Origin of the sequence: Streptomyces sp. NPDC012510 (assembly GCF_042955065.1) — a bacterium.
Taxonomy (GTDB): domain Bacteria; phylum Actinomycetota; class Actinomycetes; order Streptomycetales; family Streptomycetaceae; genus Streptomyces.
Map to the genome: position 1 here is coordinate 1 of NZ_JBIBEN010000033.1, position 89,268 is coordinate 89,268.

Consider the following 89,268-nt stretch of genomic DNA (forward strand, 5'->3'; position numbering starts at 1 on the left):
TCGAGTTCGTGGACGCCGGCGACGGCCACGTCCGCGTCAAGGCCCGGCACAGTGGCCTGTTCCTCCAGCCCACCGGCACCACGACCGGCGCGGACGTCGTCCAACAGGCCGACACGAGCGCCACCGGCCAGCAGTGGCGCGTCGTCGACCACGGCGGTGACGTGATCAGCCTCGTCAACCGGGAGTCCGGCCTGGCCATGGACGTCATGGGGCACTCGACCGCCGACGGGGCCCGCATCTCCCAGTGGACCTACACCGGCGGTCCCAACCAGCGCTTCACCCGCCGCCGCGTCTGACCCGGGACCTGTCGGGGCACCGCTCGGGCAATCAGGACGGGCGGTGCCCCCGGCTTGGCAGGTTCCGTCTGCCCGTGTGGAAGCGAGGCACCCGCAGCACGCGTCCGCCATCCGGCCAGGTGACATCCCGCACCCCGGCCTGCCGTCGCGGGGACGTTCCCCGGCGCGTCCCCGCGGCTTCGGGAACGGTCTCGATCCAGGTCCCGGACCGGCGCGCGGTCAGCCGGCGCCCGTCGGGCTCTGCGACGGTGCTCTCGGCGGGGGTGCTCCGCCGTCCTCCCGGGCCAGGCGGTGGGGCCACCACACCTTCGGTCCCACGTCCAGGAACAGAGACGTGACCAGCACGGACCGTACGACGAAGGTGTCCAGGAGGACACCCAGGGCCACCGCGAAGCCGATCTCGGCGAAGGCGACCATGGGGAGGGTGCCCAGGGCGGCGAACGTGCCGGCGAGGACCAGGCCCGCCGAGGTGATCACCGAGCCCGTCGCCGCCAGGCCCGTCACCACGCCCTTGCGGGTGCCCTGGTGGGCGGCCTCCTCACGGATTCGGGTGGTCAGGAAGATGTTGTAGTCGATGCCCAGGGCGACCAGGAACACGAAGACGAACAGCGGGAAGTCGGTCGACTCGCCCGCGTAGTCGAAGAGGTGTCTGAAGGCGAGTGCGCTGATGCCCAGTGCGGCGGTGAAGGACAGGATCACCGTGCCGATCAGCAGGAGCGGGGCGATCAGCGCGCGCAGCAGGACACAGAGGATCAACAGGACCACCACCAGCACCAGCGGGATGATCAGCACGTTGTCATGGGTCGTCGCCTCGTCCATGTCGAGGAGGGCCGCAGTACCGCCGCCCACCTGGGCGTCGGCCTCCGGCACGGCGTGCACGGCGTCGCGGACGCGCTCCACCGTGTCCTTGGCGGCCTCGCTGTCGGCGGGGTCGGACATGGTGGCCTCGAAGAGGACCTTGCCCTCATGGACGGGTTTGGTGCCGGGGGGCAGGCCCAGCGAGTCCGCCACGACGCCTTCCGTGTCGGCGACCACGCGTCCCACCTCCGGGGCCTGCGCCTGGTCGCTGATGATCACGAGGGGATCGCCGCTGCCCGCCGGGAAGTAGCGTGCGGAGACCTTCTGACCGACGATCGAGTCCGGTTCGCCGGTGAAGGCGTCCGCGTTGCCGATGCCCTCCGCGCGCAGCTGGATCAGGCCCAGCGAGCACAGGGCGAGGGCCGCCGCCGTGGCGACCCAGACCGTGCGGGGGCGGCGGGAGAAACGACGGCCCATGCGGGCCCACATACCTCGCTCGGTCGGATCGGCGCTGCCCAGGTGGGGGATCACCGGCCAGAAGATCCACCGGCCGAAGATCACCAGCAGGGCGGGGAAGAGGGTCATCATCGCAAGCAGGGCGACGGCGACGCCGACGGCAGCCACCGGGCCCAGGCCCCTCGTCGAGTTCATCTCGGCGGCCAGCAGCACCAGCATGCTGAGGACGACCGTCGCGCCGGACGCCAGCACCGCCGGGCCGGCCCGGTGCAGGGCCAGGGCCATCGCCTCGTGCCGGTCCTCGTGGCGGCGCAGCTCCTCGCGGTAGCGGGCCACGAGAAGCAGGGCGTAGTCGGTGCCCGCGCCGAAGACGAGGACGGTGAGGATGCCCGCGCTCTGGCCGTTCACGGTCAGGCTCGCGTGTTCCGCCAGCAGGTAGATCAACGCCTGGGCCGTGAACAGGGCGGCGATCACCGCCAGCAGCGGGACCAGGATCAGGGTCGGACTGCGGTAGGTGAGCAGGAGCATCACGATGACGACGGCCATCGCCGACAGCAGCAGGGTGGAGTCGATGCCCTCGAACCCCTCGGAGAAGTCGGCGGACGTACCGCCCGGACCCGTGATGTGCACGGCGAGCCCCTCACCGCCCTCGCCCACCTCGTCCCGGATCGAGTCGACGGCCGGCGCGATCCGCTCCCAGCCCTCCTCGTCCATGGTGACCGGCACATAGACCTGCGCCGCCCGGGGGTCGGCCTCACGGTCGTACACGGGGCCGCGGGTCTGGGAGCCGATGATCCCGTGGTCGCGCACCTGCTTGAGCTGCCGTACGTCCTCCTCGATCTCGGCCCGGTCCTGCGAGGTCAGACCGCTCTCCCGGGCGTAGACGACCACAGCCGGGATCTGCTGGGGCCGGAAGTCCTCGGAGAGCTCCAGGACCTGCGTGGATTCGGCGGACCCCGGCAGCCAGGACGAGGCGTCGTTGTCCTGGGCGTCGGTGAGCTTGGTCGCGAACGGTGCCAGGACGAAGAGCACGGCGAGCCACAGCACCAGCACGACCCACTTGGCCCGCCGCCCACACACGAGGTGCGCGACACCGCGGTCCGATGTCATGGCGACCTCCACGGCCGTGCCCCATCAGGGGCGCGGGGAACTGGGCGAGCAACCACGAACGGCCCGCGGCCGAGGTGCCACCGTTCCCACCCGGTACCGGTGCCCGCAACCCCCGGAGAGCATGGCAGGCTTGGTCCATGGCCGCGCAGATCAACCCAAGCATCCTGTCCGCCGATTTCGCCCGTCTCGCCGACGAGGCGAAGGCGGTCGAAGGGGCCGACTGGCTCCATGTAGACGTGATGGACAACCATTTCGTCCCGAACCTCACGCTCGGTGTGCCGGTCGTGGAGTCCCTGGCCCGTGCGACGCGGACGCCGCTGGACTGCCACCTGATGATCGAGGCCCCCGATCGGTGGGCGCCCCAGTACGTGGAAGCGGGTGCCGGTTCCGTCACCTTCCATGTGGAGGCGGCCGCCGCACCGGTGCGGCTCGCCCGCGAGATCCGGGCCAAGGGCGCCAGGGCTTCCATGGCGCTCAGGCCCGCGACGCCGATCGAACCGTTCGAGGACCTGCTGCCCGAGCTCGACATGGTGCTGATCATGACGGTCGAACCGGGCTTCGGAGGCCAGGCCTTTCTCGACATCATGCTCCCCAAGATCCGCCGCACCCGCGAGTTGATCAGCAAGCACGGTCTCGACCTGTGGCTTCAGGTCGACGGCGGTGTTGCGGCGTCCACGATCGAGCGCTGCGCCGAGGCGGGCGCCGACGTCTTCGTCGCCGGTTCCGCCGTGTACGGGGCCGAGGACCCGGCCGAGGCGGTCCGCGCACTGCGGGCCCAGGCGGAGGCCACGACGGCGACCGCCGGCTGGGCCTGCGGCCACTGAACCACGGAGGTGACGGAGGTAAGGGTTGCGAAGCCGGGCGGGCGGGGCACATCGGGCGACCGCGGGGCCAAGGAAACGTGAACGGCGTCCCTTCGGGCTGATCGAAAACGCCGGATCTGCAAGGATGAACGGCGTATCCATGTGTGAAGAGCAGTGAGGAGAAGGCCGTGTCGGGTATGTCGGCGGGCCGGTCAGCCATGCGGATGGGACCCGCTGAGCTGGTTCAGGCGGCGGCCATGGCACGCCGTTTCTACCTCGAGGGCAAGTCCAAGATCCAGATCGCCGAGGAGTTCGGCGTCAGCCGCTTCAAGGTGGCCCGTGTTCTGGAGACCGCCCTCGAACGGGATCTCGTGCGTATCGAGATCCGCGTCCCCGCCGAGCTGGACGCCGAGCGTTCCGACGCCCTGCGCGCCCGCTACGGCCTCCGGCACGCCGTGGTCGTCGAGTCCCCGGCCGAGGCGCAGGAGTCGCCCGACCCGGAGAACCTCGGCGAGGTCGCCGCGGACCTGCTAGGCGAACTGGTGAACGAGGGCGATGTCCTCGGCCTCGCCTGGGGGCGCTCCACCATCCACATGGCGGCCGCCCTGGACCGGTTGCCGCCCTGCACAGTGGTGCAGTTGACGGGCGTGTACGACGCCGGGACCGCGGAGCGCGGCTCGGTCGAGGCGGTACGGCGGGCCGCGCAGGTGTCGGGGGGTGACGCCCACCCCATCTACGCGCCGATGCTGCTGCCGGACGCGGCCACGGCGATCGCGCTGCGCCATCAGACCGGGATCGCACGGGCCTTCGAGTACTTCGACAAGGTCACGGTCGCCTGTGTCTCCATCGGCTCCTGGGAGGCGGGCATCTCCACGGTGCACGACATGCTCAGCGACGAGGAGCGGGGCCACTACGCCTCCCTCGGTGTCGCCGCCGAGATGTCCGCGCACCTCTTCGACTCCGAGGGCCGCCGCGTCGGGCGTGACCTCGGTGAGCGGTGCATCACGGTCAAGGCCGACCAGCTCCGCCGTATCCCCGAGGTCGTCGCGATCGCCGGCGGGCAGCGCAAGGCGGCCGCGATCGACGCGGTGCTGCGGTCGGGGCTGGTGACCAGCCTCGTCACCGACACCTCCGCGGCGGACTACCTGCTGACGGCGGGTCAGACGCCGCGCCCGGCGCTCAACCGGGCGGACCCGGACGGGCCCTGACAGGGCGCTCGGCGGGTGACCGACGGGGCTCCCGCCGAGCCGGGCACGGCGACCGCCGCGGGTTCGTCGTGGCCGGTCGCGCCCACGTGGCCGCATGTGTCATGGCCCCGCGCCCGTCCGGGGCGCGCCCCGGCCCGGTGGAGCGCTTCGTCGTGGTGTGCTGGATCGATGATCACCACGACTCGATCGGGACGGTACTGACATGACTGACGCCACGCTCGCGGAGGCGCTGGCGGCCGGCGGCTGGGCGTACATGGAGCTGGACCTCGCGGGTGCCACCGCCAAGCCCGCGTTCATGGACCGCTGTGCCCGCGCCCTCGACCTGCCCGACCACTTCGGCCGCAACTGGGACGCCCTCGCCGACTGCCTGACCGACCTGTCCTGGGCGCCCCCCGTACAGGGCCGGCTGCTCGTGATCTCCGGCTGGCGGGAGTTCGCCCTGGCCGTGCCGAACGACTGGAGCATGGCGCAGGAGGTCTTCGCCGAGGCCGTCGACCACTGGAACGGCACCGCGACCGAACTGAAGGTCGTACTGGCGCTGGGCGGCGGGGTCGCGGTCGCCTAGCGCGTGCGGCCGTCCGGCGCGTGCGGCCGCCTGCGCGCGCGGGCCGCCCGGCGCGTGTGGCCTTCGGAGGATCCTCCGACGCCGCGTGGGGGTCCTCTGGACGATCCGTCGGGCCCGCCCGTACCCGCCGACATGGGACAATGAAGTACGTGCTCTTCCCCCTGGCGGTCCTGTCAGGGGGTCACCTCTGATCGACTGGGATGTGCGGCACGTGCGTTTCCTCAATGACATCCAGCCCGCGTACGACCTGACGTACGACGACGTCTTCATGGTCCCGAGCCGTAGCGCCGTCGGATCGCGGCAGGGCGTGGACCTGGCCTCCCCGGACGGCACCGGCACCACCATCCCGCTCGTCGTCGCCAACATGACCGCCATCGCAGGCCGCCGCATGGCCGAGACGGTCGCTCGCCGCGGTGGCCTGGTGGTCATCCCGCAGGACATCCCGATCGAGGTCGTCACCGACGTCATCTCCTGGGTGAAGAGCCGCCACCTCGTCCTTGACACCCCCATCGTGCTGAACCCGCACCAGACGGTCGCCGACGCGCTGGCCCTGCTGCCGAAGCGGGCGCACAACGCGGGCGTCGTGGTCGACGAGGGTCTGCGGCCCGTCGGTGTCGTCACCGACGCGGATCTGAGCGGCGTCGACCGCTTCACCCAACTCGAAGTCGTCATGTCCCGCGACCTGTTGCTCCTCGACGCCGACATCGACCCCCGAGAGGCCTTCAACCGCCTCGACGCGGCCAACCGCCGGTACGCGCCCGCCGTCGACGAGGACGGCCGCCTCGCCGGCATCCTCACCCGCAAGGGCGCGCTCCGCGCCACGCTGTACACCCCGGCCGTGGACGCGAACGGCAGGCTGCGGGTCGCCGCTGCCGTCGGCATCAACGGCGACTTCGCCAGCAAGGCCGAGCAGTTGCTCGCCGCGGGCGTCGACACGCTCGTCATCGACACCGCGCACGGCCACCAGGAGTCGATGATCAGCGCGATCAAGCTGGTGCGTGATCTCGACCCCCGGGTCCCGATCGTGGCCGGCAACATCGTCGCCGCCGAGGGCGTGCGGGATCTGATCGAGGCGGGCGCGGACATCGTCAAGGTCGGTGTCGGGCCCGGTGCGATGTGCACGACCCGCATGATGACCGGTGTCGGGCGGCCGCAGTTCTCGGCCGTGCTGGAGTGTGCGGCCGAGGCGAAGAAGTACGGGAAGCACGTGTGGGCCGACGGGGGTGTGCGCCACCCCCGCGATGTCGCCATGGCGCTGGCCGCGGGCGCGTCCAACGTGATGATCGGGTCGTGGTTCGCGGGGACGTACGAGTCGCCGGGCGACCTTCAGCAGGACGCCGACGGGCGGCTGTACAAGGAGTCGTTCGGGATGGCCTCCGCCCGGGCTGTGCGTAACCGCACGAGCGAGGAGTCGGCGTACGACCGGGCGCGCAAGTCGCTGTTCGAGGAGGGCATCTCCACGTCGCGCATGTTCCTGGATCCGGCCCGGCCGGGGGTCGAGGATCTGATCGACTCGGTCATCGCCGGGGTGCGGTCCTCGTGCACGTATGCGGGGGCCGGGTCCCTGGAGGAGTTCGCGGAGCGGGCCGTCGTGGGGATTCAGAGTGCGGCCGGGTATGCGGAGGGCAAGCCGCTGCACGCGAGTTGGAGCTAGGAGCGCCTGAGAGCTCGAAGGAGCTGGGCGGTGGCGGGTGCGGGTTCGTCGTGGCCTGTCGCGCCCACGCGGCGGAGCCGCATGTCGAATGCAGCCCCGCGCCCCTGACTCCGTCGGCGTTGCGCAACGGTGGTGAGCGGCCGTGCAACGAAGCCACGCCAGCCCTCGATGCACGCAACGATCTTGCGGGGGTGCGCAAGGTTGCCGCATTACGCTTGTGAAGCTTTGGCCCATAGGGTCATGCGCTGTACGTGGCGTGGCGGGGACCTCCTGCTCGGTGGCCCCCTGCTGTTCGGTGCTGTCGGTCCTCACCCGCCCTGACCGGCAGCGATGAAGGAGCCACGCGTGCTCGACCAAGGCGCACCCCCGCAGGACGAGAGTCAGTCGGCCCCGCCGCCCGGAGGCGTCGGGGTGCGGCTGATGCGCCGCAAGCCCGTGGAACGCCTGGTGGCGGAGGGTGGTCAGGGTGAGGGAGGGTCGCTGCGGCGCTCCCTCGGGCTCTGGCAGCTCACGATGATCAGCATCGGTGCCACCCTCGGTACCGGCATCTTCGTCGTCCTTGGCGAAGCCGTCCCCAAGGCCGGGCCCGCCGTCACCCTCTCCTTCTTGATCGCCGGCCTCACCGCGCTCTTCTCGGCCCTGTCCTACGCGGAGTTGGCCGGCACCATCCCGGTCTCCGGCTCCTCGTACTCGTACGCGTACGCAACGATGGGCGAGCTGGTCGCGTGGGTCTGCGGCTGGTGTCTGGTGCTGGAGTACGGCGTCTCGGTGTCGGCCGTCGCCGTCGGCTGGGGCGAGTACCTCAACGAACTGCTCGACGGGACCGTAGGCGTGACCATTCCGGCCGCGCTGTCCGCGCCGCCCGGTGACGGAGGCATCTTCAACCTGCCCGCACTGATCGTCGTCCTGCTCGCGATGGCGTTCCTGCTGGGCGGGGCCCGGGAGTCCGCCCGCGCCAACACGATCATGGTCGTGGTGAAGATCGCCGCGCTGCTGCTCTTCTGCCTCATCGGTCTGCAGGGCTTCCGGTCCGGCAACTACGAGAACTTCATGCCGCTCGGGATGGCGGGGGTCAGCGCGGCCGGGGCGACGCTCTTCTTCTCCTACATCGGGTTCGACGCGGCCTCGACCGCCGGTGAGGAGGCGAAGAACGCGCAGCGCGACCTGCCGCGCGCGATCATGCTGTCGCTGGTCATCGTCACCGCGCTGTACGTGCTGGTCGCCGCCGTCGCGATCGGGGCACGGCCTTGGGAGCGGTTCGGGGAGTCCGAGGCCGCGCTCGCCGGGATCATGAAGGACGTCACCGGGGACGCGTTCTGGGGGACGCTGCTGGCGGCGGGTGCCGTCATCGCCATCGCGAGCGTGGTGCTGACCGTGCTGTACGGGCAGACCCGCATCCTGTTCGCCATGTCACGGGACGGGCTCGTGCCCAAGGTGTTCTCGCGCGTGCACCCGAGGACCGGGACGCCGCGCGTCAACACCGTGATCGTCTCGCTGTTCTGCGGTGTGCTGGCCGCGGCCGTTCCGCTGGGGCAGCTCGCCGATGCCACGAGCATCGGTACGTTGTTCGCCTTCGCCCTGGTCAATGTCGCCGTCGTGGTGCTGCGACGGACTCGGCCGGAGATGCCGCGGACGTTCCGGGTGCCGTTGTCGCCGTTGCTGCCCGCGCTGGGATTCGCGTTCTGCGTCTGGATGATGGGCAGCCTCGCCACCGTCACCTGGGTCGTCTTCGGGGTCTGGATGGCCGTCGGGCTCGTGTTCTACTTCAGTTACGGCTATCGCCGGTCGCGCCTCGCGACCCCCTCGCCGTCACCGTCTCCGTCGGCTTCATCTACTTCATCTACTTCATCAACTCCAGAGAAGTGATTCACCCGCAGTGCTGAACGATCTCGACGAACGCATCGTGCACGCCCTCGCCGAGGACGCCCGCCGCTCCTACTCCGACATCGGCCACCTCGTGGGGCTGTCCGCGCCCGCGGTGAAGCGCCGGGTGGACCGGCTGCGGGCCACCGGGGCGATCACCGGATTCACCGTCCGCGTGGACCCGGCGGCGCTCGGCTGGGAGACCGAGGGGTTCGTCGAGATCTACTGCAGGCGGAACACGTCGCCGGAGACGATCCAGCGAGGGCTGGAGCGGTATCAGGAGGTCGTGGCCGCGTCGACCGTCACGGGGGAGGCCGATGCCGTCGTGCAGGTGTTCGCCTCGGACATGCGGCACTTCGAGCGGGTGCTGGAGCGGATCGCCGGGGAGCCGTTCGTCGAGCGGACGAAGTCCGTTCTGGTGCTGTCGCCCCTGCTGCGGCGATTTTCCTCCGGGGCGCCTGCCTAGCTGTTGATAAAACCCCTCACTCGCCTACCATCGATGCCATGACCTGGCGACATTGATCCACCAGTCGTGCCTCCCGAGGGCCGCCTCGGGCGTCGTGCGTCCGACGTCCGAATCGCTCCTGCGGGAAGGCCTCATGACTCTTTCACCTGCGCGTACGCCCGACGCCGGCAACACCGCAAGCACCGGTGTCCGGCGGCTCACGGCCACGCTGTACGGTTACGCGTTCCTTGACGACTTCGTGCTGCTCTACCCGGTGTACGCGCTGCTGTTCAGCGACACCGGGCTGTCGCTCTGGCAGATCTCATCCCTCTTCGCCCTCTGGTCGATCACCGGCATCGTGCTGGAGGTGCCCTCCGGTGCCTGGGCCGACGCCGTCTCCCGACGGCTGCTGCTGTGGCTCGGGCCGCTGCTCACCGCCACCGGCTTCGCCCTGTGGGTGATCGTTCCGTCGTACTGGGCCTTCGCCCTCGGCTTCGTCCTCTGGGGCATCCGTGGAGCGCTCGGTTCCGGCGCGCTGGAGGCGTTGGTGTACGACGAGTTGGACCGGCTCGGCGCGGCCGACCGGTACGCCCGTGTCATCGGCCGCGCCCAGGCGGTCGGCATGGTCGCCGTGATGGCGGCGATGGGGCTGGCCGGGCCGGTGCTCGCCCTCGGCGGCTACCCGGCCGTGGGGGCGGCGAGTGCGCTGGTCTGCGTGCTGACCTCGATCGTGGCGACCCGGTTCCCCGAGCACCGGCAGGAGGCGGCGCGGAAACCGGGAGAGGTGACTCATGAGCGGGAAACGGCGCCCCGGGGCCGGGAGGCGGTGACTCGGGAGACGGCGTGGGGCGCCACCCTCGCCACCCTGCGGGCCGGGCTTGCCGAAGTCCGCGGGGACCGGTCCGTGCGTGGGGCGCTGCTCTTGGTGCCGGCCGTCGGCGCGGTCTGGGGTGCGCTGGACGAGTACACACCGTTGCTGGTCCGGGACACCGGGGTGGCCGAGCAGACGGTTCCGTATCTGCTGCTGGTGATCTGGGTGGGGCCGGCCGTCGGCAGCCTGCTGACCGGGGCGGGGGAGCGGTTGAGCACGACCGGGCTCGGGACGGTGCTGGCGGGCTCGGCGTGCGCGCTGGCCGTGGGGGCGTTGATGGGCACTCCGGTCGGCATCGGTCTCGTGGCCGTCGCCTTCGGCGGTTTCCAACTGGTCAACGTACTCGCCGACGCGCGGTTGCAGGCCAGGATCGAAGGGGAGCGCCGGGCGACTCTGACGTCCGTCGCGAGCATGGGGACGGAGCTGGCCACGGTGGGTGTGTTCGCCGCGTACGCGGTGATCGGCGCGTCCCATGCGCACGGGGTCGCGTTCGCCGTGTTCGCGGTGCCGTATCTGGTGACGGCGATCGTGCTGGTGCGAAGACGCGCCTAGGGGGTGGGGGGATCGGCTGCGGCTGCGGCTGCGGCTGCGGCTGCGACTGGGCTGGGGCTGCGAATGCGGGTCGGTGGCGGCTGGTCGCGCCGTTCCTCGCGCCTCTTGACGGGGCGCTCACGGGGGCGCGCAACAGATCTCCGCTCACCCCCTCCCGCACGCAACGAATCCCTCATCGGCGCGCAATGGCTGCCGCTTGTCCCGCCCGGCGCGGCGACCGTACCGTCTTTCCGACCCCCCAACACCCCTTTGTCCCGGTGAGGAACACGCATGCGTACCGCCCTGCTCCAGAGCTCCGGCCGGCCCGGCTCGGTCGTCGGGAACCTGAAGGTGCTCGACGAGGCCGCGGGGCGGGCCGCCGCGGCCGGGGCGGGGCTGCTGGTGGCGCCGGAGATGTTCCTGACCGGGTATGCGATCGGGGACGACATCGCACGGCTCGCCGAGGCGGCCGACGGCGACTCGGCCGGCGCGGTCGCCGACATCGCGGGGCGGCACGGGGTCGCGGTCGCCTACGGGTATCCGGAGCGCGCCGGTGACGCGGTCTTCAACTCGGCGCAGCTCGTCTCCGCCGAGGGCGTCCGGCTGGCGAACTACCGCAAGACGCATCTCTTCGGCTGCTTCGAGCAGGACCACTTCACACCGGGCGGGCAGACCGTCGTACAGGCCGAGCTGGGCGGACTCCGGGTCGGGCTCATGATCTGCTACGACGTGGAGTTCCCGGAGAACGTCCGCGCCCACGCCCTCGCCGGCACCGACCTGCTCGTGGTGCCGACGGCCCAGATGCACCCGTTCCAGTTCGTCGCGGAGTCGATGATCCCGGTGCGTGCCTTCGAGAACCAGATGTACGTGGCGTACGTCAACCGGGTCGGCCGCGAAGGGGAGTTCGAGTTCGTCGGGCTGTCCACGCTGGCCGGGCCCGACGGGGTCGCGCGCGCCCGCGCCGGACGCGACGAGGACTTCGTGCTCGCCGATGTCGACCCCGCCCTCCTCGCGGCCTCACGGGAGGCGAACCCGTATCTGCGTGACCGCCGCCCCGGCCTCTACGGGTCCCTCGTCTGAGCCCTCCCCCTCCAGCCCCACCCCTCAGCTCTCGTGCAAGGAGTCCGTACCCCATGACGTCCACCGTGCCCAACGCCATCGAGCACGCAGACGAGCAGCAGCCGCCGATCACCATGTTCGGCCCGGACTTCCCGTACGCGTACGACGACTTCCTGGCCCACCCGGCCGGTCTGGGCCAGATCCCGGCGACCGAACACGGCACCGAGGTCGCGGTCATCGGTGGGGGGCTGTCCGGGATCGTGGCGGCGTACGAGCTGATGAAGATGGGGCTGAAGCCCGTCGTGTACGAGGCCGACCGGATCGGCGGACGGCTGCGGACGGTCGGCTTCGACGGGTGCGATCCCTCGCTCACCGCCGAGATGGGGGCGATGCGCTTCCCGCCGTCCTCCACGGCCCTGCGGCACTACATCGACCTGGTGGGGCTGGAGACGCGGCCGTTCCCCAACCCCCTGTCGGACGCGACCCCGTCGACCGTCGTCGACCTCAAGGGCGAGTCGCACTACGCCGAGACCATCGACGACCTGCCGCAGGTCTACCGGGACGTCGCGGAGGCCTGGAACCGGTGTCTGGAGGAGGGCGCCGACTTCTCCGACATGAACAGGGCCCTGCGCGAGCGTGACGTCCCGCGCATCCGCGCGATCTGGTCCCGGCTCGTCGAGAAACTCGACAACCAGACCTTCTACGGCTTCCTCTGCGACTCCGAGGCCTTCAAGTCCTTCCGGCACCGCGAGATCTTCGGCCAGGTCGGCTTCGGCACGGGCGGCTGGGACACCGACTTCCCCAACTCGATCCTGGAGATCCTGCGCGTCGTCTACACCGAGGCCGACGACCACCACCGCGGCATCGTGGGCGGCTCCCAGCAACTGCCGCTGCGTCTGTGGGAGCGCGAGCCGCAGAAGATCGTCCACTGGGCCCCGGGCACCTCGCTCGCGACCCTGCACGAGGGCGGCGAGCCACGCCCCGCCGTCACCCGGCTGCACCGCACGGCCGGCAACCGCATCACCGTGACCGACGCGCACGGCGACATCAGCACCTACCAGGCGGCGATCTTCACCGCCCAGTCCTGGATGCTGCTCTCGAAGATCTCCTGCGACGACTCGCTCTTCCCGATCGACCACTGGACGGCCATCGAGCGCACCCACTACATGGAGAGCTCCAAGCTCTTCGTGCCGGTGGACCGGCCCTTCTGGCTCGACAAGGACGAGGAGACCGGCCGGGACGTCATGTCGATGACGCTCACCGACCGCATGACACGCGGCACTTACCTGCTGGACGAGGGCCCGGACAAACCCGCCGTCATCTGCCTCTCCTACACCTGGTGCGACGACAGCCTGAAGTGGCTGCCGCTGTCCGCGAACGAGCGGATGGAGGTCATGCTGAAGTCGCTCGGCGAGATCTACCCGAACGTCGACATCCGGAGCCACATCATCGGCAACCCGGTGACCGTCTCCTGGGAGAACGAGCCCTACTTCATGGGCGCGTTCAAGGCCAACCTACCCGGCCACTACCGCTACCAGCGGCGGCTGTTCACCCACTTCATGCAGGACCGGCTGCCCGAGGACAAGCGGGGCATCTTCCTCGCCGGCGACGACATCTCCTGGACGGCCGGCTGGGCCGAGGGCGCGATCCAGACCGCCCTCAACGCGGTCTGGGGCGTCATGCACCACTTCGGCGGCACGACCGACGCGACCAACCCCGGCCCCGGGGACGTCTACCACGAGATCGCGCCCGTCGAACTTCCGGAGGACTAGAGGCGCGCTGCTCCCGATGACAGTACGGGGTCCGGCCGGCGCGGCTCGGGGCCCACCAAATCCTCCAGCGCCCGGCCGCGCGCCTCGAAGCGCCGACCGTGTGAGCGGCCGGTGGTTCAGTGCGGCAGTGGTGTCAGCAGCATGCGGCCCGTCAGTCCCACCGCCGCGTCCAGGCGATCGCCGAACTCCTCCGCGAGGTCGGGCAGTCCCCGCAGCGCCCACAGCGCGCGGGCGGCCGACCAGGTGGCCTCACGGGCCCGCTCCAGGCTCCACGCACCGAGCAGATGGGTGAGCGGATCGGCGATCTGGAGGAGGTCGGGGCCCGGCATCAGCTCTTCGCGGACGCGCTCCTCCAGCGATACGAGGACATCGCCCACCTGCTCGAACTCGTCCTCCAGGTCGTCCGGTTCGCAGCCGAGCGTACGACAGGTGTCCACGACGGCCAGCGCGAGATCGTGCCCGATATGGGCGTTGATCCCGCAGAGGGCGAACTGCAGCGGACGTACGCCCGGATGGCGCCGAAACTGCAGCAGCGGCCGCCAGCACGCGGGCGGACGGCCGCCCTCGGCCACCCTCAGATACCGCTCGGCGAAGAGCGCGTCCAAGGTGATCGCCGCCTCGGCGTCCGGGAAACGACCGGCGTCCAGCCGCCGGCCGATGGCCTCCGTGACGGTGAGGTAGACGCGGTTGAAGACCGCGATCCCGTCCGGCTCGGGCAGGACCGCGTCGAGGGCGCGCATACGGGAGACGACGGTGTCCACTGAGTCCACGGACGAGTCCATGGCATGGGTGAAATGTTCCAACTGCGCCATGACTGGCAGGGTCTCAGGCCTAGGCTGGCAGCGGTGTCGCCGTGCCCGGCGCGTCCCCGGAACGGGGTAACGCGGGCGCGGCGGAGGCAACGGGTGGCCGACGGGGCGCAGTCCGGGGCGAAGTCCGGGGCGCAGGGGGGAGCACCAGGTGTCAGGCTTACGTGCCCAGCGTCTGGCCGCACGCCGAGCCGCACGCATGCGGGCGGCGAGACGCGGTGCCATGGCCGCCGCGGTGGCCGTCGTGGCTGTCGTGGCCGTCGTCGGAACGGTCACCGGGATGGTGACGACGCTGAACGGTGACGGAGGCGCCGACGAGGCCCTCCCCCAGATGAGCAGCTCACCGGACCTGATGTCCCATCCGGTCGAGCCGACTCCGGACGCGCCCTTCCCGTCCCGCACCTCACCGTCACCATCGCCGTCTTCGTCGCCCGCCCCCTCTCGGAAGGCAGGGGTGACCTCCTCGGCGGAGAAGACCGAAGCGCGGAGCGAGCCCGTGACCCCACCGGGCGAGCTCTATCGCCACCCGGACTCCCAGGTCCTCGACTGGGTCCGCTCCCACCCCGGCGACCCACGCGGCGCGGTCATCGAGACGGGCATCGCCGACCGCCCGGCCGCCGTCTGGTTCACGGACCCGACGCCGGCCACCGCCGCCTCCCAGGTCGCCGCGGTCGCCTCCGGAGGCGCCGCCCAGGGGCGGGTTCCCGTCCTCGTCGCGTACGCGATCCCGGACCGCGACTGCGACGGAGCCTCCCGGGGCGGGGCGGCGAACCTGGACGCGTACGACGCGTGGATCGACGCGTTCGCCGCCGGGCTCGGCTCGGACGAGGCCATCGTCATCCTGGAACCCGACGCGATCGCCCAGGCCGACTGCCTCTCAGCCGGCGCCCGCGCCGACCGCTTCGCCTCGCTCGCCCGCGCCGGCCGCGTCCTGAAGGCCGCCAACCCTCGCGCCCGTGTCTACTACGACGCCGGGCACTCGGAATGGAACCCGCCAGACAAACAGGCGGCGCTCCTGCGCCAGGCGGGCGCGGCCTCGCCCGAGGGCTCCGACGGCGTCTTCAGCAACGTGTCCAACTTCAACCGCACGGAGGCCGAGGTCGCCTACACCCGCCGGGTCCTCGACGCCCTCGGCGGCCACGCGGACCTCGGCGCCGTCATCGACACCAGCCGCAACGGCAACGGCGCCCCCGTCGACGGCGAGTGGTGCGACCCCGCCGGCCGCGGCCTCGGCCGGCCGCCGACCCTCACCACCGGCGAGCCCGGCGTCCACGCCTACCTGTGGGTGAAGCTGCCGGGCGAGTCCGACGGGTGCCGGGGGAGGGCGGGAGCGTTCTCACCGGAGTACGCGTACGAGTTGGTGCGGAGCTGAGGCGCTCGGCGGCGCGGCGAACGGCCCTGATCGTACGGGTCGGCGCGGGCTGCGCTCCCGGCGAAGATCGGTCCTGGCCGCGGCCGAGCGGTCGAGCGGTCTGGCGCCGGGCGGCCGGACCTGGCGATCGGACCCGGCGATCGGACCTGGCGATCGGACCGCCGTTGGCACCAGCGACTTGTGGCTGCCGAGCGCGGCCGCGATCCGGCGGCTCTCCTCAGGGCCGGGGCCCGGGAACCGCCGTGTCCGGCTGGCTGGTCCGCCGGCGGTCACGCTCACCGGAGCGCAGCACCCCCGCGAAGGCGACCAGGCCGCACGCCAGTACGGTCACCAGACCGAACGACACGACCAGGCTGGTGAGCTGCGCCAGACCGCCGATCGCGCTCGGCGCGACCAGCCCCGAGGTGTACGTGATGGTCGCGACGCCCGCGATGGCCTGGCTGGGGTTCGGCCCGCTGCGGCCGGCGGCGGCGAAGCAGAGCGGTACGACGACCGCGATGCCCGCACCCATCAGGGCGAAGCCGGCCATGGCGACCGCCGGCTGCTTCGCCACGACGATGAGCAGACCGCCGAGCACGGCGAGGACACCGCCCGCCCGTACGGTGCGGACCGCGCCGAAACGGTCGACCACCGCGTCGCCCGCGATCCGGGCCAGCGCCATGGTCAGCATGAAACCGGTGGTGCACGCCGCCGCGAGCCCGGCCGAGGTCTCCAACCGGTCCCGCAGATAGACCGCCGACCAGTCCAGGGCCGCCCCCTCCGCGAACACCGCGCAGAACCCGACCGCGCCGATCAGCAACGCCGATTTCGGCGGCAGCGCGAAGCGGGGCGGCGGCTCCTCGTCCTGCGTGGGCCTCAGGTCCAGCACCCACTGACAGGCGACCAGACCGAGGACGGTGAGGGAGGCCGCCGCCAGCCCGTGGTGCAGTCGGGCGTCCGCGCCCAGATGCGCGGCGAGCGTGCCCCCCGCCGAGCCGACGAGGGCGCCGACACTCCACATGCCGTGCAGTCCCGACATGATCGACTTGCCCAGGCGGTTCTCGACCTCGACGCCGAGCGCGTTCATCGCCACGTCCGCCATGCCCGCCGTCGCGCCGTACACGAACAGCGCGAGGCACAGCGTCCACAGATTCGGTGAGAGCGACGGCAGGATCAGCGCGATGGTCCACAGCGAGATCAGCCCGCGCAGCGCCGGACGCGCGCCGAAGCGGTGGCTGATCCGACCGGCGAGCGGCATCGCCACGGACGCGCCGATCGCCGGGAACGCGAGCGCGAGCCCCAACTGGCCCGCGCTGACCCCGGCGTGGTCCTGGATCCAGGGCACACGGGTGGCGAACGAGCCGGTGACGGCGCCGTGCACCGCGAACACGGCCGCCACGGCGTACCGCGCCCGCCTCACCTCGCGCTGCTCGTAGACCACCGCGCTCATTCTCCGCCCTCCCCGGGTCTCCGCGACCTCCGTATGCGCCGCCGTAAACTATCAGGGACCCTGCCTGATAGATAGAGTTCCTTCGTCCGATGGCTGTGCGAGGTCTACGCGTGGCCGTCCGATGTCCGTCCGACGTGCGTCCGGCCGTCCCACAGGCCGTCCCGCAGGCCGTCTCACCGACCGTCCCACCGACCGTACGGCTTTGCCGATCTGGGAGAATCCCGGCATGCCCGCATCACCCAGCACCGCCCGGGCCATCAACGACCGGCTCGCCCTACGGCTGCTGCAGCGGGAAGGGCCGCTGACGGCAGGACAGTTGAAGCAGCTCACCGGTCTGTCCCGGCCCACGGTCGCCGACCTCGTGGAGCGTCTCTCCGACGCGGGGCTGATCGAGGTCGTGGGGGAGGCGGGGGATCAGCGGCGCGGTCCCAACGCCCGTCTCTACGGCATCGTCGCCGACCGGGCGCATCTCGCCGCGCTCGATGTGCGCACCGAGGGCGTCACCGTGATCGTCGCCGATCTGATCGGCAGGGAGCTGACGCGGGCCTCCGTCCCCATCGCGGACGGCACCGGTACGGGGCCGGCGGTGGAGCAGGCGGTCACGCTGGTGGAGCGCACCGTGAAGGAGGCGGGTGCCGACCGTTTGCACACCATGGCGATCGGCGCGCCCGGACTGATCGACCCGGCCACGGGCGAACTCCGCGACTCCATCGGCCTCCCCGCGTGGCACCGCCGCCTGGCCGCCGCCCTGGGGGAACGACTCACCCCCCGCGTCCTCGTCGAGAACGAGACCAACCTCGCCGCCCTCGCCGAACAGCGCGACGGTGCCGCCCGCGACCGTGACACCTTCGTCCTCCTCTGGCTCGGCGTGGGCACCGGCGCCGCCGTCGTCCTCGACGGCCGTCTCCGCCGGGGTGCCTCCGGCGGTACGGGAGAGATCGGCTTCCTCCCGGTCCCGGGCACCACCACGATCCCCTCGGCCACCGACTGCGAGGGCGGCTTCCACTCGCTGGGCGGCGCTGCGGCGGTGGCAGCCCTGGCCGCCGCCCACGGCATCACAGCCGACCCGACGGGCCGTGAGCCGCACTCGGCGACGCTGGTGCGGACGGCGGTGGCGAGGACGGCGGCGTCAGGGTCGTCGGCGGACGGCGCGGCAGCCTGGGCCGACCGGGCAGCAGCGTCGGTCAACGGTCTGTCGGCCTCGTCCGACGGACCGGGTTCCTCGGCGAGAGCGACCGATCCGTACGCCCGTTTCCTCGACGCCCTGGCCGACCGCCTCGCCATCGGCGCCGCCTCCGTCGTCGCTGTGCTGGACCCCGGTTGTGTGGTGCTCGGCGGCGAGGTCGGACAGGCCGGCGGGGAGGCCCTGGCTGCTCGGGTCGAGGCCCGGCTTACAGCCATGTCGCCGATGCCCACGGAGGTCAGGCCGAGTGGCCTGGGCGGGGCAGCGGTGCTGCGGGGCGCGCTCCTCATGGCGCGGGAGGCGGCGCAGGACGACCTGTTCCCACCAGCTGCACGCTGACAGCCGTAGGGCACTCGGTTCGCCTTGACGGCGCCGTGTCGCCGCCCGTGCGTCCTGGTGGACCGGCACAGGGTGTCGCCCGTACGGCCTGTCGCACCGGCGCGGGTGACGCCTGCACGGCCCGTTCACACCGGCGCGTCATGACGCCCGTACGACCGGCTGCACGAGCGACGCCGTGAGACGTGTGTCACGTGGCACCGGCAGGGCGGTGACCCGTACGACCTGTTCCGCCGGTGACGCGCCGACCTTCGCGCCGCCGGCGTCCCTCACACCTCACCGCCCGCACTCGTCATCCCCGCTCCCACTCATTGCCCCGTCCCCGTCATCGCGCCTTCGTGCCCCCGAACCGCTCCGCCAAGTGGTTCTCGAACGTCCTGGTCCCCACGGCCCGTTCGGGCGTGAGGTGGCCCCCGGCCCGGAAGCCCCGGTACGCCGCCCCGAACAGGGGCACGTTCAGGAGCGGGCGGCGGCGGCCGGTGGCCGCCAGGTAGGCGCGGGCCAGTTCGGGCAGGGGGAGGATCTCGGGGCCGCCCATGTCCTCCACCCGCCCGGCGGGGGCGCCGGCGGCCAGCTCGGCCAGGCGGTCGGCGACCTCGCCGGCGGCGATCGGCTGGTCGCCGATCCCGGCGGGCACCAGCATGACCGGCGACTTGGAGAGAACCTGGAAGACCAGTACCAGCAGGTCGTGGAACTGGGTGGCGCGCAGGATCGTCCAGCCCAGCCCCGACTCCTCGACCATCCGCTCGACGGCCAGTTTGGACCGGTAGTAGCGCAGCGGCACCCGGTCCACACCGACGATCGAGATGTGGACCAGATGTGCCACACCGGCCCGGCGTGCCGCCGCGATCAGGTTCTCCGTCGCCCTCTCGTCGCCCCCGCGCGGCGAGGTCATGCAGTGCACGATCGTGTCCACTCCCGCCACGGCCGACTCCAGCCCGGCGCCTCCCACGACGAGATCGACCGCGTACGGCTCGCTGTGTCGGCTGAGCACCCGCACATCGTGCCCGTCCGCCCGCAGCCTCTCGGTGACGAGCCGGCCGAGGACACCGGTGCCACCGGTCACCAGGATCGTGGTCATGCCGTCCATTCCCTTCGTCCGCCGGGCGCTACCGGCCGGAAGCGCCCTACGGCAGCTACGACGCGGCGGCCCCCGCGAATGTGACATCCCGCGTGGACATCCACGACCACGAGACGGCTCGTGGACGGCCAACGGCGCCGGAATCCGACGCGACGGTCACCCTCGGGCCGGCTGCCGTCCCGCGAACCCCAGCTTGTCCGGGTTCAGCACGCCCCGCACCTCGTCACCACACCGCCGCGGAACGCGAGGAACGCGAGGAACGCGAGGAACGCGAGGAACGCGAGAGACACGGCGCCCACGAGTGCGTACCGGCCCGGACGGACAGCGGGGCGCCGTTACCCGCGACACGGCGAAGTCCAGGCCGATGCCCCCACACCTCACCGCCCGCCTCCGTCCTCCCGGGCGAGGGACCCGGCGGCGGGGCAAGGGCCGTCATCACCGCCGCCGGGCCGTTCCGGGCGGGTACCGCGCCGCCAGACTTTAAAAGGACTAGACCAGGCTGGTCAATGGGTGCGCACCGCTTCGAGTGAGGCCGACGGGACGGAAGTTGACCCTTGGTCAGGGGCGGTCGACCCCGTCGGTGTCCGTCGCGGAAGTCCAGGGGTACGTCCTGTGAGCCACCCCACAGCGCTCGCCCGCATGGGTGTCGATCCGGCGTGGCACACTGGCCATGTACCAGAAGCAGCGCACTCCGGGGTCGGTGAAAGTCCGAACCGGCGGTTACAGTCCGCGACCCGGTCGCTTCCAGCGGCCGGTTGACCAGGTGAAATTCCTGGACCGACGGTTAAAGTCCGGATGGGAGGCAGTGCGCGGCGGGCGGGCATGCGTGCGCGCCGCCGTCTGTTTTTGGCCCACCTCGCCAGGGGTGGGTCTCTCACACGGCGTCGCCCCCTGTGCCGCTGTCCGCTGATGTCTGTCGTCTTCGACAGCCCCGGAGTCCGTGCCCACACGAGGCAGGAGGACCCGGGAAGTGTTCACCGGAATCGTCGAAGAACTGGGTGAGGTCACCGCCGTAGAGAACCTCGGCGACTCCTCCCGCTTCCGTCTGCGTGGCCCCGTGGTCACCCAGGGCGCGCGCCACGGCGATTCCATCGCCGTCAACGGCGTCTGTCTCACCGTCGTGGAGCACGAGGCCGACTGGTTCACCGCCGACGTCATGGCGGAGACCCTCGCACGCTCCAGCCTCGGCGCCCTGACCGTCGGCTCCCGGGTCAACCTCGAACGCCCCATGGCGGTCGGCGAGCGCCTCGGCGGGCACATCGTGCAGGGCCACGTCGACGGCACCGGCCAGGTCATCGAGCGCAAGCCGTCCGAGAACTGGGAGATCGTCAAGATCTCCCTCCCCGCCGACCTCACCCGGTACGTCGTCGAGAAGGGCTCCATCACCGTCGACGGCATCAGCCTCACCGTCGTCGACGCCGGCCCCGACTACTTCACCGTCAGCCTCATCCCGACCACCCTCGACCTCACCACGCTCGGCCGCAAGCAGCCCGGAGACCCGGTCAACCTGGAAGTCGACGTCATTGCCAAGTACGTCGAGCGGTTGCTGGGCCACCAGGGCACATCCGGCCTTCCGGGGGCGGACCGGTGAACTCGCTGAACTCGGTTGCCTTCACCGCGTTCGGCCAGCACATCCTCTGGTCGGACATGATCGGCAACATCCTCGGTCTGCTCGCGCTCGCCCTCGGCGCGATCCGCTCCCTGTGGAACTGGCCCGTGCAGTTCCTCTCCGGTCTCATCCTCTTCGGCGCCTTCGTCGGCCATCTGACGGGCAGCGCCGGCAAGCAGGTCATCGTCATGGCCGTCGCCGCGTACGGCTGGTGGCAGTGGAACCGCACCAAGGGCCGTGCCACCGACGGTGCCATCGCCCCGCGTTTCGCCACCTGGCGCGAGCGCGGCTACCTGATCGCCGGCGCCGTGCTCGGCACCCTCGCCGTCGGCGGCCTCTTCACCGCGTTCCCCAGCCTTTCCTGGGATCCCTGGCCGGACGCGTACATCTTCACGGGCACCATCGTCGCCATGTACGCCATGGCACGTGGCCTGGTCGAGTTCTGGATCGCCTGGCTGCTCGTCGACCTCGTGGGTGTACCGCTCAACTTCGCCAACGGCTACGCGTTCTCCGGATTCGTCTACATCATCTACGGCGTGCTCGTCCTGTGGGGCATGCGCGACTGGTGGCTGCGTTCCCGCAAGCCCGCCCTGGAAGGAGCCCCGGCATGACAACGGCGCCGATCCTGTACAGCACCGACGACATCGAGAGCTTCGGACTCGACCCCGTCGAGCAGGCCATCGCCGACATCGCGGCCGGCCGCCCCGTGGTGGTCGTCGACGACGAGGACCGCGAGAACGAGGGCGACCTCGTCATCGCCGCCGAGAAGGCCACCCCCGAGATCATCGCCTTCATGATGAGCGAGTGCCGGGGCATGATCTGCGCCCCGATGGAGGGCGACGAACTCGACCGGCTCGAACTGCCGCAGATGGTGCAGCAGAACACCGAGTCCATGCGCACCGCCTTCACCATCACCGTCGACGCCGCTCCGCGACACGGTGTCACCACCGGCATCTCCGCCTCCGACCGTGCCACCACCCTCCAACTGCTGGCGAGCGGCACGGCCGAGCCGGGCGACTTCGTCCGCCCCGGCCACATCTTCCCGCTGCGCGCCCGCTCCGGCGGAGTGCTCGTGCGCGACGGCCACACCGAGGCCGCCGTCGACCTCGCCCGTCTCGCGGGCCTGCGCCCGGCCGGCGCCATCGTCGAGATCGCCGGTGAGGACGGCCGTATGCTGCGCCTTCCCGAACTGATCCCGTTCGCCCGCAAGCACGGCCTGACGATCATCTCCATCGAGGACCTGATCGCCTACCGTCGCTCCTCCGAACCCACCGTCAAGCGTGAGGCCAGGACACACCTGCCCACCGCCTTCGGCGACTTCACGGCGTACGGCTACCGCTCCACCGTCGACGGCGTCGAGCACGTCGCCCTCGTCCACGGCGAGCTCGGCGACGGCGAGGACGTCCTTGTCCGCGTCCACTCCGAATGCCTCACCGGCGACATCTTCCACTCGCTGCGCTGTGACTGCGGCCCTCAGCTCGAGACGTCCCTGGAGCGCATCGCCGCCGAGGGCCGGGGCGTGGTCGTCTACCTGCGCGGCCACGAAGGACGCGGCATCGGACTGCTGTCGAAGCTGCGCGCCTACGAACTCCAGGAGCTCGGCCGCGACACCCTCGACGCCAACCTGGAGCTGGGCCTGCCCGCGGACGCCCGGGACTACGGAGCCGGCGCGCAGATCCTGCGTGACCTCGGCGTCCGCAGTCTGCGGCTGATGACGAACAACCCGGAGAAGACCGACGCCCTGGTCCGGCACGGCCTCACGGTCGTCGACCGCGAGCCGATGCCCGTCCGCGCGGGCGAGCACAACCTCCGCTATCTGCGCACCAAGCGGGACCGGATGGGCCACGACCTGCCCTGGCTGGACACGGTCCCCGCGTCCACCTGCGGCAACCAGTAACCACGACGGCAAGACCAGCTCGTACGAGATTCAAAGAACCAAGGAGCAACGTGAGCGGCAAGGGCGCACCCGAACTGTCCGTCAGCAACGTCGGCGACCTCCGCGTCGCGGTCATCGCGGCCCAGTGGCACGAGAAGGTGATGGACGGCCTCGTCGAGGGCGCCCTGCGCGCCCTGCGCGACCTGGGCATCGACGAGCCTACCCTCCTGAGGGTCCCCGGCAGCTGGGAGCTGCCCGTCGTCGCCAAGGTGCTCGCGGGCCGAGGCTACGACGCGATCGTCGCCCTCGGCGTCGTCATCCGCGGCGGCACCCCCCACTTCGAGTATGTGTGCCAGGGCGTCGCCCAGGGCCTCACCCAGGTCTCCGTCGAGACCGGTGTCCCCGTCGGTTTCGGTGTGCTGACCTGCGACACCGAGGAACAGGCCCTGGACCGCGCGGGCATCGAGGGCTCCCACGAGGACAAGGGCCACGAGGCGGTCACGGCGGCGGTGGCGACGGCGGCCACCCTCCGCTCAGTATCCGAACCCTGGCGCTGAGGAGTGCGCCGTAGCGCGTAGTGTGGGCCTCACCATGTCCAAGAAGACGTTCGAGGAGCTCTTCACCGAGCTCCAGCAGAAGGCCGCCCACGGCGACCCCGCCACTTCCCGCACCGCAGAACTGGTGGAGAAGGGCGTCCATGCCATCGGCAAGAAGGTCGTCGAAGAGGCGGCAGAGGTCTGGATGGCCGCCGAGTACGAGGGCAAGGAAGCGGCCGCCGAGGAGATCTCGCAGCTGCTTTACCACGTCCAGGTGATGATGGTCGCCCGCGGCATCTCCCTGGACGACGTGTACGCCCACCTCTGAGCCGTACCCCCGCACTCACATCCCGTACATACGAACGCCCGCACATACGAACGAAGGAAGCTCGCCTCATGCTGCGCATCGCCGTCCCCAACAAGGGTTCCCTGTCCGGCCCTGCGGGGGAGATGCTGCATGAGGCCGGCTACCAGCAGCGCCGGGAGTCCAAGGAACTGCGGATCGTCGACCCGGAGAACGAGGTCGAGTTCTTCTACCTCCGCCCCCGTGACATCGCGATCTACGTCTCCTCCGGCCGCCTCGACATCGGCATCACCGGCCGCGATCTGCTCATCGACTCCGGCGCCGACGCCGAGGAGATCCTGCCGCTCGGCTTCGCCCGCTCCACCTTCCGGTTCGCCACCAAGCCAGGCACGGCCAAGGGCCTCGCCGACCTGAAGGGCATGACGGTGGCCACCTCGTACGAGGGGATCGTCGCCGGACACCTCGCCGACAACGGCATCGACGCGTCCGTCGTCCACCTCGACGGTGCCGTGGAGACCGCGATCGAGCTGGGTGTCGCCGAGGTCATCGCCGACGTCGTCGAGACCGGCACCTCGCTGCGCAACGCGGGCCTGGAGGTCTTCGGCGACCCGATCATGAAGTCCGAGGCCGTCGTCATCCGCCGGGTCGGCGCCGACACCACCACCGAGAACGAGCCCAAGGTGCAGCAGTTCCTGCGCCGCCTCCAGGGCGTCCTCGTGGCCCGGACCTACGTGATGATGGACTACGACTGCCGCGTCGAGCAGTTGGAGAAGGCCGTCGCGCTCACGCCGGGCCTGGAGTCCCCGACCGTCTCGCCGCTGCACAACGAGGGCTGGGTCGCCGTGCGTGCCATGGTCCCGGCCAAGGAGGCCCAGCGGATCATGGACGACCTGTACGACATCGGCGCCCGGGCCATCCTGACCACGGCCATCCACGCCTGCCGTCTCTGAGCGCCCGGGAGACCCACGCCATGCCGGAAGCTCCTCCTTCCCTGCCGGTCACTTTTCGGCCGGGTCGCACCCGGGCCGTGCTGCTGACCGCCGCGGGCGCGCTCTTCGTGGCCATCACGGTGATCGGGGTACTGCTCCCGACGCTCGGACCCGGGGAGCGGCTCAGCTTCGTCTTCACGGCCGCCCTGCTCGCCGGGGTGCTGTGCCTGCTGTCCCGGCCCAAGGTGGTCGCCGACGAGTCCGGTGTGACCGTCGTCAACATCACCGGGAAGCGGCATCTCGGCTGGGCCGAGATCGTCCAGGTGAACCTGCGGGTCGGGGACCCGTGGGTCTTCCTCGACCTCACCGACGGCACCAGCCTGCCCGCGCTCGGCATCCAACCGGGCATCGCCAAGCAGCGGGCCATCGAGGACGCCCGCGCCCTGCGGGCACTGGTGGAGACCCGGTCGGCCCCCGGACCCGAGCAGCGTCAGGGCTGATCCGGTTCCCCGTAGGGAGACGGCCCCGAGCAAGATCAGGGCCGACTCGGGGCCTCCGCCCCTGCCACACCGGCCCCTGTCTTGATTAATCTGTTGGCGGAGACGTTTTCGTCGCGCCTCCGCCTCCGTCCGTTCCCTCCGGGAAGGCGGGGGCTCCCTGCTAGTTCGAGGAGTGACTCCTTCCAGCGATGGACGGATCGTCCTGTAGTACCTGCGCCGCCCCCTCCCGGCATATCGAGGCGGCGGCATGACCATCCCCCTGCTGCTCCTCGCAGCCGCGTTCCTTCTGATCCTCGCCAACGGCTTCTTCGTGGCGGCCGAGTTCGGCCTCGTGACGGTCGAGCGGCCCGAGGCCGAGAAGGCCGCGGCCGAGGGCGACCGCCGGGCCCACAAGGTGGTGGACGCGCTCAAGGAACTGTCCTTCCAGCTCTCCGGCACCCAACTCGGCATCACCATCACCTCCCTCGTCGTCGGCATGCTCGCCGAACCGGCGCTCGCTGAGATACTCCACGGCCCCTTCACCGCCATCGGCATACCCGAAGGCGCCGTGTCCGGAGTCTCCGTGGTCGTCGGCATGCTGCTGGCCTCCGCAGTGCAGATGGTGATCGGCGAACTGGTCCCCAAGAACTGGGCCGTCTCCAAGCCGATGCAGGTCGCCCGCTTCGTCGCGGGCCCCCAGCACGTCTTCTCCCGCCTCTTCCGCCCGGTCATCGCCGGCCTCAACGCGGTCGCCAACCGCCTGGTCCGCGCCTTCGGCGTGGAACCCACCGACGAGCTGGCCTCCGCTCGCACCCCCGGCGAACTGGTCTCCCTCGCCCGGCACTCCGCCCTGGCAGGCGCCCTGGAGCAGGACACCGCCGACCTCTTCGTACGGACGCTGTCCCTCGGCGAGCTGACCGCGGAGAACGTGATGACACCGCGCGTGAAGGTCAGCGCCCTGCAGTCGTCGGCCACCGCCGAGGACGTGGTCAATCTGACCCGGGCCACCGGTCTGTCCCGCTTCCCCGTCTACCGGGAGCGGATCGACGAGATCGTCGGTATGGTCCACCTCAAGGACGCTCTCGCGGTTCCGGCCCACGACCGGCTGCACACCCCCGTCGGCCGCATCGCCAAGGCGCCGCTGCTGGTCCCGGAGACGCTGCCGGTGCAGCCCCTCCTGGCCCGGCTGCGCAGCGAACAGCCCATCGCCGTCGTCGTCGACGAGTACGGCGGTACGGCCGGGGTCGTCACCCTGGAGGACATCGTCGAGGAACTCGTCGGCGAGGTGCGCGACGAGCACGACGGGCATGACCTGCCCGAACTCGCCGCCGCCCCGCCCGAGGACGGCCGCCCCGCCTGGGACGTCGACGGAAGCTGCCGTGTCGATGTCCTCCAGCGCATAGGCCTCGACGTCCCCGAGGGCCCGTACGAGACGGTCGCCGGCCTCGTCGCCGACCTGCTCGGCCGTATCCCCGCCCCCGGTGACCGCGCGGAGCTGCCGGGCTGGCGGCTGGCGGTGCGCCAGGTCGGGCACTACCGGGCGGAGCGCGTACGCCTCGTACGAACCGCCCCCGCCACGGACCCCGCCTCCGCCCTGGAGGCGGCCCGATGAGCTTGCTCCAACTCCTGTTCGCCCTGCTCCTCGTGCTCGCCAACGGCTTCTTCGTCGGCGCCGAGTTCGCCCTGGTCTCCGTCCGCCGCAGCCAGATCGAACCGCTGGGCACGACGCGGGCCCGGCAGGTCCTCTACGGCCTGGAGAACCTGCCGCAGATGATGGCGGCGGCCCAGTTCGGCATCACCGTCTGCTCGCTGACGCTCGGCGCGGTGGCCGAACCGACGGTGGCGAAGCTGCTGGAGCCGGTGTTCGAGGCGATCCACCTCCCGCACGGCATGATCCACCCCCTCGGGTATGTGATCGCGTTGGCCGTGGTCGTCTTCCTGCACCTCGTCGTCGGCGAGATGTTGCCCAAGAACCTGGCGATGGCGGCGCCGGAGAAGACGGCGCTGTGGCTGAGCCCCGCGCTGGTGGCCTTCGCGAGGCTCTGCAAGCCGGTCACGATCGGCCTCGGCGCCTGCGCCCGAGTGGTCCTGAAGCTCTTCCACGTCGAACCCAGGGACGAGGTCGAGGCCGTCTTCACCAGCGTCCAGCTCGGCCGACTGGTCGAGGACTCGGGCCAGGCCGGGCTGCTCGACCCCGAGGAGCAGGAACGCCTGGAGGACGCCCTGGAGCTGGGCTCCCGCCCGGTGACGGACGTCCTGCTGAAGCGGGACTCGCTGGTGACCGTGGCCCCTTCGGTGACCCCGGCCCAGGTCGTCGCGCTGACCGCTCGCACGGGTTACTCCCGCTTCCCGGTGGTCGCGGAGACCGGCGCCTTCATGGGCCGCTACCTCCACGTCAAGGACGTCCTCGATCTGGAGGACTCCGACCGTGCCGTCCCCCAGCAGATCTGGCGGCCCATGACGACCCTCCGCGCGGAGCTGCCGCTGGATGACGCGCTGACGGTCATGCGCCGTGCCGCCACGCATCTGGCCCAGGTGGCGGACGCCTCAGGCAAGGTGCTCGGCCTTGTCGCCCTGGAGGACGTACTGGAACTCCTGGTGGGTGAGGTCCGTGACCCCGCTCACCGCGAGGTCCAGCCGGTCCGGGTTGCGGAGCCAAGGCTCAGCGAACCCCCGAAGAAGGCCCTCGCCGGCTGATTCTCGCCCCCGCCGCCCCTACCCGTCCCATCATCCCCAGGGGCTGTGCCCTTCGACCCCATCCGTGGGCCGGTGGGGCTTCTCGTGCCGTTCCCCGCGCCCCTGAAAAGGGGCGCGGGGAACGGCGCGAACGGGGTCCTGGGCGGAGCCCCGAGTCGGTGACGGGGGTCGAAGGGGCGCGCAGCCCCTGGGGATGGGACGGGTAGGGGCGGCGGGGGTGGGGAAGTCACATGGCCGTCGGGTCCTGAGGCCCCCGCCCCGACAACACCTCCCCGTACGCCTGCATGAGATCCGGCAACCGCAGCGTCGACAGGTCGTCCCGCGTCGGGATCGACGGATACCCCGACAGCCGAAGGTCCCGGTACGCGCAGCTCTTCTCGTACAGCGTCCGCAGAAACCGCCCGTTCCCGAGCTCATCGATCCATCCCTGATCGACCACGTGTCCGGAGATGGACCGCAACTCGTCGAGCGCCTCCTCGTCCCACACATCCCCGTTCTCCGCCGCGAGTACCTCCCCGATGGAGGTCAGCTCCAACGGCCGGTAGGAGGGGAAGTCGACGCGCGTGGTGAAGCGGGAGGAGAGCCCGGGGTTCGCAGCCAGCAGCCGGTCCATGCCCTCCGGATATCCCGCGAGGATCACCACCAGATGGTCCCGGTTGTCCTCGGCCCGCTTCAGCAGCACCTGCAACGCCTCGTCCCCGTACGCGTCGCCCTTGCCGTACCCGGAATTGGACAGGGAGTACGCCTCGTCGACGAACAGCACCCCACCGATCGCCGAGTCGATCAGCTCGTTGGCCTTCACGGCGGTCTGCCCGAGGTACTCGCCCACGAGGTCCGCCCGCTGCGCCTCGACGAGGTGATCCCCGCCCAACAGCCCGAGCGCGTAGAAGACCCGGCCCAGTATTCGTGCCACGGTCGTCTTCCCGGTCCCGGACGGCCCGGAGAAGACGAAGTGCCGCTTGGGCGGCTGAACCGGTAACCCCTGCCCCGCCCGCAAACGCGCCATGTTCAGTTGCGCGGACAACGCCTTGACCTGCCGCTTCACCGGCTCCAGCCCGACCATCCGCTCCAGCTCGGCGAGTGCGTCCTCCAGCAGTTCGGGATCCGTCGGCCCGGCCGGCAGCGACACCGGCTGCACCGGCACCGCGGACTTCTCCCGTACAAAGGTGTCGCCGGCCTCGGGCGGCAGCCCGCCCTGCGGGGGGAGTCCGGGATCGGAGACCTTGACGTCCCGGCCCTCGGGGTCGAAGAACGGCTCCAGCCCGTCGCCGTCGAGCACGTCCTGCCCGATCCCCGCGAGCGCGATCGCCGCGAAGTCGCTCGCGTCGTCGTCGTACCCGTCCCCCTCGGCGATCGCCGCGAGCCGCGCGGAGGTGTCCATGAAAGCGGGGTCCACACGGTGCACGGCCCGGTAGAGCGGCAGCGCGGCGGCACTGCGCCCCGTGCCCTCGTGGGCGCGCGCCAGCCAGTACCGCAACTCCTTACGCTGCGGCTGCTCGCTGCGGCAGCGCATCAGAGCGGCGGACAGCAGGGGTTCGGCCTGCCCGTACGTCTCCAGCCGGACTCGTGCCATCCCACCGAAGAGGCCCGCCTCAATGCCCAGCAGCGGATCGTCGAGGAGCGGATCGGTGTGCCGGACCAGTTGCTCCCAGTCCTTGACGAGGTAGGCGCGGCAGGCGTGCAGGAAGCGCACCTGGTGATCGGCGTCGACCGGCGGCAGCCCCGCGAGCGCCCGGTCCAGCTCGGGCACATGGCGCCCGTCCAGCCAGTGCGAGGCGTGCGCGAGGAGCAGATCACGCGGGCTCTCCAGCACCGGCTGCACCCACCAGCCCAGCCAGTACCAGGAGTTGAGGGTGCGCCGGTGCCGGGAGCGCTGCTCCCCGAAGCGCTCCCGGTGCCGGAACATCCGCAGCAGCGCGGTCGTCGTGTCCACCCGCAGTGCGTGCAGCCCGAGCCAGCCGTCGGCCATCCCGGGATCCATCCGCACCGCGGCGCGGAACTCCTCCTCCGCCTGCGGATAGGCGCCCATCGTGTAGGCGTCCACGCCTCGCAGCCAGGCGAGGTCGGCCGGTGCCTCGGGGCCCCGCGAGCCGAAGTCCATCACGTCCCCCACAAAGCGTGCCCCCGCTGGAAACCGAACGGGCCGGTGCCCGTCGGCAGCATTCGTCGAACCGCTGTGCCGCGGACGGGAGTTGCGTCGGTGCCTTGCCGCCGCCGTCCGAAGGTCGCACCCTGGGCATCGTACCTGCGGGTCGGCCGCCCTTCGAAGGGTGCCGCAGCCCTCGTCCTACGAGGTGGGAGCGGACGGGGCGCATTGCGGACGGTGACCGAGGGTGAAGGAATCGTGTCCCAGGGCTTCCGCGAAAGCCGAAGAAGGCAGAACGAAGCCCCCGATCACGGGGGAACAACCGGGGGCTTCGCGTCTCTGGGCGGTGTCGAATGACCGCACATTGAGAACGTAAGACCTGTACGGCCCCTCGGTCAAGCCAAGTTGGCGCACTCGGAGAACTTGCCGGACGGCCGTCTTCACGAGTTCAGCACATTGCGGATGGGTCATCACCCTGAGTGAGGTGCGGTCCCCGTTCGGACGTCGCACCAGGTCCCGTGAGCGCCTCGTACCCCGTCCGCCGCGGCCGAATCAGAAGATCGGCGAACGGCCGAGAAGGGTCCTCGGAGAAGTGCCGCCGTTCCGCTTGAACCCAGCCGACCCAGAATTCACTCTGTTCCGCCCCGTCCCGTGCTCGCCCACGCGCCCAGGCCTCCTCGTCCGGCAACTCCATCCACATCAGCCGCACCAGCCACGGACGCAGCGCACGCCGTCCCACGCCCACGCCCTCGACCAGGACGACGGGCGCGCACGGCAGCACGCGCGCCGACCCGAAGCGCCGCTCACGCCAGTCGTACGGGGAGTAGCGTGCGCTCTCTCCGCGCCGCAGCGGCTCGATCACCTGCTCCATCAGGCGGTCCGTCCAAGCGAACAGTTCCTCGTGCGTGGCGATGTCGTCGAGGTGCAGCACCGGCGCGCCGCCCAGCGCGCCGGCCAGTCGCGCGGCGAAAGTGCTCTTACCGGAGCCCGCGTGCCCGTCGATCCCCACCAGCCGCACCGGCCCGCAGGAGGGCGGCAGCCGCCGCAGCCGGGCGGCGAGATCGTCGACGGCGGGGTCCACGGGGTCGGGAGACGCAGGCATAGGTGGATTGAACACCGTGCCGCCGGGCCCAGCTGTACGCCGATGGAGTCGACCCATATCGGCGGGCGTGGCGCGGGGCGAGGTGCTGGCAGAAGTCCCACCCCGGCGTCCATAGTTGGCGGACAGCCGTGCGTCTGACCGTTCCTTCCGGACACTGGGGGCCACCCGCAGATGACGAGCCTTTCCGAGCCGTCCCGCAGGGCCGTCCTGGCCGCAGCAGTCGCCACCGCCGCCACGGCGGCCGGGGGAGCCGCGGGTCAGGCGGCAGCCGACACATCGAGCGGCCGGAGCGAAGCCTCCGCCCGCCCCGCACAGGCACCGGAGCGTCGTGTCGACAACCGGGCCTGGACCTCGTACACCGACTGGCGCGCCGGAAGCGCGCGGGGAACCCGGGCACAGCCAGGGCTGCGGCCCGGGCTGGTGATCGACGCGCCTGCCGGCACCATCGACTACACCGATCCCCACACGGGGCGGACGGCCCCCTGGGAGTACGCGACCTGGACCTCTCCGGTCCACCGGCTCGCCGTGCCCGCCACGGAGGCCGTGGCGTCCTGGAACGCGCGCACCCCCGACGGCACCTGGCTCCAGGTCGAACTGAAGGGCACGTACTCCGACGGCACGGACACGCCCTGGTACGTGCTGGGCCGGTGGGCCGCCGGTGACCAGGACATCAGACGGACCTCGGTCGACGGGCAGGAGGACGGCAGAAGCAGCGTCTGGACCGACACCTTCGCGATCGACGACCCGGCCACGGGCCTGCGTCTCGCCTCGTACCGGCTGCGCCTGACCCTGTACCGCACACCCGGCACCCGGCTCACGCCCACGGTGTGGCGGCTCGGCGCGATGGGCTCGGACGTCCCTGACCGCTTCACCGTTCCTGCCTCCACCCCCGGGCTCGCGCGGGAGCTGAAGGTCCCGCGCTACTCCCAGGAGACCCACAAGGGCCAGTACCCCGAGTACGACAACGGCGGCGAGGCCTGGTGCAGCCCCACCTGCTCGCAGATGATCACAGAGTTCTGGGGCCGGAGGCCCAGCGCCGAGGACCTGGCCTGGGTCAATCCCGAGTATGCCGACCCGCAGGTGTGCCACGCGGCCCGGTTCACCTACGACTACCAGTACGAGGGCTGCGGCAACTGGCCCTTCAACGCGGCCTACGCCGCCACCTACAAGGACCTCCAGGGCGTGGTGACCCGGCTGGGCTCGCTCACCGACCTGGAGACGCTGATCGCGGCGGGCATCCCGGCGATCACCTCCCAGTCGTTCCTCGCCGAGGAGCTCACGGGCGCCGGCTACGGCACGGCCGGGCATCTGATGACGGTGATCGGCTTCACCGCCGACGGGGACGTCATCGCCAACGATCCGAACGCGGCGACGAACGAGGCGGTGCGCCGCGTCTACCGGCGGCGCGAGTGGGAGAACATCTGGTTGCGGACCAAGCGGTACAACGCCGCAGGCAAGGTGGTCTCCGGCACGGGCGGTGTCTGCTACCTGTACTTCCCGGCACGGCCCACACCCCGCCAGCGCGCGGCGCTCGCGACGGTGGGAGTGGGCTGACGAGTGCCCTGAGCGGATCGGCCCCCGGGAGACCGGGGGCCGCTTCGTGTGACCAAGCTCTCGGCCGCGAACCGCCCACACGGTGGCAAGGTGGACGGAACGGTGGGGGAGCCACCGCACACCGATCACACCAGTGAGCTGCCATGACCGCGACCTCCGCCACCGCCAACCGCGTCCGCACCCGCACGGGCGGCCCCCAGGACGACGGCCCGAAGGTCGTCGAGCACCTCATGGGCTGGACCCTGGTCGTGGTCGTCGCGATGCTGGTGACCCAGTTGGGTCTCCTGTGACCTGATCCCACCGCTCGATCCTGTCGATCAGAGTCGAACAAGCTGGTGGTGAGGTCTGCCATACTGCGGTTGTCCCGCTGGCAGTTGGAGACCAGGACCGAAATTGAAGAGCAGGCAACAGCGTGCGGTCACACCGCCACGGGCTGGCGGAACCGACCGCTCCATAGCGCGCCGCGCCGAACTCATCTCCATCGGGCGGAAGTTGTTCGCCGATACCTCGTACGACGCCCTGTCGATGGACGACATCGCGCGCCAGGCGCATGTGGCCAAGGGGCTGATCTACTACTACTTCAAGTCCAAGCGCGGCTACTACCTCGCGATCGTCGAGGACTCCGTGGCCGATCTGATCACCCATGCCGAGAGCGGTCTGCAACTGCCGCCCGTGGAGCGCGTGCACCGGACCATGGACTGCTATCTGCGCTATGCGGAGGAGAACCAGGCCGCCTACCGCACGATCGTCAGCGGTGGTGTCGGCTTCGACGCCCAGGTGCACGCCATCCGCGACGGTGTCCGCGAGGCGATCGTCGCGACCATCGCCGAGGGCGCGTACGGCAGGAGCGACATCGAACCGCTTGCCCGGATGGGCCTGTTCGGCTGGGTGTGCGCCGTGGAGGGTGCCACCCTCGACTGGATCGGGCGCCCGGAACTGCCCCGCGAGACCATGTGCGACCTGCTGGTCAAGATGCTGGGCGGCTCGCTGCGCGCCATCGAGGAACTCGCCCCGGCCTACCTCGCGCCGGAGCCGGCCCGCCGCGAAAGCTGACGCCGGCGGGCGGCGCTCCTTCCAGGGATGCTCCGGCAGTCGGGGGACGCGCCAGGAAGCCTGAGGTGCCGGTTGGCATGAACGCGATGAGGCGTTGCCCCGGGGGAGACCGTAGAGGACTAGACCACTGTGGTCAATGGTCCGGACCAATTCCGGCGAGGTGTGGCGTGCCGTGGGATGTGTCTTAATGAACGGTCGTTAACTGGTGACGGGCTGCTCCGGATCGGGCATACTCCAAGCGCCACCGCCGCTGATCAGCGGCTTCCGCGATCCGGAGGAGGACCATCGGCTGTGGCACGTGAGACCCGGCGGCACCGCCTCATCCCCGGTGCGTGTCCGCCGCAGCCCGACAGGGAGGAGAGCGTCGCCATGTCAGACCGCGCGCCGCAGCCGGTGGACCGTCAACTGCCCACGGAAGAGGCCCGGGATCTGATCTCGCTCGTCCGCGAGATCGCGCAGCGGGAGATCGCCCCGCACGCGGCCGAGGAGGAGGACTCCGGCCGGTTCCCGCGCGATCTCTTCGGCCTGCTCTCGGAGTCGGGACTGCTCGGCCTGCCGTACGACTCGGAACACGGTGGTGGCGACCAGCCCTACGAGGTCTACCTCCAGGCCCTGGAAGAACTCGCCATGGCCCGCCTCACCGTCGGCCTCGGGGTGAGCGTCCACACCCTCGCCTGCCATGCCCTCGCCAACTACGGCACGAAGGAGCAGCAGGTCGAACATCTGCCGGCGATGCTCGGCGGCCGACTGCTCGGCGCGTACTGCCTCTCCGAGCCCTCGTCCGGTTCGGACGCCGCTTCCCTGCGGACGAGGGCCGTGCGGGACGGCGGCGACTGGGTGATCACCGGCACCAAGGCCTGGATCACCCACGGCGGCATCGCCGACTTCTACACGGTCATGGCCCGCACGGGCGGCGAGGGCTCCCGTGGCATCACGGCCTTCCTGGTGCCCGGTGACGCCGAGGGGCTGAGTGCCGCGGCACCCGAGAAGAAGATGGGCATGAAGGGATCACCGACCGCGCAACTCCACTTCGACGGGGTGCGCGTCCCCGACAGTCGGCGCCTCGGCGAAGAGGGCCAGGGCTTCGCGATCGCCCTCTCGGCGCTCGACTCCGGGCGGCTCGGCATCGCGGCCTGCGCGATCGGTGTGGCCCAGGCGGCTCTGGACGAGGCGGTCGCGTACGCCACCGGGCGACGGCAGTTCGGACGGCCGATCTCCGACTTCCAGGGACTGCGCTTCATGCTCGCCGACATGGCGACGCAGACGGAGGCGGGCCGGGCGCTCTACCTCTCCGCCGCGCGGCTGCGCGACGCGGGCAGGCCCTTCTCCAAGCAGGCGGCCATGGCGAAGCTGTTGTGCACCGACGCCGCGATGAAGGTCACCACCGACGCCGTGCAGATCCTCGGCGGGTACGGCTACACCGCGGACTTCCCCACCGAGCGGTACATGCGCGAGGCGAAGGTGCTCCAGATCGTCGAGGGCACCAATCAGATCCAGCGGATGGTCATCGCCCGTCACCTCGCGGGGCCCGAGTCACGCTGAAGGAGCCACGGTACGGACTGGACGCGGCGAAGGGATGCACGCCGGTGCCGAACTGGTCGATACCGCTCGGCGGCTTGGTCAGTCGGACCCACTCCGGGTCATGGCGACCCGGAAGGGTACGGCCTCGGTCGGCCCAAGTGCGCATCAGGGCCCGGTAGATCGGCGGGTCCTGCGGCTGGGCCGGCCCCTGCTGAAGCGATTCTGCCGCAGCCGGCACGAAGGTGTGAAGCCGACGCCCGGTCACCGGAGAAGGAGGGGTCATACCGGGCCAACGCGCGTGAGGCGAGCCGGTCACCGTTCCCGGAATTCGCGCCTGAGTTCGCGACGGTGCGGAGCGGGGCAGCACGGGCCTGCCGCCGAACGCACCGCCCCCCCACCATGGCGGCTCGCCGAACGCGCCGGACCCCCACCATGGCGGCTCGCCGAACGCGCCGGACCCGCACTATGGCGGCTCGCCGAACGCACCGAACCCGCGCCATGGCGGCTCGCGTGACGCCATGGCGCGGGGCGACGGCTGGGACGGATCCTCCGGTACGGCCGCGTCGGCTCGACGGGAGAGCACGGACGCCGGGCCGACGCAATCCTGTGATCAGGCGGCTTGACCCCGCATCACCGGCACGCGCATCGGGCGTGAGCCCGGGCCGCCGACGTGCGAGAAGGGCTGTGTCCGCCAGTCGAGGCCCTGAGGGAGCGTCAACAGTAGGGCGGTGTCCTGCTCCTGCGGCACGACGGACTCGTCAGCCGACCGTGCGTCACCGGCCGGGCGGCCCGTGCCCGCGCAGACCGTGAGCCCGAACGGGTTCCACGGCGACACGACCAGTGCGTGCTCCGGCAGGGCGTCCTCGTCGGACAGCAGGGCGATGGGCTGAGCGCAGTCCGGGCAGATCACCCGGTACATCTCGAAGGTGTCGTACGCGTCGAACTCGTCGTCCGGTTCGACACCCTCCGGCTCGGGCTCGATGACCGCCTGGAGACGCTTGGGTGCGGTTCGACCAGGTCGCTTAAGACTCTGCATGGGATTCTCCCCCTCGGGCTGGGCCGTGACGGCACTGCGGCCTCGACCACAGCAAGCACTTCCCGTCCCGTCTCGACGGTAATCACGAGATCATCACGAAGCCTGTTCGGGTGGTGTGGCCTTCGTCACATGCCGCTCGCAGATGCCCGACGCGGCGTGGTTGTCACCCGTATGGCTCACAGATGGCTCCCGGTCACATCACGAACCGGGCATGACCTGCGCCGCTCAGGTATCGGAGGAGATCAACCGCCCTGTAGGTTCTTGCGCCATGGAGGAGCTGGACCGACAGATCGTGCAGCTGCTCGTCGCGGACGGGCGGATGAGCTACACCGACCTGGGCAAGGCCACGGGCCTGTCCACGTCGGCGGTGCATCAGCGGGTGCGCCGACTTGAGCAGCGTGGCGTCATCCGGGGCTATGCCGCGGTCGTCGACCCGGAGGCAGTCGGGCTGCCGATGACCGCGTTCATCTCGGTCAAGCCCTTCGACCCCAGTGCCCCCGACGACATCGCGGAACGCCTCGCCGGCGTCCCGGAGATCGAGGCCTGCCACAGCGTCGCCGGAGACGAGAACTACATCCTCAAGGTCCGCGTGGCCACCCCGCACGAGCTGGAGGAGCTGCTGGCCAGGCTACGGTCGCTGGCGGGGGTCTCCACGCGCACGACGGTGGTGCTGTCGACGCCGTACGAGGCGAGGCCACCGAGGATCTGAGGTGAGGCCACCGACGATCTGATGTGTCGGCGCCGTGACGCCGCCGGTGCTGGTCCGAGCGCCGGGTGCCCCGGGAACACGGACCGGGTGCGGCCCACCGTCAGGCACGCGCGAAACTGTCCCCATGAGTGATCGCACCGCCTCGCCGAAGACCGTGTTGCTGCGCGGGGGAGAAGTCCACAGCCCTGCCGACCCGTTCGCCACCGCGATGGTCGTGGAACACGGACAGATCGCCTGGGTCGGCTCCGAGGGCGCCGCCGACGCCTTCGCGGCCGGCGTCGACGAGGTGGTGGACCTCGAAGGCGCGCTGGTCACCCCGGCGTTCACCGATGCCCATGTGCACACCACCGCCACCGGCCTCGCGCTCACCGGCCTCGACCTCTCCGGTGCCCCCTCCCTGGAGGCCGCCCTCGTTCTCGTACGGGAATTCGCGGCAGCCCGCCCGGCCGACCGCGTCCTCCTCGGTCACGGCTGGGACGCCGCCCGCTGGCCCGGGGGCCGCCCCCCGACCCGCACCGAACTCGACGAGGCCACCGGCGGGCGCCCGCTCTACCTCAGCCGGATCGACGTCCACTCTGCGGTCGTCACCACAGCCCTACTGGATCTGGTCCCCGGCGCCGACGCCTTCGCGGACGGCCCGCTCACCCGCGACGCCCACCACGCCGTACGCGCCACCGCCCTCGGCGCCGTCACCCCCGCCCAGCGCACCGTGGCCCAGCGCGCCGCCCTGGGCCACGCCGCCTCGCTCGGCATCGGTTCCGTCCATGAGTGCGCGGGCCCCGAGATCTCCTCCGAGGACGACTTCACGGCGCTGTTGCGGCTCGCGGCCGAGGAGCCCGGCCCGCGTGTCGTCGGTTACTGGGCGGAGCGAGACGTCGAGAAGGCGCGCGCCCTCGGCGCGGTCGGCGCCGCCGGTGACCTCTTCGTCGACGGTGCCCTCGGCTCGCACACCGCGTGCCTGCACGAGCCGTACGCCGACGCCGCGCACACCGGCACGGCGTACCTGGACACGGCGGCCGTCGCCGCCCATGTGGTCGCCTGCACCGAGGCGGGCCTCCAGGCGGGCTTCCACGCCATCGGGGACGCCGCGGTGAGCTCGGTGGTGGAAGGGGTGCGCGCGGCGGCCGAGAAGGTCGGCCTGGCCCGGGTGCGGGCCGCCCGGCACCGCGTCGAGCACGCCGAGATGCTCGCCCCCGACACCGTCGCCGCCTTTGCCGAACTCGGCCTCACCGCCTCCGTCCAACCCGCCTTCGACGCCCTGTGGGGCGGTGAGGAAGGGATGTACGCCCAGAGGCTGGGGGCAGACCGCGCCCGCGCCCTCAACCCGTTCGCGGCCCTGCTGCGCGCCGGTGTACCGCTGGCCTTCGGCTCCGACAGCCCGGTCACGCCCCTCGACCCGTGGGGCACGGTCCGGGCAGCGGCCTTCCACCGCACGCCGGAGCACCGGGTGTCCGTGCGCGCCGCGTTCACCGCGCACACGCGGGGCGGCTGGCGGGCGATCGGGCGGGACGACGCGGGCGTTCTCGTACCGGGCGCGCCCGCGGACTACGCGGTGTGGCGCACCGGCGACCTCGTCGTCCAGGCCCCCGACGACCGCGTCGCCCGCTGGTCCACCGACCCCCGTTCCGGCACCCCGGGCCTGCCCGATCTGAGCCTCGGCACCGACCTGCCCGTCTGTCTGCGGACCGTGGTGGGCGGGCGAACGGTCTTCGTACGGCCGGGCGAGTGATCTCCGGGGACGACCCGGGGCCGATCATGGCCCGACTGCGCGCCGCGCGACCTGCGGGTCCTCCCCGCCGACCAGGCACGGAAGGGAATCCCCGCAGCTCAAAGGGCAGTTGACAGGCTGCCGCAGAGGGCGGGTAGGTTCGGCCGGGTCCACCACCGGACGTCCGACCGGGGAACTTCCGGGCGGTCGCCGAAGCGCCTCTGGGTCAGGGGTGGTGTGCCGCACCGGCGCACCACCACTGGCAGCCAGGCCCAGGGCTCGCGCTCGGCGAGGGAACGTTCGGCTCGGTCGGGTAGGTGTGACCCGGGTGGGGCCCGGACGCTCAGTAGACAACGGCTTTCGGTCGACCCGCAGCCAGCGGGCCCCAGGTCGGCCCGAAGGGCGTCGGGCCCCCATCCGCAGCCCGGCGCGATCCGAAGCGCGGCGCACGACACCTGGATTCCGTTCCGCCCTGGCGCGACAGTGGTTCTGTGGCGGCGCACAGGGTACACAAAGCGCGCTCCCGCACACCCCTTGTTGAATCAACACTCCCCTGGACACGAGCCGACACTTTCAGCAGGCCGCGGCCACTATGGTGGTCCCCTGCGTACGGACATGAAGGGGCAGCAGTGAACGACGGCGACGGGACCCTCGCGGCGGAAGGCCAGGAGAGGCGGTTCGGCCCGCTCGGCACTGCCTTGGTGATCATCCCGACCTACAACGAGGCGGAGAACATCAAGGCGATCGTCGGCCGGGTGCGCAAGGCCGTCCCCGACGCTCACGTGCTGGTGGCCGACGACAACAGCCCGGACGGCACCGGCAAGCTCGCCGACGAACTGGCCGCCGAGGACGAGCAGGTCCAGGTACTGCACCGCAAGGGCAAGGAGGGGCTCGGCGCCGCCTACCTCGCGGGCTTCCGCTGGGGCATGGAGAACGGCTACGGCGTCCTGATCGAGATGGACGCCGACGGCTCCCACCAGCCGGAGGAACTGCCCCGGCTGCTGACCGCCCTCAAGGGCGCGGACCTCGTCCTCGGCTCCCGCTGGGTACCGGGCGGGCGTGTGGTGAACTGGCCCAAGTCCCGCGAGTTCATCTCCCGCGGCGGCAGCCTCTACTCCCGGGTTCTCCTCGACGTCCCCGTCCGTGACGTCACCGGCGGCTACCGGGCCTTCCGCAGCGAGACCCTCGAAGGACTCGGCCTCGACGAGGTCGCCTCCCAGGGCTACTGCTTCCAGGTCGACCTCGCACGCCGCGCGATCAAGGCGGGTTACCACGTCGTCGAGGTGCCCATCACCTTCGTCGAGCGCGAGTTGGGCGACTCCAAGATGAGCCGGGACATCCTCGTCGAGGCGCTGTGGCGGGTCACGGCGTGGGGTGTGGGCGAGCGGGTCGGCAAGGTTCTGGGGCGGGACGGCAAAGGGGCCGGGGACGGCAAAGAGGACAAAGGTGGCGCAGAGAAGAGGGACGGCGAAGAGGTCGGTGGCGGCAGGCAGGGCTCAGGCCGAGGCTGATCATCCCCTTATCCCGTGCTGAGCCGGGGCCAGGCACACTGGGAGCATGACGACTGGCGCTCCGCCCCCGACGTACCCTGCCCGGCCCCGGCGTTCCCGGCTGCGCACGTTTCTGCCATTGGGCGTGGCCGCTTGGCTGGTGTTGGAGATCTGGCTGCTCACCGTGGTCGCGGGCGCGGCCGGTGGCTTCACCGTGTTCCTGCTTCTCGTCGCCGGCTTCCTCGTCGGCTCCGCGGTGGTCAAGCGGGCGGGACGGCGGGCCTTCCGGGCGTTGAGTGAGACGTTGCAACAGCAGCAGGGGGGTGTGGCCGGGGCGGGGGCCGGGGGCGGAGCCGTCGGCAAGAGTGAGGGCAACGGCTTTTTGATGCTGGGCGGTCTGTTGCTGATGCTGCCGGGTCTGGTGTCGGACGCGGTGGGGTTGGTGCTGTTGGTCCCGCCCGTGCAGAAGGGGCTGGGGCGGTTCGCGGAGCGGACCTTCGAGCGGAAGATTCGGGAGGCTGGTGGCGGAGGGCTGGGTGATGCGTTCCAGCAGGCGCGGATGCGTCGTCCCGACGGGAAGGTCGTGCAGGGTGAGGTGATTCGGGACGATGCGGGTTCCGGTGAGGCCTCGGCCGAGGGGCCGCGGCCGCCGCTGAGTCGCTGAGGCGGTTCTTCCTCGCCCCCGTGCCGCCCCTACCCGTTCCCATCCCCAAGGGCTGCGCCCCTTCGACACGCCCCTGAAAGGGGCTGCCCGCACCTCAAAGCCCGCTTGCCAAGACCTGCCAAGACGAAGACCGCGGGCGCCGTACGTCAATGTACGGCGCCCGCGGTCATCGGTTTGCGCTGTGTCGTCCGCTCAACCCCCGGAGGGTCTACGCGGACTTGCGGCTGTCTCGCGGGTGAACCGCGATGTTCATCGCGCCGGAGCGGAGGACCGCGAGGCGCTCTTCGAGGACCTCTTCGAGTTCCTCACGGGTACGCCGCTCCATCAGCATGTCCCAATGTGTACGCGCGGGCTTGGCCTTCTTTTCCTCAGGGCCGTCGCCGTCCACCAGGAGTGCCTGGGCCCCGCAGACCTTGCACTCCCACTCCGGCGGAATCTCCGCCTCGACCGAGAAGGGCATCTCGAAGCGGTGCCCCTTCTCGCATGCGTACTCCACGGCCTGGCGCGGAGCCAAGTCGATGCCGCGGTCCGTCTCGTAGCTGGTCACCACGAGGCGCGTGCCGCGAAGAGCTCGCTCACTCATGAATCGTGCCTCCCGGGCTTGTCGCCCACAGGACAGGTGTCGCTGTCGTCGTCATCCGGTCAACGTCCGGTCGGCGGTAAAGATTCCCGTTCCGTGTCCCGTTCCGGGTCATGCGTCGCCGTCGTGGCCGCAGCCTTGTCAATCAATGCAGTACCCACCGGCGCCCGGTTTGTCACATCTGACAGCAGATGTCACCCTGCGTTTCGGCATCTTTGACGCGCAGTAACGGTACGCCTGGCAGGCCAAACGCGTACACTACAGCCCTTTCGCTCCGGGCGCTAAATCCTCTCGGGTACGGGATTGCCCGCGTCGCTGATCGCCCGGCGCACCGGAACCCGCGCGAGCAGGGCGAAACCCAGCACGAAGAAGACGACCAGGGAGATGATCGCGTCCCGATAACTTCCGGTCAGCTGGTAGGTCACACCGAACAGCAGCGGGCCCAGCCAGCTCATGCCACGGTCGCTCATCTCGTACGCGGAGAAGTACTCGGCCTCCTTGCCCGGCGGTACGAGATGGGAGAAGAGCGAGCGGGAGAGGGCCTGGCTGCCGCCGAGGACCAGACCGATGCCCGAGGCGAGGACGAAGAACCAGAGGGGAGCCCCGGCCGGGAGGAAGTAGCCGGCGGCGAGGATCAGTGTCCAGGCGGCGAGCGAGCCGAGAATCGTGCGCTTGGCTCCGTAGCGGCGGGAGAGCCTGCCCATCCCGAGGGCCCCGCCCACAGCCAGGATCTGTACGAGCAGGACCGCGACGATGAGCGTGGACTGTTCCAGTTCGAGCTCCTCGGAGCCGTAGACCGAGGCCTGGGAGATCACCGTCTGGATGCCGTCGTTGTAGACGAGGTACGCGAGGAGGAAGCCGAGGGTGAGGGGGTGACGGCGCATGTCGCGGACGGTGGCCGCCAACTGGCGCAGGCCTGGAGCCGTCGCCTCCTCGATCCCGTCCGATGTGCCCTCGGGGGTACGGCGGTCACGGAGGCGGCGGAGGGGGATCAGGGTGAAGGCGCCCCACCACAGGCCCGCCGAGGCCAGACAGATACGGACGGCCATTCCCTCCGAGACACCGAAGGCGTCGTGGGCGGTGAAGAGGATCAGGTTGGCGACGAGGACCAGGGAGCCGGCCGCGTAACCGAAGGCCCAGCCCCGGGAGGAGACCGCGTCGCGTTCCTCGGGGGGCGCGATCTGAGGCAGGTAGGAGTTGTAGAGCATCATCGCGACGGACTGTGCCGCGTTCGCGATGATCAGCAGGACGCCGCCCAGGAAGTAGCGGTCGCCGTCCAGGAAGAACATGCCGGCGGTCGCGGCGGCGCCGAGATAGGCGGCCGCGCCGAGGAGGGGCTTCTTGCGGCCCGTGCGGTCGGCCGCCGCGCCCACCAGGGGCATGATCACGACGGCCAGGATCACCGACAGGGACACCGAGTACGCGAAGAAGGAGCCCGCTCGCACCGGTATGCCGAGGGGGTGCACATAACCGTCCGCGTCGGCGGCGGACTTGGCGACCTCGGTCAGATAGGGGCCGAGGAACACGGTCAGGACGCTGGTCGAGTAGACGGAGCAGGCCCAGTCGTAGAAGTACCAGCCGCGCTGTTCGCGCCGTCTGCCCGCGGCCTCGTCGCCCGCGTCCGTCCGCACGGTGTCGGTGCCCACCCGTGCTCCTCGCTTCCCCGAGAACGGGCCGCGCGCGGGTGTCAGACCCAGGTCCCCCGGTCCTCAAGCACCTTGCGCAGCGTGTCGATGTGATCGGTCATGATGCCATCGACGCCCGAATCCAGGAGCCGGTGCATACGTTGCGGTTCGTTCACGGTCCAGACGTGGACCTGCAGCCCGCGCGCGTGGGCGGCGCGCACGAACCGGGGGTCGACCACGGGCACCCCCGACCGCGACTCGGGAACCTGCGCGGCGACGGCGGAGCGGCGCACGGTGGCGGGAATGCCCCAGGAGCGCAGCCGCAGTCCCAGGACACCGCTCGTGCCGTACGAGGTGGCCAGGCGGGGTCCGGCGAGGCGCTGGGCGCGGGCCACCCGGGGCTCGGAGAAGGAGCCGACGCAGACGCGGTCCCAGGAGTCGGTGCGGGCGATGAGGTTGAGCAGGGGGTGGAGCGCGGGTTCCGCCTTGACGTCGACGTTCCAGCGGACCTGGGGGAAGGTTTCGAGGAGTTCCTCGAAGAGGGGGACCGGTTCGACGCCCGCCACGCGGGCGTGGCGGACTTCCTTCCACGGCAGGTCCGCTATCCGGCCCGCACCGTCGGTCATCCGGTCCAGGGTCGCGTCGTGGAAGGCGACGAGTCTGCCGTCGAGCGTGGCGTGTACATCCGTCTCGATGTAGCGGTAACCCGACTCCACCGCCCGGCGGAACTGGGCCATGGTGTTCTCCAGGCCGTCCGCCGCCCCGCCCCGGTGGGCGAAGGCGATCGGGCCCGGATGGTCGAGGTAGGGGTGGCGTATGAGGGCGGTCACCCGGGCAGTATGGCCCGATTCGACGGCCCGGTGGCAACGACCGTGCTGCCGGGTGCCGAAGGAACGGCGAACACGCGCAGGAAGATCTGGGCGAGGGGGCCGATGGAGAGGGCGTAGAGCAGGGTGCCCATGCCGACCGTGCCGCCGAGGGCGAAGCCCGTCGCGACGACCGTCAGCTCGATGGCGGTGCGCACCAGACGGATCGACAGCCCCGTGACCCGGTTCAGGCCGGTCATCAGCCCGTCGCGCGGTCCGGGACCGAAGCGGGCCGCGAGGTAGAGGCCGGTCGCCGCGCTGTTGAGGATGATCCCGGTGATCATCAGCAGGACACGGGCACCGAGTGTCCGGGCGTCCGGGGTCACCGCCAGCGTCGCGTCCATCGCGGCGCCGATCACCAGCACGTTCGAGATCGTGCCGAGGCCCGGCCGCTGACGCAGCGGGATCCACAGGAGAAGGATGGCGGCGCCGAGGATGGTCAGGACGACACCCATCGACAGGCCGGTCCGCTCGGCGAGGCCCTGGTGGAGCACGTTCCACGGTTCGAGGCCGAGACCCGACCGGACGAGAAGCGCCGAGCTCGCGCCGTAGAGCGCGAGACCGACATAGAGCTGCGACAGTCGCCGCGCGAGATGCCCGTGTCCGGACAAGAGACGCCCCCCTGTGGTGGTAGTGGCTTGACGCATGCCACCCTGTGGCTTGAGGAACAAAGTCATCTATGGCCAATTCGGGGAAGGTGGACTGGAAACCTTGTCTCAGTGGACTTCGGCGGTGGGGGCCGCACAGCTCGCCCGCATGCTCAACTCCCAGCAGGACCGCCCCGCTGGACCCGGCAGCAAGCGCCCGCCGGCCTATCGCGCGCTCGCCGACGGCGTCCGGGTGCTCGTCCTCGAAGGCCGCGTGCCCGTGGCCGCCCGGCTGCCCGCCGAGCGGGAGCTGGCGCTTGCCCTGTCCGTCAGCCGTACGACCGTCGCGGCGGCCTATGAGGCCCTGCGCACCGAGGGGTTCCTGGAGTCCCGGCGCGGGGCGGGCAGTTGGACCGCCGTACCGGCCGGGAAGCCGCTGCCCGCACGCGGCCTGGAACCGCTGCCGCCCGAGACGCTCGGCTCGATGATCGACCTGGGCTGCGCCGCCCTGCCCGCGCCCGAGCCCTGGCTCACCAAGGCCGTGCAGGGCGCGCTGGAGGAGTTGCCGCCCTACGCCCACACACACGGCGACTATCCGGCCGGACTGCCCGCGCTGCGCTCGATGCTCGCCGACCGGTACACCGCGCGCGGGATCCCGACCATGCCCGAGCAGATCATGGTGACGACGGGGGCGATGGGCGCCATGGACGCCATCTGCCATCTCTTCGCGGGGCGCGGTGAGCGGATCGCGGTGGAGTCGCCGTCGTACGCCAACATCCTGCAGTTGATGCGGGAGGCGGGGGCCCGGCTGGTGCCGGTCGCCATGGCCGACGGGCTCGCCGGGTGGGACATGGACCGCTGGCGGCAGGTGCTGCGGGACGCGGCGCCGCGGCTCGGGTACGTCGTCGCCGACTTCCACAATCCGACCGGTGCGCTCGCCGACGAGGACCGGCGGCGGGGGCTCGTCGACGCGGCGCGGGCCGCCGGGACGGTGCTCGTTGCGGACGAGACGATGAGTGAACTGTGGCTCGACGAGGGTGTCGACATGCCTCGGCCCGTGTGCGCGTTCGATCCGGCGGGTTCCACGGTGATCACGGTCGGCTCGGCCAGCAAGGCCTTCTGGGCGGGGATGCGGATCGGGTGGGTGCGGGCCGCGCCCGAGGTGATCCGGAGCCTGGTCGCGGCGCGGGCCTACGCGGACCTGGGGACGCCGGTGCTGGAGCAGTTGGCCGTCAACTGGCTGATGAGTACCGGCGGGTGGGCGCGGGCGGTGGGGGTTCGGCGGGCGCAGGCGCGGGAGAACCGGGACGCGTTGGTGGCGGCGGTGCGTCGGGAGTTGCCGGATTGGGAGTTCTCGGAGCCTCGGGGTGGGCTGACGCTGTGGGTGCGCACGGGAGGGCTGTCGGGGTCGCGGATCGCGGAGATGGGGGAGCGGGTGGGGGTGCGGGTGCCTTCGGGGCCGCGCTTCGGGGTCGACGGGGCCTTCGAGGGGTATGTCCGGCTGCCGTTCACCGTGGGGGGAGCGGTTGCCGAGGAGGCGGCGGTGCGGTTGGCCGCGGCGGCGCGGCTGGTGCGGGACGGGGTGTCCGGTGGGGGTGAGGGGCCGCGGACGTTCGTGGCATGAGCGTGTGGTGGCCGGGCGCCCGGTGGCTCTGGCTGGGCGGGGGTGGGGCGTCGCTCACCGGCGCTTGCCGGTGCCGCCCGCGCCCACCCGTGCCGCCCCAGCGGCACGACCGCCCGCAGCCGAGCGTGCGGAGCGCCTGCGGCTGGGTGTGTGGTGCGACCGCGCCGTGGCTGGGCGTGCCGGACGCCTGCGCCTGCGCCCGCGCCCGCGCGTGCGGGGGTGCCTGCGGCTGGACGTGCGGAGCGTAGGGGCCCGAGTGGGGCGTGCGGAGCGTAGGGGCCCGAGTGGGGCGTGCGGAGCGTAGGGGTCGAGGTTGGACGTGCGGAAAGCGGCAGCGGCCGTAGCCGCGTGTGCGGAACGTCGGCGCCCCTAGCCAGGTGCGGTCGCGGTCGGCTCAGGTCTCGGCCACGGCTGCCTTGGTGGTGAGGGAGTCCGGTGGGGTCGTGTGGGGTGGGAGGAGCGACAGGACTGCCTCACGGTGGGCGTCGGGGGTCGTTTCGTCGCAGGGGTCCGGGGTGGCGGGGACCTGGAGGCGAAGGGCGGGGGCGGGGCCCAGGCGGGCGTAGCCGCGGCCCGGCGGTAGGTCGGCAGTGGGGGTGGTCGGGGGCGGGGCGCCCAGGACCGCTTCGATCTGCTCGGCGGTGGCCGGGCCCAGGGCCACCCGCGCGCGGGTGTGCCGGCGTACCGCGTCCGTGAGGGTGTCCAGGTGGTCGAACTGTTCGGTGACCACCACGGTGACGTTGGCCGCGCGGCCGTGGCGGAGAGGGACCTGGAGGAGGGACTGCGGATCGCGTTGGCCGTCGGCGGTGGCGAGATGGGTGAGGACGCTCGGGCGGTCCAGGAGGAGCCAGAGGGGGCGGAGGGTGTCGCCCGGTGGGGGATGGCCCGCCTGGCGCGCCCGGTTCATGGCGATCAGCCGGCGTTCCGTCTCCTGGGACGCCCACTCCAGGCTCGCCAGTGCCCCCGAGAGGCCGCACTCCACGGCCAGAACGCCGTCGCGGCCGGTGAGACACGTGTACTCGCCGCCGGCACCGCCCTCGACCACGACGATGTCGCCGTGCTGGAGCGCCTGGAGGGCGATCGAGCGGAGGAGGGTCGTGGTGCCGCTGCCCGGTTCTCCCACGGCCAGCAGGTGCGGTTCGGTGGAGCGGACGCCGGTGCGCCAGATGACCGGCGGTACGTCGCGCCGTTCCTCTCCGGAGGGGAGTTCCTCCTCTCCGGAGGCCAGGGGAAGGGTGCGCTGGACATGGGCGGCGTCGGTGAAGCCGAGGACCGTCTCGCCCGGTGCCGTCACGAACCGCTGGGCGGTGATGTCCGTGGCGAGCGGCGGGAGGACAGTGACGGCGAGTTCGTTCCCCTCCTCGTCCCAGGCGAACGAGTACTCGCGGCCGTGGCCCGCCTTGGTACGCAGCAACTGCTCGACGCGCGCGCGGGACTCGGCGTCGCCGTCCGCGAAGTAGGCCGGGTAGCGGATCAGCAGCTGGCTCACGCGGCCGGTGCCGTCGAACGCGTAGCTGGGGAAGGCCTTGTCCCAGGCGCCGCCGTGCGAGTAGAGGGGCTCGGGGTCCTCGGCTGCCGAGAAGCAGGGAACCAGGGCGTCGTAGAGGGACCGTAGACGCTGGCACTGGGACTCGTCGGGTCCGGTGGACTCGGCACCGTTGTGGCGGCCCGCCCAGGCTGCCGCCGCCATCAGGGCGATGACGGCGAGCAGCGGGCCGTACGGCACCAGGGTCACGACCAGGAGGGCCGAGGCCACGAGGAAGAGCAGCGACCCTCGCCGGTCCTTCGGTGTCTCGGCCCATCTCTGCCGGCCGACGGCGACCAGCCGGCGTAGTCCACGCGTGATCGTGATCAGCGGGTGGAGGACGTCGGTGGCGCCGTCGGCCGCCGTCCGGGCCAGCTCCCGGCTCCTGGCGAGGTGCGTGCCGCTGCTCAGAATGCGGGGGAGAGGGACCCGGGCCACGGCTGTCTCCTGGGGGTGCGTGCGGATGGGGACGGGGTCAGAACTTGATCCCGCCGAGGAGGCTCGCGAGGCTCTCGCCGCCGGCTGTGATGCCCGGGGCGACGCCCGTGCTGGCGAGGTAGAAGCCGAAGAGCGTGACGACGATGGCGTGCGAGGCCTTCAGGCCGTCCTTGCGGAAGAACAGGAAGACGATGACGCCGAGCAGGACCACGCCTGAGATGTTCAGGATCATTTGGGCTCTCCTGGTTGGTGGGGACAGTCACCATGAGTTCTTCCAAGGTCACAGCATGTATCCATACGATAAAAGGTGCATACGGGTGAAAATCTGAGAATTTCACCCGGCTGGTCGAATCGGCGCTGGGCCGTCCGGGCTGGGCTGTTGCGTTCGGCGGGACTCGGTGTGATCTTTGCCTCGGCTCTGTCCGCGCATGTGCGCGAGAAGCCAGTACTCTGGCGATTCACCCGTTCGGCTCGAAACGTGCATCTGAGAGGTGGCCCGGCGATGAGCGAAGCCCCCGACCCCGAGGTCGTGGAGCTGGCGACCAGGATCTTCGATCTGGCCCGCAGGGGCGAGACCGAAGCGCTCGTGGCGTACGTCGACGCGGGTGTTCCGGCCGACCTCACCAATGACCGCGGCGACTCGCTCGTGATGCTCGCCGCGTACCACGGTCACGCCGATGCGGTACGGGCCCTCCTGGCCCGTGGCGGTGAGGCGGACCGCGTCAACGACCGAGGCCAGACTCCCCTCGCCGGGGCGGTTTTCAAGGGCGAGGAGAGCGTCGTCCGGATCCTTCTGGACGGCGGGGCCGACCCGCTCGCCGGCACGCCGAACGCCGTCGACACCGCACGGATGTTCGGCAAGATCGAACTGCTAGAACTGTTCGCAGCACGCTGATTCACATGTTCTGACCAGGCAAAACACGAAAGACGGGGGAGGCGGTACGGGGCCGCCGGAAATTTCGGTCGCGGCAGGAAGAACCGCCGGGTCATCATGACGTCGTGATTCACGGACATGATGGCTGGGCAGGTGTTGCCGCACCGCGTGGGCCGTGATGCGGTCCGCATGGGCCACCGACGAGAGGCAGAGGAAGATGGTCTACAGCAAGCAAGAGACGGCGGGCGCTCCGACGTGTTGTCACGCGGCCAGGTAAAGCAAGATCCCCGGTTGCGTCGACGCTTGATGTGAGGCTGTTTCCCATGTTCGAACCGGTCATAGCGCCCAGCGGTACGCTGCTCGGCCTGCTGCAGCGGGGCCGTGGCGACGGCACCCTGCACGCGCTCACCGCCCCGCGGGCCGAGGCGCTCGCGGCACTGAACCAGTGTGTGCTGAGCGACCCCCGCCACGACTGGCAGGTGGAGAACCGCTCCCTGTACTACGCCCGTCTCTACCTCGACCTGGGCGGCGAGCTCGACGAGATCGAGCGGCACCTCTTCGACGCCGAGGACGTGCTGGACACCGACGAGTCACGTACCGGGCTGGCCCTCGCGGTCCTCGGGCACCTCGCCTCCTACGGCAGGCGGGACGCGCTCGACCTGCTGCGCGGGTACGCCGCCGTGGGCACCAGTTGGGCCTGGGCCCTCGACGAACTGGCCCTCAGGGACGACGACGAAGGTCTGCGTGCCCTCGCCGAACCCGTCCTGGCCCGCTTCACCACCGATCCCGAGGGCGAGGCCGAGCTGGCCGCCGCCGTCCGTGACGCTTTCGAACCACGGCCCTGGCGGTTGTGGGCCGACGATCCCCGCGAGGCGGTCGCCACACGTGTGCGAGCCGCCCATGAGACCGGTTGCTTCGACCGCTGGCAGCGGCAGATGCGCCCGAGCGGGCCCCGGCCGGGGTGGAGTGTCAGCGCCGTGTTCGAGTGGGCCCAGCAGGGCATCGAACGCGGAGCCGCCCTCCATGTGCCGGCCGCCCGGTGTCTCACGGCTGTCGCCGGACCCGAGGACCGGCCCGAGATTCTCGCGGCCGCCCGGTCCGGTGATGACGGCGCCCGGTGCACCGCCCTGCGCTACCTCGCCGACGGCAACGATCCCGACGCCCTCGACCTGATCGAGGGCGCCGTGACCGACGGGACGACGATGGTCGTGGAGGCCGCCGTCGACGCGTTCGAACGGATGCGCAGTGTGGCCGCCGTCGACCGGGCACGCGGCTGGGTGCACCGGCCGGACCCGCTGGGCGCCGCCGCCGGACGCATGCTCGCCTGTCTCGGCGGCTCCAAGGACAGTGACCTGGTGCTGGGCGCGCTGAGGGAGGCCGTACGCGGAGAAGGGCCCGACGCGCCGACCCTGTGGACCCTCGTCGACGGCGCCGGCCGCCTGGGCATCGCCTGCGCCGCACCCGTCCTGCGCCACATCTACCGCGAGACCGCCTCCTCCCACCTACGTGGCCGAGCCGCCCGCGCGCTCGCCGCCACCGACCCCTCCTTCCCGGCCGGCTTCGCCGTCGAGTGCCTCTGGGACTGCGAGGAGACCACCCGCGAGATCGCCGCCCGGCACGCCGAGACCGGCGACGTCCGCGTCGTCGACCAACTCCGCCGACTGGCCGCCGACCCGGCCGAGGAGGCCGAGGTCCAGACAGCCGTGCGCAGCCGAATCGGCCCTGACATGCCCGCAATGTGAACACCGGGTGACTCGGGCATCAGGAGGGCATGAACACGGCCCGACCTGGAACCGTGTGCGGCGCACCGCTCATGGGACGTTCCCCGCGCGGAAAGAATCACGGCGACGCGGCCACCTCCAGGACGGCGACCGACACCGGTAGGGCTGCCGGCGGGCCCCGCGCCCGGCGGCAGCAGAGGTCGACACTGTCGTTCACGCACTCTCCGAGCACCAACGGCCAGCCGCCCTCCGCATGCCGCGGAGGGCGGCTGGCCGACTGCTCGGAGAGGCCGGGGTCGCCACCGGGCCGGGCCCGTCACCACTGCCGCCCCCGCGCGGGCGGGTGCGCGGTGGTCCGCTGCGGCGGGTCGGCGGCGGTTCGTCTGCGGTCGCCCGGTGACGCTTCGGTGTCATGGGGCGGTGGCGGTGCGTCGACGGCAGGTCAGTGGCGGTGCCGTACGACGACGAACCGCACGGGCGTTCCCGGCGTGGCCTGGGCCGCGGCGGGCAGATCCGCGGGGTGGACCACTGCGATCACCGGGTAGCCCCCGGTGGTCGGGTGGTCGGAGAGAAAGACGACCGGGCGGCCGTCCGGCGGAACCTGGACGGCGCCCAGCACCATTCCCTCACTGGGGAGTTCGCCCGGCCGGGAGCGTTCCAGGGTCGGACCCTCCGTGCGCAGCCCGATGCGGTTGCTCGCGGAGGAGACGGTGTAGGGATGCCTGGTGAGGGTGCGCAGCGCGGTGTCCGTGAACCAGTCGTCACGGGGGCCCAGGGTGACGTGCAGCACGAGTTCCGAGGGAGGCGCCGGGTGCGGGACGACGTCCACGCGCGCGGGAAGGTGCGCCGGGTGGCCGAGAGGGAGCACGGCGCCGTCCGTCAGGGGCGGCGGGCCGAGGCCCGACAGCAGGTCGGTGGAGCGGCTGCCGAGCACCCTTTCCACGGCCACACCGCCGGAGACGGCCAGATAGCCGCGTACGCCGGAGCGGGCGGGACCGATGTCGAGGAGAGCCCCGCCGGGCACGCGCACGGGTGTTCCCCAGGCCACCGGGCGGCCGTCCACGGTGACCGGGCAGGGGGCGCCTGCCACGGCCACGGTGACCGCCGAGCGGGGGCGTACGGAGCAGCCGTTGAGGGTGGTCTCCAGTACGGCGGCCTCCGGCGGATTGCCCACCAGACGATTGGCCAGCGCGGCGGCGGGCGCGTCGAGCGCTCCCGAACGCGGTACGCCCAGGTGGGCGTGGCCGGGGCGGCCCTGGTCCTGGACCGTGGTCAGCGCACCGGCCCGCACCACCACGAGTGCGTGATCGGTCATGGCGCCCCCACGGGAGTGAAGCGGACCCGGGTCCCCGGCGACAGCAGGGCGGCCGGCACGCGCGTGTGGTCCCACAGCACCGTGTCCGTCCTGCCGATCAGCTGCCAGCCGCCCGGGGAGGAGCGGGGGTAGACGCCGGTGTACGGGCCGGCGAGGGCGACCGATCCCGCAGGGACGGCCGTACGAGGGGTCGCCCGGCGGGGGACCTCGCGGGGCAGCCCGGTGAGGTAGCCGAAGCCGGGGGCGAAGCCGCAGAACGCCACGTGGTACTCGGCGGCGGCGTGGATACGGGCGACCTCGGCCACGTCCACACCCCAGTGGGAGGCGACGTCCGGCAGATCGGGGCCGTCGTACCGTACGGGGATCTCGACGACGTTCTCCGCGCGCGCGGGGACGGGCGGTACGTCCCAGCCGGCGAGGCGCTCGGCCAGGCGGGACGGTTCGTCGAGGCCGTCCAGGAGGACCGTACGGGCGGCGGGGACGATCTCGGCCGCCGCCAGCTCGCCCGTCGCGCGGCGGCGCAACAGCTCCGCGTGCAGGGCCTCGGCCTCCTCGCCCGTGCCCACCTCGATCAGCAGCGCGTGGTCCCCGACCGGCAGTGTCCTCATACGAAGGCCTCCAGCCGCACTCCGGAGGCGGTCAGCTCGGCCCGCACCCGGCGGGCCAGCTCCACCGCACCCGGTGTGTCGCCGTGCAGGCACAAGGAGCGGGCGCGGACGGGGATGCGTTGGCCGGAACGGGCAAGGACGGTGCCGGTAAGGGCCAGATCCACCGACCGTTCGACCACGGTGTCGGGGTCCGTGATCACGGCACCGTCCTGGCCGCGCGGCACGAGGGTGCCCTGGTCGGTGTAGGCGCGGTCGGCGAACGCCTCGGTGACGACGGGCAGCCCGGCCCTCTCCGCCACCTTGAGGAAGCGTGAGCCGGGCAGACCGAGGACGGGCAGCGTGGCGTCGGCGAGGCGCACCCCGTCGACCACCGCCGCCGCCTGCTCCTCGTCGCGCACGACACGGTTGTAGAGCGCGCCGTGCGGCTTCACGTACGCCACGCGCGTGCCCGCCGCGCGTGCGAAGACCTCCAGGGCACCGATCTGGTACGCCACCTCGGCCGCCAGTTCGGCGGACGGCACGTCCATGGCGCGCCGCCCGAAGCCGGCCAGGTCGCGGTACGAGACCTGGGCCCCGACCCGTACGCCGTGCTGCGCCGCCTGCTCGCAGACCCGGCGCATGGTGGCCGCGTCACCGGCGTGGAAGCCGCAGGCCACGTTTGCGCTGGTGACGACGGAGAGCAGTCGCTCGTCGTCGGTCAGCGTCCAGCGGCCGAAGCCCTCGCCGAGATCGGCGTTGAGGTCGATGGAGGTCATGAGTCCCATTCTGCTGCTCGTTGCACCGGTCCTGCCGGTGGCGGTGACGCCGGTCGTTCCGACGGGCGTGACACCGGTCGTTCCGACGGTCTTGCTGCCGGTCCTTCCGGCAGCGGTGACGCGGGTGTTCGCCGAGGTGGTGGCGCTGGTCCTCGTGGCGGTCGGCACGTGGCGGACCGCGTCCGTCAGAGCACGCGGTACTGCTCGTCCCGGGCGTCGGTCAGGAACATCTGCCCCGGCGCGTGGGTGATCGCGAACGGCGGGCGCGAGGCCATCACCGCGGCCTGGGGCGTCACTCCGCAGGCCCAGAACACCGGGATGTCGTCCGGTTCGGCGTCCACCGGGTCACCGAAGTCCGGGCGGGACAGGTCCGCGATGCCGAGGCCCGCCGCCTCGCCGCAGTGCACCGGCCCGCCGTGCACGGCCGGGAGCAGGCTGCTCTCCCGGATCGCGGCGGCCAGATGCCCCGGCGGCACCGGGCGCATCGACACCACCATCGGGCCCCGCACCCGCCCGGCGGGCCGGCACTGCCGGCCGGTGACGTACATGGAGACGTTGCGACCCTGCTCGATGTGGCGCATAGGGACACCCGCCTCGGTGAGCACCCACTCGAAGGTGAAGCTGCACCCGATCAGGAACGACACCAGATCGTCCCGCCAGACGTTCACCACGTCCGTCGGCTCGGCCACCAACTCGCCGTGCTCCCACACCCGGTAGCGCGGCAGATCGGTGCGCAGGTCCGCGCCCTCCGCCAGCGGGGTCGTCCAGGCCCCGGCATCCGTGACGTCGAGCACGGGGCACGGCTTGGGGTTGCGCTGGCAGAACAGCAGCATCTCGTACGCCCAGTCGGCGGGTACGGAGATCAGATTGGCCTGGGTGTGCCCGGCGGCGACCCCGGCGGTGGGTCCCGTGAGGCCCGAACGGAACCGGGCGCGCGCCTTTTCGGGGGTCCACGCGTGCGCGTGTGGGTCGAGAAGGGTCAACGGGCAGTCGGGCGGGGGTGACGGAGTAGTGCGGGCCGGGGGCCGGCCCCGGGTGGTCATGTGGTTCACACCAGTTCCTTTCCGCGTGTCTCCGGGAGGCCGAGCAGGGCGACCGCCGCCAGGCCGTAGCCGATCGCGCCGAAGACCAACGCGCCGCCCACGCCCCAGCTGTCGGCCAGGAAGCCGACCGTGGTGGGGAAGACGGCGCCCACCGCGCGCCCGGTGTTGTACGTGAAGCCCTGACCGGTGCCCCGGACCGCCGAGGGGTACAGCTCGCTGAGGAACGAGCCGAAGCCGCTGAAGATCGCCGACATGCAGAACCCGAGCGGGAAACCGAGGACGAGGAGCAGGCTGTCGGCGCCGCTCGGGATGTTCGCGTACGCCAGGATGCACAGCGCCGAGAGCACGGCGAAGAGCCAGATGTTGCGTCGGCGGCCCAGCCGGTCGGTGAGATAGCCGCCGGTGAGATAGCCGATGAAGGCGCCGGAGATCAGCAACGTGAGGTATCCGCCGGTGCCGACGACCGACAGGCCGCGCTCCGTCTTCAGGTATGTGGGGACCCAGGTCGCCAGCGTGTAGTAGCCGCCCTGCACACCGGTGGAGAGCAGCACCGCGAAGACCGTGGTGCGCAGCAGGCCTGGGGCGGAGGCCGTGCCCCGTCGGAAGATCGCGGCGAAGGAGCCCTTCTCGGCGCTCCGCTCCCGCGCGGCCGCCGCCTCGGGCGCGTCCTTCACCGAGCGGCGCACCCAGACCACCAGCAGGGCGGGCAGCGCGCCGGTCCAGAACATCACGCGCCAGGCGAGGTCGTCGTCGAAGAACGAGAAGACCATCGTGTAGACGATCACGGCCAGGCCCCAGCCGACGGCCCAGGAGCTCTGGATGGCGCCGAGGGTACGTCCCCGGTGCTTGGCGCTCGCGTACTCGGCGACGAGGATCGCGCCGACCGCCCACTCACCGCCGAAGCCCAGCCCCTGGAGGGCGCGGAAGACCAGCAGGGTCTCGTAGTTGGGTGCGAAGCCGCAGGCCACGGTGAACACCGCGTAGGTCGCGACGGTGATCATCAGTGCCTTCACGCGCCCGATCCGGTCCGCCAGCACGCCCGCGGCGGCGCCGCCGATCGCGGAGACGACCAGGGTGACGGTGGTGAACAGCCCGGTCTGGCCGCTGTCCAGACCGAAGTAGGCCGCCAGCGCCACCATGCTCAGCGGCAGCGTGAAGTAGTCGTAGGAGTCGAGCGCGTAGCCGCCGAACGCGCCGCCGAAAGCCCGGCGCCCGCGCGGACCGAGGGCGCGCAGCCAGCCGAACGCGCCCTCGTCGGAGGCCGGTTGGCCCGGGGCGGGCGCGGTCGCGGAGGTGGGGACAGGGGAGGGAGGAGTCGTGCTCATGGGCACCTCGCAGTGAGGGAGGAGAGTGAGCCTGCCCAGTAAGGTAGAGGATTGTTGAACGATCCCTCAATACCCGTGTTGTTTCGTTCTCGGGTCTGCGATTGAATTCCGGGCATGGCCGCCGAACTGACCGGACTTGCCGACGATCGCGCCCTCCTGGGGCGGACCAGCACCGCCGAGCGGGTTTCGGACATCCTCCGGAACCGGATCGCCGAGGGCTTCTTCCCGCCGGGGACACGGCTGTCCGAGGACAGCATCGGCGGCGCCCTCGGCGTCTCCCGGAACACCCTCCGCGAGGCGTTCCGTCTGCTCACCCATGAACGCCTCCTCGTGCACGAGCTCAACCGAGGGGTCTTCGTCAGGGTGCTGACCGTCGAGGACGTGCAGGACATCTACCGCACCCGCCGCCTCGTCGAGTGCGCCGTGGTGCGGGGCCTCGGGGAGCCGCCGTACGGCCTCGACGGGCTGGCCGAAGCGGTCGCGGAGGGGCAGCGGGAGGCCCGCGAAGGTGACTGGAAAGGGGTGTCCACCGCCAACATCCACTTCCACCGCGAACTCGTCGCCCTCGCCGGCAGCGCCCGCACCGACGAACTGATGCGCAGCGTCTTCGCCGAACTGCGGCTCGCGTTCCACGTGGTGGACAATCCGCGCACGTTGTACGAGCCGTATCTGGCGCGCAACCTGCTGATCCTGCGGGAGCTCCAGCGGGGGGAGCGGGACGAGGCCGAGCGGATGTTGGCCGGCTATCTCGACGACTCGCTCCAAGGGCTGGTGGAGGTGTACGGGCGCAGGGTGATGGACAGCGCCCCGTAAGGGCGCGGGGGATCGCGCGGGCGTTCCCGTGCGCGCCGCCCCCGGGAGACGACCTCGGGGTCGCCCGGCTCGCCCGGCTCGCCCGGCGGAGCGTTTGGGCCGTTGTCGGACCCACCACCTAGTCTGTGCACCGTGACTTCACCCGTATCGACGGACCGTGTTCCGCCCCAGTTCAGCGCGGGGTCGCGCCCCGCGCCGGGCCCGGCCGCGGACGAGGGACTGGCGCGGCGGCTGCGCGCGCTCGCCTGCACCGCGCCGCTGCACGACCTGGACGCGCGCAAGGCGAACCTCGCCGGCGAGTACTCGGTGTACGGCATGGCCGAGGTCGCCCTGGCCGCCATCGACCTGGTCACACTGAACATGGACTTCGACACGGGTGCGGACCACGACCAGATCGTCGCCCGCCTCATCCCGCGCATCGCCGCCCAGGCTCCGCGCCGCCCCGTGGAGGAACACGAGCGGGTGGCCCGCTGGGTCCTGGAGAACCTGATCAACGTCGGCAGCGTCGACCGGGGCTTCCGGGCCGTGTACGGGACGTTCGCGCCGGACGGCACCTATGTCCGCCGCGACTACGACTTCAAGCTGATCGAGGAGGTCCCCGGCTACGGGGGCGGCGTCTACCTCCGTACGACCGATGAGGCCGTCAACGTCCTGGTCGGCGCCCTCGACACCGATGTCACCAGCGCCCAGATCGCCGCCGAGGTCAAGCTGGAGGTGCTGATCAGCCGTGGCCGGCTCGCCGACGCCCAGCTCGCCGCCGAGCAGGCGCGGTACCGCACCGTGCAGTACTCGGAGACGCTGCGCAAGGCGCTCGACGCCACGCGGCGCAACGTCCGGGCGGTGGACTGGCTGCGGGCCGTGCCCGACATGATCGCCGAGGCGCTCGACCATGTCGCCGACCGCTACCGTCATGAGAACGCGATCCTCACGAACATCCGCAAGGCCCGGGACGAGTCCGAGGATCCCGAGCAGAAGCGGCGGGCCGCCGAGCTGGTGGACATCGTCAAGGACTGCATCCGACGGCACACGCAGTTGCAGTCACGGCTGCTGGAGGCGGGCCCGCTGTTCCGCGCGGAGCAGGACCGGCAGGCCTTCGGCACACCGATGACGACCTCGGGGACAGACCTCTACGGGCATCTGCTCGCGCCCTTGCTGCCGCTGCCGGTGGAGCAGGCGCGCAGGGTGACCGACGCGTTCTTCGGCCGGGGGACGGGGTTGCGTACACCGGGGTCCGTGCGGGTGGGGGATCTGGTGGACCTGCTGTTCACTCCGCCGGTGGAGCGCGAGCACCTCGGGGCGGAGATGCCGGAGCCGGATCTGATCACCACGCCCGACGACAGCCGGTTCAGCGAGGAGCAGTTCGCCGCGGCGAAGGAGTTGCTGAACCTGCCGGCGGACGCGCCGCGGCGGCTGTCCGGGCTGCTGGCCGAGGCACGGCTCAAGGATCCTGAACTGCCCTATCTGGTCGCTCTGCTGGCCGTGCACGCGGCCAGCCCGCCCGTCGGTACGGCCTATCGGCAGGGGGAGGAGAAGCTGCTGTTCGCCGTGGACGACGGGACGGAGTTGGACGATCCCGAGTTCGGCGGGGCCGATCTCATCGTGGGAATGGCCTTGTTGGACGCGGCGGGGATGGCAGCGGACCGGGAGGCGGCGTGAGCGATCCGCTGGGAGTGCCGGAGAACCGCCGGGCGTACGTGGAGTGCGGGCTGTCCGTGGCGGGTGACGCGGTTCCCCGCGCCCCTTACCTTGCTGCCCCGCCCTCTTGTCATGAGATCAAGGAGTTCCGCCGTGAGTGAGCACGTCGAGTGGAGTGAGCCGGAGACGGCCGCTGCCCCGGTGGCCGCTGCCCTCACTCCCGCCGACACCGCTGACGCGGCTCGGCTCGTCGCCTTCGGGTTGCAGCCGAAGTTGCAGCCCGCCCGGGACCAGGAGTACGGCGAGCTGTTGCGGCGGTATCGGGAGGATCCGGCGTTCGCCCGGATCGCCGATGCCGTGGCGACCGGGCTCGGGCTCGTCGTGCTGGAGGTGTCGCCGCGGGCCGGGATGGCGGTGACGGCGGCCGAGGACTCGGTGTTCGCGGTGCGGATGGGGGACTACGCGCGGCGGACGTCGGCGGACTCCATGGACCGGTTCCTGCACGGGCTGGCCCATCTCGCAGTCGCCGCGATGGCGTTTCCCCGGCCGGAGGACCTCGCGGACGACGGGTACATCGGGCGGGTCTCGGTCAACGGGGTCGACGCCTTCGTCAGGCAGGCCTGTCGGCGGCTGGAGCAGCGGGCCGAGGAGCAGGGGGAGAACACCGACCCGGCCACCGGCGCCCCCGGCCTGGAGTCGGCCTGGCGGATCTGGGCGAGACGCAGCTCCACCGGGGCCACCAAGGACGCGCGCCGACTGGCGGGGTCCACCACCGGCATCATCGGCAAGGCGGTGGGCTTCCTGACCGACTCGGGCTTCCTGCAGCGCACGGGGGACGACAACGGCGGTACGTATCGGACGACGGCGCGGTACCAGCTTCAGGTGCGGGACATGGCGGGCAGCGCCGCGATGGCCGAGTTGCTGGAGCTGGGCATCGTGCCGGTCACCGACGGCACGGCCACGCTGCTGCCCGCCGAGGACACCGACGATCTGGAGCTGGTGGCCGACGCCGGACTCCCGTTCCATTCCTGAATCCCACCCTCCGTATCCCACCCCTCCTGCTCCCACCCCTCCTACTCCCGCCCCTCCTGCTCCCGCCATCACGCACCATCGACCGCACCACCGGCCGAACCACCGACCGCACCACCGACACGACCGCGAAAGTCCGCCGCCATGTACGAGCTGTCCCGGGTCCGCCTCTACTCCATCGGGCCGGCCGGTGCGCGCTACGCCGACACCGTGCTGGACCTGCGGGGTGTGGGCGAGTTCGTGCCCGATCCCGCGCCGCAGCAGGCGGAATTCTTCGAGGAGGAGCCCACCGGGCCGCCGCGCCGGCCCGCCCCGGCGGGCGTGCTCTTCCTGGAGAACGGAGGCGGCAAGTCCGTTCTACTGAAGCTGATCTTCTCGGTGATGCTGCCGGGCCACCGGAACACCCTGGGCGGCGCCAGCTCGGGTGTGCTGCGGAAGTTCCTGCTGGCCGACGACTGCGGCCATGTCGCACTGGAATGGCAGCACACGCTGACCGGTGAGTGCGTGGTCGTGGGCAAGGTCAGTGAGTGGCGGGGACGGCAGGTCTCCAACGACCCCCGGAAGTTCGCCGAGGCCTGGTACTCCTTCCGGCCCGGCCCCGGACTGAGCCTGGACAACCTCCCCGTGGCCGAGGCCACCGCCGTACGGCCGTCCGTCGAGGGCGTCTCGGGGGCGCAGGGGCGGCGGCGGACCATGAAGGGCTTCCGGGATGCCATCACCGAGGCGGGCAAGGCGTATCCGCACCTCGAAGTGCACTGGGAAGAGATCCACGACCGCTGGAACGAGCATCTGACCGACCTCGGACTCGACCCCGAGCTCTTCCGCTACCAGCGGGAGATGAACGCGGACGAGGGCGAGGCCGCCGGCCTGTTCGCGGTGAAGAAGGACTCCGACTTCACCGATCTGCTGCTGCGGGCCGTCACCGACACACGCGACACCGACGGTCTCGCGGACCTGGTCGGAGGGTTCGGGAACAAGCTGGGGCGGCGGGCCGAACTGATCGCCGAGCGGGACTTCACGGCCGGTTCCGTGGATCTGCTCGGGCGGATCGTCGAGGCCGCCGAGGCCCGGTCGCGGGCGCGGGACGTCCACGCGGGCGCCGAGCGACGCACCCGCACCCTGGCCCGAAGGCTGTCGGCGCGGGCCGCGCAAGAGCGGGTACGGGGCACCGACCTCGCCCAGCGGGTCACCGCCGCCGCGTACGCGGTCACCCACTCCGAGGCCGCCCGTGACCGCAGCGCACTGATCGCGGCGGAACTCGCCTACCGTCACGCCTCGTTGGCGTTGGCCGCCGCCGAGAAGTCGGCCGCCGCGCAGAAGCGGGAGCTGGCCGACGCGCGCACACTGCACTCCGCCTGGCAGGCCGCCGAGGCCGTCCTCAGGCATCGGGCAGCCGCCGACCGGGTCGCCCGGGTCGCCGCCGCCATCCAGGAGGCCGAGCGGGACGCCGCCCCGGCACTCGCCGCCCGTGCCAAGGCCGCCGTCGACCTGGTACGCGCCCTGCATGCCGCCGCTGAGAGCGCCGAGAACCTGGCGAACGAGGGTGAGGAGCGGTCGGCCGCCCTCCAGGAGATCGGCGAGGCCGCCCACCGGGACTCGACCGTCGCCGCCACCGAGGCGCAGCGAGCCCGCAGTGAGATCGGGCATCTGAAGCAGCGGCTCAGCGAAGTCGAGCAGGAGACCGCCGAGGCGGTGCGGGCGGGCTGGCTCGACGACAGCGCGCCCGACGCCGATCCGGCGCGCGCCGCCCTCGCCGCCAGTGACGCCGAGAAGTCGGCCGTCGCCGCCTGGGACATCGCGCGCGAGGCCTCCCGCCGCGCCTCCGAACACGCCCGGGAGGCGGCCTCCGCCGAGTCCCGCGCGGAGCTGACGGCCGCCCGCGCGGCGGACGCGGCCGTCGCCGCCGAGCGCGCCCACGACGGCGAGCGGCGTACGGCGGAGGCGCTGGCCGGGGAAGAGCGGCTGGCGGAGCTGCTGAGCCTGCCGGGCTCCTCCGGCAGGGGACGGCCCAGCGTTCCCGTGCCGCGCCGGAGCGCCGACGCCGTGAGCGGTGCGGAGGGCGGAAACGGCGGGAGCGCCGGGCGATCCGGTTCGGGTGCGCATGCGGGCTCGGGTTCGCGCGAGCAACGTGCCGGGACGGCCGACGACTCTCGTACGCCACCGGCCGACACCTCACGTTCCACGGCTGAGGGCCCTCTCACCCCGGAGGAACTGGACCGCTTCGCCGACGAGTTGCGCGAGTTGCTCGACGAGAACGTGTCGTCCGCCGAGCGCCACCTCTTCGAGCTGCGTACCGCCGCGGCCGACGACTCCCGGATCCTGGGCGCGCTCGGTGACGGCGGTCTGCTGCCGCCGGGGCCGGATGTCCTGGCGACCGTCGAGTTCCTGGGCGAGCACGGCATCCCGGCCCTCCCCGGCTGGCGCTACCTCGCGCAGGCCGTGGACCCCGTCGACCACGCGCGCGTGCTGACCGCGCGCCCGGAGCTGGTCGACGGCGTCATCATCACCGACCCCGACTCGCACGCCCGGGCCCGCGAGGCGCTGAGCGACGCGGCCCTGCTCCCCCGGTCCGCCGTGGCCGTGGGTACGGCCGCCGCCCTGCTGGCACCGACCCCGCCCGCGGACTCGGGCGACAGCGGCGTCTTCCTCGTCCCCCCGAACCCGGCCATGCACGACGAGCACGCGGCCGACGAGGAGCGGCAGGCGCTGCGCGCGCGGGCCACCGAGCGGGACGAGGAGATCCGGGAGCTGGCGGCGCGGCTCGGCAAGGACCGGGAACTGGCCGCGCGGCTCGCCTCGTGGCGCACGGGATGCCCGGCGGGGCGGCTCACCGAGCTGGTTACGGCCGCGCGGGAGGCACGGACGTTCGCCGAGGAGGCCGAGGCCGAGCTGGCGGAGGCACGGACCGTTCGGGCCGAGGCCGAGGAGGCGGCGGCCGAGGCGGCCCATGTACGGGACGAGCGGCAGGAGGCCGCCCAGAAGGCCCGCCGCGCCGCCGACGCCCTTGCCGGACTCGCCTTCCGGCTGCGCGAGCGCGCCGGCTGGCAGGTCAAGCTCCGTGAACTCGCCGACGAGGCCGCCGAGTCAGAGGCCCGCGCCCAGTCCTGCCTGGAGCGGGCCCGCGCCGCCGACGAGGACCGCCGCGCCACCCAGCGTGGCGCCGACGACGCCCGGCGCACGGCGCGTGCGCTGCGCGCCGAGCGCGCGGAGATCGCGGGTGCCCCCGACGACGTACCGGAGACGGACTCCGACGCGCCGAAGCAGCCCCTCGCCGCGCTCCGCGAGGCCTACCGCGCCGCCTCCCAGGTGTACGAGAAGGTCGGCGTCGGCGCCGATCTCCGTGCCGAGCAGGCGCGGGCCGAGAGCGACGAGAGCGCCGCGATCGCCGAACTGGACCGGCTCACCAACAAGGTCCGCAACCGCGCCGAGCAGCTTTTGCAGTCGCCCGACGGCTCCGACGGGCCCTCCCGGCAGGCGGCTGCCGCCCGCGCGGAGGAACTGGTACAGCTCCTGGAGACCCGGATGTCCACCGCGAGCGAGCAGCTCGGCCGGTTGCGGGGCGAGGCCGAGCGGCACGCGCCCGAGGACGGGGAGGCGCACACCGAGCTGCCCGGGGAACTACTCCCGCGCGACGCCGACCACGCCCAGGCCCTGCTGCGCACCGCCGCCGCCGAACTCGCCACGCGCGCCGAGGCGTTGACCCAGGCCCGGGAGGCCCACGCCGAGCTGCTGGAGTCCCACCGCGCCGCCGAGGACGCGGCCGGCGGCTTCGACGAGACAGCCGCCCTGCTCCGTGACCTCCTCCGTGACCACTCCACGGACGACGACCAGGACGAGCCCGAGCCCTACCCCGGCACACTCGACGAGGCCCGCAAGGCCGCCGCCGAGGCCCGTCGCTCCCTGCGCGGCTGCGCCGCCGACCTCTCCGCCGCCGAGGGCGCCGTACGCGAGGCGAGTGACGTCCTCGTACGCCACGCCAACTCCACGCGCTACGAGCAGGTCCGCACCCCCGCCCGCCAGCAGATCCGCGAACTGCCCGCCGCTTCCCTCCCCGAGCACGCCCAGAAGTGGGCCGACGCCTTCGCTCCCCGGCTCCGCGTCCTCACGGACGAGCTGGCCCAGCTCGAACGCAACCGGGACTCGATCGTCGACCGCCTGCGGGGTCTGGTGGAGTCGGCCCTGGCGACCCTCCGTTCCGCGCAGCGGCTGTCCAGGCTTCCCGAAGGGCTGGGGGAGTGGTCCGGGCAGGAGTTCCTGCGGATCCGCTTCGAGGAGCCGGACCAGGCGACCCTGACCGAGCGGTTGGGCGAGGTCGTCGACGAGGCGACCCGAGCCGCGGTGAAGAAGAACTCGGACATGCGCCGCGACGGCATGTCCCTGCTGCTGAGAGGTGTGGGCGCCGCGCTGCAGCCCAAGGGCGTCGCGGTCGAGATCCTCAAGCCGGACGCGGTCCTGAGGGCCGAGCGGGTCCCCGTGGGACAGATGGGCGACGTCTTCTCCGGCGGGCAGTTGCTGACCGCCGCCATCGCCCTCTACTGCACGATGGCCGCGCTGCGCAGCAACGACCGGGGCCGCGACAAGCACCGCCACGCCGGCACCCTGTTCCTCGACAACCCCATCGGCCGCGCCAACGCGACGTACCTGTTGGAGCTTCAGCGTGCGGTGTCGGACGCGCTGGGTGTCCAGCTCCTCTACACCACGGGCCTCTTCGACACGACGGCACTGGCCGAGTTCCCGCTGGTCATCCGCCTCCGCAACGACGCCGACCTACGAGCGGGCCTCAAGTACATCAGCGTCGAGGAACACCTCCGCCCGGGACTGCCCCAGCAGCCCCAGGCGGGAGAGACGGCACACACGGAGATCACCGCGACACGCATGTACAAGAGGCCCACCACGGCCGCCCCCTGAGGGGCGCGGGGAACTGCGACCAGCCTGAACGGACCTGCAGTCGCCCCACGCCCCCAGGCACCCCACCTCTCAGGCGTCGGCTGTCAAAAGATCCGCACACTTCTCGCCGATCATCATCGTCGTGATGCACGGATTCACGGTCACCAGATCCGGCATCACCGACCCGTCCGCCACCCGCAACCCCTCGACCCCCTTGACCCGCAACCGCGCGTCCAGCGGGGCCGAGGCGTCCTCCTCCGCACCCATCTTCACCGTGCAGGCAGGGTGGTAGACGGTGTTGTGGGTCTTGCGGATGTAGTCGAACAGTTCCTCGTCGGTCCGTACGTCCGGCCCGGGCGCCAACTCGGCCCCGACCCAGCCGCTCAGCGCAGGCTGCGCCGCGATCTGCCGGGCGAGCAGAAGGCCGTACGTCATCACGCGCACATCGTGCTCGTGCGTGAAGTACCGCGGGTCGACCTTCGGCTTGTCCCGGTAGTCCCGGGTGCGCAGCCGCACGGTGCCCCTGGACTTCGCGCGGGTCACGTTCGGCGTCAGACAGAACGCGTTCTCGGACGTGGGGTAGCCGTGCCGGGCCGTGTTCATGTCGAAAGGCACCGACCCGTAGTGGAACATCAGGTCCGGCCGGTCCAGGCCCGGCTCGGTGTCGTAGAACACGCCCGCCTCCCACCACTGGTTGGACGTGGTGGGCATCGGCCGGGCGGCCTCCCACATGATGACGCCCTCGGGGTGGTCCTGGAGGTTCTCACCGACGCCCGCCGAGTCCACGACCACGTCGACCCCCACCTCGCGCAGGTGTTCGGCGGGGCCGATGCCCGACAGCATCAGGATCTTCGGGGTGTCGATGGCACCGCAGGAGACGATGACCTCGCGCCGGGCGCGTACCGTCCGGGTGTGGATGAGGTCGGGGTCCAGGTACTCGGCGCCGACGCAGCGCCGCCCGTCCAGCACCAGCTTCTTGGCGCGGACCCCGGTCCGTACCTCCAGGTTCCGGCGCCTGCCCATGATCGGGTGCAGATACGCCACCGACGAGGACTGCCGGATGTTGTTCTCGTCCGAGTTGATCTGGAACCAGTTGGCGCCCCGGATCACCGTCGTGCCGGTGTTGAAGGGCGTTGTCGGGATACCCGCCTGGGCGCACGCCTCCAGCAGGGCGGTGCCGCACGGGTCCTCGCTCTTGATCGTGCGGAGCTTCACCGGGCCGGTGCGCCCGTGGTGGTCACCGGGCGCGTCGTTGGTCTCCAGCCGCTGGTAGAGGGGGAAGAGGTCGGCCGCGGACCAGCCGGTGCAGCCCCCGGCCGCCCAGTCGTCGAGGTCCTCCGCCGGAGCCCAGAAGGCGATGCAGGAGTTGTGGGAGGAACAGCCACCGAGGACCTTCGCTCTGGCGTGGCGCATGAAGCTGTTGCCGCTGGCCTGCGGCTCGACCGGATAGTCCCAGTCGTAGCCGGACTCCAGCAGGCCCATCCAGCGTTCCAGTTTCAGGACGTCTTCGTCGCCGACGTCACTGGGCCCCGCCTCCAGTACGCACACCGTGACCGACGGATCCTCGGAGAGCCGGGCCGCCACCACGTTTCCCGCGGTGCCGCCGCCGACCACGACATAGTCGAACTCATCTGCGTTCATGGGGAGTTGGTCTCCTTGTGTTGCTGTGCTGCCTCGTGTCTTGGAGGGGGCCGGTTCTCAGTCGGCGGCCGGGGAGGCGACGGCCGTGGCAGGCGGTGCGGGCGGCGCGGGCGGAGTGGTGCCGGCCTCGGCGACCACGCGGTGCTCGGCGAGCACGCCCGTCTTGTGCCGCTGGATGAACCAGTAGTAGGCGAAGCCGCCGCCGGCGATGATCCCGACGAAGAGGACCGCGCCCCACTGCAGATACCAGTGGAACGGGGCGGTCGCGTTGTAGACCGAGGCGCGCGGCCAGATCAGGTTGAGGGTCATGCCCGCGCCCCACAGCACGGCCAGGACGTTGACGAGGACGCCCCAACGGCCGAGCGAGAACCTGCCGTCCCCGGCGGGCTGCCACTTGCCGCGCAGCCGCGCCACCAGCATCGGCACCGTGACACCCAGGTAGGCCAAATAGATCATGATGATGCCGATGCTGGTCACCACGGTGAAGATCTGCGGCTGGCGGATGTTGACCACGAGGATCGCCAGTGCGAGGACGCCGATGACGACGGTCGGCAGGATCGGCGTCTGGAAGCGCGGATGGATCTTGGCGAGCTTCGACGACGCGGGCAGGTTGTTGTCCCGGGCCATCGCGAAGGCCAGCCGGATCGCGGCGGTGTGCACGGCCAACGCGCAGACGGTGACCGCGATCAGGACGCACCACAGCATCGCCTTGCCGGCCGTCGGGCCGAGCACGTTGAGCACGACGTACTGCAGTCCGTCGGTCGAGAGCCGCTCGCCCTTCAGACTGGACACGCTCATCAGCGCCAGCAGCAGAATGAGACCGCCGAGGACGAACGAAGCGATGATCGCCCGGATGATCGCGCGCGGCGCGTTCCGGGTGGGGTCCAGCGACTCCTCGCCGAGCGAGGCGGCGGTGTCGAAGCCGTACATGACGTACGCGGAGGCGAGCGAGGCCACGAGGAAGGCGCCGAGGTATCCGGTGCCGTAGCCCTCGCCGGTGCCGTTCGTCTCCAGGACCACCTGCGGGCCGCGCGTGATGTGGACCGCGAACAGCACGATCAGTACGACGGTGGCGATCAACTCGATGAACACGCCCGCCGTGTTGATCCGGGCCATCAGCTTGACGCCGAAGGCGTTCACCAGGGTGGTGAAGAGGATCAACACCGCGGCCAGGATGACCGCGTTGGTCGCCACGTCATACGTTCCCGTGCCGTCCCCGACGATCTGGAACACGTCGGAGATCTGCGGCAGCGTCAGCTGGTAGGCGAGCGCGACCGCGGCGATCGACACGATCGAGGCGGTCAGCATCATCCAGCCGGCGAGCCAGCCCAGGTGCGGATTGCCGATCTTCTTCGACCAGTTGTAGACGGACCCCGCGACGGGGTAGCGGGCCGCCAGCTCCGCGAAACAGAGCGCGACCATGAACTGGCCGACGAACACCATCGGCCACGACCACCAGTAGGCGGGGCCGCCACTGCCGTAGCCGAAGTAGAACAACTGGAAGGTGCCGGTGAGGATCGAGATGTAGCTGATCCCGGCGGCGAAGGTGTGGAAGTTGCCGAGGGTGCGCTTGAGTTCCGGCTTGTATCCGAACTCGGTCAGTTCTGTGTCGTCGGAGTTGTTTTTTGGTCCGGTGGGTTGCTCGATGGTCGTCATGAGCGGACTCCTGGTGGGCCTTGGGGAGGAGGGGGGAGCGGCTCTTGCGGGTGCCGAGAACTGTGCGAGGAAGGTGCCGGGTGCCGGGTGCCGGTGGGGGAGTGGCGGAGGCGAGTTGCCTGCGTACGCTCGACTGCCCTTCGTCAGAAGGAATTCAGCACAAGGGATTCAGCACCCGGGCTGCAGCACACGGGCTTCAGCTGAACCAGCCCTGGGGTGAAGGGTCCGTGTTCCGCCAGATGTGCTTCGCCTCGCGGTACTCGGCGAGCCCCGAGGGCCCGAGTTCACGGCCGAATCCGGACTGCTTGAAACCGCCCCACTCGGCCTGCGGCACATACGGGTGGTAGTCGTTGATCCACACCGTGCCGAGCCGCAGCCGGGCCGCGACCCGCTGGGCCCTGGCCTCGTCAGTCGTCCATACGGCGCCGGCCAGACCGTAGATGGTGTCGTTGGCCAGCCGTACCGCCTCGTCCTCGGTGCTGAACCGTTCCACCGTCAGCACCGGCCCGAACGACTCCTCCTGGACCACGAACATCGTGCTGGTGCACTCGTCCAGGACGGTCGGCAGATAGTAGAAGCCCTTGTCGTACGCGTCACCGCTCGGGCGCTCGCCGCCGCAGCGCAGCACGGCGCCCTCGGCGATGCCCTGGGCGACGTACTCCTCGACCTTGGCGCGATGGGCCGCCGAGATCAGCGGCCCGGTCTGCGCCGACACATCGAACGGGCCGCCGAGACGGATCTCCTTCGCCCGGCGGACGACCTCGTCGACGAACCTGTCGTGCAGCGAGTCCTCCACCAGCAGTCGTGCACCCGCCGAGCACACCTGGCCGGAGTGCAGGAACACGGCGGTCAGGGCCATGTCGACAGCCGTGTCGAAGTCGGCGTCGGCGAAGACGATGTTCGGGTTCTTGCCGCCGAGCTCCAGCGCGACCTTCTTCACGCTCGCCGCGGCGTTGGCCATCAGCCGCCGACCGGTCTGCAGACCACCGGTGAAGGAGACCAGGTCCACGTCCGGGTGATCGGAGAGCGGGGCACCCGCCTCGGGGCCGGCGCCGAGAACCAGATTGGCCACACCGGCCGGCAGCCCGGCCTCCTCCAGCAGGCGCATCAGATGGATCGCCGTGTGCGGGGTCAGCTCGCTGGGCTTCAGAACGAAGGTGTTGCCGGCCGCGAGTGCCGGGGCGACCTTCCAGGCCGTCTGCAGCAGCGGGTAGTTCCAGGGGGTGATCAGCGCGCACACCCCGACCGGCTCGTGGACGACCCGGCTGTCGACGCCCGCCTGGCCGGTGTCCACGACGCGGCCCGTCTCGGCGGTGGCCGCGTGCCCGAAGTAGCGGAAGCAGTTCGCGATGTCGTCGATGTCGTACTCGCTCTCCACCAGCCGCTTGCCGGTGTCGAGGGACTCGGCGCGGGCGAGCGCGTCCTTGTCGCGCACGAGGAGGTCGGCGACGCGCAGCAGCAGGTCGCCACGGTCGGCGGGGGCGGTGGTGGGCCAGGGGCCCTCGTCGAAGGCGCGACGTGCGGCCGCGATCGCCTCCACGGTGTCCTTGGCGCCGGCCTCGTCGACGACCGCGACCAGGTTGCCGTCGGCGGGACAGCGAATCTCACGGGTCCGCCCGTCGAGTGCGGCTCGCCACGCTCCGCCGATGAAAAGTTCGGGCATGTCTCTCGTTCCTCCTGGTCAGCGCCGTACGGCAGGCGCCTTCACGGTTGGGCACCTAACCGGGAGGCCGCGTTCTATGCCTAGAACGAGGCCTAATGTGACGGTCGACACGCCTGGTCGGAAACCTGGACATCCGAGGGGGCCGCCCTCAGCCTCCGCAGCGGCCACTCCTGGAAGATCCCGGTGTGGTGTTCGGTGGGCACCAGCACACCATCCTTCCGGCACGGGCGCGACGCCATCGCCGGTGCGTACGTTCACAGGCCTCGAAGTCCTGCTCGTTCACCCGGTGGAGAGCCGCACCGCCTTGGTGGCGTCCGCCGGACTCCACGCACTCCGGCGCGTACAGCCAGTCGCATTCCAGGATCGTGCTGTCGTTCGCGAGCGGGAACACGAGTGCAGGGCCATGTCGTCCGGTGCGTGGCTGCTGAAAGTCCGTCGGCTTCACGTGCCGTCGACGGTGAGGCTTTGGAACTCGCCACCGAGCAACCGTGCGTCGTTCCGGACGGAACCTGTTCGCCGGACACACGGTGGTGGACATAGGGCGCTGCTCCCCTTCCGGTCCGACCGGTACGGCACCCGCCCCGGTCGCCAGAGGACACCGCGACCCTGGCACCGTCCGTGTCACCGAAGGCCGACCGCGTGGAAGCGCGGTGCCGTGCCGCCGCACGAGCCGGCGGATACGGTTCCCGGCCCGGTCGAACCGGCCGACTGCTGCGCCCTCTTCGAGCGCGGGGGTTGGGCCCTGTCGGAACCGACGACCAGCTGACGCCCCGTCCGGAGGGGCGGACCATACGGCACTTGGCCCGCCCCGGCCGCCTCGCACGAGAGACGGCTGCCCGGTGCTACGGGTGCGACAGCCGCCCGGCCCCACCGCGCCGACGTATCCGCTCCTGCGTGCGCTCCGCCGCCCTCGCCGCGCGACGGACCCGGCGCCGCTCGCGCCGCAGCGAACGCGCCGTGCTGCTGGGTGTCGACACCACGCCGTTGCGCTGCTTCCACACCTGGCGGGTCACCCATACGTCGAGCGCACCCCACGTCGCCGCGATGGTGCTCACCACGCTGCTCAGCACCATCGGGAACGCCAGCCAGGAACCGGCCAGCGTGCACAGGAACGCCACCATCGCCTGCAGCAGTGTCACCGCGATGATGAGGACCGCGCGCACCGCCGCGGTCCGTACCGGATCGGGCAGCCTCCGCTTACGTGCCGGCTCCTCGATCCACAAAGGCCGGTAATCCACCCGTTCTTCGTCTCCACGGGTGGAGATCCGCCGTTCCTCCACCGCCACAGCCTCCACCGCCACAGCCTCCCCCGCCACAGCCTCCCCCGTCAGCAAGCCGTGCTCCGGTGCCTGAGCGCCCTTCGGCGCCCTTTCCGGCGCCTCCGCGCCGCCCCCGGGCGCCACGCGCCGCTCCGCCGTGCCCATCAACCCGTCACTCCCCACCGCCGGTGGACCAACTCCGCTCCGGATCCTGAGACCCGGCCCTCCACTGGTGCCCGACTTCACCTGGTTCACGCCGCCTGCAGGCGGCATGCGGGGCCTGTGGCTCTTTCCACCAGCCCATTCCCGTACAGAAAGACGATCGACGTCCGTCGAAGATTCCCATGGAACGAAAGAATCCGGCCAACCGGCCGACTTCTCCGACGGGATGTCATGGGTCCAACTGCCCGGGAGGAGGAGGCAATCTCACCCAATGACCGGACAACTCCCCATGTCTGGTTGGACGCTGACGCCGAGTGCGTTCGGTCGGCTCTTCGAGATACCTGTGTGTCGGTAGTAGGCTCACGCCGTTTGTTGACGCACATGTGTGCCCCCGGGCCTGGCGGGGGTCGAGCTGGGGGAGGCCATGCGCTTTCGCGGGAAATCGATCCGCAGGAAGATCGTGGCGCTGCTGCTCGTGCCCCTCGTGGCACTGACCGGTGTCTGGACGTTCGCCACGGTGCTGACGGGCCGTGAGGCGAGCGACCTCTTCAGGGTGGCGGACATCGTGGAGCAGGTCGGCTTCCCCACCGAGGACACCATCCGTGTGCTCCAGCAGGAACGCCGTCAGACCCTCGTCCACCTCGCCGACCCGAAGGCATCCGGGGCCCGCACGGCCCTCGAACGAAGCCGGTCGGCCACCGACGAAGCCGTCGACGCGTTTCGCGTACACGCACAGGACTCCGAACTGCGGGACGAGATGGGCGAGTCCACCTCGTTGCGGGTCACGGCGATCCTGGACGCCCTCGACGGTCTGCCGTCCCTGCGCAAGGGCGTCGAGAACGGCACCGTCACCGGCACCAAGGCCCTCAACCACTACAACAAGCTCGTCGACCCCTGTTTCGCCCTGCTGACCAACCTCCCCGCCCTCGACAGCGTGGAGATGGACAAGCAGGGCCGCGCCCTGGTCAACGTCGCCCGCGCCCGCGAACTCCTGTCCCGCGAGGACGCGCTGCTCAGCTCCGTGCTCGTCGCGAACCGGATCACCCGTCGCGAGATCCGCGACTTCTCCGACCTCGTGGCGCAGCGGACCCTGATGTACGACATCAGCCTGCCGCAGCTACCCGCATCCGAGCGCGACCGCTTCCACGGCTACTGGAGGAACGCCAAGACCGCGCCGCTGCGCTCGGTCGAACAGGCCGTCATCGACTCCGCGCCCGGCAGGCCCACCGGCGTCACGGCGAAGAGCTGGGACACCGCGGTCGAACCCGTCCTCTCCGACCTCCGGGACCTCGGCGTCGAGGCGGGCGACCGTCACCAGGACCGCGTACGGCCCCTGGTCACCGACATCATCCTCCAGGCAGCCGTCGCCGGAGCCCTCGGACTCTTCGCTCTGCTGGTCTCGCTCTTCATGTCCGTCCGTATCGGCCGCGTCCTCATCCGCGACCTGCGTCGGCTCCGCCAGGAAGCGCACGAGACCGCCGGGGTACGGCTGCCCAGCGTGATGCGCCGGCTCGCCGCGGGCGAACAGGTCGACGTGGAGACCGAGGTGCCGCGCCTGGAGTACGACAAGAACGAGATCGGCGAGGTCAGCCAGGCCCTCAACACCCTGCAGCGGGCCGCCGTCGAGGCCGCCGTCAAGCAGTCCGAACTCCGCAGCGGCATCTCCGAGGTGTTCGTCAACCTCGCCCGCCGCAGCCAGGTCCTGCTCCACAAGCAGCTCACCCTCCTCGACACCATGGAACGCCGGACCGAGGACACCGACGAACTCGCCGACCTGTTCCGCCTGGACCACCTGACCACTCGCATGCGCCGGCACGCCGAGGGTCTGGTCATCCTCTCCGGCGCCGCCCCGTCCCGGCAGTGGCGCAAGCCCATCCAGCTCATGGACGTCGTGCGAGCGGCCGTCGCCGAGGTCGAGGACTACGAGCGCATCGAGGTCCGCCGACTGCCCCGGGTCGCCGTGACCGGCCCCGCCGTCGCCGACCTCACCCACCTGGTGGCCGAACTCCTGGAGAACGCCACGGTGTTCTCACCCCCGCACACCGCAGTGCAGGTGCTCGGCGAACGCGTCGCCAACGGCTTCACCCTGGAGATCCACGACAGGGGCCTCGGTATGTCGGCCGAGGCGCTCCTGGACGCCAACCTCAAGCTCGCCGAGACCCCCGACTTCGAACTCTCCGACACCGACCGGCTCGGTCTCTTCGTGGTCAGCCGGCTCGCCCAGCGGCAGAAGGTCCGCGTCTCCCTCCAGCCGTCCCCGTACGGCGGCACCACGGCCGTGGTGTTCATCCCCGACGCCCTGCTCACCGACGACGTCCCCGACACCAACGGCATCGGCTTCCGCCTCGACCGCGCCCACCCCACCCGTGAGGCCGAACTGGAAGAGGAGCGCAACGCCGCCCTCTCCCAGGTGCCGGTCCGGCTTCCCGGGCTTTCCGCCGGCATCCTGGACGGCCCGGTGGAGCTGGAGGCCCCGGTCGACATGGAACCCCTGGGCGGTTTCCCCGGCGCACTCGAGGACGAGGACGTCGAGCGGGGTGGGCTGTTCCGGCCCCGCCGTTCCCTCACCGGCGTCACCGACGGACAGGGACCGCGCGAGGGTGAGGGACCGCAGACGCCCTTCACCGACCCCGATCCCACCGTCGGTCCCGTACCGCTGCCGCAGCGCCGCACCCCGCATCTCGTCAGCTCGCACGGCCGTTCGGTGAGCGGGCCCCGGTCGAGGCACGCGGACGACGAGGCGTTGCAGGGCCGCGCGGCGGGAACGGAGGGGCTCGCCGACACACGCCCGCTCACCGCCCTGCGCGGTGACCGCGCCGAGCCACCGGTGCACCCCGGCAGCGACCGCACCGCACCCGCGCCTCTCCCCGGCGCCCACCGCGCCGGAGCCCTGCCCCCCGACGGGCACGAGGGCCCCGCCCTGCCGCAGCGCCGTCGTACGGGCCCGTCCGGTGGCGCGGTCCCGACAGCCTCGCAGTACGGTGTGGGGGTGCCCACCCCGCGTGCGGACACGACGACCGGCCAGGCAGAATCGGCTCCGAGCCCACTGCCCCGCCGCGTCCGACAGGCCAGTCTGGCACCGCAGTTGAAAGACGGCCCCGACCGGCGTGCCGAACGTGAGAGGTCCCGCCCCGAACGGCGCCCGGACACGGCCGAACGCGACGCCGACGAGGTACGCAGCCGTATGGCCTCGCTCCAACGGGGTTGGCAGCGCGGCCGCGAGGAGAACGCCGAGGGCGACGACGCCCAGGACGTCGCAGCACGACGAGGAACGACTAAGGGGGACGGTCGATGACCGCACCGAAGGCCGAAGGGCCCACCGCGACCGGTACGTCCGGGGAACTGAACTGGCTCCTGGACGACCTGGTGGAGCGTGTCGCCAGCATCCGCAAGGCGCTCGTGCTCTCCAGCGACGGACTGCCCACGGGCGTCTCCAAGGACCTCACCAGAGAGGACAGCGAGCACCTGGCCGCCGTCTCCTCCGGCTTCCACAGCCTCGCCAAGGGCGTCGGCCGTCACTTCGAGGCGGGCAGCGTCCGGCAGACCGTCGTCGAACTCGACGATGCCTTCCTCTTCGTCACGGCCGCCGGCGACGGCAGTTGCCTCGCCGTCCTCGCGGCCGCCGACGCGGACATCGGCCAGGTCGCCTACGAGATGACGCTCCTGGTCAAGCGGGTCGGCGTACATCTGGGCTCCGCCCCGCGCACCGATCTGTCCCAGGGCGGGTAGTGGGATGGCATGAGCCGAGACGGTCAGGGAAGAAGCCACTGGTTCGACGACGAAGCCGGACCAGTGGTGCGCCCGTACGCGATGACACGCGGCCGGACCAATCACGCGATCCAGCACCGCCTCGACCTGATCGCCGTGGTGGTCACGGAACCGCACGTCGACGACCCGGAGGAGGACCACTCCCTCTCCCCCGAGCACGTCCGCATCGTCGAGCTCTGCCGTGACACCCCCCAGTCGGTGGCCGAACTCGCTGCCGAACTGGACCTGCCCGTCGGAGTGGTCCGCGTCCTCGTCGGAGACCTCGTGGACGAGGAACTCGTCCACGTGACCCGCCCCGTACCGCCCGCCGAGCTGGTGGACGAGAGTATTCTCCGCGACGTGATCAACGGCCTCAGGGCGCTCTGAGCGGCGCGGAAGCGGAGGGGACACGTGACGGGCCGGCGATCGCGCCATACGGCATGGCCGACGGCGCACCCGGAGGCTCGGGTGTTCGACCGGGTGGGGCGCGCGGACGGCGGCGTCGTGGAACCCGGCGGAGGTGATCCGGTCGTGGAACCCGGCGGGCGTGACTCGGCGGACGTCGGACCCGGCGACGTAACTGGGCATCGAAACACCGGGCGGCGGAGACTACGGCTCACCGTCGCGCGACTACCATCCAGCAGGAGAAGAGACCGATGATCCTCGGGCGCACTGAGCGCGGCAAACCTCCGGTCGAGCCCGTCACGCTCAAGATCCTCGTGGCCGGCGGCTTCGGCGTGGGCAAGACGACCTGCGTCGGCGCGGTCAGCGAGATCAAGCCGCTGCGCACCGAGGAGGTGCTCACCGAGGCGGGCCGCCCGGTCGACGACATCAGCGGTGTCGAGAGCAAGACGACCACCACGGTGGCCATGGACTTCGGGCGCATCACCCTCCGCGAGGACCTCGTCCTGTACCTGTTCGGGACGCCCGGCCAGGACCGCTTCTGGTTCCTCTGGGACGAACTCGCCTCCGGCGCCCTGGGCGCCGTGGTGCTCGCCGACACACGCCGCCTGGAGGACTGCTTCGCCGCCGTCGACTACTTCGAGCGACGCTCCATACCCTTCGTGATCGGCGTCAACTGCTTCGCGGGCGCCGCGCGTTACCCGGCCGAGACCGTCCGCAGGGCGCTCGACCTCGACCCCGACGTTCCGGTCGTGCTGTGCGACGCGCGCCAGCGGGACTCGGTCAAGGAAGTCCTGGTCGCCGTCGTCCGCCACGCGATGGCGTACGCCTCGGAGCACCGCCAGTCCGTCAGCACCTGAGGCACGGCCCGTACCCCCGCCGACAGGGGTACGGGCCGCGGTCCCGGTCGCGCGCGTGGACCCTGGTGACGGGGATCGACGCGCACGCGCGTGTGGGCGTGGACCTGGTCTCAGTTCACGCCGTCCTCGTGCCAGCCGAGGCTCTTCTCCACCGCCTTGCGCCAGTTGTGGTACTCGCGGTCACGGGCCGAGGACTGCATCGACGGCGTCCACTCGACGTCCTTCCGCCAGTGCGACTTCAGCTCGTCGAGGTCGTTCCACACCCCGGTCGCGAGCCCCGCCGCGTAGGCGGCGCCCAGACAGGTCGTCTCTGACACCTTCGGACGGATCACCGGCACGTCCAGCACGTCCGCCTGATGCTGCATCAGCAGGTTGTTCCTGGTCATGCCGCCGTCGACCTTGAGGGTCGTGATGCGCACACCGGAGTCCTGGAACATGGCGTCCACGACCTCGCGGGTCTGCCAGCTCGTCGCTTCCAGCACCGCGCGCGCGAGATGCGCCTTCGTGACGTACCGCGTCAGCCCGGTGACGACACCGCGCGCGTCGGAGCGCCAGTAGGGGGCGAACAGGCCCGAGAACGCGGGCACGATGTACGCCCCGCCGTTGTCGTCGACGCTCGCCGCCAGCGGCTCGATCTCGTCGGCGGTACGGATGATGCCGAGCTGGTCGCGGAACCACTGCACCAGGGCGCCCGTGATGGCGATCGACCCTTCCAGGCAGTACACCGGCGCCTCGTCACCGATCTTGTAGCCCATGGTGGTGAGCAGCCCGTTCTTCGACGGCACGGGCCTGTTCCCGGTGTTGAGCAGCAGGAAGCTGCCGGTGCCGTAGGTGTTCTTCGCGGTGCCGACGTCGTAGCAGGCCTGTCCGAACACCGCCGCCTGCTGGTCGCCGAGCGCCGACGCGACGGGGACACCCGCGAGGGGGCCCACGGCGGTGCCGTACACCTCCGCCGAGGACCGGATCTCCGGGAGGACCGCCTCGGGGACGTTCATCGCCGACAGGATCGCGGTGTCCCACTGGAGCGTCTCCAGGTTCATCAGCATGGTGCGCCCGGCGTTGGTGACGTCGGTGACGTGCCGTCCGCCGTCCGTGCCGCCCGTCAGGTTCCAGATCAGCCAGGAGTCGATCGTGCCGAACGCGATCTCCCCGCGCTCCGCACGGGCCCTGAGCCCCGGCACGTTGTCCAGCAGCCAGGCGGCCTTCGGGCCGGAGAAGTAGCTGGCCAGCGGCAGGCCGGTCTGCTCACGGAATCGATCCTGTCCGTCCGCGCCGCCGAGCTCGTTGCAGAGGGCGGAGGTACGGGTGTCCTGCCAGACGATCGCGTTGTGCACCGGCTTGCCCGTGGCGCGGTCCCACAGGACCGTGGTCTCCCGCTGGTTGGTGATGCCGAGCGCGCTGATCTGGTCCGCGCGCAGGCCCGCTTTGGCGATCGCCCCGGCGACCACCGCCTGCACCTTCGACCAGATCTCCGTGGCGTCGTGCTCCACCCAGCCGGGCTTGGGGAAGATCTGGCGGTGCTCACGCTGGTCGACGGCGACGATGGCGCCGCCGTGGTCGAAGATGATGCAGCGGCTCGAGGTGGTGCCCTGGTCGATGGCGGCGACGTACTTCTGGGCGTTGTCCGGCATGACATCCCCTCACGTCTTACGTCGGTTGCGTCAGAAGGCTGCGTTGTAGATGAGGCCCGCGAGGACGCCGCCGACCAGGGGGCCGACGACCGGGATCCAGGCGTACCCCCAGTCGGAGGTGCCCTTGTTCGGGATCGGCAGGCAGGTGTGCACGATGCGCGGACCGAGGTCACGGGCCGGGTTGATCGCGTAGCCGGTGGGCCCGCCCAGGGAGAGGCCGATGCCGACCACCAGGAACGACACCAGCAGCACCGAGATGCCGGAGCCGTAGATCCCGGCCTCCTCGCCCGGGATCTGACCGATGCCGATGCCCGTGTTCCGGCCGAAGGCGAGAATCGGCAGGACCAGCGCGATGGTCGCGATGATCTCCGTGATGAGGTTGGCGACCGGGTTCCTGATCTCGGGGATGGTGGAGAAGATCCCGAGCGTCGGCGTCGGCTCGTTCGCCGTGCCCTCCGTGGTGCCCTCCTTGCGGACGTTGGCCTGGAACTGCGCGAGATAGACGAGGTAGGCGAGGACCGCGCCGATCATCGCGCCGACCAATTGGCCGAGCAGATACACCCAGACCGTGTCCCAGGTCTTCGTGTCGACCGCGATCCCCATCGTCACCGCGGGGTTGAGGTGGCCGCCGGACAGGGGAGCGGCGGTATACGCGCCCGCCAGCACGGCGAAGCCCCAGCCGAACGCGATGACGATCCAGCCCGATGCCCTCGCCTTCGAGAACCTGAGAGTGACGGCGGCGCACACACCGGCGCCGAAGAGAATCAGGATCGCCGTTCCTATGACTTCGCCGACGAATATGTCTCCGTTGCTCATGGCGGCTCCTTGGCCCCGGCCCGGAGCGATCGACCCCGGACCTTCCGTGCAGGGTGCGTTCCCATGGCTACTTCAGCCGAAGGCAGGGAGGTTTCCGCGCCCCGCCCGGCGTCCGTGACGAGTGTGCCGTCGCGGCCGGATCACCCGTGGGGGATGGCCCGTCACGCAGGCGGGGAGTCCGAGCGGCGCAGTGCGCAAAGACGCCCGAACGCGGCGATGCCGACCGACACCGGCAGTGTTCACCGGCACCCAGGGGGCGTCAAGAACACGGACGACAACCGTTGAGGGCGGCCACGGAGCGCACACCCCCGCGCGGGGCGGGCTATGGGCCCGGTTGCCCGCTCCACCGGAACGGACGCGGCAGAAGCGCGACAGAAGCGCGACAGGGGCCGCGCCGGCGACCTCGGCATGTGTGGCAGCAGTCCCGTCTCCCGTACGGCGTCCCACAGCGCCACCAGCCGCCACCAGCCGCGACCGGTCCGCTCAGGGGCGGCCAGTGCCGCGCCGAACACGTGCACATGCAGGGGCGGCAACGCCTCCCGCAGGACGGCAACTCGAACCGCCGACGCGGTCGGCCAATCACCGGACCGCGATCACCGCCGAACCATGCCCGAACAGCCCCTGATTGGCGCTGATTCCGACCCGCGCCCCGACGACCTGCCGGTCGGCCGCCTCGCCCCGCAACTGCCACGCCAACTCGCACACCTGGGCTATCGCCTGCGCCGGAACCGCTTCCCCGAAGGAGGCCAGACCCCCACTGGCGTTCACCGGTACGCGTCCGCCCGGCGCCGTCGCGCCGTCCCGCAACAACTTCGCGGCCTCGCCCTCACCACACAGCCCCAGATCCTCGTACCACTGCAACTCCAGCGCCGTGGACAGGTCGTAGACCTCGGCGAACGAGAGGTCCTCGGGCCCGACACCCGCCTCCTCGTACGCGGCCCGTGCGATCGACGCCCGGAACGTCTCGTCCGGCGGCGCCACCGCGACCGCCGAATCCGTCGCGATGTCCGGCAGATCAAGCACCGTGTGGGGATAGCGGGGCGTCACTGTGGACACCGCCCGTATCCGCACCGGCTCGGAGACGCCGCGCCGCCGCGCGAACTCCACGCTGGACAGCACGAGCGCCGCACCACCGTCGGAGGTCGCGCAGATGTCCAGTAACCGCAGCGGATCGGCGACGACGGCGGAGGCCGCGACCTCTTCTGCGGTGACCCGCCGGCGATAGCGCGCGTACGGGTTGAGCGCCCCCAGCGCGGAGTTCTTCACCTTGACCCGCGCGAAGTCCTCCGGAGTGTCCCCGTGCACCGCCATCCGTCGCCGCGCGTACAGCCCGAAGTACGTCGGATTGGTGGCCCCGAGGATCCGGAACCGCAGCCAGTCCGGATCGTCCGCCCGATCCCCGCCCGCAGGCCGGAAGAAGCCCTTCGGAGCCGAGTCGGCACCCACGACGAGCACCACGTCCGCGAGCCCGGCGAGGATCTGGGCCCGCGCGGTGGCCACCGCCTGTGCCCCGGACGCACAGGCCGCGTACACACTCGTGACCCTGGCCCCCTGCCAACCCAGGGCCTTCGCGAAGGTCGCCCCCGCCACGTACCCCGGGTAACCGCCCCGGACGGTGTCCGCTCCCACGATCGAGCCGACGTCCCGCCAGTCGACGCCCGCGTCTGCCAGTGCCGCACGCGCGGCCACCGTCCCGTACTCGACGAAGCTCTTCCCCCACTTGCCCCACGGGTGCATGCCCGCGCCGAGCACCGCCACGTCGCCCGTCACACCGTCACCCCCGTCGGCCGCCAGCACCATGTCGTCCAGACCGTCTCCGCGTCCTCGTTCAGCACACCGGGGACGACCTCCACCTCCATGCCCACCCGCAGATCCGCGACGGCGACCCCGGGAACCGCCTGCCCCAGCACCACGAGACGCTCCGCGGCCAATTCCACAGCGATCAACGCGTACGGCTCCCACGGAAGTTCCGGATCGGACACATAGGGTGACGGTGGTCGGTACCGGCCGTCGGTGTACGACCACACGCGGCCCCGCCGAGACAGCGGTACCTCGCGCAGGTCGCCGCCCGGGCAGCCCGGATTGCGACAGGCGGTGTCCTCTCGGGGGAAGAACACCGAGGCGCACACCGAGCAGCTCGTGCCGAGCAGATGGAACCCGTCGCCCTCCCCGGTGAACCAGCCGGCGACCACAGGTGTGCGATTTCGCGTCAAAATCCCTCCCAGGCCATTGATCTGATGGATCGTCAGGAGTTTGACACGGGCAAGCCGAATTGGGCAGGGCTCGCGAGAACCAAGAAGGCCCGGCCGACGTCGGAGTATCAGGAGGACCGGCCGGGGCCCACGGGGGTGGTTCCGGCCGGCCCTCACCCGGCGGCGGGCCCGCGGCGCGGTGTGGCACATCGAGCGGCCCCCGCGGGACGACCAGAAGATGATCGGATACAGTCCGCCGCGTGTCCGCAAATCAACACCCACCCGCCAACTCCGCACCCGACTCGCACTGTTCGAGTTGCGGAGCGCCCTATGGAGAGGGCGTTTCCGGCTGGCCCCGCACCTGCGGCGCCTGCCACGCCGTGGCCTACCGCAATCCGCTCCCCGTCGCGGTGGCCCTCCAGCCCGTGTACGACACCAAGGGCACGGCCCTTGTCGTGATCACACGGACCATCGCCCCCGCGCGCGGGGGGACCGCCCTGCCCGGCGGATTCATCGACCACCGGGAGGACTGGCGGCACGCCGTCGTCCGTGAACTCAAGGAGGAGACGGGCATCTGCGCGGCCGACCGCGACGTACGCCTCGCCGACGCCATGAGCTCCCCCGACGGCCATCTGCTCCTCTTCGGCCTGCTTCCCGAGCGTCCGGCGGCCAACCTGCCGCCGTCCGCCGCCACCGACGAGACGGAGGGCTGGCACCTGCTGCGCCGACCCACCGAACTCGCCTTCCCGCTGCACACCCTGGCCGTACAGGCGTTCTTCGACGGCCGCTACGTCTGAGCCGAGACCACGCCTGAGCCGTACCACGCCTGAGTCGGAACAGGCTCACTCCCGGTCGAGCCCCCGTACCCGCACGGGGTACGAAGGCTCGACCGGCCCCTCGTCCCCGTCCCGCTCCACGACCACACGCCGCCCTTCCCAGCGTGCCGAGTAACGCTCGACCTCCGGCTCGTCCCAGCCGTCGCCCGCGTCCGGCACCACGAGCCCGCCCCCCGTCCGCCCGCGCGCGGGTGCCCACACCTCCAGCTCCAGGCCGCCGTCGGCGCCCCGGACCGGCAACACGGCACCCGCGCGCGCGAGTACCGGGACACGCGACAGGGGCGCCTCCAACGACACCTGACCCGGCCCCTCGTACACCTGTCCGGTCACCGTGTCGTACCAACGGCCCCGGGGCAGCGGCACCGCACGCCGGTCCGCCCCCGGAACCAGCACCGGCGCCACCAGCAGACAGTCACCCAGCAGGAAGGCGTCCTCGCAGTCCCGCAGCGTCCGGTCATCGGGCGCGTCCCACCACAGCGGGCGCACATACGGCGCACCCGTACGGCGCGCCAGATGGGCCAGTGTCATGAAGTACGGCAACAGCCGCCGCCGCTCCACGAGCGCCACGCGCGCGTGCTCGACGATCTCGCCCCCGAACTCCCACGGCTCCCGACGCCCCGCCCGCAGACTCGCGTGCGTACGGAACAGCGGCAGATACGCGCCGAGCTGGAACCACCGCAGATACAGCTCCGGCGACGGACTCCCGTCGAACCCGCCCACGTCCGGACCCGAGTACGGCACCCCGCACAGACCCAGCCCCAGCACCAGCGACACAGAAGCCCGCAGTCCGGGCCAGCCCGTGGCCACGTCCCCGGACCACGTGCCCCCGTAGCGCTGCATACCGGCCCACCCGGAGCGCGAGAACACGAACGGCCGCTCCTGCGGGACCAACTCGCGCAGCCCCTCGTACCCGGCGCGGGCCATGCACAACGCGTAGACGTTGTGCGCCTCACGATGATCACCACCCCGGCCCTCCAGATCGTGCAGGACCGACCGGGGCAACGTGTTCTCACCGAACGCCGTGAACGACGTCGGCTCGTTCATGTCGTGCCAGAACCCGGCGAAGCCCTGCGCCAGCCGCTCCGCGTACAGACCGCCCCACCACGTGCGCGTACGCGCACGCGTGAAGTCCGGAAAGACCGACACCCCGGGCCACACCAGGCCCTCCACGACCTGGCCGGCGGCATCCCGCACGAAAGCGTCCTCGGCCGTACCACCGTCGAACACCGCGTTTCCCGGCAGCGCCTTGACCGCCGCGTCGACGATCGACACCAGCCGGATCCCGTCGCGACGCAACTCCTCGGCGAGAGCGGGCAGCTTCGGGAAGTTCTCCGCGTCGACGGTGAAGACCTGATGGGCGTCGTAGTGGTCGATGTCCAGGTGGATCGCGTCGAGTGGCAGACCGTGCTCCCGGTAGCCCGCGACGATCCGCCGCACCTCCCGCTCACTGCCGAAACCCCATCGCGCGTGATGATGCCCCAACGCCCACGCGGGCGGCAGCGCCGGAGCCCCCGTGAGCGCGGCCCAGGCGTGCAGCACGCGCGCGGGGGTGCCGACCATCACCCAACAGCGCAGCGGGCCGCCGTCCATCCGCAGCTCCGACGTCCCAGGCCGATCGTGCCCCGACCCCGCGCCCTCCTCGCCCTCGCGCAACGTCACCGTGCCGTCCCACGTCGTGTCGTGGAACACCAGATGCGTCGCCGCGTCGGCCACCACCATCTGCACCGGCATCGTGATGTACAGCGGATCGTCACCGGGAGCGAACGCGCGACCCTGATCCGTGTTCCACAGCCGATACGTGCCACCACGCAGCCGGGGACCACCCGCACGCCCGCCCAGACCGAAGAACCGCGCGTCGGCCGTCACCTCCGACCGCTGCACCCACCGAGCTTCGCCCCCACCGACCGGCTCCCACCACCGGGGCGGCAGATCACGCCGCAGCGTCACCCCACCGGGCGTACAGACCTCGACCGCTCCGTGCCGCGACACGACCACCGTCACGCGCTCGGCCACGACCCGCCAGGCGCCGTCCTTGTCCGGCTCCAGAACAGCCCGCGGATCCGGGTCGGGGCACCGACCGGCAAGCGCGTACGACGGCTCCGGCCCGGCCCCGTCCCAGCCCCAGAAGACCGCTCCGTGCACATCGACGGTGACCCGCAACTCGGACCGGCTGAACCGGACCGTCCCGCCGCCGGGCCCCGGCTCCACGCCCACCACGAGGCCGGGCACCCGGGCCCGCTCGGCGCCCCGCGCCGGCAAACCGGCGGCGTCGGCACGCCTCCTGCGCCACGCGGCCCGCACGGTGCGCAGCCCCTGAGCCACCCCCGTCGAACCGATCGCCTTCACCGAACGCACCAGGTCACGACCGTCCATGCTGCTCACCCTGCCACCGACCGGGCCGTTCGTGTGAACCGTTCAACTTCCGTTCACCCGCAGTGGCGGCACATCTTCACTTAACCGTCCGTCCGGCGCTCACCCTGGTGCGGAAGTCGATCACATGGCATCGTCCCTGTCAGCCGCGTCACGCGCATACCCGTGCCCGTGCGCGCCCCAGGCACACGACGCGCACAGTCCGGGAGCCACTCCATGACCTCAGCGAACCCCTCGCCGCTCTGGCAGCCGGACGCGGACCGCATCGCCCGGGCCCGGATCACCCAGTTCCAGTCCTGGGCCGCCGAGCACCACGGAGCCCCTGCCGAGGGCGGATACCCGGCCCTGCACCGCTGGTCCGTCGACGAACTCGAGACGTTCTGGAAGGCCGTCACCGAGTGGTTCGACGTACGGTTCTCCGCCCCCTACGCGCGCGTGCTCGGCGATCCCGCCATGCCCGGCGCCCAGTGGTTCCCCGGAGCCACCCTCAACTACGCCGAACACGCCCTCCGCGCGGCCGACACCCGCGCCGACGAACCGGCCCTGCTCCACGTCGACGAGACCCACGAACCCCGCCCGGTGACCTGGTCGGAGCTGCGCCGCCAGGTCGGCTCCCTCGCCGCCGAACTCCGCGTCCTCGGCGTACGCCCCGGAGACCGCGTCAGCGGCTACCTCCCGAACATCCCCGAGGCCGTCGTCGCCCTCCTCGCCACAGCCGCCGTCGGCGGCGTCTGGACCTCCTGCGCCCCCGACTTCGGCGCCCGCAGCGTCCTGGACCGCTTCCAACAGATCGAACCCACCGTCCTGTTCACCGTCGACGGCTACCGCTACGGCGGCAAGGAGCACGACCGCCGCGACGTCGTCGCCGAACTCCGCCGCGAACTGCCCACCCTGCGCGCCGTCGTCCACATCCCACTCCTCGGCACCGGGGCTCCCGAAGGCGCCCTGGAATGGTCCGCCGTGACCTCCGCGGACGTACACCCCACCTTCGAACAGGTCCCGTTCGACCACCCCCTGTGGGTGCTCTACTCCTCCGGTACCACCGGCCTCCCCAAGGCCATCGTCCAGTCCCAGGGCGGCATCCTCGTCGAACACCTCAAACAACTCGGCCTGCACTGCGACCTCGGCCCCCAGGACCGCTTCTTCTGGTACACCTCCACCGGCTGGATGATGTGGAACTTCCTCGTCTCCGGCCTCCTCACCGGCACCACGATCGTTCTGTACGACGGCAGCCCCGGGTACCCCGACACCGGCGCCCAGTGGCGCGTGGCCGAACGCACCGCCGCCACCCTCTTCGGTACCTCCGCCGCTTACGTCATGGCCTGCCGCAAGGCCGACATCCACCCCGGACGCGACTACGACCTCTCCCGCGTCCAGTGCGTCGGCACCACCGGCTCCCCGCTCCCGCCCGACGGCTTCCGCTGGCTCCACGACGAGGTCCGCGAGGACCTCTGGATCGCGTCCGTCAGCGGCGGCACCGACGTCTGCTCCTGCTTCGCGGGAGCCGTTCCCACACTCCCGGTCCACATCGGCGAACTCCAGGCCCCCTGCCTCGGCACCGACCTGCAGTCCTGGGATCCCAGCGGCGAACGCCTCATCGACGAGGTCGGCGAACTCGTCGTCACCAACCCCATGCCGTCCATGCCGATCCACTTCTGGAACGACCCCGACGGCACCCGCTACCACGACAGTTACTTCGACACCTACCCCGGCGTCTGGCGCCACGGCGACTGGATCACCCTCACCTCCCGAGGTTCCGTCCAGATCCACGGCCGCTCCGACTCCACGCTCAACCGCCAGGGCGTCCGCATGGGTTCGGCCGACATCTACGAAGCCGTGGAACGCCTCCCCGAGATCAAGGAATCCCTCGTCATCGGCGTCGAACAGCCCGACGGAGGCTACTGGATGCCGCTCTTCGTCCAACTCGCCCCCGGAGCGGCTCTCGACGAGGCCCTCCTGACGCGCATCAAACAGACCATCCGTGAACAGCTCTCCCCACGCCACGTCCCCGACGAAGTCATCGAAGTCCCCGGCGTCCCCCACACCCTCACCGGCAAACGCATCGAGGTCCCCATCAAACGCCTCCTCCAGGGCACCCCCCTGGAAAAGGCCGTCAACCCGGGTTCCATCGACAACCTCGACCTCCTGCGCTTCTACGAGGACCTGGCCCGCAAACGGGCCTGACCCTCGGACGAGCCCGCGTTGTCAGTGCCCGCGATTACCGTGAGTGAGCATTGATCGACCGCTCGCACAGGGGGAAGACATGGCACACACCAGCCACCAGAGCATGCGACGCGTCCTGCGCCGCGAGATCACCGGCACCATCGGCCTGCTGGCCGACGAGCACGACTTCACCGCGATGCGGCGCTACCGCAGCTTCACCTTCGACGACCACACGACCTACCTCCAGCAAGTGGAAGCCCTGCTCAGGACACTCGCCGCGCAGGGCAACCACACCACGGTCGCCCTCTTCGACCCCGAGGAGTACGCCGAGTTCTGCGCCGACACCGGCCTCGAACCCGACACCCCAGCCAGCCGCACCCGCTTCACCGCCGAACTCGCCGCCACAGGCGCCAGCCTCCCGTACGAGGGACAGCCCCTCACCGAGCTCGTCCCCGAACTCATCGACGAAGCCGTCCGCCTCGCCACCTGGGAGTACGCCACCACGTTCCTCGCCCAGATCGGTGACTGCGCCTCCTGCGGAGAGGACATCGGCCGCGCCTCGTTCGCCCGCGCCATGCACTTGCTCAAGCGCATCCTCGACACTGCCGGCCCCGGCGAGCGCCACCTCGTCTGCAGTGTCTCGGCCCGCCCCCAGGCACTCGCGGCTGTCCTCCACGCCGACCAGAACGCCGATGGAGCCACCGAACTCGACGAGTCCGAGGCACTGGAGTTCGCCACGATCCTGGCCCTCGGCCTCGCCACCCGCAGCCCCGGTGGGCTCGTCATGCGCACCACCGCCCCGGACGCGACCGACCGCGTCTACGGCTGGCGCCTGCACGGCGACGGTCTCGCACCCCTCACCGCGGGCGAGGTCTTCGACGCCTACTGCACCGACATTGACTCCGGGGACCTCGTCTCCCCGGAGTCCGGCGTCGACTACTGCACCCCACCCGACCTCGGCGACGACCTCCGCCAAGGCGGCACGGCCACGGACGGACACACCCACTGAACGCGGGGGGCGCTCCACCCGCGGGTGGAGCGCCCCCTGGCACCAGCCGATCGTCGCGGCGCTACTCGCCCGACAGCACCGCCTGCGCAGCGCTGCGCGCCTCCTCGGCCGTGTCCGCCGCACGCGCGGCAGCCGCCGCCCGCTCGCACTGCGCCAGCGTGTACTTCGCCAGCGTCGCCCGCACATAGGGAATCGACGCCGCACCCATGGACAGGGAGGTGATCCCCAGACCGGTCAGCACACAAGCGAGCAGCGGATCCGACGCCGCCTCACCGCAGACCCCACAGCTCTTGCCCTCGGCCTTCGCCGCCTCGGCGGACAGCGCCACGAGGTCGAGCAACGCGGGCTGCCACGGATCCTGCAGCCGGGACACCGCACCCACCTGCCGGTCGGCCGCGAACGTGTACTGCGCGAGGTCGTTCGTCCCGAGGGACAGGAACTCGACCTCCTGCAGGATCGAGCGCGCCCGCAGCGCCGCAGACGGGATCTCCACCATGGCACCGAACTTGGCCCGCAGCCCCGCCTCACGACAGGCGTCGGCGAACGCCTTCGCGTCCGTGCGGTCCGCGACCATCGGCGCCATGACCTCCAGGTACACCGGCAGGCCCTCGGCTGCCTTGGCGAGCGCGGTCAGCTGCGTCCGCAGCACCTCGGGGTGGTCGAGCAGCGTCCGCAGCCCACGCACACCGAGTGCCGGGTTCGGCTCGTCCGCCGGGGTCAGGAAGTCCAGCGGCTTGTCGGCGCCGGCGTCGAGCACCCGCACGACCACACGTCCCTCGGGGAAGGCCTCCAGTACCTGCCGGTACGCCTGGACCTGCTTCTCCTCGGACGGCGCCGACTTGCTGTCGTCCAAGAACAGGAACTCGGTACGGAAGAGCCCGACGCCCTCGGCCCCGGCCTCCACGGCCGCCGGCACATCGGCGGGACCGCCCACATTGGCCAGCAGCGGCACCTTGTGCCCGTCGGAGGTCGCCCCCGGCCCACTGGAAGCGGCCAGCGCGGCCTTCCGTGCCGCCGCGGCGGCCTCCAGCTCGGACTTCTTCTCCGCACTCGGGTTCACGAAGATCTCACCGGTGCTGCCGTCCACGGCGATCACCGTGCCCTCGGCCAGTTCCCCGGCTCCCGGCAGCGCCACCACGGCTGGCACTCCGAGCGCCCGAGCAAGGATCGCGCTGTGGCTCGTCGGCCCACCCTCCTCGGTGACAAAACCGAGGACGAGGGTCGGGTCCAGCAACGCCGTGTCCGCGGGTGCCAGGTCACGAGCGATGAGCACATACGGCTCGTCGCTGTCCGGCACACCCGGCATCGGGACCCCGAGGAGCCGCGCGACGATACGATTCCGCACGTCATCGAGGTCCGCCACCCGGCCCGCGAGGTACTCGCCGGCCCCTGCCAGCAGGGCGCGGTACGCGGCGAACGCGTCGTAGACAGCGCGCTCCGCCGTGCTCCCCACGGCGATACGTCGCTCCACATCCGCCATCAGCTCGGGATCCTGCGCCATCAGGGCCTGGGCCTCCAGCACCGCCTGAGCCTCACCCCCGGCCAGATTGCCTCGCGCCATCAGATCGGCGGCCACCGCGTCCACGGCCTTGCGCGCACGCCCTTGCTCGCGCTCCGCATCTTGGGCCGGGATCTGTTTGGCGGGCGGCTCCAGCACCGCCGTTCCCATGTGCCGAACCTCGCCGATCGCCACACCGTGGCTCACACCGACGCCTCGCAGCGTTGTCTCCATCTCACCTGTCTCCGATAGTGCGGCGGGGCCCGCCGCAGTGGTTGTGGAACTTGCGGTCCGGTACGGCGCTGACCTCACTGCCAGCCGAAGAGTGTGTCGCCGGCCTTCACTTCGCCGGTGTCGCGGAGTTCGGAGAGGGAGTCGGCCGTGGCCTCCAACGCCACGACCGGGCAGACCGGGGACTTGCCCGAGGCTTCGACGGCCGCAGGGTCCCAGCGCACCACGGACTGGCCGCGCCGCACGGTGTCGCCCTTGTTGACGAGGAGCTCGAAGCCCTCACCGTTCAGCTGCACGGTGTCGATGCCGAGGTGCGTGAGCACACCGTGCCCCTCGCCGTCGACCACGACGAACGCGTGCGGGTGCAGGGAGACGATCACTCCGTCGAGGGGGGACACGGCGTCCCCCGCCTCACGCACCGGGTCGATGGCCATGCCAGGGCCGACCATCGCTCCCGAGAAGACGGGATCCGGTACCGCGGTCAGTCCGATGGCGCGTCCTGCGAGAGGGGACGTCACGGTGGTCATGGGAAGCCTCCCAGGGTGGAGATCTAGATGAAGTACCCGTTCCGCACGATAGCTGCGCGTTAGAGGTCTAGACCACCCCTCCGAGTGATTTGCACCCGCTCCACGGCCCCCTGTACAGTCGTACTCCTGCCCGGGGGCGAGCGACACTTGCTTGGTGTCCGAACCCGGCAGCACCAAACTCGCTCAGATCCTATCTCGGGGTCACCTTCTGCATGTCTGCAGAATGGTGGTCAGGAGGCCGGAAAAACACTGATAGAGTTTGGAACACCGAAGGGAAGCGCCCGGAGGAAAGCCCGAGGAAGTAGCTCGGGTGAGTACAAAGGAAGCGTCCGTTCCTTGAGAACTCAACAGCGTGCCAAAA

General features: G+C 71.2%; 73 protein-coding genes and 1 riboswitch. Of the genes, 44 read left to right on the forward strand and 29 right to left on the reverse strand.

Annotated features, from left to right (window positions below; genetic code table 11):
* Window positions 1–296: RICIN domain-containing protein (locus ACFY9I_RS38730; protein ID WP_391011144.1), on the forward strand; the 296-nt coding region annotated here is incomplete at its 5' end.
* Between the two features lie 219 nt (window positions 297–515).
* Here ACFY9I_RS38730 and ACFY9I_RS38735 read toward each other — a convergent pair.
* Window positions 516–2,660, reverse strand: a complete 2,145-nt coding sequence (locus ACFY9I_RS38735) for an MMPL family transporter (protein ID WP_391011146.1) — start codon at window positions 2,658–2,660, stop codon at window positions 516–518.
* 137 nt (window positions 2,661–2,797) lie between these two features.
* On the opposite strand from ACFY9I_RS38735, the gene rpe reads away from it, so the two are divergent.
* The 9 genes from rpe (at window position 2,798) to ACFY9I_RS38780 (ending at window position 13,431) form a co-directional block, all read left to right on the forward strand.
* A complete protein-coding gene (rpe, locus tag ACFY9I_RS38740) occupies window positions 2,798–3,484 on the forward strand; it encodes a ribulose-phosphate 3-epimerase (protein WP_391011149.1) in 687 nt (228 codons plus the stop codon).
* A 143-nt stretch (window positions 3,485–3,627) separates the two neighbouring features.
* On the forward strand, window positions 3,628–4,671 hold the full coding sequence (locus ACFY9I_RS38745) for a sugar-binding domain-containing protein (protein WP_391011152.1): 1,044 nt from the start codon (window positions 3,628–3,630) through the stop codon (window positions 4,669–4,671).
* Window positions 4,672–4,873: 202 nt separating this feature from the next.
* On the forward strand, window positions 4,874–5,236 hold the full coding sequence (locus tag ACFY9I_RS38750; protein ID WP_391011155.1) for a barstar family protein: 363 nt from the start codon (window positions 4,874–4,876) through the stop codon (window positions 5,234–5,236).
* A gap of 211 nt (window positions 5,237–5,447) precedes the next feature.
* Entirely contained in the window at window positions 5,448–6,890 is a 1,443-nt protein-coding gene (locus tag ACFY9I_RS38755; protein WP_391011158.1) for a GuaB1 family IMP dehydrogenase-related protein, read from the forward strand.
* A gap of 345 nt (window positions 6,891–7,235) precedes the next feature.
* Window positions 7,236–8,756, forward strand: a complete 1,521-nt coding sequence (locus ACFY9I_RS38760; protein WP_391011161.1) for an amino acid transporter — start codon at window positions 7,236–7,238, stop codon at window positions 8,754–8,756.
* 10 nt (window positions 8,757–8,766) lie between these two features.
* On the forward strand, window positions 8,767–9,219 hold the full coding sequence (locus ACFY9I_RS38765; RefSeq protein WP_327730596.1) for an Lrp/AsnC family transcriptional regulator: 453 nt from the start codon (window positions 8,767–8,769) through the stop codon (window positions 9,217–9,219).
* 133 nt (window positions 9,220–9,352) lie between these two features.
* Window positions 9,353–10,621, forward strand: coding sequence for an MFS transporter (locus ACFY9I_RS38770; protein WP_391011164.1), 1,269 nt, complete (start codon window positions 9,353–9,355; stop codon window positions 10,619–10,621).
* A 270-nt stretch (window positions 10,622–10,891) separates the two neighbouring features.
* Entirely contained in the window at window positions 10,892–11,680 is a 789-nt protein-coding gene (locus tag ACFY9I_RS38775; protein WP_391011167.1) for a nitrilase-related carbon-nitrogen hydrolase, read from the forward strand.
* 53 nt (window positions 11,681–11,733) lie between these two features.
* Window positions 11,734–13,431: an FAD-dependent oxidoreductase gene (locus ACFY9I_RS38780; RefSeq protein ID WP_391011170.1), complete on the forward strand. Its 1,698-nt coding sequence runs from the start codon at window positions 11,734–11,736 to the stop codon at window positions 13,429–13,431.
* Between the two features lie 116 nt (window positions 13,432–13,547).
* Here the strand turns inward: ACFY9I_RS38780 and ACFY9I_RS38785 are convergent, their stop codons facing one another.
* Window positions 13,548–14,243, reverse strand: coding sequence for a DUF5995 family protein (locus tag ACFY9I_RS38785; RefSeq protein ID WP_391011173.1), 696 nt, complete (start codon window positions 14,241–14,243; stop codon window positions 13,548–13,550).
* A 196-nt stretch (window positions 14,244–14,439) separates the two neighbouring features.
* On the opposite strand from ACFY9I_RS38785, the gene ACFY9I_RS38790 reads away from it, so the two are divergent.
* Entirely contained in the window at window positions 14,440–15,612 is a 1,173-nt protein-coding gene (locus ACFY9I_RS38790; protein ID WP_391011330.1) for a glycoside hydrolase family 6 protein, read from the forward strand.
* Between the two features lie 217 nt (window positions 15,613–15,829).
* Here ACFY9I_RS38790 and ACFY9I_RS38795 read toward each other — a convergent pair whose 3' ends face one another.
* Window positions 15,830–17,041 carry an MFS transporter gene (locus tag ACFY9I_RS38795; protein WP_391011176.1) on the reverse strand — a complete coding sequence of 404 codons (1,212 nt, stop codon included), beginning with the start codon at window positions 17,039–17,041 and terminating at the stop codon, window positions 15,830–15,832.
* Between the two features lie 226 nt (window positions 17,042–17,267).
* Between ACFY9I_RS38795 and ACFY9I_RS38800 the strand changes: the two genes are divergently transcribed.
* Complete coding sequence (locus ACFY9I_RS38800) at window positions 17,268–18,563, forward strand: ROK family protein (protein WP_391011179.1); 1,296 nt, start codon at window positions 17,268–17,270, stop codon at window positions 18,561–18,563.
* Window positions 18,564–18,885: 322 nt separating this feature from the next.
* On the opposite strand, the gene ACFY9I_RS38805 is transcribed toward ACFY9I_RS38800, so the two are convergent.
* Window positions 18,886–19,641 (reverse strand): NAD(P)H-binding protein, encoded by a 756-nt coding sequence (locus ACFY9I_RS38805; RefSeq protein WP_391011182.1) that lies wholly within the window; start codon window positions 19,639–19,641, stop codon window positions 18,886–18,888.
* A 682-nt stretch (window positions 19,642–20,323) separates the two neighbouring features.
* A riboswitch (FMN riboswitch) is annotated at window positions 20,324–20,454 on the forward strand.
* 157 nt (window positions 20,455–20,611) lie between these two features.
* Here ACFY9I_RS38805 and ACFY9I_RS38810 point away from each other — a divergent pair.
* The 9 genes from ACFY9I_RS38810 (at window position 20,612) to ACFY9I_RS38850 (ending at window position 28,071) form a co-directional block, all read left to right on the forward strand.
* Window positions 20,612–21,232: a riboflavin synthase gene (locus ACFY9I_RS38810; RefSeq protein ID WP_391011185.1), complete on the forward strand. Its 621-nt coding sequence runs from the start codon at window positions 20,612–20,614 to the stop codon at window positions 21,230–21,232.
* On the forward strand, window positions 21,229–21,861 hold the full coding sequence (locus tag ACFY9I_RS38815) for a nicotinamide mononucleotide transporter (protein WP_391011187.1): 633 nt from the start codon (window positions 21,229–21,231) through the stop codon (window positions 21,859–21,861). Before ACFY9I_RS38810 ends, ACFY9I_RS38815 begins: the two co-directional genes overlap by 4 nt.
* Window positions 21,858–23,147 carry a bifunctional 3,4-dihydroxy-2-butanone-4-phosphate synthase/GTP cyclohydrolase II gene (locus ACFY9I_RS38820; protein WP_391011190.1) on the forward strand — a complete coding sequence of 430 codons (1,290 nt, stop codon included), beginning with the start codon at window positions 21,858–21,860 and terminating at the stop codon, window positions 23,145–23,147. Before ACFY9I_RS38815 ends, ACFY9I_RS38820 begins: the two co-directional genes overlap by 4 nt.
* Window positions 23,148–23,197: 50 nt before the next feature.
* Window positions 23,198–23,683, forward strand: coding sequence for a 6,7-dimethyl-8-ribityllumazine synthase (ribH, locus tag ACFY9I_RS38825; protein ID WP_391011193.1), 486 nt, complete (start codon window positions 23,198–23,200; stop codon window positions 23,681–23,683).
* Window positions 23,684–23,717: 34 nt separating this feature from the next.
* The gene (locus ACFY9I_RS38830; protein ID WP_189785148.1) at window positions 23,718–23,990 is read left to right on the forward strand and encodes a phosphoribosyl-ATP diphosphatase; all 273 of its coding nucleotides are present in this window, start codon (window positions 23,718–23,720) and stop codon (window positions 23,988–23,990) included.
* Between the two features lie 68 nt (window positions 23,991–24,058).
* Window positions 24,059–24,916, forward strand: coding sequence for an ATP phosphoribosyltransferase (gene hisG / locus ACFY9I_RS38835; RefSeq protein WP_391011196.1), 858 nt, complete (start codon window positions 24,059–24,061; stop codon window positions 24,914–24,916).
* 20 nt (window positions 24,917–24,936) lie between these two features.
* On the forward strand, window positions 24,937–25,395 hold the full coding sequence (locus ACFY9I_RS38840; protein WP_391011199.1) for a PH domain-containing protein: 459 nt from the start codon (window positions 24,937–24,939) through the stop codon (window positions 25,393–25,395).
* Between the two features lie 247 nt (window positions 25,396–25,642).
* Complete coding sequence (locus ACFY9I_RS38845; protein ID WP_391011201.1) at window positions 25,643–26,986, forward strand: CNNM domain-containing protein; 1,344 nt, start codon at window positions 25,643–25,645, stop codon at window positions 26,984–26,986.
* On the forward strand, window positions 26,983–28,071 hold the full coding sequence (locus ACFY9I_RS38850; protein WP_391011204.1) for a CNNM domain-containing protein: 1,089 nt from the start codon (window positions 26,983–26,985) through the stop codon (window positions 28,069–28,071). The genes ACFY9I_RS38845 and ACFY9I_RS38850 overlap by 4 nt, the downstream gene beginning before the upstream one ends.
* Before the next feature lie 226 nt (window positions 28,072–28,297).
* Here the strand turns inward: ACFY9I_RS38850 and ACFY9I_RS38855 are convergent, their stop codons facing one another.
* On the reverse strand, window positions 28,298–30,172 hold the full coding sequence (locus ACFY9I_RS38855; protein WP_391011207.1) for an AAA family ATPase: 1,875 nt from the start codon (window positions 30,170–30,172) through the stop codon (window positions 28,298–28,300).
* Between the two features lie 433 nt (window positions 30,173–30,605).
* Window positions 30,606–31,259 (reverse strand): uridine kinase, encoded by a 654-nt coding sequence (locus ACFY9I_RS38860; RefSeq protein ID WP_391011210.1) that lies wholly within the window; start codon window positions 31,257–31,259, stop codon window positions 30,606–30,608.
* 171 nt (window positions 31,260–31,430) lie between these two features.
* Here ACFY9I_RS38860 and ACFY9I_RS38865 point away from each other — a divergent pair, with 171 nt between their 5' ends.
* The 4 genes from ACFY9I_RS38865 to ACFY9I_RS38880 all read left to right on the forward strand — a co-directional run bounded on the left by ACFY9I_RS38865 (window position 31,431) and on the right by ACFY9I_RS38880 (window position 35,408).
* Window positions 31,431–32,813, forward strand: a complete 1,383-nt coding sequence (locus tag ACFY9I_RS38865; RefSeq protein ID WP_391011212.1) for a C39 family peptidase — start codon at window positions 31,431–31,433, stop codon at window positions 32,811–32,813.
* Between the two features lie 143 nt (window positions 32,814–32,956).
* Window positions 32,957–33,103, forward strand: a complete 147-nt coding sequence (locus tag ACFY9I_RS38870) for an SCO1431 family membrane protein (RefSeq protein ID WP_391011215.1) — start codon at window positions 32,957–32,959, stop codon at window positions 33,101–33,103.
* Between the two features lie 103 nt (window positions 33,104–33,206).
* Complete coding sequence (locus tag ACFY9I_RS38875) at window positions 33,207–33,866, forward strand: TetR family transcriptional regulator (protein WP_391011218.1); 660 nt, start codon at window positions 33,207–33,209, stop codon at window positions 33,864–33,866.
* 369 nt (window positions 33,867–34,235) lie between these two features.
* Window positions 34,236–35,408 carry an acyl-CoA dehydrogenase family protein gene (locus ACFY9I_RS38880; RefSeq protein WP_391011221.1) on the forward strand — a complete coding sequence of 391 codons (1,173 nt, stop codon included), beginning with the start codon at window positions 34,236–34,238 and terminating at the stop codon, window positions 35,406–35,408.
* Window positions 35,409–35,997: 589 nt separating this feature from the next.
* Here the strand turns inward: ACFY9I_RS38880 and ACFY9I_RS38885 are convergent.
* Entirely contained in the window at window positions 35,998–36,423 is a 426-nt protein-coding gene (locus tag ACFY9I_RS38885; RefSeq protein ID WP_391011224.1) for a hypothetical protein, read from the reverse strand.
* A gap of 268 nt (window positions 36,424–36,691) precedes the next feature.
* Here ACFY9I_RS38885 and ACFY9I_RS38890 point away from each other — a divergent pair, with 268 nt between their 5' ends.
* The 4 genes from ACFY9I_RS38890 (at window position 36,692) to fxsA (ending at window position 40,994) form a co-directional block, all read left to right on the forward strand.
* A complete protein-coding gene (locus ACFY9I_RS38890) occupies window positions 36,692–37,132 on the forward strand; it encodes an Lrp/AsnC family transcriptional regulator (RefSeq protein ID WP_033532524.1) in 441 nt (146 codons plus the stop codon).
* Between the two features lie 124 nt (window positions 37,133–37,256).
* Window positions 37,257–38,861: an amidohydrolase family protein gene (locus ACFY9I_RS38895; protein WP_391011227.1), complete on the forward strand. Its 1,605-nt coding sequence runs from the start codon at window positions 37,257–37,259 to the stop codon at window positions 38,859–38,861.
* 608 nt (window positions 38,862–39,469) lie between these two features.
* Complete coding sequence (locus ACFY9I_RS38900) at window positions 39,470–40,351, forward strand: glycosyltransferase (RefSeq protein ID WP_391011229.1); 882 nt, start codon at window positions 39,470–39,472, stop codon at window positions 40,349–40,351.
* A gap of 46 nt (window positions 40,352–40,397) precedes the next feature.
* Window positions 40,398–40,994, forward strand: coding sequence for an FxsA family membrane protein (gene fxsA, locus ACFY9I_RS38905; protein ID WP_391011232.1), 597 nt, complete (start codon window positions 40,398–40,400; stop codon window positions 40,992–40,994).
* 208 nt (window positions 40,995–41,202) lie between these two features.
* Here fxsA and ACFY9I_RS38910 read toward each other — a convergent pair whose 3' ends face one another.
* The 4 genes from ACFY9I_RS38910 to ACFY9I_RS38925 form a co-directional block, all read right to left on the reverse strand.
* Entirely contained in the window at window positions 41,203–41,577 is a 375-nt protein-coding gene (locus ACFY9I_RS38910) for an RNA polymerase-binding protein RbpA (protein WP_003977404.1), read from the reverse strand.
* 278 nt (window positions 41,578–41,855) lie between these two features.
* Window positions 41,856–43,220: an MFS transporter gene (locus ACFY9I_RS38915; RefSeq protein WP_391011236.1), complete on the reverse strand. Its 1,365-nt coding sequence runs from the start codon at window positions 43,218–43,220 to the stop codon at window positions 41,856–41,858.
* A gap of 41 nt (window positions 43,221–43,261) precedes the next feature.
* Window positions 43,262–44,029, reverse strand: a complete 768-nt coding sequence (locus tag ACFY9I_RS38920; protein WP_391011239.1) for a glycerophosphodiester phosphodiesterase family protein — start codon at window positions 44,027–44,029, stop codon at window positions 43,262–43,264.
* Window positions 44,026–44,712: a YitT family protein gene (locus tag ACFY9I_RS38925; RefSeq protein ID WP_391011242.1), complete on the reverse strand. Its 687-nt coding sequence runs from the start codon at window positions 44,710–44,712 to the stop codon at window positions 44,026–44,028. The genes ACFY9I_RS38920 and ACFY9I_RS38925 overlap by 4 nt, the downstream gene beginning before the upstream one ends.
* A gap of 64 nt (window positions 44,713–44,776) precedes the next feature.
* Between ACFY9I_RS38925 and ACFY9I_RS38930 the strand changes: the two genes are divergently transcribed.
* Window positions 44,777–46,276: an aminotransferase class I/II-fold pyridoxal phosphate-dependent enzyme gene (locus ACFY9I_RS38930; RefSeq protein ID WP_391011245.1), complete on the forward strand. Its 1,500-nt coding sequence runs from the start codon at window positions 44,777–44,779 to the stop codon at window positions 46,274–46,276.
* A gap of 394 nt (window positions 46,277–46,670) precedes the next feature.
* Here ACFY9I_RS38930 and ACFY9I_RS38935 read toward each other — a convergent pair whose 3' ends face one another.
* Window positions 46,671–48,239, reverse strand: a complete 1,569-nt coding sequence (locus ACFY9I_RS38935; RefSeq protein WP_391011248.1) for a hypothetical protein — start codon at window positions 48,237–48,239, stop codon at window positions 46,671–46,673.
* 37 nt (window positions 48,240–48,276) lie between these two features.
* Complete coding sequence (locus tag ACFY9I_RS38940; protein WP_391011251.1) at window positions 48,277–48,471, reverse strand: hypothetical protein; 195 nt, start codon at window positions 48,469–48,471, stop codon at window positions 48,277–48,279.
* Window positions 48,472–48,741: 270 nt separating this feature from the next.
* Between ACFY9I_RS38940 and ACFY9I_RS38945 the strand changes: the two genes are divergently transcribed.
* Window positions 48,742–49,134: an ankyrin repeat domain-containing protein gene (locus tag ACFY9I_RS38945; RefSeq protein WP_391011254.1), complete on the forward strand. Its 393-nt coding sequence runs from the start codon at window positions 48,742–48,744 to the stop codon at window positions 49,132–49,134.
* A 302-nt stretch (window positions 49,135–49,436) separates the two neighbouring features.
* Window positions 49,437–50,855 carry a HEAT repeat domain-containing protein gene (locus tag ACFY9I_RS38950; RefSeq protein WP_391011257.1) on the forward strand — a complete coding sequence of 473 codons (1,419 nt, stop codon included), beginning with the start codon at window positions 49,437–49,439 and terminating at the stop codon, window positions 50,853–50,855.
* A gap of 421 nt (window positions 50,856–51,276) precedes the next feature.
* On the opposite strand, the gene ACFY9I_RS38955 is transcribed toward ACFY9I_RS38950, so the two are convergent.
* The 5 genes from ACFY9I_RS38955 to ACFY9I_RS38975 form a co-directional block, all read right to left on the reverse strand.
* Entirely contained in the window at window positions 51,277–52,149 is an 873-nt protein-coding gene (locus ACFY9I_RS38955; RefSeq protein WP_391011260.1) for a 5-oxoprolinase/urea amidolyase family protein, read from the reverse strand.
* A complete protein-coding gene (locus ACFY9I_RS38960) occupies window positions 52,146–52,757 on the reverse strand; it encodes a carboxyltransferase domain-containing protein (protein WP_391011263.1) in 612 nt (203 codons plus the stop codon). Before ACFY9I_RS38960 ends, ACFY9I_RS38955 begins: the two co-directional genes overlap by 4 nt.
* Window positions 52,754–53,512: a 5-oxoprolinase subunit PxpA gene (locus ACFY9I_RS38965; protein ID WP_391011266.1), complete on the reverse strand. Its 759-nt coding sequence runs from the start codon at window positions 53,510–53,512 to the stop codon at window positions 52,754–52,756. Before ACFY9I_RS38965 ends, ACFY9I_RS38960 begins: the two co-directional genes overlap by 4 nt.
* A 185-nt stretch (window positions 53,513–53,697) precedes the next feature.
* Window positions 53,698–54,555, reverse strand: a complete 858-nt coding sequence (locus ACFY9I_RS38970) for a putative hydro-lyase (protein WP_391011333.1) — start codon at window positions 54,553–54,555, stop codon at window positions 53,698–53,700.
* 5 nt (window positions 54,556–54,560) lie between these two features.
* On the reverse strand, window positions 54,561–55,880 hold the full coding sequence (locus ACFY9I_RS38975; RefSeq protein WP_391011269.1) for an MFS transporter: 1,320 nt from the start codon (window positions 55,878–55,880) through the stop codon (window positions 54,561–54,563).
* A gap of 114 nt (window positions 55,881–55,994) precedes the next feature.
* Between ACFY9I_RS38975 and ACFY9I_RS38980 the strand changes: the two genes are divergently transcribed.
* The 5 genes from ACFY9I_RS38980 to ACFY9I_RS39000 all read left to right on the forward strand — a co-directional run bounded on the left by ACFY9I_RS38980 (window position 55,995) and on the right by ACFY9I_RS39000 (window position 64,265).
* On the forward strand, window positions 55,995–56,693 hold the full coding sequence (locus ACFY9I_RS38980; protein WP_391011272.1) for a GntR family transcriptional regulator: 699 nt from the start codon (window positions 55,995–55,997) through the stop codon (window positions 56,691–56,693).
* A gap of 132 nt (window positions 56,694–56,825) precedes the next feature.
* Window positions 56,826–58,349: a hypothetical protein gene (locus tag ACFY9I_RS38985; protein WP_391011274.1), complete on the forward strand. Its 1,524-nt coding sequence runs from the start codon at window positions 56,826–56,828 to the stop codon at window positions 58,347–58,349.
* Window positions 58,346–58,489 (forward strand): hypothetical protein, encoded by a 144-nt coding sequence (locus ACFY9I_RS38990; protein WP_391011277.1) that lies wholly within the window; start codon window positions 58,346–58,348, stop codon window positions 58,487–58,489. Before ACFY9I_RS38985 ends, ACFY9I_RS38990 begins: the two co-directional genes overlap by 4 nt.
* On the forward strand, window positions 58,482–59,360 hold the full coding sequence (locus ACFY9I_RS38995; RefSeq protein ID WP_391011280.1) for a hypothetical protein: 879 nt from the start codon (window positions 58,482–58,484) through the stop codon (window positions 59,358–59,360). Before ACFY9I_RS38990 ends, ACFY9I_RS38995 begins: the two co-directional genes overlap by 8 nt.
* Window positions 59,361–59,501: 141 nt before the next feature.
* The gene (locus ACFY9I_RS39000; RefSeq protein WP_391011283.1) at window positions 59,502–64,265 is read left to right on the forward strand and encodes a hypothetical protein; all 4,764 of its coding nucleotides are present in this window, start codon (window positions 59,502–59,504) and stop codon (window positions 64,263–64,265) included.
* Between the two features lie 69 nt (window positions 64,266–64,334).
* Here the strand turns inward: ACFY9I_RS39000 and ACFY9I_RS39005 are convergent, their stop codons facing one another.
* The 4 genes from ACFY9I_RS39005 to ACFY9I_RS39020 form a co-directional block, all read right to left on the reverse strand.
* The gene (locus ACFY9I_RS39005; protein WP_391011286.1) at window positions 64,335–65,885 is read right to left on the reverse strand and encodes a GMC family oxidoreductase N-terminal domain-containing protein; all 1,551 of its coding nucleotides are present in this window, start codon (window positions 65,883–65,885) and stop codon (window positions 64,335–64,337) included.
* Window positions 65,886–65,942: 57 nt separating this feature from the next.
* Window positions 65,943–67,541, reverse strand: a complete 1,599-nt coding sequence (locus tag ACFY9I_RS39010; RefSeq protein ID WP_391011289.1) for an amino acid permease — start codon at window positions 67,539–67,541, stop codon at window positions 65,943–65,945.
* A gap of 196 nt (window positions 67,542–67,737) precedes the next feature.
* Window positions 67,738–69,204, reverse strand: coding sequence for an aldehyde dehydrogenase family protein (locus tag ACFY9I_RS39015; protein ID WP_391011292.1), 1,467 nt, complete (start codon window positions 69,202–69,204; stop codon window positions 67,738–67,740).
* An 842-nt stretch (window positions 69,205–70,046) separates the two neighbouring features.
* Window positions 70,047–70,628 (reverse strand): hypothetical protein, encoded by a 582-nt coding sequence (locus ACFY9I_RS39020; RefSeq protein WP_391011295.1) that lies wholly within the window; start codon window positions 70,626–70,628, stop codon window positions 70,047–70,049.
* Window positions 70,629–71,049: 421 nt separating this feature from the next.
* Between ACFY9I_RS39020 and ACFY9I_RS39025 the strand changes: the two genes are divergently transcribed.
* From ACFY9I_RS39025 to ACFY9I_RS39040, 4 genes are all read left to right on the forward strand, one after another.
* Window positions 71,050–73,920 (forward strand): nitrate- and nitrite sensing domain-containing protein, encoded by a 2,871-nt coding sequence (locus tag ACFY9I_RS39025; protein WP_391011298.1) that lies wholly within the window; start codon window positions 71,050–71,052, stop codon window positions 73,918–73,920.
* Window positions 73,917–74,354, forward strand: coding sequence for a roadblock/LC7 domain-containing protein (locus ACFY9I_RS39030; protein ID WP_391011301.1), 438 nt, complete (start codon window positions 73,917–73,919; stop codon window positions 74,352–74,354). The genes ACFY9I_RS39025 and ACFY9I_RS39030 overlap by 4 nt, the downstream gene beginning before the upstream one ends.
* Before the next feature lie 9 nt (window positions 74,355–74,363).
* Window positions 74,364–74,759: a DUF742 domain-containing protein gene (locus ACFY9I_RS39035; protein ID WP_046706880.1), complete on the forward strand. Its 396-nt coding sequence runs from the start codon at window positions 74,364–74,366 to the stop codon at window positions 74,757–74,759.
* A gap of 269 nt (window positions 74,760–75,028) precedes the next feature.
* Window positions 75,029–75,634, forward strand: a complete 606-nt coding sequence (locus ACFY9I_RS39040; RefSeq protein ID WP_391011304.1) for an ATP/GTP-binding protein — start codon at window positions 75,029–75,031, stop codon at window positions 75,632–75,634.
* Between the two features lie 110 nt (window positions 75,635–75,744).
* Here the strand turns inward: ACFY9I_RS39040 and glpK are convergent, their stop codons facing one another.
* From glpK to ACFY9I_RS39060, 4 genes are all read right to left on the reverse strand, one after another.
* Window positions 75,745–77,265, reverse strand: a complete 1,521-nt coding sequence (gene glpK, locus ACFY9I_RS39045) for a glycerol kinase GlpK (protein WP_391011307.1) — start codon at window positions 77,263–77,265, stop codon at window positions 75,745–75,747.
* Window positions 77,266–77,295: 30 nt separating this feature from the next.
* Window positions 77,296–78,081: an aquaporin gene (locus tag ACFY9I_RS39050; RefSeq protein ID WP_391011310.1), complete on the reverse strand. Its 786-nt coding sequence runs from the start codon at window positions 78,079–78,081 to the stop codon at window positions 77,296–77,298.
* Window positions 78,082–78,660: 579 nt separating this feature from the next.
* The gene (locus ACFY9I_RS39055; RefSeq protein ID WP_391011335.1) at window positions 78,661–79,851 is read right to left on the reverse strand and encodes a lipid-transfer protein; all 1,191 of its coding nucleotides are present in this window, start codon (window positions 79,849–79,851) and stop codon (window positions 78,661–78,663) included.
* Window positions 79,848–80,273: a Zn-ribbon domain-containing OB-fold protein gene (locus tag ACFY9I_RS39060; RefSeq protein WP_391011338.1), complete on the reverse strand. Its 426-nt coding sequence runs from the start codon at window positions 80,271–80,273 to the stop codon at window positions 79,848–79,850. Before ACFY9I_RS39060 ends, ACFY9I_RS39055 begins: the two co-directional genes overlap by 4 nt.
* 260 nt (window positions 80,274–80,533) lie before the next feature.
* On the opposite strand from ACFY9I_RS39060, the gene ACFY9I_RS39065 reads away from it, so the two are divergent.
* Window positions 80,534–81,070 carry an NUDIX domain-containing protein gene (locus ACFY9I_RS39065; protein WP_391011313.1) on the forward strand — a complete coding sequence of 179 codons (537 nt, stop codon included), beginning with the start codon at window positions 80,534–80,536 and terminating at the stop codon, window positions 81,068–81,070.
* A 45-nt stretch (window positions 81,071–81,115) separates the two neighbouring features.
* Here ACFY9I_RS39065 and ACFY9I_RS39070 read toward each other — a convergent pair whose 3' ends face one another.
* Complete coding sequence (locus ACFY9I_RS39070; protein ID WP_391011316.1) at window positions 81,116–83,482, reverse strand: TIM-barrel domain-containing protein; 2,367 nt, start codon at window positions 83,480–83,482, stop codon at window positions 81,116–81,118.
* 213 nt (window positions 83,483–83,695) lie between these two features.
* Here ACFY9I_RS39070 and ACFY9I_RS39075 point away from each other — a divergent pair, with 213 nt between their 5' ends.
* Entirely contained in the window at window positions 83,696–85,663 is a 1,968-nt protein-coding gene (locus tag ACFY9I_RS39075) for an acetoacetate--CoA ligase (protein ID WP_391011319.1), read from the forward strand.
* Between the two features lie 79 nt (window positions 85,664–85,742).
* The gene (locus ACFY9I_RS39080; protein ID WP_391011322.1) at window positions 85,743–86,651 is read left to right on the forward strand and encodes a hypothetical protein; all 909 of its coding nucleotides are present in this window, start codon (window positions 85,743–85,745) and stop codon (window positions 86,649–86,651) included.
* A gap of 61 nt (window positions 86,652–86,712) precedes the next feature.
* Here ACFY9I_RS39080 and ptsP read toward each other — a convergent pair whose 3' ends face one another.
* Window positions 86,713–88,383: a phosphoenolpyruvate--protein phosphotransferase gene (ptsP, locus tag ACFY9I_RS39085; RefSeq protein WP_391011324.1), complete on the reverse strand. Its 1,671-nt coding sequence runs from the start codon at window positions 88,381–88,383 to the stop codon at window positions 86,713–86,715.
* 74 nt (window positions 88,384–88,457) lie between these two features.
* Window positions 88,458–88,907, reverse strand: a complete 450-nt coding sequence (locus ACFY9I_RS39090; RefSeq protein ID WP_391011327.1) for a glucose PTS transporter subunit IIA — start codon at window positions 88,905–88,907, stop codon at window positions 88,458–88,460.
* Window positions 88,908–89,268 lie beyond the last annotated feature (361 nt).

Coding starts and splice junctions, on each gene's coding strand:
- ACFY9I_RS38770 (WP_391011164.1), top strand. CDS start 9,353: ATGACTCTTTCACCTGCGCGTACGCCCGACGCCGGCAACACCGCAAGC.
- ACFY9I_RS38870 (WP_391011215.1), top strand. CDS start 32,957: ATGACCGCGACCTCCGCCACCGCCAACCGCGTCCGCACCCGCACGGGC.
- ACFY9I_RS39070 (WP_391011316.1), bottom strand. CDS start 83,482: ATGGACGGTCGTGACCTGGTGCGTTCGGTGAAGGCGATCGGTTCGACG.
- ACFY9I_RS38965 (WP_391011266.1), bottom strand. CDS start 53,512: ATGACCTCCATCGACCTCAACGCCGATCTCGGCGAGGGCTTCGGCCGC.
- ACFY9I_RS38855 (WP_391011207.1), bottom strand. CDS start 30,172: ATGGACTTCGGCTCGCGGGGCCCCGAGGCACCGGCCGACCTCGCCTGG.
- ACFY9I_RS38790 (WP_391011330.1), top strand. CDS start 14,440: ATGCGGGCGGCGAGACGCGGTGCCATGGCCGCCGCGGTGGCCGTCGTG.
- ACFY9I_RS39050 (WP_391011310.1), bottom strand. CDS start 78,081: ATGAGCAACGGAGACATATTCGTCGGCGAAGTCATAGGAACGGCGATC.
- ACFY9I_RS38830 (WP_189785148.1), top strand. CDS start 23,718: ATGTCCAAGAAGACGTTCGAGGAGCTCTTCACCGAGCTCCAGCAGAAG.
- ACFY9I_RS39015 (WP_391011292.1), bottom strand. CDS start 69,204: ATGCCCGAACTTTTCATCGGCGGAGCGTGGCGAGCCGCACTCGACGGG.
- ACFY9I_RS38880 (WP_391011221.1), top strand. CDS start 34,236: ATGTCAGACCGCGCGCCGCAGCCGGTGGACCGTCAACTGCCCACGGAA.
- ACFY9I_RS38795 (WP_391011176.1), bottom strand. CDS start 17,041: ATGAGCGCGGTGGTCTACGAGCAGCGCGAGGTGAGGCGGGCGCGGTAC.
- ACFY9I_RS38980 (WP_391011272.1), top strand. CDS start 55,995: ATGGCCGCCGAACTGACCGGACTTGCCGACGATCGCGCCCTCCTGGGG.
- ACFY9I_RS38960 (WP_391011263.1), bottom strand. CDS start 52,757: ATGAGGACACTGCCGGTCGGGGACCACGCGCTGCTGATCGAGGTGGGC.
- ACFY9I_RS38895 (WP_391011227.1), top strand. CDS start 37,257: ATGAGTGATCGCACCGCCTCGCCGAAGACCGTGTTGCTGCGCGGGGGA.
- ACFY9I_RS38925 (WP_391011242.1), bottom strand. CDS start 44,712: ATGCGTCAAGCCACTACCACCACAGGGGGGCGTCTCTTGTCCGGACAC.
- glpK (WP_391011307.1), bottom strand. CDS start 77,265: ATGCCGGACAACGCCCAGAAGTACGTCGCCGCCATCGACCAGGGCACC.
- ACFY9I_RS38820 (WP_391011190.1), top strand. CDS start 21,858: ATGACAACGGCGCCGATCCTGTACAGCACCGACGACATCGAGAGCTTC.
- ACFY9I_RS38910 (WP_003977404.1), bottom strand. CDS start 41,577: ATGAGTGAGCGAGCTCTTCGCGGCACGCGCCTCGTGGTGACCAGCTAC.
- hisG (WP_391011196.1), top strand. CDS start 24,059: ATGCTGCGCATCGCCGTCCCCAACAAGGGTTCCCTGTCCGGCCCTGCG.
- ACFY9I_RS38785 (WP_391011173.1), bottom strand. CDS start 14,243: ATGGCGCAGTTGGAACATTTCACCCATGCCATGGACTCGTCCGTGGAC.
- ACFY9I_RS39035 (WP_046706880.1), top strand. CDS start 74,364: ATGAGCCGAGACGGTCAGGGAAGAAGCCACTGGTTCGACGACGAAGCC.
- ACFY9I_RS38945 (WP_391011254.1), top strand. CDS start 48,742: ATGAGCGAAGCCCCCGACCCCGAGGTCGTGGAGCTGGCGACCAGGATC.
- ACFY9I_RS39025 (WP_391011298.1), top strand. CDS start 71,050: ATGCGCTTTCGCGGGAAATCGATCCGCAGGAAGATCGTGGCGCTGCTG.
- ACFY9I_RS38850 (WP_391011204.1), top strand. CDS start 26,983: ATGAGCTTGCTCCAACTCCTGTTCGCCCTGCTCCTCGTGCTCGCCAAC.
- ACFY9I_RS38955 (WP_391011260.1), bottom strand. CDS start 52,149: ATGACCGATCACGCACTCGTGGTGGTGCGGGCCGGTGCGCTGACCACG.
- ACFY9I_RS38975 (WP_391011269.1), bottom strand. CDS start 55,880: ATGAGCACGACTCCTCCCTCCCCTGTCCCCACCTCCGCGACCGCGCCC.
- ACFY9I_RS38840 (WP_391011199.1), top strand. CDS start 24,937: ATGCCGGAAGCTCCTCCTTCCCTGCCGGTCACTTTTCGGCCGGGTCGC.
- ACFY9I_RS38735 (WP_391011146.1), bottom strand. CDS start 2,660: ATGACATCGGACCGCGGTGTCGCGCACCTCGTGTGTGGGCGGCGGGCC.
- ACFY9I_RS39005 (WP_391011286.1), bottom strand. CDS start 65,885: ATGAACGCAGATGAGTTCGACTATGTCGTGGTCGGCGGCGGCACCGCG.
- ACFY9I_RS38940 (WP_391011251.1), bottom strand. CDS start 48,471: ATGATCCTGAACATCTCAGGCGTGGTCCTGCTCGGCGTCATCGTCTTC.
- ACFY9I_RS38780 (WP_391011170.1), top strand. CDS start 11,734: ATGACGTCCACCGTGCCCAACGCCATCGAGCACGCAGACGAGCAGCAG.
- ACFY9I_RS39010 (WP_391011289.1), bottom strand. CDS start 67,541: ATGACGACCATCGAGCAACCCACCGGACCAAAAAACAACTCCGACGAC.
- rpe (WP_391011149.1), top strand. CDS start 2,798: ATGGCCGCGCAGATCAACCCAAGCATCCTGTCCGCCGATTTCGCCCGT.
- ACFY9I_RS39020 (WP_391011295.1), bottom strand. CDS start 70,628: ATGGGCACGGCGGAGCGGCGCGTGGCGCCCGGGGGCGGCGCGGAGGCG.
- ACFY9I_RS38970 (WP_391011333.1), bottom strand. CDS start 54,555: ATGACCACCCGGGGCCGGCCCCCGGCCCGCACTACTCCGTCACCCCCG.
- ACFY9I_RS39090 (WP_391011327.1), bottom strand. CDS start 88,907: ATGACCACCGTGACGTCCCCTCTCGCAGGACGCGCCATCGGACTGACC.
- ACFY9I_RS39075 (WP_391011319.1), top strand. CDS start 83,696: ATGACCTCAGCGAACCCCTCGCCGCTCTGGCAGCCGGACGCGGACCGC.
- ACFY9I_RS39040 (WP_391011304.1), top strand. CDS start 75,029: ATGATCCTCGGGCGCACTGAGCGCGGCAAACCTCCGGTCGAGCCCGTC.
- ACFY9I_RS39080 (WP_391011322.1), top strand. CDS start 85,743: ATGGCACACACCAGCCACCAGAGCATGCGACGCGTCCTGCGCCGCGAG.
- ACFY9I_RS38800 (WP_391011179.1), top strand. CDS start 17,268: ATGCCCGCATCACCCAGCACCGCCCGGGCCATCAACGACCGGCTCGCC.
- ACFY9I_RS38845 (WP_391011201.1), top strand. CDS start 25,643: ATGACCATCCCCCTGCTGCTCCTCGCAGCCGCGTTCCTTCTGATCCTC.
- fxsA (WP_391011232.1), top strand. CDS start 40,398: ATGACGACTGGCGCTCCGCCCCCGACGTACCCTGCCCGGCCCCGGCGT.
- ACFY9I_RS38860 (WP_391011210.1), bottom strand. CDS start 31,259: ATGCCTGCGTCTCCCGACCCCGTGGACCCCGCCGTCGACGATCTCGCC.
- ptsP (WP_391011324.1), bottom strand. CDS start 88,383: ATGGAGACAACGCTGCGAGGCGTCGGTGTGAGCCACGGTGTGGCGATC.
- ACFY9I_RS38865 (WP_391011212.1), top strand. CDS start 31,431: ATGACGAGCCTTTCCGAGCCGTCCCGCAGGGCCGTCCTGGCCGCAGCA.
- ACFY9I_RS38885 (WP_391011224.1), bottom strand. CDS start 36,423: ATGCAGAGTCTTAAGCGACCTGGTCGAACCGCACCCAAGCGTCTCCAG.
- ACFY9I_RS38890 (WP_033532524.1), top strand. CDS start 36,692: ATGGAGGAGCTGGACCGACAGATCGTGCAGCTGCTCGTCGCGGACGGG.
- ACFY9I_RS38750 (WP_391011155.1), top strand. CDS start 4,874: ATGACTGACGCCACGCTCGCGGAGGCGCTGGCGGCCGGCGGCTGGGCG.
- ACFY9I_RS39000 (WP_391011283.1), top strand. CDS start 59,502: ATGTACGAGCTGTCCCGGGTCCGCCTCTACTCCATCGGGCCGGCCGGT.
- ACFY9I_RS38950 (WP_391011257.1), top strand. CDS start 49,437: ATGTTCGAACCGGTCATAGCGCCCAGCGGTACGCTGCTCGGCCTGCTG.
- ACFY9I_RS39030 (WP_391011301.1), top strand. CDS start 73,917: ATGACCGCACCGAAGGCCGAAGGGCCCACCGCGACCGGTACGTCCGGG.
- ACFY9I_RS38805 (WP_391011182.1), bottom strand. CDS start 19,641: ATGACCACGATCCTGGTGACCGGTGGCACCGGTGTCCTCGGCCGGCTC.
- ACFY9I_RS38775 (WP_391011167.1), top strand. CDS start 10,892: ATGCGTACCGCCCTGCTCCAGAGCTCCGGCCGGCCCGGCTCGGTCGTC.